The sequence below is a fragment of the Allorhodopirellula heiligendammensis genome, from assembly GCF_007860105.1.
Classification (GTDB): domain Bacteria; phylum Planctomycetota; class Planctomycetia; order Pirellulales; family Pirellulaceae; genus Rhodopirellula; species Rhodopirellula heiligendammensis.
In genome coordinates, this window is the sequence record NZ_SJPU01000001.1 from 937761 (window position 1) to 1053103 (window position 115343).

The 115343-nt window shown below is 56.0% G+C and carries 93 protein-coding genes, 2 tRNA genes and 2 pseudogenes (1 of these 97 only partly in view); 50 read left to right on the forward strand and 47 right to left on the reverse strand.

Annotation, left to right across the window (positions count from 1 at the left end; genetic code table 11):
• Positions 1 to 147: 147 nt before the first annotated feature.
• On the reverse strand, positions 148 to 1416 hold the full coding sequence (locus Poly21_RS03585; protein ID WP_302117410.1) for a hypothetical protein: 1269 nt from the start codon (positions 1414 to 1416) through the stop codon (positions 148 to 150).
• Positions 1417 to 2159: 743 nt separating this feature from the next.
• Here Poly21_RS03585 and Poly21_RS03590 point away from each other — a divergent pair.
• Entirely contained in the window at positions 2160 to 2408 is a 249-nt protein-coding gene (locus tag Poly21_RS03590; protein ID WP_146409734.1) for a hypothetical protein, read from the forward strand.
• A 405-nt stretch (positions 2409 to 2813) separates the two neighbouring features.
• Here the strand turns inward: Poly21_RS03590 and Poly21_RS03595 are convergent.
• The 10 genes and pseudogenes from Poly21_RS03595 to Poly21_RS03635 form a co-directional block, all read right to left on the reverse strand.
• Positions 2814 to 4076 (reverse strand): annotated as a pseudogene (locus tag Poly21_RS03595) (helicase-related protein); the annotation flags it as partial.
• 71 nt (positions 4077 to 4147) lie between these two features.
• Entirely contained in the window at positions 4148 to 5578 is a 1431-nt protein-coding gene (gene tnpC, locus Poly21_RS03600; RefSeq protein WP_146405621.1) for an IS66 family transposase, read from the reverse strand.
• 125 nt (positions 5579 to 5703) lie between these two features.
• Positions 5704 to 6084 carry a hypothetical protein gene (locus Poly21_RS03605; RefSeq protein WP_302117412.1) on the reverse strand — a complete coding sequence of 127 codons (381 nt, stop codon included), beginning with the start codon at positions 6082 to 6084 and terminating at the stop codon, positions 5704 to 5706.
• A complete protein-coding gene (locus tag Poly21_RS26985) occupies positions 6077 to 6610 on the reverse strand; it encodes a hypothetical protein (protein WP_302117414.1) in 534 nt (177 codons plus the stop codon). Before Poly21_RS26985 ends, Poly21_RS03605 begins: the two co-directional genes overlap by 8 nt.
• A 491-nt stretch (positions 6611 to 7101) precedes the next feature.
• A complete protein-coding gene (locus tag Poly21_RS03615; RefSeq protein ID WP_146405624.1) occupies positions 7102 to 7377 on the reverse strand; it encodes a hypothetical protein in 276 nt (91 codons plus the stop codon).
• A gap of 80 nt (positions 7378 to 7457) precedes the next feature.
• The gene (gene bamE / locus Poly21_RS03620; protein WP_146405625.1) at positions 7458 to 7742 is read right to left on the reverse strand and encodes an outer membrane protein assembly factor BamE domain-containing protein; all 285 of its coding nucleotides are present in this window, start codon (positions 7740 to 7742) and stop codon (positions 7458 to 7460) included.
• 355 nt (positions 7743 to 8097) lie between these two features.
• The gene (locus tag Poly21_RS03625; RefSeq protein WP_146405626.1) at positions 8098 to 8331 is read right to left on the reverse strand and encodes a hypothetical protein; all 234 of its coding nucleotides are present in this window, start codon (positions 8329 to 8331) and stop codon (positions 8098 to 8100) included.
• Complete coding sequence (locus tag Poly21_RS26990) at positions 8331 to 8462, reverse strand: hypothetical protein (protein WP_302117418.1); 132 nt, start codon at positions 8460 to 8462, stop codon at positions 8331 to 8333. The genes Poly21_RS03625 and Poly21_RS26990 overlap by 1 nt, the downstream gene beginning before the upstream one ends.
• Positions 8463 to 8616: 154 nt before the next feature.
• Complete coding sequence (locus Poly21_RS03630; protein WP_146405627.1) at positions 8617 to 8907, reverse strand: hypothetical protein; 291 nt, start codon at positions 8905 to 8907, stop codon at positions 8617 to 8619.
• A 122-nt stretch (positions 8908 to 9029) separates the two neighbouring features.
• Complete coding sequence (locus tag Poly21_RS03635) at positions 9030 to 9707, reverse strand: hypothetical protein (RefSeq protein WP_146405628.1); 678 nt, start codon at positions 9705 to 9707, stop codon at positions 9030 to 9032.
• Between the two features lie 163 nt (positions 9708 to 9870).
• Between Poly21_RS03635 and Poly21_RS03640 the strand changes: the two genes are divergently transcribed.
• The 18 genes from Poly21_RS03640 to Poly21_RS03720 all read left to right on the forward strand — a co-directional run bounded on the left by Poly21_RS03640 (position 9871) and on the right by Poly21_RS03720 (position 25290).
• Positions 9871 to 10638, forward strand: a complete 768-nt coding sequence (locus Poly21_RS03640; RefSeq protein ID WP_146405629.1) for a hypothetical protein — start codon at positions 9871 to 9873, stop codon at positions 10636 to 10638.
• 809 nt (positions 10639 to 11447) lie between these two features.
• Complete coding sequence (locus tag Poly21_RS03645) at positions 11448 to 12125, forward strand: hypothetical protein (RefSeq protein ID WP_146405630.1); 678 nt, start codon at positions 11448 to 11450, stop codon at positions 12123 to 12125.
• A 424-nt stretch (positions 12126 to 12549) separates the two neighbouring features.
• The gene (locus Poly21_RS03650; RefSeq protein ID WP_146405631.1) at positions 12550 to 13362 is read left to right on the forward strand and encodes a hypothetical protein; all 813 of its coding nucleotides are present in this window, start codon (positions 12550 to 12552) and stop codon (positions 13360 to 13362) included.
• A gap of 439 nt (positions 13363 to 13801) precedes the next feature.
• Entirely contained in the window at positions 13802 to 15010 is a 1209-nt protein-coding gene (locus tag Poly21_RS03655; protein WP_302117419.1) for a tyrosine-type recombinase/integrase, read from the forward strand.
• 350 nt (positions 15011 to 15360) lie between these two features.
• Positions 15361 to 17313, forward strand: a complete 1953-nt coding sequence (locus Poly21_RS03660; RefSeq protein ID WP_146405633.1) for a recombinase family protein — start codon at positions 15361 to 15363, stop codon at positions 17311 to 17313.
• Positions 17314 to 17693: 380 nt separating this feature from the next.
• Positions 17694 to 17876 carry a hypothetical protein gene (locus Poly21_RS26995; RefSeq protein ID WP_302117420.1) on the forward strand — a complete coding sequence of 61 codons (183 nt, stop codon included), beginning with the start codon at positions 17694 to 17696 and terminating at the stop codon, positions 17874 to 17876.
• 19 nt (positions 17877 to 17895) lie between these two features.
• Entirely contained in the window at positions 17896 to 18309 is a 414-nt protein-coding gene (locus Poly21_RS03665; protein WP_302117421.1) for a hypothetical protein, read from the forward strand.
• Positions 18310 to 18339: 30 nt separating this feature from the next.
• On the forward strand, positions 18340 to 18708 hold the full coding sequence (locus Poly21_RS03670; protein ID WP_146405635.1) for a DUF1257 domain-containing protein: 369 nt from the start codon (positions 18340 to 18342) through the stop codon (positions 18706 to 18708).
• A complete protein-coding gene (locus tag Poly21_RS03675; RefSeq protein WP_146405636.1) occupies positions 18705 to 18899 on the forward strand; it encodes a DUF2997 domain-containing protein in 195 nt (64 codons plus the stop codon). Before Poly21_RS03670 ends, Poly21_RS03675 begins: the two co-directional genes overlap by 4 nt.
• Positions 18900 to 18979: 80 nt before the next feature.
• Positions 18980 to 19549: an ATP-dependent endonuclease gene (locus Poly21_RS03680; protein WP_302117422.1), complete on the forward strand. Its 570-nt coding sequence runs from the start codon at positions 18980 to 18982 to the stop codon at positions 19547 to 19549.
• A 26-nt stretch (positions 19550 to 19575) separates the two neighbouring features.
• Positions 19576 to 21069, forward strand: coding sequence for a Ycf46 family AAA ATPase (locus Poly21_RS03685; RefSeq protein ID WP_146405637.1), 1494 nt, complete (start codon positions 19576 to 19578; stop codon positions 21067 to 21069).
• A gap of 49 nt (positions 21070 to 21118) precedes the next feature.
• Positions 21119 to 22063 carry a hypothetical protein gene (locus Poly21_RS03690; RefSeq protein WP_146405638.1) on the forward strand — a complete coding sequence of 315 codons (945 nt, stop codon included), beginning with the start codon at positions 21119 to 21121 and terminating at the stop codon, positions 22061 to 22063.
• A 41-nt stretch (positions 22064 to 22104) separates the two neighbouring features.
• Positions 22105 to 22317 (forward strand): hypothetical protein, encoded by a 213-nt coding sequence (locus Poly21_RS03695; protein ID WP_146406831.1) that lies wholly within the window; start codon positions 22105 to 22107, stop codon positions 22315 to 22317.
• A gap of 101 nt (positions 22318 to 22418) precedes the next feature.
• Positions 22419 to 22637 carry a hypothetical protein gene (locus tag Poly21_RS03700; RefSeq protein WP_146405639.1) on the forward strand — a complete coding sequence of 73 codons (219 nt, stop codon included), beginning with the start codon at positions 22419 to 22421 and terminating at the stop codon, positions 22635 to 22637.
• A 137-nt stretch (positions 22638 to 22774) separates the two neighbouring features.
• On the forward strand, positions 22775 to 22996 hold the full coding sequence (locus Poly21_RS03705; protein WP_146405640.1) for a MoaD/ThiS family protein: 222 nt from the start codon (positions 22775 to 22777) through the stop codon (positions 22994 to 22996).
• Positions 22997 to 23043: 47 nt separating this feature from the next.
• Positions 23044 to 24063, forward strand: a complete 1020-nt coding sequence (locus Poly21_RS03710) for a hypothetical protein (protein WP_146405641.1) — start codon at positions 23044 to 23046, stop codon at positions 24061 to 24063.
• Complete coding sequence (locus tag Poly21_RS03715; protein ID WP_302117423.1) at positions 23987 to 24625, forward strand: Mov34/MPN/PAD-1 family protein; 639 nt, start codon at positions 23987 to 23989, stop codon at positions 24623 to 24625. Before Poly21_RS03710 ends, Poly21_RS03715 begins: the two co-directional genes overlap by 77 nt.
• Entirely contained in the window at positions 24622 to 25290 is a 669-nt protein-coding gene (locus Poly21_RS03720; RefSeq protein ID WP_146405642.1) for a ThiF family adenylyltransferase, read from the forward strand. Before Poly21_RS03715 ends, Poly21_RS03720 begins: the two co-directional genes overlap by 4 nt.
• A 76-nt stretch (positions 25291 to 25366) precedes the next feature.
• On the opposite strand, the gene Poly21_RS27000 is transcribed toward Poly21_RS03720, so the two are convergent.
• From Poly21_RS27000 to Poly21_RS03730, 3 genes are read right to left on the reverse strand one after another with little or no spacing between them, the layout of a single operon-like run.
• Positions 25367 to 25528 (reverse strand): hypothetical protein, encoded by a 162-nt coding sequence (locus tag Poly21_RS27000; protein ID WP_302117425.1) that lies wholly within the window; start codon positions 25526 to 25528, stop codon positions 25367 to 25369.
• Between the two features lie 21 nt (positions 25529 to 25549).
• The gene (locus Poly21_RS28445) at positions 25550 to 25747 is read right to left on the reverse strand and encodes a hypothetical protein (protein WP_436967471.1); all 198 of its coding nucleotides are present in this window, start codon (positions 25745 to 25747) and stop codon (positions 25550 to 25552) included.
• A gap of 54 nt (positions 25748 to 25801) precedes the next feature.
• Positions 25802 to 26812, reverse strand: coding sequence for a hypothetical protein (locus Poly21_RS03730; RefSeq protein ID WP_146405643.1), 1011 nt, complete (start codon positions 26810 to 26812; stop codon positions 25802 to 25804).
• A gap of 217 nt (positions 26813 to 27029) precedes the next feature.
• Here Poly21_RS03730 and Poly21_RS03735 point away from each other — a divergent pair.
• The 3 genes from Poly21_RS03735 to Poly21_RS03745 all read left to right on the forward strand — a co-directional run bounded on the left by Poly21_RS03735 (position 27030) and on the right by Poly21_RS03745 (position 29250).
• Positions 27030 to 27108: transfer RNA gene (locus Poly21_RS03735), tRNA-Phe, on the forward strand.
• A gap of 419 nt (positions 27109 to 27527) precedes the next feature.
• Positions 27528 to 28628 carry a slipin family protein gene (locus Poly21_RS03740; RefSeq protein WP_146405644.1) on the forward strand — a complete coding sequence of 367 codons (1101 nt, stop codon included), beginning with the start codon at positions 27528 to 27530 and terminating at the stop codon, positions 28626 to 28628.
• A 67-nt stretch (positions 28629 to 28695) separates the two neighbouring features.
• Positions 28696 to 29250, forward strand: a complete 555-nt coding sequence (locus Poly21_RS03745) for an RNA 2'-phosphotransferase (RefSeq protein ID WP_146405645.1) — start codon at positions 28696 to 28698, stop codon at positions 29248 to 29250.
• 104 nt (positions 29251 to 29354) lie between these two features.
• On the opposite strand, the gene Poly21_RS03750 is transcribed toward Poly21_RS03745, so the two are convergent.
• Positions 29355 to 33305, reverse strand: coding sequence for a GspE/PulE/PilB domain-containing protein (locus Poly21_RS03750; protein ID WP_146405646.1), 3951 nt, complete (start codon positions 33303 to 33305; stop codon positions 29355 to 29357).
• A gap of 118 nt (positions 33306 to 33423) precedes the next feature.
• Here Poly21_RS03750 and Poly21_RS03755 point away from each other — a divergent pair, with 118 nt between their 5' ends.
• From Poly21_RS03755 to Poly21_RS03775, 5 genes and pseudogenes are all read left to right on the forward strand, one after another.
• A complete protein-coding gene (locus Poly21_RS03755) occupies positions 33424 to 34536 on the forward strand; it encodes a DUF6896 domain-containing protein (RefSeq protein ID WP_146405647.1) in 1113 nt (370 codons plus the stop codon).
• Between the two features lie 51 nt (positions 34537 to 34587).
• On the forward strand, positions 34588 to 34893 hold the full coding sequence (locus tag Poly21_RS03760) for a hypothetical protein (RefSeq protein ID WP_302117430.1): 306 nt from the start codon (positions 34588 to 34590) through the stop codon (positions 34891 to 34893).
• Positions 34890 to 35546, forward strand: a complete 657-nt coding sequence (locus tag Poly21_RS03765) for a phosphatase domain-containing putative toxin (RefSeq protein ID WP_146405649.1) — start codon at positions 34890 to 34892, stop codon at positions 35544 to 35546. Before Poly21_RS03760 ends, Poly21_RS03765 begins: the two co-directional genes overlap by 4 nt.
• Positions 35546 to 36583, forward strand: a pseudogene (locus Poly21_RS03770) (ADP-ribosylglycohydrolase family protein). Before Poly21_RS03765 ends, Poly21_RS03770 begins: the two are co-directional and overlap by 1 nt.
• A gap of 166 nt (positions 36584 to 36749) precedes the next feature.
• Positions 36750 to 37142 (forward strand): four helix bundle protein, encoded by a 393-nt coding sequence (locus tag Poly21_RS03775; RefSeq protein ID WP_146405650.1) that lies wholly within the window; start codon positions 36750 to 36752, stop codon positions 37140 to 37142.
• 24 nt (positions 37143 to 37166) lie between these two features.
• Here Poly21_RS03775 and Poly21_RS03780 read toward each other — a convergent pair whose 3' ends face one another.
• Entirely contained in the window at positions 37167 to 37301 is a 135-nt protein-coding gene (locus Poly21_RS03780) for a transposase (protein WP_146405651.1), read from the reverse strand.
• Between Poly21_RS03780 and Poly21_RS28195 the strand changes: the two genes are divergently transcribed.
• On the forward strand, positions 37291 to 37413 hold the full coding sequence (locus Poly21_RS28195; RefSeq protein WP_146407347.1) for a transposase: 123 nt from the start codon (positions 37291 to 37293) through the stop codon (positions 37411 to 37413). The genes Poly21_RS03780 and Poly21_RS28195 overlap by 11 nt on opposite strands.
• On the opposite strand, the gene Poly21_RS03790 is transcribed toward Poly21_RS28195, so the two are convergent.
• From Poly21_RS03790 to Poly21_RS03800, 3 genes are all read right to left on the reverse strand, one after another.
• Entirely contained in the window at positions 37402 to 40311 is a 2910-nt protein-coding gene (locus Poly21_RS03790) for a DUF1549 domain-containing protein (protein ID WP_302117433.1), read from the reverse strand. The genes Poly21_RS28195 and Poly21_RS03790 overlap by 12 nt on opposite strands.
• Positions 40312 to 40575: 264 nt before the next feature.
• Positions 40576 to 40998, reverse strand: coding sequence for a manganese-binding transcriptional regulator MntR (mntR, locus tag Poly21_RS03795; protein WP_146405653.1), 423 nt, complete (start codon positions 40996 to 40998; stop codon positions 40576 to 40578).
• Between the two features lie 144 nt (positions 40999 to 41142).
• Positions 41143 to 41892 carry a tetratricopeptide repeat protein gene (locus Poly21_RS03800; RefSeq protein ID WP_146405654.1) on the reverse strand — a complete coding sequence of 250 codons (750 nt, stop codon included), beginning with the start codon at positions 41890 to 41892 and terminating at the stop codon, positions 41143 to 41145.
• A gap of 100 nt (positions 41893 to 41992) precedes the next feature.
• On the opposite strand from Poly21_RS03800, the gene Poly21_RS28200 reads away from it, so the two are divergent.
• Complete coding sequence (locus tag Poly21_RS28200) at positions 41993 to 42190, forward strand: pentapeptide repeat-containing protein (RefSeq protein WP_367302519.1); 198 nt, start codon at positions 41993 to 41995, stop codon at positions 42188 to 42190.
• A gap of 33 nt (positions 42191 to 42223) precedes the next feature.
• On the opposite strand, the gene Poly21_RS03810 is transcribed toward Poly21_RS28200, so the two are convergent.
• The 5 genes from Poly21_RS03810 to Poly21_RS03830 all read right to left on the reverse strand — a co-directional run bounded on the left by Poly21_RS03810 (position 42224) and on the right by Poly21_RS03830 (position 48515).
• Positions 42224 to 43048: a tetratricopeptide repeat protein gene (locus Poly21_RS03810; protein WP_302117435.1), complete on the reverse strand. Its 825-nt coding sequence runs from the start codon at positions 43046 to 43048 to the stop codon at positions 42224 to 42226.
• A 368-nt stretch (positions 43049 to 43416) separates the two neighbouring features.
• Positions 43417 to 44757: a hypothetical protein gene (locus Poly21_RS03815; protein ID WP_146405656.1), complete on the reverse strand. Its 1341-nt coding sequence runs from the start codon at positions 44755 to 44757 to the stop codon at positions 43417 to 43419.
• Positions 44758 to 44926: 169 nt separating this feature from the next.
• Positions 44927 to 45337, reverse strand: a complete 411-nt coding sequence (locus tag Poly21_RS03820) for a peptidase associated/transthyretin-like domain-containing protein (RefSeq protein WP_146405657.1) — start codon at positions 45335 to 45337, stop codon at positions 44927 to 44929.
• Positions 45334 to 46383, reverse strand: coding sequence for a DUF1559 domain-containing protein (locus Poly21_RS03825; protein WP_302117436.1), 1050 nt, complete (start codon positions 46381 to 46383; stop codon positions 45334 to 45336). The genes Poly21_RS03820 and Poly21_RS03825 overlap by 4 nt, the downstream gene beginning before the upstream one ends.
• Positions 46384 to 47480: 1097 nt before the next feature.
• A complete protein-coding gene (locus tag Poly21_RS03830) occupies positions 47481 to 48515 on the reverse strand; it encodes a DUF1573 domain-containing protein (RefSeq protein ID WP_146405658.1) in 1035 nt (344 codons plus the stop codon).
• Positions 48516 to 48844: 329 nt separating this feature from the next.
• On the opposite strand from Poly21_RS03830, the gene Poly21_RS03835 reads away from it, so the two are divergent.
• Positions 48845 to 50092: an endonuclease/exonuclease/phosphatase family protein gene (locus Poly21_RS03835; protein WP_146405659.1), complete on the forward strand. Its 1248-nt coding sequence runs from the start codon at positions 48845 to 48847 to the stop codon at positions 50090 to 50092.
• Between the two features lie 444 nt (positions 50093 to 50536).
• Here the strand turns inward: Poly21_RS03835 and Poly21_RS03840 are convergent, their stop codons facing one another.
• On the reverse strand, positions 50537 to 53467 hold the full coding sequence (locus tag Poly21_RS03840) for a hypothetical protein (protein ID WP_146406836.1): 2931 nt from the start codon (positions 53465 to 53467) through the stop codon (positions 50537 to 50539).
• Positions 53468 to 53817: 350 nt separating this feature from the next.
• Between Poly21_RS03840 and Poly21_RS03845 the strand changes: the two genes are divergently transcribed.
• The 8 genes from Poly21_RS03845 to Poly21_RS03880 all read left to right on the forward strand — a co-directional run bounded on the left by Poly21_RS03845 (position 53818) and on the right by Poly21_RS03880 (position 62907).
• Complete coding sequence (locus tag Poly21_RS03845; protein ID WP_146405660.1) at positions 53818 to 54108, forward strand: transcriptional regulator; 291 nt, start codon at positions 53818 to 53820, stop codon at positions 54106 to 54108.
• A gap of 475 nt (positions 54109 to 54583) precedes the next feature.
• Positions 54584 to 55972, forward strand: a complete 1389-nt coding sequence (locus Poly21_RS03850) for a M48 family metalloprotease (RefSeq protein ID WP_146405661.1) — start codon at positions 54584 to 54586, stop codon at positions 55970 to 55972.
• Positions 55973 to 56026: 54 nt separating this feature from the next.
• Positions 56027 to 56545: a thiol peroxidase gene (gene tpx, locus Poly21_RS03855; protein WP_146405662.1), complete on the forward strand. Its 519-nt coding sequence runs from the start codon at positions 56027 to 56029 to the stop codon at positions 56543 to 56545.
• Positions 56545 to 57510 (forward strand): phosphatidate cytidylyltransferase, encoded by a 966-nt coding sequence (locus Poly21_RS03860; RefSeq protein WP_146405663.1) that lies wholly within the window; start codon positions 56545 to 56547, stop codon positions 57508 to 57510. Before tpx ends, Poly21_RS03860 begins: the two co-directional genes overlap by 1 nt.
• Before the next feature lie 161 nt (positions 57511 to 57671).
• Entirely contained in the window at positions 57672 to 58679 is a 1008-nt protein-coding gene (locus tag Poly21_RS03865; RefSeq protein ID WP_146405664.1) for a PhoH family protein, read from the forward strand.
• Positions 58680 to 58698: 19 nt separating this feature from the next.
• On the forward strand, positions 58699 to 61125 hold the full coding sequence (locus Poly21_RS03870; protein ID WP_146405665.1) for an HD family phosphohydrolase: 2427 nt from the start codon (positions 58699 to 58701) through the stop codon (positions 61123 to 61125).
• Positions 61126 to 61156: 31 nt separating this feature from the next.
• On the forward strand, positions 61157 to 61633 hold the full coding sequence (gene ybeY / locus Poly21_RS03875) for an rRNA maturation RNase YbeY (protein WP_146405666.1): 477 nt from the start codon (positions 61157 to 61159) through the stop codon (positions 61631 to 61633).
• Positions 61630 to 62907: a hemolysin family protein gene (locus Poly21_RS03880; protein WP_146405667.1), complete on the forward strand. Its 1278-nt coding sequence runs from the start codon at positions 61630 to 61632 to the stop codon at positions 62905 to 62907. Before ybeY ends, Poly21_RS03880 begins: the two co-directional genes overlap by 4 nt.
• 140 nt (positions 62908 to 63047) lie before the next feature.
• Here the strand turns inward: Poly21_RS03880 and Poly21_RS03885 are convergent, their stop codons facing one another.
• Positions 63048 to 64691 carry a glucose 1-dehydrogenase gene (locus Poly21_RS03885; RefSeq protein ID WP_146405668.1) on the reverse strand — a complete coding sequence of 548 codons (1644 nt, stop codon included), beginning with the start codon at positions 64689 to 64691 and terminating at the stop codon, positions 63048 to 63050.
• A 349-nt stretch (positions 64692 to 65040) separates the two neighbouring features.
• On the opposite strand from Poly21_RS03885, the gene Poly21_RS03890 reads away from it, so the two are divergent.
• Complete coding sequence (locus tag Poly21_RS03890; protein WP_302117444.1) at positions 65041 to 66090, forward strand: methyltransferase; 1050 nt, start codon at positions 65041 to 65043, stop codon at positions 66088 to 66090.
• Positions 66091 to 66221: 131 nt separating this feature from the next.
• Here the strand turns inward: Poly21_RS03890 and Poly21_RS03895 are convergent, their stop codons facing one another.
• Positions 66222 to 70799 (reverse strand): aryl-sulfate sulfotransferase, encoded by a 4578-nt coding sequence (locus Poly21_RS03895; RefSeq protein WP_302117446.1) that lies wholly within the window; start codon positions 70797 to 70799, stop codon positions 66222 to 66224.
• 325 nt (positions 70800 to 71124) lie between these two features.
• Here Poly21_RS03895 and Poly21_RS03900 point away from each other — a divergent pair, with 325 nt between their 5' ends.
• Together Poly21_RS03900 and Poly21_RS03905 are read left to right on the forward strand one after the other, a co-directional pair.
• Positions 71125 to 72510, forward strand: a complete 1386-nt coding sequence (locus Poly21_RS03900) for a hypothetical protein (protein ID WP_146405671.1) — start codon at positions 71125 to 71127, stop codon at positions 72508 to 72510.
• Positions 72507 to 74837, forward strand: coding sequence for an efflux RND transporter permease subunit (locus Poly21_RS03905; protein WP_146405672.1), 2331 nt, complete (start codon positions 72507 to 72509; stop codon positions 74835 to 74837). Before Poly21_RS03900 ends, Poly21_RS03905 begins: the two co-directional genes overlap by 4 nt.
• Here the strand turns inward: Poly21_RS03905 and Poly21_RS03910 are convergent.
• The 6 genes from Poly21_RS03910 to Poly21_RS03935 are packed head-to-tail and all read right to left on the reverse strand — an operon-like array spanning position 74820 to position 91497.
• Positions 74820 to 75584, reverse strand: coding sequence for an SDR family oxidoreductase (locus Poly21_RS03910; RefSeq protein ID WP_146405673.1), 765 nt, complete (start codon positions 75582 to 75584; stop codon positions 74820 to 74822). The genes Poly21_RS03905 and Poly21_RS03910 overlap by 18 nt on opposite strands.
• The gene (locus tag Poly21_RS03915) at positions 75581 to 76276 is read right to left on the reverse strand and encodes a 4'-phosphopantetheinyl transferase superfamily protein (protein ID WP_302117450.1); all 696 of its coding nucleotides are present in this window, start codon (positions 76274 to 76276) and stop codon (positions 75581 to 75583) included. The genes Poly21_RS03910 and Poly21_RS03915 overlap by 4 nt, the downstream gene beginning before the upstream one ends.
• Positions 76273 to 85833 (reverse strand): type I polyketide synthase, encoded by a 9561-nt coding sequence (locus Poly21_RS03920; protein WP_146405675.1) that lies wholly within the window; start codon positions 85831 to 85833, stop codon positions 76273 to 76275. Before Poly21_RS03920 ends, Poly21_RS03915 begins: the two co-directional genes overlap by 4 nt.
• An 11-nt stretch (positions 85834 to 85844) precedes the next feature.
• Positions 85845 to 87014, reverse strand: a complete 1170-nt coding sequence (locus tag Poly21_RS03925; protein ID WP_302117455.1) for a phosphopantetheine-binding protein — start codon at positions 87012 to 87014, stop codon at positions 85845 to 85847.
• A gap of 56 nt (positions 87015 to 87070) precedes the next feature.
• On the reverse strand, positions 87071 to 89836 hold the full coding sequence (locus Poly21_RS03930; RefSeq protein ID WP_146405677.1) for a beta-ketoacyl synthase N-terminal-like domain-containing protein: 2766 nt from the start codon (positions 89834 to 89836) through the stop codon (positions 87071 to 87073).
• Between the two features lie 11 nt (positions 89837 to 89847).
• Positions 89848 to 91497 (reverse strand): SDR family oxidoreductase, encoded by a 1650-nt coding sequence (locus Poly21_RS03935; RefSeq protein WP_146405678.1) that lies wholly within the window; start codon positions 91495 to 91497, stop codon positions 89848 to 89850.
• Positions 91498 to 92079: 582 nt separating this feature from the next.
• Between Poly21_RS03935 and Poly21_RS03940 the strand changes: the two genes are divergently transcribed.
• The 6 genes from Poly21_RS03940 (at position 92080) to Poly21_RS03965 (ending at position 98126) form a co-directional block, all read left to right on the forward strand.
• The gene (locus tag Poly21_RS03940) at positions 92080 to 92550 is read left to right on the forward strand and encodes a rhodanese-like domain-containing protein (RefSeq protein WP_146405679.1); all 471 of its coding nucleotides are present in this window, start codon (positions 92080 to 92082) and stop codon (positions 92548 to 92550) included.
• Positions 92551 to 92757: 207 nt separating this feature from the next.
• On the forward strand, positions 92758 to 94209 hold the full coding sequence (locus Poly21_RS03945) for a sulfatase (protein WP_146405680.1): 1452 nt from the start codon (positions 92758 to 92760) through the stop codon (positions 94207 to 94209).
• A 314-nt stretch (positions 94210 to 94523) separates the two neighbouring features.
• Entirely contained in the window at positions 94524 to 95552 is a 1029-nt protein-coding gene (locus Poly21_RS03950) for an ABC transporter ATP-binding protein (RefSeq protein WP_146405681.1), read from the forward strand.
• Positions 95549 to 96535: an ABC transporter permease subunit gene (locus Poly21_RS03955; RefSeq protein WP_302117458.1), complete on the forward strand. Its 987-nt coding sequence runs from the start codon at positions 95549 to 95551 to the stop codon at positions 96533 to 96535. The genes Poly21_RS03950 and Poly21_RS03955 overlap by 4 nt, the downstream gene beginning before the upstream one ends.
• Before the next feature lie 128 nt (positions 96536 to 96663).
• Positions 96664 to 97602, forward strand: coding sequence for an aldo/keto reductase (locus Poly21_RS03960; protein ID WP_146405682.1), 939 nt, complete (start codon positions 96664 to 96666; stop codon positions 97600 to 97602).
• A gap of 5 nt (positions 97603 to 97607) precedes the next feature.
• Positions 97608 to 98126: a cell division protein FtsH gene (locus tag Poly21_RS03965; RefSeq protein ID WP_146405683.1), complete on the forward strand. Its 519-nt coding sequence runs from the start codon at positions 97608 to 97610 to the stop codon at positions 98124 to 98126.
• A 151-nt stretch (positions 98127 to 98277) separates the two neighbouring features.
• Here the strand turns inward: Poly21_RS03965 and Poly21_RS03970 are convergent, their stop codons facing one another.
• The 10 genes from Poly21_RS03970 to Poly21_RS04015 all read right to left on the reverse strand — a co-directional run bounded on the left by Poly21_RS03970 (position 98278) and on the right by Poly21_RS04015 (position 105592).
• Positions 98278 to 98652 carry a DUF2237 family protein gene (locus Poly21_RS03970; protein WP_146405684.1) on the reverse strand — a complete coding sequence of 125 codons (375 nt, stop codon included), beginning with the start codon at positions 98650 to 98652 and terminating at the stop codon, positions 98278 to 98280.
• 144 nt (positions 98653 to 98796) lie between these two features.
• Positions 98797 to 99936, reverse strand: a complete 1140-nt coding sequence (locus tag Poly21_RS03975; protein ID WP_146405685.1) for a Gfo/Idh/MocA family protein — start codon at positions 99934 to 99936, stop codon at positions 98797 to 98799.
• Positions 99911 to 101740, reverse strand: coding sequence for a SpoIIE family protein phosphatase (locus Poly21_RS03980; RefSeq protein ID WP_146405686.1), 1830 nt, complete (start codon positions 101738 to 101740; stop codon positions 99911 to 99913). Before Poly21_RS03980 ends, Poly21_RS03975 begins: the two co-directional genes overlap by 26 nt.
• A gap of 49 nt (positions 101741 to 101789) precedes the next feature.
• Complete coding sequence (locus Poly21_RS03985; RefSeq protein ID WP_146405687.1) at positions 101790 to 102392, reverse strand: DUF4254 domain-containing protein; 603 nt, start codon at positions 102390 to 102392, stop codon at positions 101790 to 101792.
• A 4-nt stretch (positions 102393 to 102396) separates the two neighbouring features.
• Positions 102397 to 103401: a ketol-acid reductoisomerase gene (gene ilvC / locus Poly21_RS03990; RefSeq protein WP_146405688.1), complete on the reverse strand. Its 1005-nt coding sequence runs from the start codon at positions 103399 to 103401 to the stop codon at positions 102397 to 102399.
• A gap of 98 nt (positions 103402 to 103499) precedes the next feature.
• Positions 103500 to 104042, reverse strand: coding sequence for an acetolactate synthase small subunit (ilvN, locus tag Poly21_RS03995; protein WP_146405689.1), 543 nt, complete (start codon positions 104040 to 104042; stop codon positions 103500 to 103502).
• Between the two features lie 300 nt (positions 104043 to 104342).
• Positions 104343 to 104426, reverse strand: a tRNA-Leu gene (locus Poly21_RS04000).
• A gap of 49 nt (positions 104427 to 104475) precedes the next feature.
• Positions 104476 to 104835 (reverse strand): hypothetical protein, encoded by a 360-nt coding sequence (locus Poly21_RS04005; RefSeq protein WP_302117460.1) that lies wholly within the window; start codon positions 104833 to 104835, stop codon positions 104476 to 104478.
• 48 nt (positions 104836 to 104883) lie between these two features.
• A complete protein-coding gene (locus Poly21_RS04010; protein ID WP_146405690.1) occupies positions 104884 to 105138 on the reverse strand; it encodes a hypothetical protein in 255 nt (84 codons plus the stop codon).
• Positions 105139 to 105280: 142 nt separating this feature from the next.
• The gene (locus Poly21_RS04015) at positions 105281 to 105592 is read right to left on the reverse strand and encodes a hypothetical protein (RefSeq protein WP_302117463.1); all 312 of its coding nucleotides are present in this window, start codon (positions 105590 to 105592) and stop codon (positions 105281 to 105283) included.
• 454 nt (positions 105593 to 106046) lie between these two features.
• Here Poly21_RS04015 and Poly21_RS04020 point away from each other — a divergent pair, with 454 nt between their 5' ends.
• Positions 106047 to 109451 carry a serine/threonine-protein kinase gene (locus Poly21_RS04020; protein ID WP_146405691.1) on the forward strand — a complete coding sequence of 1135 codons (3405 nt, stop codon included), beginning with the start codon at positions 106047 to 106049 and terminating at the stop codon, positions 109449 to 109451.
• A 200-nt stretch (positions 109452 to 109651) separates the two neighbouring features.
• Here Poly21_RS04020 and Poly21_RS04025 read toward each other — a convergent pair whose 3' ends face one another.
• A complete protein-coding gene (locus Poly21_RS04025; protein ID WP_146405692.1) occupies positions 109652 to 110020 on the reverse strand; it encodes a hypothetical protein in 369 nt (122 codons plus the stop codon).
• Positions 110021 to 110223: 203 nt separating this feature from the next.
• Between Poly21_RS04025 and Poly21_RS04030 the strand changes: the two genes are divergently transcribed.
• The gene (locus tag Poly21_RS04030; protein ID WP_302117465.1) at positions 110224 to 111267 is read left to right on the forward strand and encodes an L-threonylcarbamoyladenylate synthase; all 1044 of its coding nucleotides are present in this window, start codon (positions 110224 to 110226) and stop codon (positions 111265 to 111267) included.
• Positions 111268 to 111336: 69 nt separating this feature from the next.
• On the opposite strand, the gene Poly21_RS04035 is transcribed toward Poly21_RS04030, so the two are convergent.
• Positions 111337 to 112530, reverse strand: coding sequence for a DegT/DnrJ/EryC1/StrS family aminotransferase (locus Poly21_RS04035; RefSeq protein ID WP_146405694.1), 1194 nt, complete (start codon positions 112528 to 112530; stop codon positions 111337 to 111339).
• The gene (gene argC, locus Poly21_RS04040; RefSeq protein WP_146405695.1) at positions 112527 to 113567 is read right to left on the reverse strand and encodes an N-acetyl-gamma-glutamyl-phosphate reductase; all 1041 of its coding nucleotides are present in this window, start codon (positions 113565 to 113567) and stop codon (positions 112527 to 112529) included. Before argC ends, Poly21_RS04035 begins: the two co-directional genes overlap by 4 nt.
• 322 nt (positions 113568 to 113889) lie before the next feature.
• On the opposite strand from argC, the gene Poly21_RS04045 reads away from it, so the two are divergent.
• On the forward strand, positions 113890 to 114246 hold the full coding sequence (locus Poly21_RS04045; RefSeq protein ID WP_146405696.1) for a hypothetical protein: 357 nt from the start codon (positions 113890 to 113892) through the stop codon (positions 114244 to 114246).
• Between the two features lie 55 nt (positions 114247 to 114301).
• On the opposite strand, the gene Poly21_RS04050 is transcribed toward Poly21_RS04045, so the two are convergent.
• Positions 114302 to 115343: the end of an MMPL family transporter gene (locus Poly21_RS04050; protein ID WP_436967472.1), read on the reverse strand. The gene runs 1943 nt beyond the window's last position; 1042 of the gene's 2985 nt are visible here — the last part of the coding sequence; its start codon lies beyond the right edge, outside the window; it ends in the stop codon at positions 114302 to 114304.

The window sequence follows — 115343 nt, forward strand, 5'->3', positions numbered from 1 at the left end:
GCAGCATTTATGGCCGCAACAAGAACCTCAAGGGTCTAATAGTCGCTCGGGCTCAACAAAAAGGGATCGCCTCAATTCGTCCCACAGTCGCATCGGCCCAATGAGTTCGGAGAAGTTGGTAGCGCCGCGTGTAGCTTCGTCGCTGACTCATTCCTGCATCTTTGTTTCAGGCAATCGTGATAGCATGTGAAGGTATGCGATCGGCTCCGTTGGGTGAAGGTTAAATGCCGCGCTGTGAACGCACAACACCTTCATGACAACCTCCAGAGCATGGATTCCAAGTATCGATCCTGCTACAAGCTTTGTTAGGTCCGAAGGGTCACCTTCTGCCAATAGGGCGAACAATGACAAGAACAGACTAGCGTCGTACGCGGACGAGAGAACCCCTGTCTTCGTTGTAAGCCCATGCTTCTTTAACGCTTCGTTGTAGTCTTCAAATCGCAAGCAAATCGCATCTTTCACCGCATCTGCAGGTTTACCAGAATACTCTAAGTCGAGCCAATTAAGAAAACGCCGAAGCGAACGTCTAGCCTTGGAGTCGCGGCGGACTTCCATTACTTGTTCCCAGGAAAGCTTCTCTTCATCGATCAATTCCATCGATTCGATCGATGCCGAAACGACTTGAAAGTCGCCCGGCGACAGCACATGCGAGTAAGCGCTACCAGAGCCGACAAATGGCTGCAAATTCCTTCCAGAGGCTTTTGCGAGGGGGCTTTGTAGCATCGATTCGTAGATTGTCGCGAGTTTTGATTCGACATCAAGACTCGCCATTTTCTCGAGGATCTCCCATTCCTTCGCGTCTTGTTCTTCATCGGGGAGTTGATCTAACAGTACGTCGAACATGCCATCCATAAGCCCCAAGGCAAGCCTCTCTTCCAAGGTCCCGCAGCGAAATCCGACATCTAGCGGAACCGACATGTCCATACACCAGACTCGGTCGGAGAACAACGCTGCAGTCTTAGGGCTAGCGACGGCAATAACCGCAGATTCGTTGTTTCGTAGCGGCTGAAAGCGATAGCCACCCTGCGGAGCTGACATACGTATGGCTGTTGCTATTCGTTGTGGGTCGCCCTCTTTGAGCACGGCGGTAAGCGATGGATCGGAAAGAGCCGGACCAAGCACTTCGGCAGTCGCTCCTGCGTCGAACGCACGCGCTGCAATAAAGACAGCTACCGCTTCCTGTGCTTTGGAGTGCTTTCCGTCTGACGGCATGCTCTTCAAATTGTCCGTTGAGATGATCTTTGCCGTCAGAAGCTCAAATACGCACTTGCCAAAATGGTAAGGCCGACCACTTTGCAATTCCTTGGAATGCAACTTCCATTTTGATAGTCGATAGCATGAAACTCCAAGTGACTTCGCAACTTCTTTTAGACTCGATAACATCAAGACATTGTCGAGTTCTTCGATCGATCGCAATGTCCTGGGAAGAGGGAAGTTGAACCTCGGGTCTTTATTGGAATTCACTATTCACATCGATGATTGGTTGGCACAGGAATTGAATGTGACTCATATTCTATCGTCTTTTGCTGAGCGGGTCGGTTTCGTGAAGCAGCGTGCCAATGAGCCTATATCCATCGAAGTGCAAATTACCCAAATTCTGATAACCGCCAAATTGTTGCACTGGGCGGCCGGGGCCAATGCGAAACCCCGTTGGACACCGACGCAGGCTTTCGCAAAACGCGATTGACCGAGGTTGCATCGACCGAGGCGATCTTCGATTGGCCCAAATCCGCTTCGGTGTCTTCGGAACCTGTACACCGATGCGCCGAACCGGCCCAACTAAAGACGCTCTGGTTTCATCGGCCGGAGCAAAATCCGAAGTCAGCCACCGGAGGATAGAAGGCGACCTCCAACTGCTTGAAAATGGATCTGTGCACTTGTCGCCAAGATTTTCGAGACTTTGTCACACTAAAGCCATCCAGCTCGAGATCGAGGCGACTTCACGCGGCAAGAGAATCACTCGCGATTCACACCCGAAACCAATCCGCAACTAGAATGGGCCTGGATCATGTCGAGAACTCGGAGGCGTCGGTTTGGAAAATTCGGGGATTTACTTCATCACGTGTGAATGCTTCGGCGCAAAGTTCGTAAAGGTCGGGAGATCGACAGACGTCGCCAGTCGCCGACGTGAACTGCAGTGCGGCTGTCCATTCGAATTGGTGATCGAATATGTTCAGCCGGTGGATGAAGAGGAGGCGATCATGCAGGAACGCCGCTACCGCGCGAAGCTCCGTTCGCTGCTACAGCGAATCCAACAAGCTGACGCCTGGCAGTTATCTGCTAGCGAGAACCTGATGCCGAGATGGTTCCCCTTTGTCGGTGAGATTGAAGCACACGTACTCGAGCTGAAAAATGAGGAATCACCGGAATCGTCCGTCGCGACCGACCAGCAGGCAATGTTGTTTTGAGCCAGAATCGACGAATGCGGTCAACGCTGTCGGCAGAGTTCATTGCCAGCGGACGGCAACCTTCCACGACGCGGGGATGAGCAGCGAACAATTGTCGTCTCAGTGGCGACGCTGGCCAACATCACTGCATGAGCGAATCGTCCAGTCGTCGTTGACAACGCATCATCGCTAGCCGCGACCACCTTCGCAGCAGGTCTCGCAAATTCGGTGGCACACCTCGCACTGCAACTTGGCGCGAATGTCGATCAATCGCCCACCGCAGACCGGACACGCGGGATCGCAAGACGGCGGTGGGCTTTGCTGGGACGGGCGTTCATCCGATTCGCTCGGCATCGTTTCGTATTCTCCGTTGGGATCAAAAGTTGATCGTACAGGAAATGCACCAACCTGACGACATTCACTCCGTCATGCACGCGTATGAAACCTGACAATTTCCATTGCAGACGTGACGTCCAGAAAGTCAACCGCGAGCGATTCGGCGAGTAATTCGTCTGACAGAAGTTCGTCAAGTTTGCGGAATTGTTTGGATGGCAAGAGATTCGCCAATGCAACTGGATCGATTTTTGAAGATGCAATCGAAGCAAGCTTCTTCTTGGATTCAGCTACCCCTGTTGAATCAAATTCGATGGCAACGTCACGATCTGTGCACGGTAGCCCTGCGCGTTCCGCCAACAGGCAAAGTGTCCGTTGGATGCGGGTTCCGGTCCAGGTCAACCAAAGGCAGCGAGTCGGCGATAGCGAAACAAAACTCGTCTCGTGAAGTCGAGCTGCAATCGCTGTCGCCCGCGATTGAGCTAAAAGCTCGGAAGCAGCCTCATCAAGGTACTGCAGCTCTCGGTCGCTGCAGACGATCTCCTTCATCTTCTGGCGGATGCGCTGATGTATTTCGCCACCGCTTCCGAAGAATCTCGGCGGCTTCCTGCCCTTTGCTCGCTTTACAATGATCTCACGCCGCTGGTCGTCAATGATCACGACTTGCCAGCGACGGCCACCCAGAATGAAATGCTCGTCGACTTTCGGCAGCGAATCAGCCGGCAGCATTCCAATGGGGACGCTCCGATGCATCACGCTGTAGTCAATGCCGCTGGCAAACGCACTGTAAAACGAATAGTGCCTTACCATTTGCTCGCCTTTTGGGGCGAGAATGAGGTCGCCTTGCGGCATTTGCTCTATGAGCTCCTTGGCAGCCAAGCATCGCAGGACTTTCGTGAACTGGCCAGTTGAAATGCTTCGGAACGCACCATCGGTGCAGAGAGTGGCATAAACGATTGATGCTTCTGCTCCGCCAGTCTGAGCAAGCACGCTGAGGATCTGATGTGTGAATGTGCTCAAATCAAATCTTGCAATCGATGGTGGCTCCACCCAAGTCGGTCGTTCCAACATCAACTCAGTCACAGCCGCCGCACGTAGCAAATCAAGATGCAGCTTATCGATAAGCGTCGACTTCGCCGTGATCGGCGATTCAGTGATATAGAGACGCATACACTGCGGTTCACCCTCACCACGTCCACTCCGGCCAAGTCGCTGGACGAGTGAACTCACAGACCAAGGCGGATCCACCTGCCCAACTGCGGCAACATTCCCAATGTCAATTCCTAGCTCAAGAGTAGACGAACAAACAGTAGTCTTCGGACGCCGACCTTGCATTTCCCGTTCAGTAAATTCTCGACTCTCTTTGCTCGTAACTGTTCACGGTTTAGCGCGTACGTCGAGCCAAACTGCTTGAGTTAGGTTCGATTCTAGCCGATTGGTAGCAGCGGCGGCGGTCGCTGGCCGCGAAAGAAATGCTCAAGCGATGTCCGCAGAACATCCAACAGTGATTTGTTTTGATCCGAGCAGGTTGCCAATACCGTCCATATCCGTTCGAGCCATCGTTGCCCGCCTTCGCTCTTACTGCCCTGGGTCACCTTGCGGTCAATCACCACAAAACGAATCGCTTGTTCGGCGATGTTGTTTGTCGGCTCCAGGCCGGGTGTCGTCAGGAACTTCAAGTAGCTCGCGCCATCATTGGCAAAACGCTTCGAAAGGTTGCGTGCTTTCTTGTCATCGGGAACGCGGAATCTTGCTCGCGTCAGGACCTCCATCGCCGCGTCTTCCAATTCGCCATCGAAACGTCTCCCCAATGCTTCGCGTCGATGAATCACACCGAACATTTCGCGAATCGCGTCGAGCAATCGACTCGACCAACCATGCGTCCGCCCAGTCGAGTGCTCTTGAAGGAAACGCAATTCACGAATTAGGTGGGCAAAGCAAAACTGGATGCTGCAATCAGTCAGTCCGCGATACTTGTGATACGCACTGAAGTAATCGCAGCCGATGATTCCGTTAAACTCTTCACCGAGCACGTCGAGCAACACACCGCTGCCGCGCGAGGCATCGATTTTGAAAACGGTGAAGCCTGTGCCGCGAAAGCACCACGTCCACATGCGTTTGCCACTGTCGCGATGTCCTGTCTCGTCGATGTTGAGGATCCGCTGAGCCCTCAAGCTTCCCAAGAGGTCTTCGTAGATCGGTGCGATCGCTTGGCTGATCTTGTTGATAATCTTCGCCAACTGGCCGCGAGAGAGTTTCAGCTCGTAGACGTCGAGGAGGTATTTGCGGATCGTCGAAAGCGAGGCATGGCAAGTCCCTTTGAGAAAGCCAATGATGCTGGAAAGCTCGACGCCGCACAGTCCAGCTTTGCGAACCTCCGGTGGGATGGTGCAAACAACGGTCTTGTCACAGGCGGCACAGTGGCTGGCAAGCGATTGATGCTCGGTTGTTTCGGTGCGGCTGACAATCTCAATCTGCTGGAGACGCGAGACAGGGTTGTCTGTGTCCGTCGTAACGGGGCCACCGCAACATGGGCATTGCTCGTACGAATACTGCGTCAGCCATTGCAGTTCGTCTTCGGGGACCGTTGGCCGCACCGTCCTCTGATGGCCCTTCTGGCCGCCCTTTTTACGTTTGCCGCTAGGCTTTCGCGGTCGGATCGGCTTCACAATGTCCGAGGAAGGAGGCTTGGAACTATTGGATGAATTCTTGGTCGCCGCGGCTAGCTTAGCGCTCACCTCGTCGAGCTTTGCCGTCGTTTCGCTGAGTTGTTTGACGATAGCGTCGAACTTCCGCTCCAACTCATTGAAGCGTTGCTCCCAGCGTTCACATTCCGGACATCCGTTCCCAGTGCTCATGGCGTAGAATTCTAACCGACATCGCCGAATCCGCGAATATCAGTTTTAAAACCGTGAACAGTTACGCCGATTTTACGATGAAACTCAGCGACTTGATTTAATTGTCTTTCCAAGGGTCTGTCTCTCTAGCAAACAAGCTTGCCGGTTTCTTGGCTGAGCATCCAGCGTTGGTCAGCGAAATCAAAATTGCCTTCGTTGCGGAACAGCATCACGTTCACGCCCGCAGGCACGTTCTTGAGCATTTCAGGTTGATCGTCAACGTAAAGCGTGACGCCATGCTCGGCGATCACCTCCGCCTTCGCATCCATCCGATCAACCAGCACCACTTCGTCGTAGCGAATGTTGCGCTCATTCAAGTCCGCAATCGCCTTCGCCCGATCGCGTCGATAAGTAATCACAATCACCTTCCCCGGCCATGAATGTGTCCAAGCCGAGAAGAACTCCGGTGCTTCAGTGATGCAACCGTCAAGGTCTAGACCGAGAGTGAATCTACTTCCTTCAACCATGCTTGTTTACCTCTAGCTCGTTGACGCATTTGTTGGCATTGTCCCAGGCTTCGCGTACAGTCGGACAGCAAAGGCTGTCCGTGATTCTGGGAATCAGAAAATATCCCATGTCTTCCGTGCCCCACCAATCACATTTGCCGCGAATCAAATCAACAAGATTTGCGAGACCCACCAGCGCATCCAATTCATCATCCGAAGACACTGGTGAATCTAATGTCGCAATCTCTTTGCTCAGCAGATCCACGACTCCGTTGCAAGCCGCTTGAAATCCAATTTTTGTTGCTGCGGAAGAATCGCCTTTGTACTTTTGGAGCGTGTCGATCGCACCGAGGCGTTTCTGAGCAATCCAAACCGCCATTGTGACAGCTGGATGGCTCTCGAGAACGTAGATGCAACGCGAGACCGGATTGGTCGCCGCCTTAGGCGAATAGGACAGACAAATACCTTCGGAAGCGGCTCTCTCGGCAAGTCGACCTCGAAACAGCTGAACAACAGGACCATGCGGCGCGCCTTGATATCCCAACACGGAAAGGCCTGGGTGTATTTTCGTTAACGAACGGTTTGACTGGTTTCGGTGCTCCCCTTTCCATCCGCAGAGTCTGCCAATGATCTCAGCGAGTTTGGGGAATTTCAGTTTTGAATCGAGGACAGATGGTTTGCTGCCCAACGCCTTCTCACAAGGGCGTGTCGAAAAAGGGTTCAGGTCAAATGGCCAGTAAGATCCCTTCAACGAAGCACCCGGACGCGTAAAGGATTGCGGCATGCAGATCGGAGCATCAATCGCGAGTAGCACCGCGCTGTCTTTTGCGTCGCACGCAATTTTTGAAATGAATGCGTCAAGAGACACGATCGGTGTTTCGGTATACGTTGGTCTATCAAAAGTCGCGGACGATTTCTGGCAGGTAGTGCGATAGCTCGCCCACGATTTACTTGAACCGGGATCAATTCCGTAGAGAATCGTGCGTTCAGAAATTTCCACTGGATCTCCATAAACAAAAGGACGTAAATTTGTACACTCTAGTTCTCAAGGATCTGTTTGATCGTTGTTCTGGCGACACGCCAGGTTCGCATGCGGCTTCGGCTGGGCATACCGAGCCATATCATAAGCAATCCGAGGCCGGGCAGGGGGACCAAGCCGGCGGTCAAGAGGAACAGCCGCAAGTTGATGCCGAATTCCTTGCCGAGACTTCCGAAAGCGTTGGGATCGAGGTAGCAGTACAACGCCATGCCGAGACTTGCGAGCAGCATTTGGCAGCCGTAGAATAGCGAGATGAGTTTGGCGATCTTTCGCAAACGTGAGTCTCCAAGGGGAGTAGGGTTGGTCGGTCAGTCAACTTGCGGGACAGGAGCAGGCGAGATGCCTGCCGGAAGATTCACAGGCCAATTTGCGATTTCGATTGCACCTTGTCATGCGAAAAGGTGATCGAAATGATCTTGTCCTCGCCTTGCCAGACCATGCTCTTCATATCGATGGAAATGCCACCGAAACTGGCATCGCTACTGGCCTGCTCGGTGCCAGTTCCGAGAATCGACTCGACTTCATTGATTGTCATCCCGGTTTTGACTTCGGCGTAGTTGTCTTTGGTCACTCGATTGCCGCCGCAGCCAACGAAGAGAGAAAGGCAAGACAACAGCAGCAGACTTTTGATTTGGGACATGTGGTGAATCCGTTGGGGTGAAGGAGGGATATGGTGACGAGCGATGAGCTACCGGGTGATGTCGTACAGTTCGCCGTTTCGAAACTGGACGCCGAAATTCTTGTTGCAGTGTCGGCAGGTTTCTCGTTGAGTGCCGTTTCGGACTCGATCTCGGACAGTGTTAGGGCGTCCGCAATGGGGACAGAGAACAGTGATGACCAAATGAGTGGACTCCGGTTGAAGTGAAGGTCGGAAACAAGAATTGAAACGATATCGGGAGACAGAAAAGACTTCCAGATTTGGAAGGTTCTTTGACAGGTTTGAAGCTGTGAGAGGGGCGGGGCGGCGACCAGGCGGCAGGCGCCGTGTCGATGCGTTAGAGTCGCAATGGTTGATACGCTGGTGCATCGCTGCGACCATCGACGAATCGAGGCACGATGTCACGGTTGAAGAGATCTAATTGGCGACGCAGTTCATGGATCTGCCGAGCCAATTCGTTCGGCTGTTGGATCACCAACATCCAGCGGTCTGGCGTCACGCCGATACCCGCGACGGTCGCCGCCAAGCTTAATGCTTGGCGGCGGTTGATTGCGTTGTCTTGGGGATTCATTAACGCAGCCTCTTGGTTTGCAGAACGGTCACTTGGCCGCCGAACTGTGCGTCGATCAAACGACGAGCCTGAGCGGAATCGCGAGCGTTGACATTGACGTAGGAAACACTGCCACCAAGGCGAATCTTCACTTCAAACGTGTACACTGGCGTCTCCGGTCTTGGCGGGATTGAAATTGACTCGGCTCTCGGTGGAAAGCTGATGCTCTGGATAGAAGTGCCGCTGAACAATCGTGGCGATGTTCTGACAAACCCGTTCGGTGTCAAAGCACAGGCCGATCGCGATCTACATTCGATAGCGTCCTGACCTGTGAACAAACTCCAGACCATCGGTGAAGAGCAAATCGCTTAAGTAGTCGTGATAAACAGGGTCGGCGTTGATCGTCTCTTGATGGAATCGGCCAATGTTGATCTCGACCATTTCATCGACGAGTCGATTGAGATTCTGTGCTCGGCTGATCACGATCCCGCGGCCGAACGAACGCTTTGTGCAGTCAGCGATGATAAGCGGAAGTTCGACGGAGAAGTCGATCGCGTGAAGAGGACTGTTGCTGGTTTGAGTGAAGATTGCTTTCAAGCGAAGACTCTTGGTAGGAGAGGAAGAAGCGAAGGAGAGCGACGAGGACCCGATTCATTAAACCGGGACGCTTTCCGCTAGTCACGGTTTGGCAGGGTTTTTGACAAGTTCTGCCAACAGGTTTATGTCGTCGTCAGCATGTGACGGACACGTTCGACGTCGATCATCGGCTGACCGGCTAATCTGCAAAGCCGTGACAGGTACCAATCGTTGAACCATTGGTCGATGATTGAATCGACGCGGTGTGCGTACATCCAAGGAGCCAGAGCGAATCTTTCACGTTCTTGCTCGTAGTACGCCGCAAGTGAATCCTGATCGGCCACCATCGCCGCCGCGATTTCGGTCTCGTCGCCGGCGGCCATCCATAAGATCGTGTAGGTTCGACCGAACAGACTTCGATCTCGCGGGCCGTCTTGGCCTGGGCCTGCGAGCGAACTTGGATGATCGTCAAACGACAACGCTCGCGGTTGATCGACAACGCCACCACAACTCAGTGCGATTGAGTGCGAAGGGAAATGTCGCTCCAGCACCGTTCGTTTGCCGGCATCCGATGGCCAACAGGGAGTTGGGATGATCGTTCGGGCGACGGGATACGATCGAGCCATGCCAACAACATTGCCTGTCGTGTGGTCGGCGTCCCAAACGAACGGCGTTTCGTGGGATGGACCGCGAAGGTTTTCGACGACTAGGTAGTGCGGGGACGAGAGTTGGCTGGGCAGCGGATGAGTCGAAATCAAATGCGATCCTTGGGGGCGACGGAAGGGCACAAGCGAAACGGAAGCGATACTCTCTTGAGTCATGAATCACTCCGAGTGTTAAGTCTGCCGAAGGTCGTCGAATTGGGCCGTGAAAGACTTCTCCCAATACGCAGCTTTGTAAATTTTGTCTTCCCTCGCAAAGCGTTACGAATGGAGTAAATTTACAATTCATGTATCAACCGCCATCCACTCGTGCTTTTCAGCTATGCCGCGTCAAACCATCCAGCAGCAAATCGACGCGTTCACAAGTGAGCGTCGGCTGTCGATTGCCCATCCATTGCAGCGATACCTGGGCTCAGGCTGTTGCGCGAGTCTTCCCCGCCACGCCAAGCTTCATTGGCGAGGATTGCTTCAACCAAAGTCGGGTGCCGTCAACGGCCGGTGGATGGTTGACGAGCGATTGTTACCCACAGTGCCACCCAGCGGTCGCAAAAGCGAATTCGAGCCCCACGACGAAGCGATCCTGTGTCACTGCAAACCGCTCGACGACACTCATGAAAAGATCGGCAGTGAAAATCGCTATCCCGACATTCCTGATCGCTGGGACATCTATCTATTGATGCGACACCAATACAACGCGATCGCTTTCACCGGCAAAAAGATTGCTGCAGTCATCCGACGAACCCCAGCCACGCACCGAACGATTTTGAACCTACGTGATTGGGAAACCGATCCCGCTGGCGGCCGCTACCGCCGCACCCGAGTCAAATCCCAACTCCGCCGCCGACTGGGGCGAATTCCTTATCCCCACGAAATCGAACGCGCCCACGCCAAGACCGCTTTGATTCACTTGGGTTTCAAGCTCCCTGGCAAACCCAAGGAACGCCACGGCTCCTGGCCCGGTTTACTCAAAAATCTTGGCTTTGAAGTCGAAATCACAAAGGGCATCGGCCCCACTCCTCACGTCGCGATGAGCACCAAAATGATCAGCGCCTACCGCGAACGATATCCCGACCGAGAAGGCTACGTTTGAGCCAACAAGTTCTGCTCAAAGCCACCTTGCCGTTCCGGCGTCAGTCGAACTCTAGGCGTCTCTCTCTTACCGCCGAATCCTGTTTACTGGGGCGGACATGTTAACGGAGAGAGTCCGAGAGATTCGGCGGTTAGATTCGGGAGATCGACCCGGAAAGCTGCTTTCTCGTCGTCTCACCCGACCGGACGAGAGCGAACGGGGGTTGCCGGCATCGGCCAGAAAGTGCCGCAAATGCCGGGTAGAAACGCAAAAAGGCCGATGCATTTGCATCGGCCTTTGGCGTTAAGTCACGGACACTCGCTCTTCGCGAATATCCGAAAAGGCTCCCCGATACAGACACGAACCAGTGACAAGCCAGTTAACAACTGCGATCCGACTGACAACGCCATTAAGGAATCGTCGGCGCCCGCAGATGTCGGCGCTTACAAATCGTTGATTTCGTAATCTCGTGTTTTGCGGGGTGAAATCGCGAATTGGCCCGGGGCAGGTGCCTTTTTGACGGCGATTTTGCTAAATTGGAAGCAAAAGCTGGCCTGGGTGGTGATGCCCGATTGATAAAAATCGCCTCGTGGTTCATGGATGGAAATACACCCGAATTTAGCGCTAAATCGTGTCATCATTACTTGAGGAACCTCTTAGCTCTCAGAGCTCGAACCAATCGCTTAGCACAATAGGCTCCGCCTGCGACTGTCGGTGCCACCTCCGCTCTGCAAAAAAACGAACAAGGGTCGTTGAAGGGTTTGCGTGGCCATTGGTGTATCGATAAGTTCGTGTTGGCACGCTCGATCCAGAACTCGTGGAACATTCAAATGCGTATTGCAGACCAAGCCCCGAGAGACCTCCCATGGCATACGGATATTTCGAATGCGCTCATCCAACGTCTGCAACTGCGTGGTCGTTTGTTTTATCCATTGCCATCACCGCTGATTGAACTCGTGGACAACGAACTTGCGACAGCCATCGGCAAAGCGGCGGTCGCGGATGAACGAGAGATCGCCGAACTAGCCGACCAGCGAGGCGCAGCGGCGCTTCGAGGTGGTGAGGCGGTTCAATACCCGTATCTAATTGACCGTAGTCCCGCTCTCACAATTGAAGTTCTTCGAGCCGCGGGATCCAAAGAACCCGAGAAAGTCCTCGAAGAACTTGGCGACACATTGCCACACTATTTTCGATATTCTCAAGCGTACTGCGGGTGGCTCGTGAGCGAGACCGCGTTCTGGTCCGACTTGGATCAATTGGTCGCGCAAGAGGACATCGAATCGTACAAGCTACCTGCGCCCGTGCCAGCACTTCTTGGAGGGGAAGCACTACCTCATGCAACTGCTGAACAGGCTGCTATCATGCAGCGATACCAAGAGTTCTACAAAAAGTGGAAGCTGCCCGTCTCTCCCGGGCAAAACTGCTCTTCCGTTCTCTGCAAGTCGGGCTATCAATTGATAGCAAAACCCCACCGGCGACCGAGGCGAGGTGAAGAGGCGTTGTCGTAGTTTTGTTCTTGAGTGAATGAAAAAGGTGACGCATCCTATTGGAACTATAACCCTTCAATAGCCCAAAATAGCCGCAAGTTCGCCAAATGGTGAATTCGCACACGCAGCCGATACCGGAAAAAGTAAGCTGAACATCCCCTACAAATTAATACTCGACCCCGCACATCTCGACAGTCTTCCAGTTAGGTACAAGTGGGAAGTCGTACGACGTCACCCGCTCTACATTTGGCTGTGGGAAACGCTGCAAACTCTGAAAACGTCTGCTCCAAATTCTTTCGAGCAGGAGTTCTTATCGACGCCGCAATTCTCCGAGATCGGCGAACTCCTGGGTGTTAATGGTATTCCAGTCAATCCCGCCCTCGAATTCGACTCCTTAGTAGATGCAGAAACAAATCCCTTGTGGCTCAAGCGAGCGGCACAACCAGTGAGTTTGCGATTAGTAGCAAGATTGCTGCTGGCGGCAAATCTTGCGCCGGAGACTCTCCGACTGCTTTCGGAGCATTTTTCTCGAGCGGCGAGTTCCGACGTCGATTCGGATGATCGATATGAAACGCTTTTCAGTCTGAGCTCTGCCGAATGTCCTGACCTCGATTTGCTCGCCAATATACCGCTATACCTACTCAATCCTGCCGCACCAGCCGAGGAATTTAATTCCGACCTGAAAAAACTTCGCGACCAATGGCGGGAACATCTCAAACTTCCCAATAGTCGTGTAAGTGAAAAAAAATATGGGGACTATCTGCGAGCTTGGGACCTCCGAGAGGGTTGGTCGGAGGGAAAATACCATCGTGATGCCGTACGCAGCATGAAAGTTGTCGCTAAAGAACTTGGACAGTCAAAAACCTCCGCAAGGAACTGGTATCGGAGCGGATTCAAGCTCGTGACCGGACATGAGTTTTCTGTCGAGAATTGGGTGGAAGTGATGGGCGTTACCCAGCTTTCTGAATTGTTCGGCGAAACGGTCCCAGCGGCTTCCAAACGCCGTGCACTTCGCTCCAATGCTCGTCGACCGGTAGACGACACGACTGTCTCAGGCGGTCGAAACCAACAGGGAAATCCCGGAGTGGTTGAAGAGCTGTCGGCTCATCGAGCCGCAGAGGACGCTCAACAGATGCTGCTACGCATATCGAACTTAATGGCCGAGGGCTGCTCAGATAAAGAGATTCTCGAGGATCTCGGGCTCAAGGAGACAGCCCTGCCAGCGATCAGAGAGTTCCGCGAAATCCTTGAAACCTAGCGATCGAATCGCGCCAAAATAGCGTTCGGCGTATTTGGTTCTGTGAAGAAGTCGGAAGGATATTTTTGCTTCTGCCTTCGGCCACGGCATCAGTGGCCAACTATCAGAACGTTCTGACTCATGTCATTCGCAAGTCAATCAAACCGCCCAGAGGGCTGTTTGTCGCCGAAGGAATTTGCCAAACGCGCCCGGATCGGACTGGCGACGGTTCATCGCTATCTCAGTCGCGGTCAGCTTACAAAAATCCAGAAGGCTGGGAAGAACAGTCGGATTTGGATCCCCGAGAGCGAGCTCTTTTCGTCTAGCTCGCAGACTCCGAATGGCGAATGGCGCGACTCGCAACAGTCTCCAATCGGCACATCAGCCCGAGGCAATAGCCTCGCTGGCAAACGCCCGGCGTGGATGAATGACTTGCGTTCCCCAACACATGGAGGCAATCATGCCCAAAAAAAATCATCTTGAACAGTTTCAATGCCAGTTCTTTCGCTGGCCCATTTACCAACGAAAAAACGGAGTCTGGTATGCCGATGGTCGCTCGAACGGTGCTGGAATTCAGCGGACGTCGCTCGGCACGAAAGACAGGCAGGACGCACTTGCTAACCTTCATCGTCTTGATCGCGTCCAGGCCGAGAATCTTGGGCTAGTACCGCGATCCACCTCATCAACCGGACCTCGGCACCTGTCGATCAAAGCGGGGCGGAAGCTTTTTGACGATCACACCTCGCGGCCCAGGCTGGTTGGCGGAACCAAGGAGAACACCCAAAAACGCTACAAGTCGATCTTCGACAAGTTCAACTCCTTTCTTGGAACCAAACGCATCGTGGATTGGAATCAGGTTACCGAGAAAACACTCAGCGACTACGCTGAGCATTTGACTGAACTTGAGTATGCCTACAAAACAGTATTCGGTGAACTCAACACGATAAAGACCGCTTTCAAATGGCTATGCACCGAAGGGCATTTGTCGCGTGAGCCGTTGAAGTTGAAACTTCGAAAGGCAGACTGCCAACGGGCATACTGCTACACCGACGCGGAAGTTGCGGCAATGATCCAACACTGCGGTGAGAACGATGAAGTCACGTGGCTCCAGGGCGTGATCATCGCGTTGTCCTGTACCGGTCTTCGGATCAGCGAACTGGCTTCACTCAAATGGTCGGACGTTCGCTTTGATGACAGGGCCTTAACGATTGCCGACGAGAGCGGCTTCGCCGACAGCGGCAACGAGCGTCGGTCGACGAAGAGTAGCAGGACTCGGCACATTCCAATTCATCAAAGTTTCCTAGACGTGCTTCAATCGTTACCGCGTCAGAACAATCGGGTATTTCTTGGACCGCGCGGCGGCCAGCTCAAGCCAGATACCGTTCGGAATATCCTGGTGCGTGAAGTCATCGAACCACTCACACCCAGGTTTCCAAAAGCGTACCCCGGTGAACGAAGTTTCGAAAATGGTCGGCTTCATAGCTTTCGTCACTACTTCTGTAGTACTTGCGCGAACAACGCGATTCCCGAGCGAATCGTGATGAATTGGCTTGGCCATGCCGACAGCGAGATGGTTCGGCATTACTATCACCTCAGTGATGACGAATCACGTCGTAAGATGGACCAGTTGAAGTTGATTGGACGTAGCGTCGGGCGTTCCGGCGTTTAGAAGTTTTGTAACCGATTCGGCATTCAATCGCAGCCCGTTGCCAGCGATCCTGTCGGGTAAGAACTCTCCTTTTGGCACACTCGTGGCACACACGGGTGTGCCAAAGAAAAAGACCCCGTAAAACACGACGTTTTACGAGGTCTTTTTGTGAAAGCGGAGGACACGGGACTCGCCAAAGCGTTTGCTGTAAGTTGCGACTGAGCGAGCACTTCCGGCGCCAAGCCCTTTTGCTGCAACGACTTACAGCTGTTCATTTGATGTCAGCTGTGGTCACGTGCTCTCACCTGTTGTCACGGTTTTTGTCCCACTGGGCCAAACGTTTTGGCATCACTTCCTAACGGAGTGATGCGATGACTTTTGGAAGAATTGAAGTGCCGCCGCCAAAGAATGGGCGACGGTACCGTGGTATTGCGGTGTGCCGGATCAGCACCGACAAGCAGAATGAAATGAGTCTCGATGATCAGGCAGCGCTTTATCATGAGCGACTCCCATATTTTCTCGAAGATCCATATGATCTTGAGGTGATGGCGAGTCAGGGAAGTGGTGAGCTACTAGATCGAGTTGAGTTCATCGAGCTTTCGGAAAAGATTGAATCCGGGGAGTACGACTTTATCGTCGCGGAAGACCTCGGACGGATTGCGCGACGCGTCCAGGTGATAGGTCTGTGCGAAGCGGCGGAAGATACTGCGACTCGCATTATCGCCATCAATGATCACGTGGACACACTGGAGACGGAAAGTTGGCGACAACCCGCCTACTTCGCCGCGATGCGGCATGAAAGTTACAATCGAGATACGTCAAACCGAATCAAGCGTTCGCACCGGAACCGGTTTGCCAATGGTGACATGGTTCGGCAATTGCCCGCCGGTTACGTAAAGCCGCATGCAGGCGCGAGCGAAGCGGATTGTCACAAGGCACCAGGGGCCCAAGAAGTCTACGACGAGTGCTTCGACCGACTCGAACGTGGCGAGTCATTCGCCGAAATTGCGACTTGGTTTAACGCGATTAAATTTCCAAGGGGGATGTCGGTGCGGAAAACCCAATGGGATGGAACCTTGGTCGGTCAGACAGTTAGAAACCCGATCCTCAAAGGCATCCGTGAGCATAATCGTCGGACCGCCGTTCGAGTGAATCGCACGGGACGACGCAAATCTGTCGCCGCGGCCCCGACCTTGCTAATGCAACGCGAATGTCCCCGTCTCGCATTCATTGAACCCGAACGCTTTGACCGCGTTAATCGAATGCTCAATCGCCGAAACGAAAAGTTCGTCAAAGGAATTGCAAAGGCAAACGGCGGTCGTGGGCGACCGCAGGGAACCCGCAACGACGCTCGCTGGCCGAGCCAGCATGTTCGCTGCGGTATTTGTGGACGAAAGTTTGTTCTGGGTGGGCATGGTCGAAAGGAACGCATGATGTGCGACGGCGTTCGAAGCTACGACTGCTGGAATGCCATGACGGTGGACCAGAGTGAACTGGCGCAGGCAGTTGCCGCGAGAGTCCTTCACGAAATCGAGTCCCTGCCAGACTTTGATACCGAGTTGAACGCACAGATTCACGCGGAAGCCGAGCAATGGCGGGTGCAACAGGACAGCGGCCTAAAGAAGCTTCACGAGGAATCTGCTCGATTAAAACTCGAGCTTGATAACTTTGCCAACGTGATTGCGGGTGGCCTAGCGAGCCCGACGATTCTGGCTCGGCTGACCGCGACCGAGCAAGAATTGCAATCCATGTCGGATGCAATTGCCGACGCGAATAAAAACGCACCGAAGGCGATCGTGATTCCGAAGGCCGATGAAATTCGTAAATTCGCGAATGAAACCTTTCTGGGGTTGGCAGTTGAAGATCTCGAATTTGGCCACATCATGCGTGAAATCGTGACGGATTTTTTCGTCTTGCCGTACCGACTCATCGACGGCGGGCTGATCTCTCCTCGTTGTGTCTTCACTTTAAACTTAGCTGCCCTTCGTGGAGTAAAGCTACCAGATGGTTTGGGGACAACAAGTATTCCAGCAATGGTCGATCTGACGCGATCGCCGCAACGCGTGGTCTTTCGTGAACGGGTTTGTCAATTGCGGGCGATTGGAATGACCGAACGGGAAGTGGCAACGCGACTTTCGATCACACACACAGCGGCGCAACGTGCGGCGGCGCTCGATCGCGAAATGACACGGCTCGGTATTGCTGATCCTTGGGTGCCCGTTCGGGACGACCAAGCAGCCGCAGATTGTTACACGCGGATTCGCAACCATAGGTATCGCTTCAATCCTTCACCAGGATTCGTGTGCAGATTCCCAAACACGTAGACGCACAAGTTCTACCAGTCTCATTTTCCCTAGCCTCCGGGTGCATTGGCAACTCGGAGGTTTTTTCATGCCTAGAAGGAACCTATGACAATCAATCCCAGCAAACCGTCCGTCATGGAAAGACTGATTCGGATCCTCGCGAAACGGATCGTATTGGCACTTTCCGAAGAACCTGCTCTCGACGAACCGTCACCGACAATTGTTAAAAACGGTCGCCCACGCGATGCAAGCAGAAATACGTCCTGACGCTCGGAACAAATCTAAATCCGAGCAAAAAACGGGGCACGTTACATCAAGGGTTGTCTTAGCCCTCCAGGCCCACTCAATCCACCCACTCAACTGAAAGGAGGTGCCCGCTGACACACATAATTCTCACGCTCATGTCCGTTGCCGTACTACTGCTTGCCGTCGCGTTCGCCAAAGAGCGTCGACTGCGAATGGCACTGCAACAGATCCTCAAACGACTCGTTCAACGATGGAGGCCGGATGAACCTGAACCAGATTATGCTCCCATTCACGATGATGATCGTGACGCTTTCGATAGCCGGGTGCCAAGAAAGTGATGACACTCGTCTCGTTGAGATGTCTGAACGACACGAGCTCCGGCAAGCCGAGCAAACCCAACAGGCCAACCAGCTTCACCGAGAGTTCACTGCCATGCAGCGTGAGGTACAAGCTGAACGCACCGCCATCGGACAGCAGCGAGACCTTCTCGAAGTGGATCGCCGCTCAGTCGCATCGGAGCGCCGCTTCGATTCGCTCACTGCGGCAGCCGTCATCAATATTGGACTTTGGCTCGCCTGCCTGTTACCTCTCGTGATTGCGTGGCTCGTGCTTCGCCAACCGCAGTCTTCCGCCGACGACCAGGCGATCATTGATGTGATGTTGGAAGATTTGGTCGCGGACAAGCCGCGATTGCTTTCCCAAAGGCCGAAAGCATCATCAAACTCGCCACGCATCCGCGTTGCATCGTCACCAGATGACGAACCTACCTGATCCACTTAGCACTACCAACAGGAGACCACATTGTCACACATCGTCACGATCACGACCGAGATTCGTGATCCAAACGCACTGCGAACTTCGTGTCGCAAGCTTGGTCTTGATGATCCCATTCATCAGACCATCAAACTATTTTCCGCGGAAGCGACCGGACACTGCGTCCAGCTTCCACGCTGGCGATACCCCATCGTCTGTGATACCGACAGCGGCACTGTTCACTACGACAACTACGGAGGTCATTGGGGTGAACAGGCTCAACTGGACAAGTTGATCCAGCGGTATGCGGTTGAAAAATCGGTTTTGGAAGCTCGCAAGCAGGGGCACTCCGTGACTGAACAATCACTGGCTGACGGATCGATCAAGCTCACCGTCGTAGTTGGAGGTGCCAGTTGAAAACGTTCAACATTGTCATCTCTCCGACCGGTGCGACCAAGATCGAAACGATTGGCTTTACTGGCGGTGAATGCCGCGAAGCCACTCAGTTCCTCGAAACCGCTCTGGGCAAACGACAGTCCGAAAGACTCACAACCGAATTCTATTCGGCTCAATCCGGCGCCAACACAGAAACACAAAAGGAGAGATAATCGACATATCTAGCAAAAGCTTAAACGATGCAAGAATCCAAACAGCAGATCGCGTTGGTCTGCTGTTCGTCGTCGAGGGCATGAATGACATCGAGTTTTTGCGTCGCATCAGCTTGATGCTTCATGCCACCGATGATCAGCTACCGAATTTGGCGGAGATGGAGCGGCGGGGTGAACTCATTTTCGTTCCATTCGGGGGCGGTCATGTTCGAGCGTGGGTCAATCGCTTTGCTCCGCTCGGTCGTCCCGAATTCCATCTTTACGATCACGAGCTGTCTCCCGAGACCGATCTCCGCAGGCAAGCTGCGGACTCGGTCAACAATCGTGAAGGATGCCGGGCGGTCATCACCCGGAAACGGTGTCTTGAAAACTACCTGCATCCAAGAGCGATATTTGCGGCGGGACAGATCACCGTGCAATTTGACGACTTCGATTGTGTCGCGGAACTGACTGCCCGCGAACTCTACCGCCAGCGTCCTGGCGAGACCGCATGGCTACTGCAGGCCAAACGTTCGCAAAGCCGAATGGCGAAACGTTGGCTCAACACAGTTGCCGTTGAACACATGACGCCCAGCTTGCTGGCCGAACGTGACCCAGACGGAGAAATCACGTCTTGGATGTTGGCGATCAATGACCTGCTGGCACCCTGAATTTCACTCTAAAACATGGAGAATGTATGAAACTATCCGATCGATTGGAGGAATTGGTGAAAGCCTGTTTCACCGGCATTTGGATCGAAAGTCACGAGCACGACGATGCATTGCTCGAAATCAGCCAGCTTTGTCGTGAGCACGAGTGGCGGCTAGTGAGCTGGGACATCGACCAGGGTTTGCGAGTGAGCGGAACTCCGCTCGGTGATGATGATGGGGCAAATGACCCTTTGTCCGCAATTCGCTCCATGCGTTCGTTCGCTAGCGATGACACCCCGTCGATCGTCGTTTTGACGAATTTTCACCGCTTCCTCAGTTCCGCTGAAATCATGCAAGCGTTGACGCGTCAGATCGTTGACGGCAAGTCAACTCGAACGATCTTCGTGATTCTATCGCCGGTGGTCCAGATCCCGACTGAACTTGAAAAGCTGTTCATCGTCATCGACCATCCGTTGCCGACCCGGGAACAACTCAAGGAAATTGCCGAAGGCATCGCCACCGAAGAGGGGGAACTCCCCGGAGCCGATCGACTCGAAACCGTGCTCGATGCGGCCATGGGATTGACTCGATTGGAGGCCGAGAATGCATTCGGATTGAGTCTGGTTCGTGATTCAGTGATCTTGCCGGAATCGGTTTGGGAACTGAAGGCGAGCATGCTCAAAAAGTCTGGCCTGCTGCAACTCTACAAGAGCAGCGACGACTTCTCATCGCTCGGCGGGCTGGACAGTTTGAAGGCGTTCTGCAAACGATCGCTGCTTCAGCATGGGCGCGACAACCCATTGAAGCGGCCTCGCGGCGTGCTTCTGCTGGGGGTTCCCGGCACAGGCAAGTCAGCATTCGCCAAAGCACTTGGCAATGAGACCGGACGCCCCACGTTGATCCTCGACGTCGGGGCATTGATGGGCAGTCTCGTGGGGCAGACAGAGCAGAACGTTCGGCGTGCGCTGCAAATCGCGGACGCCATGGCTCCCTGCATTCTGTTCATCGACGAGATCGAGAAAGCTCTGAGTGGGGCGGCAGGATCAGGGCAAAACGATTCCGGGGTGTCGTCTCGCATGCTGGGCACGTTGCTCAGTTGGATGAATGATCACACTTCGAACGTCTACCTGATCGCGACCTGCAACGATATCACGCGGATGCCTCCCGAACTCTCGCGTGCTGAGCGGTTCGACGGAATCGTGTTCCTCGATTTGCCGCAGCGTGACCAGAAAGACCGCATCTGGAACCAATATACCGCCATGTTTGGACTTGAACCGGAGCAAAAGCGTCCGGCGGATGAAAAATGGACCGGGGCGGAAATTCGTGCTTGTTGCCGATTATCAGCGTTGCTTGATATTCCACTCTCGCAAGCCGGGCTGAACGTTGTTCCTGTCGCAGTCACGGCCACCGAATCGGTGGACCGTTTGCGTCAATGGGCGAGCGGTCGTTGCTTGGATGCGGAGAAATCTGGGATCTACCAGCACGAGGCCAAGCCTCAATCACGACGGCGGGTGTCACGTTCCAGTCCGTCTCAGAATTGAAGCGATTACACGTGCTCACTAAAAAACCAACTTTTACCAAGGAGAATCCATGAGCACCATGCTCGAAGATCCTGTGACCCAGAATCACTCATCGCACGGAACTCGGCTGCAAGCCGAAACGACCGCAGTTCGCTTGCACATCCGCTGGCCGGGGACTCGCAAGAGTCTCAGTCGCGACCAGAAACAACAAGCTGCCGGCGCATTCGACGCCGATAGCCGCACACTCTCAGCAGCGAAGCGTCTCTTCGACACATCGCACCCGTCGTTCCGCGCCGTCTCGGCGATCAAAACGAAGGCGGGTGCGTTGTGGAAAGGCATGACGCTGCCATACATCGAGCCGGGAGTCCGGCTGTTGCGCCGGGGTGACGTTTCAGAGTTCGATGATCGCATGATCATCATCCAAGCGGATCTGAGCGAAGCCGTTGACGAACTCGACCGCTGTTTCGCGGAACTCGTCGATCAAGCCCGCACGCAACTTGGGAACTTGTTTGATTCGGCTGACTATCCCGCTTCCGTTTCGGATCTGTTCGCGATTGCTTGGGATTTCCCATCCGTCACACCGCCGGCGTATCTGCGAACGGTGAATCCTGAGCTGTACGAGCAGGAGTGTCAGCGTGTGCAGGCGAAGTTCGCTGAAGCGGTTGAACTGGCCGAGCAAACTTTTGCGGAGGAACTATCACAGTTGGTCGGCCATCTAGCCGAGCGATTGTCGGGTTCGGTGGACGGCAAACCGAAAGTCTTTCGCGATTCCGCGATTTCTAATTTGAACGAGTTTTTCGAGCGTTTCCAGCATCTCAGCATTGGCAGCAACGACGACCTCGATCAATTGGTTGAAAATGCACGACAAGTCGTCAGCGGTGTCGACCCACGAGACTTGCGTGATCGCGCGTCGTTGCGTGATCGAATGGCACGATCGCTGACGGATGTCGAAACGAGTCTCGATGAACTCATGACGGATCGCCCACGCCGAAACATCATTCGGGGCCCGCGGTGAGTGCCATCGAACTGGTCGTGACCTCCAACGGCGTTACTCGAATGGTCTTCGACGACCGCGTTGACCTTCGCTCGGTAGGTTGCATCTCCATCCAGCGTGGCTCACATGTTGAGCCAACGTCGGTGGGTCAATGGACCTCCGACCTCTCTCCCGTCGCTGGTCCAACTCTCGGACCGTTTGACAAACGCAGCGAAGCCCTGGCGGCAGAAGTCGCTTGGCTTCATCGGAATTGGTTAGTCCGCTCACCGGAATAGCCGTTCTTTCAAATCTCCCTCTACCAAAGCCCCGTTCGTCTGACGCAAGTCAAGTGAGCGGGGCTTTTTTCGTTTCCCCCCTTCGGTAAGGAACTTTTCCGATGAACCAGAACGACCTGAATCGTGCCGTGGCCCATGCCACTGGCGAAACCATCTCCGCAGTCAAACGACTCGGCTTCATGATCGCTAACCCCAGTGACCTGATTGACGACCCGACCGATCCCGTGCACGGCGGTCGCGTCATCGACTGGGACGATTTCGAGTTCCTTCAAGATGAGCCCGATGAAAATAGCTTCACTTTGGAAGCCGCAATCGGCTGATGCGATGAAGCCCACTCGCCATCAGCCCTCTCTCTTCGTAGCGAAACGCCGCCGCTGTCCCGTTCGTGGACAGCGGCGGCTTCGCTTTCCCAAACGTAAAACGTTTACCCGACACCCACAACTAAAGAGCACCAAGCATGAAAGTTCTTCTCATTTCCAATGACGCCGGTGGATACGCCCATCACGTCGAAGCTCCCGACAACACGACGGTTCAGCAAATGTTCGAGCGGCATGTCGGCGCATTTCACGCCGACAGTTATCTCATCCGTGTCAATCGCCAACCCGCGGCGGCCGATCAAGTGCTGCGAGACGGCGACCGGGTCTCGTTCACACCACAGAAAATCGAAGGCGCTGCCTGATTTCTGCTTTCATTCGCCCCAACTGAGTGTTTCCACCGAGGAATGCAATGAAAAACGAAATCAAACAAGACTATCGAGCTGCCGTTGAAATGATGCAGTCCCTGCAGCACATGCGTGACGCAACTTCGATGTCGCATTTCGATGACTCGATTGTGCAATGCAAACGTTGGCAGCGACGACTCGAAATGGCGACCCAGCATAACTGGCCCACCGCCGCAAGAGACGCTCGTGATCGACTTCATGGCGCGCTCGACATCCTTCGAATGCGGACGACTCACTCCATCGACAACCTGAAGCGGCAATCTCGATCTCATATCGAACCCACCGCAACGCTGATCTTTCAAGAGATCCAAGCGCTGCGTGGCGAGTTTGATTCGGTCACGATTGACGGCTCGAACCAGCGACTGACCGTGACGACGACGAGCATTGTCCTCGACGGAGTCCTGCTGGGAAGCTTCGAAATTCGCTTGAATTGGAAGTATATCAAAGAATCGTCTCCGTTCGATGTGATCGCGCTCGAGCCTAACGAGCCGGCCAGCGGCGAGGGTGTGACGCATCCCCACGTCCAAAGCGATTCGCTTTGCGAGGGTGAGGGATCTGACGCGATTCGTCGCGCCCTGGATGAAGGTCGTTTGTATGACTTCTTCTGCATCGTCGATCAGATTCTGCGGACTTACAACTCGGGTTCTGCCTACGTTCAACTGGATGATTGGAATGGAGTCAACTGCCGATCCTGCGGCGACACCGTCGATTCCGACCAAGCACTCGCTTGTTCCAACTGCGAAACCGAACTGTGCATGGAATGCAGCACGTGCTGCGATTCATGCTGCGAACGGTACTGCGAAGAATGCGCCTCGTCCTGCGAAAGCTGCGGCGACGATGCGTGCAAAATGTGCCTGAAGTCGTGCGACGACTGCGGCGAAAGTTTCTGTCCCTCCTGCCTCTCTGAAGGAACCTGTGATGATTGCCTCAACAACGAAAATGCAGAAAATGCAAAAGACGAACCGGAGCAACCGTGTCCTGCGGTTCAGCCCGTTTGCGTTGGCAAAGCTAGTGTACCTGCGTGACATCGGGCCCACCGAAATCGGCGGTTTTGGAATTTCCAATGCCGATGACCTGTTGCTGATCGAAGACATTCAGTTGGTCCGACAAACCTGCTCGGTCACCTCCGTCGAGTTCGACGACGCCAGCGTTGCCGACTTCTTTGACAGCCAAGTCGATGCCGGGCGCCAACCAGAGCAATTCGCGCGAGTCTGGGTCCACACGCACCCCGGCGCCTCACCCTCACCGAGTCAAACCGATGAGGAAACGTTCAGTCGCTGCTTCGGCGGCGTCGATTGGGCCGTGATGCACATCCTGGCGGAAGAGGGAAACACGTACACCCGAGCCCGCTTCAATGTGGGCCCTGGAACGGATCGGCGACTGCGCTGCCGAACGATTCTCGATTGCGAGTTCCCGGGAACCGACCACGATCAATGGTTCGAAGAATACCGTGACAACGTCACGATCGACGACCCATTCGCATCGCGACGTTCGCTCACCGATCGCTACGACGATACCGACTGGTGGCAGCAGCCTCCCACGGCCGCCGATTTGTGGAGCGACCGGTTGTTCGAGGTTGGCCGATGACCACCGAAACATTCAACCGGTTCGCCCGTCAGAGCGACTTGGTCCCAACGGACCGCCTCACCCAAGTCACCGCAACGGTGATCGGCGTGGGCGCAATCGGTCGCCAAGTCGCACTGCAACTAGCCGCCATCGGCGCGCCCCGCATCCAACTGATCGACTTCGATCATGTCGACTTGTCGAACACAACAACGCAGGGCTATCGAAAGCACGAGATCGGCTGGAGTAAACCGTTTGCATGCGGTGAAGCGATCAGTGAACTCGATTCAACGATCGAGGTCACACGAATCGAGGATCGCTTCCGTCCCAGACAAACCATCGGCAACGCAGTTTTCTGTTGTGTCGATTCGATCACGGCGCGGTCGGCGATTTGGAAGTCTGTCGAGGGCCGCGTCGCGTTCTGGGCGGATGGCCGTATGCTGGGCGAGGTGATCCGCGTGCTGGCTGCCGATGACACACCGTCATCACAGCACTATGCGACAACCCTGTTCGCTGCTTCTGAAGCCCAGCAAGGAACCTGCACTTCACGCAGCACGATCTACGCCGCCAGCATCGCTGCGGGAATGATGGTGCACCAGTTCACTCGCTGGCTCCGAAACATACCGACGGACGCCGACACCTCCGTCAATCTGCTTTCCGGCGAATGGACCGTCCGCGAAGCTTCCTAACGAAACGATCAGGGCACGAGCTTTCACCAAGACTTCCAGCCCTAACACGTTCTCGAAAGGAGGAAACATGGAAGGTCTAGCGGGATGGATCATCGTCGGCTTCGTCGCATGGTGGTCCTATAAGTCGAGCAAACGCACTGGCAGCCGCAAAGGTTACAACGTCGGCCGCAGCCGAAGTAAACGCAATCGCCGCCGCGACTAACCACTGGATGCCGTGGCCGCCCTTCGGGGCGGTCACGACGTCTCTTTTTTTTAGCTATCAGTGAATGCCCGGCGACGGCGTTCGCTTGAGCATCGCACTGAAGCAACCGATCGCGATCAGCCACGGCGACCACTTCGCCATCCGAGAAGCCGGCAAAACCGTCGGCTCGGGCGTCGTCACGCGAGTCGTCGCATAAAGCATCGAATGCGAAACGCCTGCGATAGTGAGAGATGTCGCAGGCGTTTCTTTGATCATCGAGACGAAATTATGAAGGAGGTTGAGGCAACAACTCCTTCTTGACGCATCAACTCACCAAAACTTCCACCAGGGCTTTGGAACGATTTCCGGCAGTTTAAGTTTCTCGACCCATTGCCTGACTTCGGCGACTGTTAACTCAGCGGTTACAGTCACAGCGGGCGGCGATGCTTGCAAGAACGGACCGAAGAAACCCGCTCCCCACTGACGCGAATTGATGATCATCGGCCACAGAAGGATTACTTGCTGCCCATCGATTTCTGGGATAGAGTCCGGATTGGCCTCGCCCCAAATCGATCCGCCCAAGTCCGCAATTGGACACGTCCCCACACCATAGTGCCACCACGCTTCATCGTGGCAATCTTCACTTGATTCACCTCTAGCCACCGCCAACAGACGAGAAGACACGCGTTTCGCACCGGATATTTTTGCATCCGACAACGCGGACTGGAGAAGGGTAAAGAGATGGAAGCAATTTGACAAATTCTGGTAGGAAACACGGAGCCCACGACGTTGCTCGACATGAATGACCAAGAGGGTTCCGTTTCGTTTGCGCAGAAGTTCAAGAACCCACATCGGGCCAGCCGATGCGTATTCGACTCGTTCCAATTCGGCGACCACATCGGAATCGCTTGCCATTCGCTGCAACAGTGTTGGTGAACGGGCGAGGTGAGCAACGAGTCCCTGCCCGAGCATCTCCAGCCCAACGACAATCTCCGAATCGACTTCCGGTTCATCATCGTCGGTATCTTCATCGGGGAGCGTCGCAACGGAGCCTGACCAATGTAAAAGAGCCCCAAGAATCGCGTCCCCCGTCAAATTCGGATCGGCCCCTCCTTCCGCTCCTGCGCCCAACCAGACTGCCAGGAAACCGGCCCCGGTTGGGCTGGTCACCTCGCCAAGCCGCTTCGCGACTAGCAATCTCGCCTCCTCACCAGACGCATGCTCACCGATCGCGTTGAGGGCCTCGCGAAGTTCGTCTGGACAGTCGGAACCATATTGCGAACTCGCAGCACTGATCACATGGTTCGATATCTCTTCAAGCGAAGGATCTGTTGCGGCCAATTTAGTTTCCTGAGTTACTCTGCCAGCAATTGGGAACTAATAGTTTAACCCATTTGTTGAATTGATCGTGGGGGTGTCTCGATTGCTGCGAACTCATTCGCTTGCGAAGTGTCATCATCAGTGCGATCGACTGGTGGGGTTCCAGCGGCGCGGTGTTCGCCTGCTTGACCGTGGTTGTGAACTCCGTGTGCCGTGCAATGGGTTCTAAACGAACATCAGTCGAAGTAGCTCAGTGGATAGAGCATCAGATTGAAACTCTGACGGTCACGGGTTCGACTCCCGTCACGCAACTGCCAACGTGTTTGGAAACAGACCGATGGCTCCAGGGCACGAGAGTGTCCACCATGAAGCTGGCGGGCAGTCGGTTGCCTCGCCGAATCCGGTACGCAATATCGTTGCACCTCCAGCGATGGTTGCTTGCCAACATACGACGACGCCTTGCAGGTTCTCAGACAAATCGCCAAGCAAGGCCGGACGAATCTTGCCACGACTGTATGAAACGTTTGACTTCTTAGGAAGACGAACGCAAACGCAGCCCGATCAAGCGGACGCCGGCCACGCTCGCCGATTTGAAGCAAACTTCCGCGAAAGTTGCGTGTGATTCAGCGAACAATTGGCTGCCCAAAAGCCTCCTTCAATCAATTATCATCTTCAGATCAGTCGCCGGACGTCCGGCATCACAACTCGCAATGCGAGAAAGCTCTTGGAAGTCAACATGTTCCGCAAGATTCATATCCGCAGCTACGAAGTCGGCTTGAAATTCCGAGACGGTGAATTGGTTGGACTGCTCAGTCCTGGTAAGCACTACGTCTGGACCGGACTAGGCAAGGTCCACGTGCGAGTGGTCAGCAAGCGAGATCCGTGGATCGTCGACGACCAGCTTGACGTGATCGTGAAGTCGGGGAAATTCGCCGGCAAAGCTGACGTGATCGACTTGAAGGACCACCAGCGTGCGTTGGTGTGGATCGACGGTCGATTCAACCGCGTGCTTGGCCCAGGCCTGTACGCTTATTGGATCGGCGTGCGTGATGTTCGCCTTGAAGTCGTCGCAATTGAGAACGCCCGTTTCGAGCACAAGGAGCTTGCAGCGATCGTTCGTGGTGGTGACGCGACTCGTTGGCTGGACGTTTGCAAGGTCGATCGCGACCACGTGGGGGTCTTGTTCCTGGACGGTCGCTATGCCGACGAACTCTCGCCAGGTCTGTACGCGTTCTGGAGGGAAGCAGCGGACGCACGAGTGGTAGAGCTCGATATGCGTGAGTCACAAGTCGACGTGAGTGGTCAGGAGATTTTCACAGCCGACAAGGTGACGCTGCGAATGAACGCGATCATCACTTACGGGGTAAAGGATGCTCGTCGCGCTGTAAGTGCCTCGACGGACGTTCGACAGTCGCTGTACCGAGAGGCGCAGTTGGCTTTGCGATCCGCTGTCGGTGCACGAGAACTTGACGGGTTCCTCGCCGCGAAGGACGATCTGATCGAAGAACTCGAAGCAAGCGTCCGCGACCGCGCCGCAGTGCTCGGCTTGGAAGTCGTCTCGGTTGGTATTCGCGACGTGATCCTTCCCGGCGACATGAAGGACTTGATGAACAAGGTGACCGAGGCCAAGAAGGCGGCCGAGGCCAACTTGATCTCGCGTCGTGAGGAAACGGCCGCGATGCGCAGCCAAGCCAACACGGCAAAGCTGCTGGCCGACAACCCAACGCTGATGCGATTGCGAGAACTGGAAGTACTCGAAAAGGTCGCTTCAGCGGGCAACATGAGCATCGTGCTCGGCGAGAGGGGACTCGCCGATCGAGTCGTCAACTTGCTGTAAAACCGAAACGCCCGCGGCGGAGCAATCCACTGTGGGCGTTTTTCGTTGTCGGATAGAATCTGTTACCATGAAAACTGACAAATCACTCGTTTCCACCAGCAAGTTTCTCAGCTTGATTCTGCGCCATCAACCCGAAGTCGTTGGCCTGAAGCTGGATGACGAAGGCTGGCTCGACATCGCTCAAGTGGTCGACGCGGCGAACCAGCACGGCAAGCAATTGTCGCTCGAACTACTTCACGAAGTCGTCGCGACCAATGACAAAAAGCGGTTTGCGTTGAGCGAGGATGGTCTACGAATTCGTGCCAGCCAAGGGCATTCCGTCGCCGGCGTCGACTTAAAGCTCGCCGAAACCACGCCACCAGCAACGCTTTATCACGGAACTGTTGCTGCGTTCATCGAATGTATCCGGTCCACTGGCCTTGAAAAGCGGTCTCGCAACCACGTCCATCTCTCGACCGACGAAGAGACGGCGACCAAAGTCGGCTCGCGGCGTGGCAAGCCGATCATTCTTCGCGTCGACGCCGCAGCGATGCATCGTGACGGACACCTATTCTACTTGTCGGCCAACGGAGTGTGGCTGGTCGATGCGGTTCCAGTGGAGTTCTTGACCTTTCCGGAGTGAACGACGCGAACCATGACCCGAGTTGAATTCGTCGTCAGTGACTTCCTCGATCAAAATGTTGAGGTCAACCCACAGTGCGACGTAGTTTGTGCTATGCGACGAGGTTATCCCGTTACTTGGACCGAAATCGGACCTGGGTTTCCGATTCGATCTTCGTCGTACATGTTTCGCAAGCAAACCAGAAAACGTTGGCTTGTCGGCGGAAGACTTGGGTGTGATGACGGCGCGGTTGCTGCTAACCGAATAACCGTTTCCGATTCTCCTTCCATGTCGACCGCGAATTGTTTGACTTGGCCGCCACCCTGGATTCGAGATAGACATGGCGGTAGGGCGACCCAGATGAGGTCTCCCGCTTCGTATCCTTGCTTGATCCGCACGCGAAGTTCAATCGCATCACCTTCCTGGAATTGCGTCGCAGCGTGACCACCCACCATCAATGCCACGGTAATCGGAGTGTTGGAGACAAACTGCATCCAGTCCTGCTTGGCATAGGAAAGATATTCCACGGCGAGGGTTCCACGACTGATTTGCAATGAGTTGATGGGGTCAGGGCTGTCGAGGGCATCCGCAATCGTTCGTGTTTGGTCATTGACCGTTATCGTCGAATCCGACTGCATCCATTCCGATCGAGAGAGCTCAAGCAACAGAACAACGAGCGCGACTGAGTCAATGGTCGAATACAAACGTCCCTCAGGCCCAAGCTCATAAAACAATCGGTTCGCCAATCGCATGGCTTCGGCGGTATCGGATGCTCGTGAGCCATTCTGCTCGCTTCCTCCTCGAAGTAGTGCAGCAGCAGCCATCGCTTGGTCGGCACGCCAAAACGACCGGACGCCGGCAATTGGTTTGCGGGCTTGCAATCGAGCGTACTCGAGGGCCTGGCCCTGGTCCCTGTGACACTGGTTCCCGTTGGCAAAGCGCAATTGTGCGTAGGCGTCTTCGCTTGAACCAATCGACTCCGGTGGCCAAGCGATCCGGTAGTGCTTGGCCGACTCGCGGGCAAGTTGTCGAACTTCACCGAGTAGCCCACGTGCAACGCTGCTGGACTCAATCATCTCACTGACAAAGTCCATCTTCAACAGATGCATGGTCGCCATGCGTCCCCAGGTCACATCGGGTGAATTGCCTGGGTAGATCGCAAATCCTTTTCCCGGCAACCACATGTCTTGCTGTCGTTTCAGGCCAACACGGATCGCCGTGCAGGATCTTTCGATTGGTTCGCCGCTGCCGATCTGGTTCGCCAAACAAATGACGGCGGAGAAGAGCTTGGCGGCAGTTTGTTCACAACACAGGTGGTCATAATTCGCCGTCGCTTCCGCCACCATCTGCTTCATCGGTTGCACACTGGGAAGCAAACGAATCCGACGAATCTGATCGTTGAGTTCGATCCGCTGCCCGTCGCTGATCATCCGCATGGTTCGCCGCGGCTCGACGAGCTTCCCGAGCGGATTGACTTGATGATTGTCTTCACGCGTTTTGCCACTGACCCGATCACAGACCTTCGCAGTGTACCGCCCCAGTCCGGCAACAAAGGTGAACTCGGATTCCGTGGTCGTCAGATGGTCCGTCGTGACCGGATCGTAGGGAGCGACTGGATTGCGAAGTTCGACCGGAACGCCATCGCACTGGACGGCCAACGCGAAACTTCCCGATTGACACCGTGCGATCACCCGTCCGCTGGCTTGGTCGCCATCCAAAAGAACCGCCGGGACCTGAAGTTTGACATAGGGATCGCAGTGCACATCGAACTCGTTCTCTACATGCGACCACTGACGTCCAGAAACGATAAACGCGTCGATGGTGTAACGTCCCGTTCGGTCAGGCAAATCCACCACCACTTGGCCTCGCCCCGCGGTACATTCGATCAGTTTGCAGAAAATGACGTGAGCATCCTCTTCATCACTCAGTGTCAGCGAAGGCTCCTCGATTTCGTCGTTAGGTCGCTCAGGAGGACTTGGCCACACTCTTCCGAGTTCCGACTCTACGGTTTCGGTGAAATCGATGGCTGTATCGGTGAACTCCTGCAACATGCTGTCGGCGTACTCTCCCTCGACCTGTCCGTAGAAATGGTTGATCGCTTCGACAATGGCATCCGGCGTTCCAATGACGATCTCGATGCGACGGTTCAAGATGAAGCGAAGCTTTTCAATCGTTTCCAAGTCGACTGGATTCGACATTGCGAAGACGAGATTGCCGCCATGTTCTTCGCGGATGGGAATGACCGTGTTCTCGCGTGCAACCGACTCCGGACACAACTCGATCACAAATTCGTTGATCGACAAACTGTCCAAGTCAACGAATTGGTATCCATAGATTTCCGCAAGCGCGAGTGAGATGTCTTCGGAGTCGGCATAGCCAAATTCCTCTAGCAACGTGAAGTATGGCTTGCCGCATTCGGACGCCGATTCCATGACATGGTCGGCCTGTGATTCACTGATCAGGTCGCGATCAATGAATTTGGCGAGCGTTTCGTTGTCGATTGCCGGCGTCTTCGCCGAAACATGCGCCCAGTACGGATAGCTCTCATACTGCTGGCCCACGCCGTAGACCGTCTGCGTTTCAACAGCGCCGGGCTGCGCTTCCTCCGCAGCCAACTTGATGTTCGCCGCCAATCGCTGCTTCGGACGCGAACTCGGTTGCAGCCGTGCGTCCCGAATCACGACCGCCGCGTACCCGGACGCTTCAATTCCCAAGTCAATGGTCATCGAGACTTTGCTTTCTGGTTCAAACAAAGCTCCCCTGTCGAATTCGTCCCCGAGTTCCGTTTTATTGATCGAGTCGTCCATCGGGGCAATCTGGACAGAGGGCCTCCAGTCGCAGCGATGCAGCGTGACGGCGTGTGCCTCATACGGTTTCTCGTCGACGAAGCAGCCGACTGAGATCAATCCTGCCAATTCGCTCGACGGTACTTCGATCACTTCCCCAGCGGACAGGTTTCCGAGCCGCTGAAAACGGGTGTTTGGCGAGGGTGAATTGGAAGCTTCGCCCAAAGAGAGCCCTGGAGAGAGAAAGGGGCAAGTGCAAACCACACAGTCCTCGATAGCCTGCATCGCTCCGATGCGGACAACGCCACGTAGCGTATCGGTGATTTGGACCGGCGAATTGTCTTGTTCGGTTTGACGGACGTGCAAACCAAGGGCTTCCGTGGTGCCCTGTCCGGGCATCAGCGATGCGGTTGTCCAGAGCCCACTCCTCGTCAAGACGGTTTCCCCACGTTGCTGCCGCTCACTTCCCGGCAGTGGGATCGTCGCGGTGGCGGATGAATCTTTCACCATTGTAATTTCCAAATGGTGCGGTCCGTCGCCATCGATCTCCAATCCGATGATGGCCAATCCCTGTTTCACGCTGGCCCGACGGGAGTCGATTCGAGACTTATTGTCGTATAAGTCAACGCGAATTGCACCGGTCAATGGTTTTGAGAAATGAGAGATTTGTAGCGTGCAAGACAACGCATTCACGCGAACTTGCATTTTGCCTATCGTTGCGACCAGCGGTGCCAATTCGAAACCTGCAACCGAAAATTCGCATCCATCGATCGCGTAAGGAGAATCAGATCGAACGATTTGGTAGGTTCCAACTGGCAGGTCATCAAACCGAACAATCCCCAATCCGCTCTCATTGAGTTGAACGTGTCGTTGATCGAACTGAGTTGGACTTGCGATCGAAGTCCCCAATAAAAGGTCAACACATACCTCCCGCTCCGGTGAATCAAGATCGACGACCAAGATATTCACTTGATCGCTGCCAAATCGATAAAGATCGCGATCGCACGTCAGGCTTGCCAGCTTCAACGAGGGAGGCGAACTTGCCTTGACATTGACGCCCGGTAAGGAGAGCTTTTCCCCGTGAGGAATGGGAATCGTCAATCGAGTTTGCCCTTTGTCGACGCTCGCACCAACGCCAGAGAACGCAGGATGAAGGTCGCTTGCAAACTCGACCTTATCTTGATCGATTGCATTCAAGTCAACGAACGCAAATTGGCAACCGACGTGAACGCCGCGGTCGAGTTGCTTGGCGAGACTTCGATTCACCGTGAAGATGCGTGGGGATCTCATACTGCTCTCCTGCCCGAAAAGAAAAGATGAACGCCAACGGCGCGATCCCATTCAGCGTATCATGATTGCAGAATGCTTTGGCGATAACGCCTCCCATGAAAGAAAATTGATCCCACCCGTGCACTCGAATATTTACCAAACTCTGAAGCATCGTTTGAACCTCGTTCTGAAGGGCGGCGGGCGAGAGGATCTACATCTACAGACGTTGATTGAGTCACCGATTGGGTTGTCGCCTTGGGAAGGCTGGCTCGTACTGTGCTTGATTCGACATCGCGGACGTCAGCAGTTCCTTCTTGAGAACATGCGAGCGCGACTCGATGGCGAGCCGGAGGTAATCGCTAGGGCGGGCTACTTGGGGCATCCAGACAGGCCACGCGTCGGTCTCGTACCAGGCGACACTGACTGGGAGTATCGATTTCATGGGCGAGGTTGTTCCATGACGCATCGCGTTACGGGAGAGGACATCGACGTCGATCTTCATGATGAGACGGCGGACTGGATCGGTCGCTACTTCTTTGAGAAGTATCTCGAGTCGTTGCAACGTCCAACATTCGTCGAGAAACGGATTTGCGAACTCTATCCGTCCGCTCGCTCGGTGAACGTCGGTATCGATGAGTTGCTTGAGCGAGGAATCTTGGAAGCTGGAGAGTATGGAGCGTCATTTCGACTAGCGATCCCTTGGGAAGAATTGTGTGATCTGCTTGACCAGGTTGAGTGCCAATGGCACCAGGTTGGAACTCAAAATTTGACTGCAGCTGCGATATCCGATTGGCAGCGCCTGTCTGAGGTTAGAGCAGATTGGGAATATCAGGCTGAAGCATGCTTTCGGGAGAAATGCGACGATCTTCAGCGGCGTTTCCTCGGCGACCAATGTTCATCCGATGCTTTGACACTGCTTGCTGATTTGAATGCCCCCAATCTTGAGTTTTGCGTTGGTCATGCGTTAAGACTGTCAGCGTCGGGAGTCCTATTGTCCGCAATCAGAATCATTGAAGAAAAGTCGCTCTCGGATCGATGGAACAGACACCTGAAAGATGTCGTCGATCGAGTGGATCCGAACGGCGAACTCCCATCACCGCGAATCTGGACCACTGCACTGAAGTTGCTGGTCCGGCTAAACCCAAAAGGCGACTGGGGAAATGAGTTTGTGCGGCTTAATCGAAACGAGCTGAGTGAAGCGGCGATTTTTTCAATGGAAATGAAGCTACCGTGCTCGATGAATTTGATTTGACGCTCTCTTCGTTCTGACATTCCGAACAACCGGATCGGAATGGCTGCCGTGATGGCAATCATTGATCTTCCGTGGTGTCACGACGAATTGGTTTCTGTTTTGGCTGAAACGTCAGACCAAGAAATGACAACAGAGTGTCGTACCGCTCTACTTGAATCTCGGAATGTCGACGTTCATTCGATCGTACACGATTGGGTAACGCGTCATCCGTATGAGAAGCCGGACATCGAGTACCTGACGATTGGAGAACTCGCCAAGCAACGACGCGACGCAATCGTTCAGTTTGAGATGCAAACACTGCACGATCGGACCATCATTCTGCGTGATCATTTCAAACCAGGAGTCGAGGACGCGTGAAATACGGGTTCCTTTTCTCGTTGTTGACGATCGCGATTGGTGTGGCAACGCTTCGTGGTGGGCCGTGGGCCTGGCTGCTCTTTTATCCCGCGTTTTCGTTTGGGGTGGTTGCTGCCGCGTATCTGTTCTCGGGACCGGGCGTCTTTGGCAAGCGTTTTGATGGGCGTCGTTCTCGGCTTGGGACGTTGTTAGTGCTGCCCTATGTTCTGTACGTTATGGTGGTGTGGCATGTCGTCCGGTTGCTGTCGCGTGAACCGAGGGCCAACGCTTTGAACGACGAGCTAGTGTTGTCGCCCCGTTTGCTTGGGCATGAATTGCCGGAGGGCATTGCATCGGTCGTTGACTTGACATGCGAGTTCACGGAACCCAAGGAACGATGGAGCCTTCAGTCCTACCTTTGCCATCCGATGCTTGACGGAACGGGATCGACATCGAATGAGATCCGTGAATTGGCAGACGAAATCATCAAAATGCCGAAGCCGGTCCTGATTCACTGCGCCCAAGGACACGGAAGAACGGGCCTGGTTGCTGCGACCGTGTTGATCGTGTCCGGTGAGGCCCAAACGGCGGCGGACGCAATCGCGATGATTCAGGCGGTCCGGCCCGGTGTCGAATTGAACAAAGCACAACGAATGATCTTGGAGCAAACTTAATGAACCGCGACGCGATCATCGGGTGCATCTTGGGAACCGCCGTGGGCGATGCTCTGGGATTGCCGTACGAAGGTGTCTCCGCCGAAAGAGCTCCGCGGTTGCTCGGGCCACCGGATCGCTATCGGTTCTTTTTCGGTCGAGGCATGATCTCGGACGATACCGAACACACCTGCATGGTGGCTCAGTCGCTGATCGAAGCCAACGGCGATGTCGATCTTTTCACACGTCGTTTCGCGAGTCGACTGCGATGGTGGATTTTGGCTTTGCCGGCGGGCGTCGGGAAAGCGACCGCTCGGGCTGGTATCAAACTCTGGTTGGGTGCGAAGCCCGCCAACGCCGGCGTGTTCTCCGCAGGCAACGGGCCGGCGATGCGAGCGGCGATCTTCGGCGCGGCGATCGATGACGCACCACACATGCTCGAATTCGTGCGTGAATCGTCGCGGTTAACGCACAGCGATCCCAAAGCGGAATACGGAGCGATCGCGGTGGCATACGCTTCCCGGCATTCTCGCAGGTTTGAATCGGTCGACGCGAACCTGTGGCTGGCCGATGTTGTCGATGCAGTGGGCGAAGAGGGTTCGGAGCTGACCGATTTGTTGCGTCGATCCGTCGACAGCGTTTCGGCTGGTGAGTCGACCAAGTCGTTCGGTGATTCACTCGGGCTATCCAAGGGCGTCACCGGATACACGTACCACACTATCCCCGTCGCCATCCATGCATGGTTGTCCCACCCGAAGGACTATCGGTAAGCGGTCACCACGATCATCGAGTGCGGCGGCGACGCCGACACGACTGCGGCAATCGTGGGCGGGATCGTTGGTGCCGGTGTCGGGGAAGCCGGCATCCCGTCCGGTTGGGTCGACGGCATTTGGGAATACCCACGCAGCGTCGGTTGGATGCGATCACTCGGCGAGTGTTTAGCTTCGTCCACTAAGAAAGCACCGTCCATCAATCCGATCGCCGTGTTGTCACGCAATGTGCTCTTCCTGTTCATTGTTCTCTTCCACGGTTTCCGCCGTCTCGCACCGCCTTACTGAAACGAGGAATCCGGGCCGATGAATCCCGACCGCGATCAAATCGAAGCGAACCTTCGCCTGCACGTCGATCGACTTGCCGGATTGATCGGCGGAGAGATTGCAAAATGCAAAGTAAACATTGCAAATCGTAAAATGCTAAAATTGTCGAATAAACGGGAGTACTCGAATGAAACCGGACGATCTGTCGGAAAGATTGCTGGACCTTGCCGCTCGCGTTGGCAAGGTAGTTGATGCTTTGCCGGAAACTCGACTTGGCAAACATATTGCAGGGCAACTGGTGCGGAGTGGGACATCGCCCGCACCGAACTACGAAGAAGCATGCGCGGCGGAAAGTCGGCGTGACTTTATTCATAAGGTTCGAGTGTCGCTGAAGGAACTCCGGGAGACAAGATGCTGGATCAAGCTGATTATGCGATCTGAGTTGTTGCCTGAAGCGAAGATGGTTGAGATCGAACGCGAAACCAACGAGCGATGCAAAATCCTGGGTCAATCACTCGTCACAGCACGCCGCAACGAAGATCTCGACAAGGCAAAACGCTGCAAACCAGTACCCAAATGAATCCACAATTGCCAATTTGCAGGCTCATCCGACTAAAGCGTACTTTTTCTGATGGAGCGAATAAAGCAGTAGTTCGAAGTATTCGCGATCACGAATGCCGTAGGATTGTCGTTGGAGCGTCTTGATTTTGTTATTGGTGCCCTCCATGATGGAGGGCACCAATAACAAAATCAAGACGCTCCAACGACAATCCTACGGCATTCGTGATCGCGAATACTTCGAACTACTGCTTTATTCGCTCCATCAGAAAAAGTACGCTTTAGTCGGATGAGCCCTTAAAATAGGACGCTGGCGGGTTGGCGTGATTGGATCCCGATGCGGTAAGAATTTGGCGAACGACCTCGTCGTAGGGACGATTCTCGGCGACTGCTTGGCGAATCCATTCGCGGTAAGTTCGGCTACCCTCAACGCCGAGAAACTTACGATTGACCTGTAACAAGTCTGCCCATTTGTTGGTCCAGAAAACGACAAAGTCGTCATTTCCGATCAGTTGATCGATAATCTTATTTCGTTTTTCTTGAGTCGGTGTCGGGTCAGCAAGAAATTCGCGGACGATTGCACTCGCAGGGGGCAACCCGGTGAGGTCCAGGTGAATCCGTCGCAAGAACGTGGCATCATCGGCGATATCGCTGGGAACAATTTGCATGCGCTCCCACTTTTGAGCTACCAATCCATCGATGCGATTCCACTCCGGCACCTGAGGCGTGTGGTAGCCCTCCCGGTCCCCCATCACGGTCAAGGTGGTTGCGGCGTACGCCCCTTCGTAACGTGCGAGTACGGGCGCTTCACCGCGCCGGATCGCGCGCAGAACACCGCCCGATTGAGCCGTCGCGACTTCGGTATTGCCACTCTCGATGACCGCCTCACGGGTGACGTCGCGTGAGGTTCCGTCAGCGTAATACGCGACCACGCGGACCTGTTGGTGCGCCGATGTCGATTGGACGACCGGATTGCTAGGAAAAAGTTCGAGCGAAGTGACCCGGGGCGTGTCGAGGTTCAAGTGAGAACCCGCAGCGATCCATTGTCGCAGGATCGCGTGGTAAGGATCTCCCGGAGAAACCAATGTCCCACCTTCATGCGGGGTCAGGCCAAGAGGTTTGCGGAGCATCAGTGAACTCTCCGGTGCAGCGGGATTGATCCGCCGCGCCGCCAAGTCATCAGTCAGCGCTCTGATATCAAATATCGGATCATAGCCACGTAGTGATAAACGAAAGCCATTCTTTCCCTTCTGAGCACCATGACAGGTGCCTTGATTACAACCGAGTCGGCTGAGCACTGGATTGACGTCTCGAATGAAGTCGACGCCGACGTTCCCATGCCCAGTAAATTCAAATGGAATCGCCTGTTGCTGCGTTCCAATTCGGACGATCAGTTCGCCCGCGGCGTCGGACAAGGGCCGGATCAGGCCACCCGATTGCACTGCGACTGCAGCATGCGGCTGAACCACTACCTGGTTGGTAACATCGATCAATTGACCATCCTCCAACGTTGCTACGGCAACGAGTTGGACGTACTCATAGGGCGTGTGTAGTCGTAACTTGGCCGGTGAGATTGTGAGGGTCGTAATCGTATCGGTGTCGACGGTGGCTGATTCGGTACCAGATGGCGGGTTAGTCGCAGCGTTGTTGAGGGAATTTACAATCTGTTCATTCTGACGACGCGTCCACTGCTCGGCGTCAAATGCAGCGGCATCAAGTGTCGTTTCGGCTGCTGCGTCGGCGACATGAAATTCGCCGAGTAGTGCGCCCGCAGGATCGAGGTGACGGACCGTGCCGTCACACGCGCCGATCCAGACCGCACCATCATTCGTCAGATCAAGGGTGTAGGCGGCAACGCCCGGTAATTGATAGTGCAGTGTCTGGGCGGCAGTCTGCTCACTTACCGGTTTGGCTGTGTCGACGTAGTACCGCCATACGCGCACTTCGCTGTTATTGTCAATCGTCGCAATCGCTGCCAGGAAGTTGCCACTCCTGCTGACAGCGATTGTATTGATGCGGCCAGCCAACGCAGGTAGGCGTTGGAGGAGGTTAGCGTCATCACCGATCTTCCGCGCGGTATTACGAAAGACCCGGTAAATTTTTACAATCCCGTCCGCGCCTCCGACAACGATTTCATCGCGTTGCGGGTGAATTGCGATGCTGGACAGGCCTCCTGACAAAGCACCGGGCGTGATCGAAGTCACATTGTCAACGAATCGCTGTGTCGATACTTCGGTTAGCTTGCAGGTCATGTCTCGCGCGACCGACACGACGTGCTTGCCGTCATTCGTAAAAACAGTGTCCCGGATCCAATCTTCGTGAGCACCTTGATAAAGAATCTGTTCCCCCGTCGCCGCGTCAATTGCGCGGACCGTATTGTCGTTGGCGCCCAGTGCGACATGCGAATCATCGGGGGACCACGACACTCCAGTAAGCGTGTCGTAGGTGATGGTTTTCGATAGTTGTAATTGACCCGTTTCGACGTTCCAGACTTGCAGCTCACCGACCTCCCCTGGGGTTCCCCCCACTGCCGCGAGACTCGCTCCGTCGTGCGAGAAAGCAACTGAGTTAATACGCGGACTCATTCCGACAAGTCGAGAAAGCTGCTTTCCCGATGCGCTATCGAGCAAAATGACTTCGTAGTTCCCTGCAATCGCGAGCGTCTTCTCGTCGGGTGACAGATCGATCGAGGGTATGGTGGGGGGACCGAGGTACTGAGGTGGGTTGGCTGAAGTGTATCGTGGCCCGGTCGCAACCAGGTCGTTATTGGCACCTTCATTGATCCATCGACGGATCAGCTCGATTTCCGCGGGGGCAAGAGGTTGCTGAGGTGATTTCGGCATTTCGGCGATGCCGCCAACCGGGACGATTTGGGTGATTAAGTAACTCGCCTCCGCATCACCGGGAACAATCGCAGTCTCGCCCGATTCTCCGCCGCGAAGCAGCCCAGCAAACTCGGTCATCTGATACTCACCGAGTTGCTTGGCCCCCTGATGGCAGCCAAAACACTTTGTCCGCAGCAATGGTAAAACGTCCGCTTGGAAACTGACCGGTTGCTCAACGAGAGGAACATCGGAGGCAGATCCTGCTGGCGACAAGATGAGGCTGATCAGCAGCCCCACTGTGACACCGAGCTGTCGAGCGTTGTACGCTCGATTGCGATGAGCAGACATAATGGTCTTAATAATCACGACGATATTCCTCACAAAGTTGGAACGATCATCGCCGATCCTATTCAGACGTTCTCGAATAGGTAGCCAAGGGGTGAGCGGCAGGCGGGGCGAGAGCGACCAACAACGTGGCCACATCACTCGTAAGGCCAATTTAGTGGCGTTGCCCGCATCGGTCAAGGAAGACCGGTTTGAAATGCTGGATGGGACTCCTGCGCGTAGGCATTGGGAAAGAGAGTCACGTCACAAGACCTGCGGGATGTCGTTCTCGCCGGAATCGTGGTCCTATCCGTTCTCGTGGTTCTCGGGCCAGCCATTTTTTAGAATTCTCTTCATTGCTGCCAGCGTTTGTTTGCTGACATGGTGCTCGATACCTTCGCTATCAATGGCGGCGGTCTGCTCGCTCACACCCAACTTTCGCAAAAATGATTTCACAATCTCGTGACGCTGCCGCGATTTCACCGCCAAACGTCGTCCCGCTGCGGTCAATTGAATCGGCTGATAAGGTTCCGTGTGAACGAGCCCGTCACGCTGCAGGCGCGAGATGGTATTGTTGACAGTAGCGTGGGTCACCTCGAAATGGCTCACCAAATCCACCGCGCGGCAAACACCTGATCGATCGATCGCGTCCGCAATGGCTTCCACGTAATCCTCTGCCACTTCGCTGGCGTGGTCGAGCCGGGTTCGATGATGGCTGGGAATGGACATGGTGACAGGCAGTAAGTTCCAAAGTAGCGAACGGGGCGGAATAGAATATCCGATCCCACGGCATCGCGGAAGTTTGCCTGAGCACGAAGTTTGCCTGAGCACCACGCCCAGATAACCACGCCCAGATATTCGAGGCGGCATCCCTCAAGCACTCAATGAACGCAGGCGTCTGTAGCAAACCGCCATTCGGTCGTGATCATCAAAGCAGTCGAAAATACAGATCAATCTCCATAAGCAGCATTCACAATCCAGCTCGATGGACTCTGGGGACACGACCTGGCGGACCATTTCATAGGCCTCCAATGATTGATCCATTTGAATCAACAAGGTAGCCGCGGTAACTCGAAATTCGGCAATTTGAGGCGCTAACAAAATCGCTCGTTCGGCGGATTTCAAACATTCCAAGGGCGGCTCACCGAGTCGCGACTGAATCGCTGAGAGCTCGTGCCACAACAATGGTTCATTGCGATCACGATCCAACGCAGTGCGGATCACCCCAGCAGACAATTCCGGATGGCCGAGCGTCAGCAGGTCATGCGAGATGAGCCTTGACATTGCGGTCGCCAATGGCAAGGACACGCCGATCGTATAAAGCAAACCCACGGCAGTCTTGTCGCGTCCAATCTCTAAATACTGCAAGGCCATGATCCGCGACGACCACACCTCTAAAGAACCCAACTCCCGTGCCTGCTCGAAGTAGCGAACAGCGAGATTAGGTCGTCCGGCCTGCGCCTGCAGAAGTCCACGCAGTTCCCAGGCACCACCGTGGTGAGGGTGAACCCGGCAAATGATATCAAGCTGTTCGAGTGCGGCAGTTGTGTCACGTGAGGACAGCGCGGTTGATAGGTCGTCGTAAAGCTGCTGCGTGGTGGGCTGGTTCATTGAAGTTGCCATCGGCTGGATCTCCAGTGATCGAGTGGAAGCCGAGTACGCCCCGGCAGGTCGGGAATGATGTTCATCGCGGACGGCACGGGATCGGCTGGGTCTGCGTTGCGTGCATGGCGCTCGGTTGTACGGCGCTCGGTTGTACGGCGCTCGGTTGTACGGCGCTCGGTTGTACGGCGCTCAGTTGCACGGCGCTCAGTTGCACGTGGTCGCGGTGGCATCGACCGTCGAGCAGCGTGATTGCAGTTCCTCAAGAAGAATACGAGCGTCGCCACGAGGGTCGTCACGGCGAAACCGGAACCGATAATGGCGGCGTGCAACAGAATCAATGGAGCTAAATTCATCGCAAATCTCCGCGTGCGGGGATCGCCGGAGCGGGCGACTGCTCCTCTCGGATGCGTGTGGCCTTGTCATCGCACTCGTCGGCCAGGCCGAAGAACCCGCGGCGTTCGAGCAGGGCACTGATGCGTGACAAGCAGCTCGCACAGGTCACTCGCTCGACATCGTCTTCAGTGAACGTTCCGAGGGCGAAGATGGCCTCGTCATCACGGTTGAGCTGGATCAGCAGCGATACTAAACCGATGCGGTAATGTAAATTTCCAGGGTCGAGCTGGACGGCGCGCTGTGTCAAGGCTTCGGTCAAGTACAGTGGTTGCCCCGCACGAGCTGAGTAGAATCCCATGTCGTAGAACGCTTGGGCGTGCGAGTCATCTTTCTCGGTGACCCATTCGCAGACTTGCATCGCGAGTTGGGGGGAATCGATCGCTTCGAGCCCCGCCGCGATTTGCAGCATCAACTCAGCGGGCAGCGCCCGGCGGATTGCCAACTGCAAATACAGGTCACGAGCAAGATCGATTCGCATCAACTCGGCATAGCAGGAGGCCAAGACAATTCGAGTTTCGTCCGAGATCGGCGAAACCAGACTCGCCTTCTCGATGGCGTCGGCTGCGTCGAGCGGCTGACCGAAATCGTGCAGCGCCAGACCGAGGAGTTCCCACCAAGGTCCCTGGTGGTTTTCTGGCAAACCATCGGCGGCGGGTCGCTCCACCACCTTGCTCGCCATCGCGATAACCTCGGCAAGTCGTCCCGCTTGGTAGCGGGCTCGAGCGACTCGCAGGCCCTCGTCAGTGCTCAGTTGATCGAGTTGAGATTCCATCTCCGTCATTGCAAACCACCTTTGTAGGAAAGGCAGTCCGGACCACATCTGGCCAGGACCGCGCGTCAAGAAGCCCAGCACATCACCTTGATGAGCGGGGGCAACCTGGGCGTGGCTGGCTGGCCGACCGCGGCCGCCCGGTGAGGCGGCTCACGATCACGCTAGCTTGCTGCGTCGCCAGCAATTGCTAATGAGAACTACTCTCAACAGTATCGTTCCGCTCATCCGGTGTCAACCGTTTAGGGAAAGAATTTTGCACCGCGTTGCGGCGGATCCTGTGAGATGAGAAAATGCCCCACCGCGACGGCGTTGTCAGTCAGGTTGGTCGGACCGTTGGTTGACAACACCGCACGCGGTGGGACGAAGACTGGTGGGGCCTATTCGCCGATCGCTTCTAGGCGAGCGGGGGTGCCCCCGACCGAGAATGTCGCAACCACACTGAAGTCGACCGTTGATATCAACGTGATCGTGCCGTCGCCTGGATTGCTGACCAGGAGATGTCGCTTCGTCGGCAATAGAGCGGCTTCGTGATGTCCGGAATGTCCCTCAATCTGACTACGCCCAACGGCAACTTCACTGTGAATCTTGGAATCGCTCCAATCTCCATCCTTATTGGCATCGACGTCGACGACCAGCAGCATGTCATCTTCGGGTTGCTCGGCATGTTCGCGAAACATCATGACCCAGGACTTGCCACCACGCGTCTTGATAGCGAAGGGTGTTGTCAATGACTCTCCGGCAGATAGCTCAATCGCCATGGACTCCACGCTGGGGGATTGGCTCGATGCGTCAATCCAACACAACTTGGCGTGCTCACCTTTACCAGCGGTGAACAGCACGCGATTGTCGAGGTTGGCGAACGCTCCTGTTCGAAGGGGCTGGTCGTGCTCGTCGGTGCCCAGGGATAGGTAATGCACGTCCACCGATTCCGGGTCATCGTCGCACTCGAGATCAGCGTCGACCCAGCAAACACCATCCGCTGGCGCGAAATACACGCGGCCTGAATTCGCGGTCGCACCGTGCAGCACGCCGGTGGGGCAATGGATGGCATAGGACGTCTCATTTGGGGTTCCAAGCTTAACGACGTCGACTCGACCGCTATCCTCACCCTCACGAGCGATCCAAGTGGCATAGGCGACCTGGTCATCGACGACGGCGAGCGTGATATGACTATTCCCGCCAGCATAAAATCTTGCAGCGTCCTCGGCTGTCTTCGCAGCACGAAGCTGCGCAGTAGTCGTGGTCGTGAAGCCATTCTTGCTGTCATTCGCCAGGACGAAAGTTTCGCCGTACATATAAACGTGTGCGGGGTTGCCCTGGTCGGTGCCAATGAGGGACTTCAATACGCTAGGCGATTTATTCAGTCTCCAGTGGGAGTGATCTCCGTGCGACTCCTCTTCGGCGCCCGAGTCGATCGCGATCCAACCACTGCCAAAATCACCTGCGGCTTGGTCACGAACTCCCAGCAAAATGACGCCGGCGTCCGAGTGCATTTGCACGAGCGACTGCTCCGTCACGTCAAGGGCGGGGAAACCTGGTATCGACTCTGGCTCGATGGACCAACCATCAGAGAGTCGCTTTAAGTCGCCATAGCGCACGGCGGCCGTGGAGTCGTCTTGCCAGAATACTCGAGTGACCGTGCGGCCTTGAGCGAAGCCCACCGTCGCCTGCAGCAAAACCATGCCGCAGGCTGCAGCGAGTGTAAAAAACATTTTCATGGAGGATTCTCTTAACTAGAAATTTCAGTGTTATTGTTAGAGGGAGTCTGGACGGGCAATTCACCGCCAGAGGGGAGTCAGTGCACTTAGTCGTGCCACCGTCGACGATCGGCGTACTGCTAAAAACTCAATTCGGCGTACTGCTAAAAACTCAATGTTGAGGAATGCGCTACCTTCGTCTGCTAGGCGTGAGCGCGCTGACTGCGCCGCGCGGAAGTTCAATCGTCTGTAGTTCGCTATCGGTGAGTGGTTGAAGGCGGAGCCGACTCTTGGCAGCCTGAGCGTACTTGGGATCAAGAATCCACCCGCCGTCGCCGAGCGATTGCAACGAAACGAGGTACTCGCTGGGTTCAGGCAGCGGCATGTTTTGAAAATACGCCCGACCATCGGACGCTGACACAGCTTGCGCCAAAGCGGGGCCTGTTTCCGTCGCGTGCAATGTCACTTGCACGTCCGCGAGTGGTTGGGATTCGTACGTCACCATTACGCTCGGGCCGCTCACGACCGACGTGGGTGATTCACCACAACCTGCGAAAACGACATTCAAGAGCATGCACAGATAGACAGAATGCTTCATCATGGCACCTCCACGACTTCGCGACCGTCCCGAGAGAATAAGGCGTGGTAAACATCGCGATCGACGGAATCGGTGAGAAAGTGAACGCTGCCATCGAGCATCGCGTGCATGCTGCCACCCGTGTGATAAGACCGGGATGAATAGAAACCTCGGCCGTGAATACCGATATCAGGAATGCGATTATTCGGCGTCATGTATCCGTTGATCACGGTTGCGTAGGGGACGCCTCGAATCCAAGAACTGCCGCGCGTACCACTGTATGACGAGATTTCCGCAGGGAAGACGCTGGCCAAGTCAGGGTTTTCGATGAGCGATCCGCCCACAGCAAAGCCAGGCTGAGACGAGCCGACCGAACTGGTTCCGCTCCAATTGGCGATGCGACGATGCGGTCCATTGGGGGTTGGCTGCGTCATGCCACTGGTTTGGTCGCCGAGCACGGTTTCGGCGAGCAGTACTGTCGAGGAGGTGCCGTCGAGGCAATCTCGAAATCCCGCCCACGAGTCCGTCCACACCATGCCGTCGGTGCGATAGCGATCATCGTAGTGGGTTCCCGTGCCGCTACCGTAGCTAAACATGTAGCTCAATCCGGCTGTCACGCCAGCAGTACCATCGGCGAAGTCGGTCGCGAACCGGGGATCTCCGACGTCACTGGGGCAAAGATAGGTCGGCACGACGGTCTCAATCGACGTGCGCAAGACCGGATTGAAACTCGCCATCCAGGCAGGTCCAGTGAGCAGCGGTTGCTCAAAATCAATCAGGTCGCTGAGGGCAGCCTGCTCGATGTAAGGAAGCACTCGCGCCTGCACTGAAAAGCTGCTGGAGCCGGTCATCGCGGGGATGACCTTGAACGAGCTCTCGTAATTGTGAACGGCGAGCGCAACCTGTTTCAGATTGTTGCTGCAGGACATTCGCCTGGCGGCTTCACGAGCTGATTGCACCGCAGGCAGAAGCAGGCCTACGAGAACGCCAATAATCGCGATCACGACCAGCAGTTCGACGAGCGTGAAGCCTGGTCGTCGCCTGGCGCGGGTACGCATTTGATGATTCATTTTGATGTCTTCTGTGATAGTTTGAAATGTTTTGAAGTTTATGTGTTGGCAATTGGGCACGCCGCCAGCCAAAACCCTGGTATGGGGATGCTGCAATGGCGTGTGGAACCATGGTGCACTTAGCGATCAACCGCAGTCCAACGAGGCGTGCACGTGACGTGCACTGCTGACAATGCATCCCGTGTTGTTGCGCACCACCGCACGTGCCTTACTGACCGAGGGCGTGCGATATCGAGGCGTGCGATAGAACAGGCGGAGAACCGCGAGCGTGGAGGCCTGGAAGCGACAAGAACCTGCGCGGACAGAACTCATGACGAGTACCACTGCGACGATTCTCTGCCACTGCATCCCTTGACAGGCTGTTGATATCGTGTGCCGCGAGGCATCCTCGCTCTGGCTGCCACCGCATTCCGATGCCACATGGCACTCGGCTCACCGACGCTACACCGAAGTCGAGTAGATCAACTGCCCGTGAATGAGATCCGCTACACGCGCGGCGCGGAGGTAGGCGGCCCGCGAGGGGCGGCCACTAGCTCAAACGCTGTGAAATGGAGCGACTGCGGCGATTGATCCGCTCGCTCCTGACACGCGGTACACACTACCGCGACATGAAAATCCCAAGTCGCTCCGCAGGGACTGCTTAGCGACAAGCATATCGAACAGGAGCTTTCATCATGTCCGCTATGGGGGTGCTCATGGTGAGTGGCATCATCATGAGAATGCGCCGGCTTACTGGTGGCTGGCGAATGATGATGGTGGCAACCGTGGCTACAAGCTGACGCCGACGTTACCTCTGCTAACGACGCTAACGAGCTTTCACTGCAATGCTCGCCATCACATGTCGCTACGTGTAACCACGCAGGAATGTGCCCCACAGCGATAAAGCTGCAAACGAGGGCGACGTAGAAAGGTCGGATCAGCGAGCGCACAGGGGCATTCGTTTAGAGAGATTAAGGAGTTTGAAGTGGTCCGACCAAGGACTTCTTACCGCATGTACGATAGCGCCATCGCAAGAGTTCGTCAAGTTGTGTGTGACACCCAATCTCAAAAAAAGCAGGGCGGCTAATTCCAGCGCGACCCTCGTTTCCAGCGCGACCCTAATTCGCCGTCGCGACGTGTTCGCCCTGCACATCCGCTGTCAGAATCGCCTTCGCCGTCATCGCTTCGTCGCCATTAGTGGTAATCACCAGCGATGCTCGCTGAGGTCCCTGGGCGGTGTTGGGTTTCAGTTTCAAATTGACAATATGTACCTTCTTTTCATCGCTCGTGTTTTCGAACTGCACGTCCCAGCCGGCGCATTCAATTGACTTAATCGCGAACGGTTCCCGCCCCTTGAGCACCAGCCTTTGCGAAACCTCTTGTCCCGAGCGGAGGCTGCCTAAAGCGATTGATTGCGGTGAGACCGTCAACGCTGTCACCACATTGCCGGATACTTGCAGCGGAATGCGGGGCATGCTGCGATCGTTAGTCTGCACGATCACTTCATCCTGGAAGAACCCTTCGGGAGCATCCTCACGCACCTGCACGGTCAGTTCATAAGTGGCTTTACCGGCACCACGCTCGAGCTGTTGGAAGGTTGGAATCAACCAAGGTTGATTGGCTCGGACATCAACAACCTGCCAATCGCTGCGGCCAGCGTAAAACACTTTCGTGCTACCGGATTCCGCTTCTCCCTGTTGCACTGTGCCGAACTCGACACTTCCAGGGTGGAAAACCATGTCACTCCGAATGTAGCCGTTAACTTTCAGCAACACTTCCGTGTAGACCGGTTTGTCGATCACCACGGTAAGTGTGGCACCCTTCTTACCACGAAATGTTGGCGTATTGAATCTCGCGAGCAACGAGCCTTGGCCGCCGGCGGGAATGTAGTTCGACGACAGCGTCGGCGTCGTGCATCCACAACTCGTCCGGACCTCACGGATGTGCATCTCGCTGCCGGTGGTGTTGACGATGGGAAAGGAAAACTCGGTTTTAGACGCGACCGCAACCGTACCGAAATCGTGAGTCTTGACCGGAAACGCTTTGTCCGTCCAGTCGGCGCGGGCTGGTATCGACGAGAACGCGAACACTGTCGCGACAGCCGTACTAGCAATCGGTCCTGCGCCAAACAACGACTTCGAAATACGAGACATCACAGGTCTCCTCCGGGAGACTGGGTAGAACGGGTAGCGGGGGATGACGCTGGTCTTTCTTGCCCCAGCGTGCAAATCAATCGTACCGCCGCTTTTGGAGGAGGCAAGTCAGACCGCCACGAATTATGCAAATCTCGTAGGTTCTGTTGCTTTCCCAACCGGCTAAGTCTGACAAGCGCGATTTTATGGGCGTGCCATACTCCAGTCGCCTTCTCTACCCGCCCCCCCAGGCTGGATTGATCTTGCAAGTCCAGCTCTTGATTGGCTAGTCGTTTCTCTCACGTGGACCGCTGTTTCCGTTGATATTGCAGGGGCTGGTCTGATTCTGGATGGATCAACTCACGCCGCATTGCCAAGCTCATCGATTGGACGATGGGCACCGGCGGCCACCTACCGGCAAGGATGCCAATGTGGTTAAGTGGATCTGGTCGACCCTCATGGGCAAGAAGAGCTCAGGCGGGCGTAAGTCTTCAGGAGTACCGCTCGTACGGTGGTTCACGCCCAGTCTGACGATTTCGGGCGTGGTCATGGCGATAGCCGGCGCGCTGACTGGCCAGGTAAATCTGTCCTCGCTAGAAAAGTTTCGCGGTAGTGAAGAGCCAGTTTACGACGACCCTATTTCCGCATCGGCGAGTGCCTCCGACGCCCCGCTGCAAACAGCAGGTTTCGCTGCTCCCCGCCGCCCCGTCGCGAGTGCACCAGCGAGCTATCTCCCGCAGCAGAGCATGGTTCCTGCGGCGCCTCGTGACTCGCAGGGAAAATCTCAAACCGCCGTCCGATTGGCGAGTTTCAATATCCAGGTGTTTGGCGAGAGCAAGTCGAGCAAGCCCGATGTGATGCATCAACTAGCCGTCATTCTGATGCAGTTCGATGTGATCGCCGTGCAAGAGGTTCGGGGGGATCCCGCAGTGCCGATTGAAGGTCTGTTGCGTGAGATCTCCCGTTTGGGTGGCCGATATCGAGCCATCCATGGTCCGCCAGTGGGCCGAACTTCCCAGAAAGAGTGCTACAGCTATTTTTGGGATCAAGATCGTATCGACATGATCGAGCACTCCGAGTTTCTGGTTGACGATCGCGATGATCGCATGCACCGAGAGCCATTCGTTTGTAGCTTCCAAACACGGGTCGCACCGGTCGACTCACGGTTACCATTTCGGTTCACCATGATCAATGTGCATACCGATCCGGACGAGGTGCGTGGCGACACCCCCGACAATGAGCTGAACGTGCTCGACGACGTCTTCCAAAGTGTGCGTAATTATGAATACCAGACCCACGGCGAAGACGATTTTATCTTGCTCGGTGACCTCAATGTCGACGTCGACGGCCTACGCGAGCTCGGCCAGATTCCTGGGATGGTTTCGCTGATTGGTAACGTCCCGACCAACACTCGCCAGAACAAATGTTACGATCACATGCTGATTGACGCTCGGGTGACGACGGAATTCCTGCGCCGCAGCGGCGTCCTCAACTTGGAACGATTCTTTGGGATCGATCAAGCATCGGCATTGAAAATCAGCGATCACTATCCTGTGTGGGCGGAGTTCAGTGTTTACGAGGCACCGCGAAACTGGTGAGGAACTGCCCAGCGCGCGCGAAGAGCAGTCTCTTCGTCTAGCTCGCAGAGACGCAGGATCGCCCCTCAGATGCCAGTGCCCTCGCCAAGCCGCAGCGTCCTCGCCAAGCCGCAGTCTCCTCGCCGCCAGCCGACAGGCCGAAGTGTATGCATGGTCCACGCAGGACTTCAGCCCTGCCGCGTACGCGCCTTGGCTAGCACAGCCCACACTGTTTGAGCTTGTGCTGCTTTGTCCCAGGCAGCTGGCAATATCTGTCGCTGCCGCGATCCTAAAACCATCCGCGCACATTTCCATCCGATGAGTTTCGTTTCATCACTCGTGCGGTGCGTGAGTCGAATGCGTGCTTCGTCACTGCGATCTTGACGCTCGATCTTTAGCGTGACTCCCGATGCAGTTCGAACTGCAATCAGGTTAGCGCGATTTACTCCCTCGGCAGCTGTCAAATTACGGATCGATTGGTCGCAGGGCTGCTGCCGGATTGGCGACAGATTCCCAGGTGCGCACTTGGATTTCGTCGATCACAGCTTCGCCGCCGCCAATCACTTCCATCATCACGTGCAGGGCGGTGTTCGGACCGACTTGGCGGAATAGAGTCACGGGCGTCCATTGGGGCTGGTCATTGACCAGAATCCCCAGCTCTTGGCTGCCCACCGAGTCGTATATGAGCAGTCCCTGATGGGGCCCTGAGAAGCCGAGGGTGCGAACCATCACGTCGATACGTACGACGGCTGATTCTTGCATGCGAACGGCGGGGCTCTGGATCATCAGACAGGTGCCTTCGTACCCTCCCGGCAACGGGTCGCTGCCACGGGGTGTGACCCGCATTCGCAGCGCGCCTTTTCCGGCGAAGGCACCGCGTTCGATCTGGGTCGCTTCCACGTCCGCCCAACGAACATGTCTGCGACCGAGCGACCATCCTTCACGCTCCAGCACATCGTCACCTGAGAGCATGGGCCCGCGTTCAAAGTTTCCGCCCGCGAGACGATTGACTCCCCAGCGGGACTGCGTGCCTGTCTGATTGACAAACGAGGGGGCGACCGTCGCCAAAGCGTTCACGGATGTCTTTAACAGCGGAGTCCACGCGACCTGAGTTTCAATATCTCCTGCGATCAGTGGCGGGCTGCTGACGTGGCGTCCGAACCCTGTTTCCAGGTCCCCCATCGTGGAATCTGTCGGCGTCTCTCCGAGATGGATTCCCGCCAGCAATGCGTTGGTGAGCATCCAATTGCTTTTCGCGCCCCACGCGTCGGCGCGGCGTGACATTCGCAGCGATGACTCGGGTTGGCCGCTACGGACCAATCTCTCCGCGTTTTCCAGCGAGGTCCTCGCGACTTGTAATAAATCGGTAGGTGAGGGTCGCGAGACGACCCGCGCCGCGACGGCACCGTTCCAATTGAATTCCGTTTGGCGAAGTGCCTCGGAAGCCAATTGCCAGCGGTCGAGAGCAGCCTGCCTCGCAAACCGTTTTGCCGAACTCGCGATCCGTCCGGCTTCGGCAATTTCGTCGCTGATTGCGATCACCTCGACGACATCGGGGGAAACAATGCTTAACTTCGTCCCTGCTGTACTCGTGTCGGGCGACAGTCGCTCTGCAGAAAAATCGGTCAACCGCCAAATTAATTTGCCTTCATCGGCGGGAGGTAAACGAATTTCAATTGTTTTGCCGTCTCCCGCCATGGCAGCGTCTCCGCGGCCCATCGCGGAGGTCATGACGAGCAATGTCGTCGGTCCGGCATGCAAGCGATGAGCGACGTATAGCGGTAGGCCGGTTTTCGCGTCATGAATCAGCTCGCAGGTACGCGAGGCTTCCGCGCCACTGACCCATGGCTCGAAGGCGGCGATAAATCGGTTAACGAACGAGAGCGACATGGCGCGACTCTGCTGCAGCGGTGTGCCCGAGGAGAGCGGAACCTGAGATCGAATCAGGATCGCGTCGGGGCGGTCACCGAGGGCATCGGCAACTTGACGCCACATCCCATGCCACTGGAAGTAACTCGCATCTGGGGTTCCGATCCTGGCGGCAATCGCGTTGCCCTGCAGTGATGCAGCATGGTTGGCTGCCCCTGAGATGCCAATCGCCATCGGCTTGTTCGAGCAGCGCGTGATTTTGTCCTGCCGCAGCGACTTTGCCGACACGCTGGAAACATTGCGAACCCGGGGAGGCGCGTCGAGCACCACACCGTCGAGCATTGCTGAGTAAGTGCGAAACATCTCGACAGGGCTGCCAATCAGCGGACGCTGCCATCGTGCAGGCAGACTGCGAAGTCGTGTGGTGGTGTCGGTGTGAGCATCGACATGATCTGAGTCCATCGCTTCGTAGCCGCCCACAATCCATCCTGAGACCGGTTCGAGCAGCGGCGCCAAGCTCTCATCAGGCGACGAAGGCGGGGGGGCATAGATCTTCATGCGCGCCGCAATCGCTTCTGACAAGATGGACGAGGTGGGCGGTTTGGATAGCCACACCGCATCAAATCCAAGAGAGTGCACCCAGGCGAGCGGTTCACCATTGTGCTGAAGTATTCGTGTGACGCGATTGCTCGGGAATGGGGAGCCTACGCTCGGGCGGTCGGCGAATTGCGATTCCAGCGTTTGGCGGCGCGCATCGTGGCCTCGGGACTCCAGGATTGAGTTTCCGTCAGCAGACCGTCCCGCACCGATACCCGGTAACACGGCATTCTCATCGACGAGCGGCACCATGGCGTCGATGCGCAGCGAATCGAGCCGCAGGGTGTGATTGCCCGGGCCACCATAGGCATTCAGCACCACCGCATCGACATAGGGCGACGAGACGTCAGCTGCGGCACCAAATTCGTTTCGCAACGAGACGCGTTTTAGTTTCAGGCTCCGCTCAATGTCGCTCACGCCCAGTGACTGAAATTCGCCGATCCGCTCATAGGACGAGCCATAGACATACAATGCCGCAGGGCGTTTTGTCTCTGGATCGAGTAGGTAGGGGAAACGAATTCGGAATCCAATGCGGATGCCGCGAGCGAGTCCCTTCACCGAAATCGTCGCGGCGAGGGCATCGATGGGGCGTAGCGGTTCGATCGGATAGACCAACACCGCTTTGGTGCCATGCCCAGTTAGCAGCGTGATTGTTTCGCAGCGTCCACCGTCGGCACCCGAATCGCTCGCGTGTCCCTGCTCGCTGACACGTGCGTCGCAATCGTTCTCGTCTAGAGACCAGCGAGGAGGGTAGGCATCGAGTGGATCAGTTAACTGTCCCAGCGCGGGGCTCAAAAAAATAAAAACCGAGGCAGCAGCGACGAGCAGGCCAAGCGGCTGACTGCAGCGGCGCCCCTGTCTCGACTGAACAGTTTTCCTACCCGGTACAGCCATGTCGGCAAAGTCCGCCAAATGCTTAGACAGAGTCATTGAACGTTGACCGCGGCCCACGCGGGCGAAACAATCCACTCGCACCAGGATCAACCGAGCGATTGTTTTCGCACCGACGATCAATTTCCAATTAAAATAATACGCAAGTCGATCTGGTACCAAGTTTCATGGGTCTCCGTCCATAGGGATTCGCTGTTGTCGTGAGACCGCAGCGATTCAACGGTCCCGCGGGGCTGGCGTCTAACGCGTTAGACGACAACAACTTAAGACAGAGATGAGATGTGCAGCATTGAAGCGGCACTCGAAAATGCGATGGAAAGCTAGCGTCCGGATCAACATGACTACCGCCGAGAAATCGGCGTTTACTTTCCAACAGAAAGAACTGACCAATGACCAAGATTGCTGCCACTCAGAGGAAGCTCAGTGATGAAACGCCACTGGAGTTACAGGAAATGGCTGCCGCGATTGCGTCTCTCCCCCCTCAATATCGTGACGCTGTCGCTCCGGCGCTGGCCCGCGTGGTCGAATGCAGCACCCGTCGTCGGCGGATTTTGAACCTGGTCCAAGAGGCACTTTCGCAACTGCGACTTGATATGAAGTATTTAATTTTCGATCTCGAGGCGACCAGGCGTGAACGCGATCACTACAAAGAATCGCTCGAACGAGATGACAGGCGCTAGGCCTCGATCACACCTTCGTAGCGCGGGATGACATGCTTGGGAGCCGAGCTTTCAAGGTCTGCGGACAGGCTCGGTCCCACTTAGCTCATGCGGCCCATGGTCAGGGACTCTCCATTCGCGGTTCGCTGTTTCGCAACGGCATCAGAGCATCAGGGGCCGAGCTGCATTGAGGTTCTACCCTGAACGAGCCGAAGCCAGAATGATGTCGACCGCGTTGCCAGCCGGCGATTCTATCGACATCAGAAGTGTCATGACGACTGGCGGCGAGGGGGCGGTTTGCACCGTCGAGCACGCTTCCAATTTTGGGATAGTCGCTATGTGACCCTAATAGATGATACGTGACTCTAGTAGATGACTGGGCTCGGGCCCAGGATAAGAGACGGGAATCGACTGATAACCTCCGACGAGTGCTCAGGCCACGATTCTCTGATAGCCATCCCGCTGGGGACTCCAGCAGGCCTCGCGAAAGATATTTGTGACACTTTACACTTTTCTGCTCGTCTTCATCTCGCTCATGAGCGGAGCCGTGAACTCACAGGCGGTTCCGTCCTCACGTGCCGTACTGGCGAGTTGCCTGTTGGTAGGTGGTTGGGTGCTGCTGGCTCATGCGGTCGCATTTTGGCTGGCACGACGAGTTTTGATCCGATCCAAGTCGGCATCACAGGGTTCCGAGCAGCTACGAGTGGTCATGGAGACGGTGCGTTGGCTCGCCATCCCGATTACCTTGCTCTGTCACTTCGCCTTTTCCCTGCCAACCTGGCTGTCCGCCCAACCATTCTTCGAGCACAGCATGACGCTTCAGGCCGCTGGATTGCTCGCCCCTGGAATGATCGTTTTGCTAGCCACTTGGTCGGCCGAGTACTGGTACACGGCGTTTGTGAACCATCGTCCCCGGATGCTTGCCAGCTACGCAAGCGTATTGATGCACAATCTACGGGGCGGACCGGCGTGGTTGATCGTGCCCACACTTGTGTTTCTCGCTCTTAGCGATGTGGCGGAATTGGTCAAAGACGAGCTGTTGGTGTCGTCGGAATGGCCTGCGTCGTATGCCATGGCGTTAACCTGGGGGCTCATCGCGGGAGGCGGCCTGGTGCTCGCCATTGCCTTTCCATGGCTGGTGCGATGGATTGCGAAGACCGAGCCCCTCAACCTCGAATTCCGATTAGAAATCGAGACCTGGCTCCAACGCTGTGGTATTTCGACGCATCCATTGCTGGGGATGCAGATTGCACGGTGGGATACAAGTCACCGGATGCTCAACGCGATGGTTGCCGGTATTGTTCGTCCTGGACGGCTCCTACTGCTATCGGATCGGTTGCTCGACGAGCTTCCGCGGGGAGGCCGACTCATGGTCGTGATGCATGAACTCGCACACGTGCGGCGTCATCACCTGCTGATTCGGATGGTCGCAATCCTGCCTGCGTGGCTGATCTCGAGCTGGTCGAGTTCGCTGCTAGTTGAAATTGGCCTTCTGAGCCACGCGTGGGCGTTAGGAGTCGGTGGCGCGCTGGGATTGATCACGACGGTGCTCACGCTGGGCGCGGTCAGTCATCTGTCGGAGCTGGATGCTGATGCGACCGCGTGTCGACTTGCGGTAGAGGCGTGCCAGAGCGAAATTGCGACCGATTCGCTGGAAGTGGAGCAGGTCGTCGGGCTGTCTCAGTATCCTGCAGGCGAGCCGATGACGGTAGCGATGGCAGCGGACATGTTGGCGGACGCGTTAATACGCGTGACGGCCGATCATCCGGCTGCTCGCAAATTCAGTTGGTTGCACCCCAGTCTCGAGACCCGCGTGGAGCGATTACGAAGAATTGCCCGCCCGCTTCCCGAGTTCGCCTCGGACAGCCATACTCTGGCTGTCTGAGCGAACGGATCGCTCATCCACGATTTTGATACCTTCCAACGAGAGTGAATTCTGATGAGTCAGAGCGGCGTGATCACATTCAAAGGCAACCCGATGACCCTGGCCGGTAGCGATCTGTCGATCGGTCAAGCGGCACCGGATTTCAAACTTACCTACGCCCATGAAGGCTTGCAGACGCTCACATTGGCAGACCTCAAGGGAAAACCGTCGATCCTGTCAATCGTACCGAGTCTGGACACGCCCACCTGTGCGACGCAGACCAAAACGTTCAACGAGCAGCTCGGCAAACTCGGCGACAAGATCAACGCCGTCACCGTCAGTCGCGATCTGCCCTTCGCTCAGGCGAGATTCTGTGGTGCGGAGAACGTCTCCATGCGAACTGCCAGCGATTACCAAACTCACGAGTTTGGCGAAGCCTACGGTGTTGAAATCGAAGAACTGAAACTGCTCAGTCGCGTCGTGATTCTTCTCGATAGCGACGGCAAAGTGGTTTACAAGCAAATCGTCCCGGAAGTCACACAAGAACCGGATTACGACAAAGCGCTGCAGGCCCTGACTGACCTTGTCGGCTAATGCTAATCGATCGTCTTCGCACAAGTTCGTGCATGATCGCCATCATCGCCGCGATTTTGTACGTCGATGCTCGCTACTCCGTCCCAGGTGCAACGGGATTGTACCTCGTGCCGCTGCTGCTCATCTTTGCCCTCGGTACGGCCTGGGACATTTGTGGTCTGTTACTCCGCGCGGGTTTTCCCATGCATCGCGGTGTCACTCTGCTCGGGACCGCCATGATCAGCGCAGCACCTGCGGTGGTTATGATTTGGAACTTCGCCGCTGCAGTGATGCCGGAGTGGGTAACGCCTTACCCCGAGGACTGCCCGATCGGTTTGATGGGCTGGACCACGATCGCGGGTGTCGTCGCGATGAACTTATGCTTCCTCGACGAGATCAAAGACTATAGCGTTGCCTCGGATCCGTTGGGTGTGCTTCGCCGACTCTGTGCGAGCCTGTTCATTGCGGTCTACGTAGGCCTGCCGATGAGTCTGCTGCTCGTCCTCCGGACGCTGGGTGATGATATCGTGGTGAATTCGAACGCCCCGGACGCGTTCGGCAATTGGGGATTGGCTGCGGTTTTGACGATGATCGCTACCACGAAGAGCACTGATATTGGTGCTTACTTTACGGGCAAAGCGATGGGGCGCCGAAAACTGATTCCGCGGCTCAGCCCTGGAAAAACTGTCGAGGGGTCCGTGGGCGGGTTGGTGCTCGCGACCGTGGTGGCAGGAGCCTGCCTCGCCTATTTATTTCCCGCGCTCAGCCCCCACAATGCCCCGCCGTTGGCATTGGCGTTGCTTCTCGGCCCCCTGTTGGGGATTTGCGGCATGGTGGGTGATCTCGCTCAGTCGTTGGTCAAACGAGCTTGCGGTGCGAAAGACTCTGGAAGTTTACTGCCGGGGATGGGGGGCGTTTGGGATGTAACAGATAGCCTGATTTTCGCGTCTTTGCCGGCTTTCCTATGTTTCGCGGCGGTGGCATGACGTTTACCCCAGCATTGGGTTAAAATGCTGTCATTCCCCTAAGAAGATTCGACGAGATGGCTGGCAAGTGGCTAGAATCTCGGCTGCATTCGTATACGCCTCTGTGAGTTTGTTGCGATCAACGATTCCTGTCTCCCACTCTTTGTTTTGTGAAGCCCGTCATGCACGAAGCCACTCTTTCAACGGCGGGCCCCGATGAAGTCTTGATGTTGTTCGGTCCGCGTGACCAGCACGTTCGGAAGCTGCGTCGACTTTTTGGAGTTGATATCACTCATCGCGATGGTCGTGTCCGTGTCGCTGGCGAAGAACCCAAGGTCGCCGCCGCAGTCCGCGCTCTCGAGCGACTTCGCGTGATTGCGCGAAAGAAAAACGGATTGTCCGTGGGCGACATCGAGACGGCCGCGACGGAGGAAGGCGCGACGATTGAAAATGGTGAACCGGCGCGCCCGAGTAGCGAGGCGATCAACATCCAACATGCCGGCCGGAAAATTGTCCCGCGGACGCCTGGTCAAGCAAAATATGTCGACACAATTCGATCGCACGACCTGACTTTTGCGACTGGTCCGGCTGGTTGTGGGAAAACCTATCTCGCCGTAGCCACCGCAGTCGAAGCATACAAAGCGGGCCAGGTTCGGAAAATTGTGTTGGTCCGGCCCGCCGTTGAGGCTGGCGAAAGCCTCGGATTTCTACCTGGGGATCTGCGAGCCAAACTGAACCCATACCTACGCCCGTTGATGGACGCCTTGGGCGAAATGGTGGATTACGATCAAGCTCGTGGGTTGATGGAACAGGATCTCATTGAAATCATTCCATTGGCTTACATGCGCGGCCGCACGCTCAATGATGCCTTCATTATTCTCGATGAGGCGCAGAATACGACGGTGGCGCAAATGAAAATGTTCCTCACCCGATTGGGTGAGCGTAGCAAGATGGTAGTTAGTGGTGATACGACCCAATTGGACTTACCACGTGGGGTACGGAGCGGTCTGCGCGACGCTCTGTACCGGCTCAACAAGATCAACGGGATTGGCGTGATCCGATTGGGGGCACGGGATATCGTACGCCACCGGTTGGTGCAATCAATTGTCGAGGCCTACGAAGCGTCGGAACGCCGCGAAGAACTGGGGGAGGTTCTCACCTTCGACGGCGCTGCTGAGCACCAGCCTTGAGCGGATTGGAACGACCATCATGAGCACAGCTAAAACCCAGCGCGCTGGTAAAGAACGCATCGAGTCACTCGGAATTCCGAAACCGAAGTGGGCGACGTGGTGGAATAAGAGCGACAAAAGCAATCTCGCAATTCGCTATGCCCTAGCGATTGCGGCGGCCGCTGCGCTGCTCTTACTGTGTCGAACTTGGCAGCCTGCTTTCGCATACCGTCTGGGTGCCATTCCAGCCCGCGATATGCTGACGCGGGTTACCTTCCAGATCCCCGATCGCGTGGCCACAGACGATCAGCGAGAACGCAAACGACGCGAGGTGCTGACGCTCTATCGAAACGATCCCAATCGACTCGATCAACTCCGCGAAGCACTGCGCAACCAGTTGTTCTCCATTCTGGGCGCGTCCTCGTATGAACAGCTGGGGGACAAGGAGCAAGGGGCACTCAAAGAGTTTCGTGAAGCCAGTGAGGTGTTACCCGCTGGGGCCGCAACTGCCCCTAAGGCCGCGACCGCTCAGCAGCCCCCTGCCATTGCGACACCTGCAGAGCGGTTTGCGTTGCTCAAGCGTGTCTTTAGCAAGGATCCGGAGTTGAAGGAGCTCGATGCAGCTCTCGATATTTCCACCAAGGATTTGTACACCAACGGTGTCTTGCAAGCCCCTCAGCACTCGCCCGAGCAGGGGTCCCAACGCATGATCCGCGTCTTTGAGGGGACGAAGACCGACAACGCCGTGCCTGTGGAACTGAGTAAGGTGCGGATCGCGGAATCCGCTCGAGAACTCAACACGCAGTTGAAAGACCAGTTCCGTACTCGTTTTCCCAGCAAAGAGGGACAAGCCGACGAGGGCCAACTCGCCGCTGCCATGATTGGCAATTGGTTGCGAGACAAGCTGCCAGACTATGAAACGCTCTCCTACGATGACGAGCTCAGTCAGGTCGCTCGCGAGAAGGCTGCCGACGCCGTCGAGACGGTGCAGATGACGTTTTATTCGGGCCAGTCCAAACTTGCTGACGCTGGAAAACCATTGTCCGGCCGTGAACTTGCTCACTTGCGTAGCGAATGGGCAACCCTCGTTGAGAACATGCCACCGTTTGATCAAATCGCACGTGTTCTCGCATACGCGGGGATGATCATCGCCCTGTACTTGCTGTGTGGTTCTTACATTTGGTTTGTTGACGATCGAACCATCCTGACCGATCTCCGCAAGTTGTCTCGGCTACTCGCTTTGGCCGTCGTCACGATCGTGTTGAGCTATTACGCGTCGCGTGACGATTGGCGTGCCGAATTGGTTCCCCTGGTGCTGGCCTCGATCACCGCTGCAGTCGTGTACGGACGCGATTTCGCCTTGCTGCTGATGGCCGCCGCGAGTCTGAGCGTGACATTGCTACTCGGAGCGGACCTTTCAAATTTCGTAGTCATGATGGCAGCGTGCACTTCCTGCACGTTGTTGACCGGCCGAATTCACAGTCGCACGCACTTAATTACCGTCGCAATTCTGTCCGCCGTTATCACCATGCTGACGACCATCGGTGTTGGCATCGTGGCGGGGCAAACGCTATCGTCGGGTGGCCCTGGTGACACGATCGAACCAATTTTCTTTGGTGGTCCACTGCAACTTGTGTTGACTGGCTTGATCAGTGAAGCGGGGTGGGCGGGGCTGTGCATTGTCGTATCGGCCCTGGCCATGACCGGATTGCTTCCGCTGGTTGAAAAAACATTCGGTGTGCAAACCGACTTGTCCTTGCTCGAGCTCAGCGATGCCAGTCACCCGCTCCTTCGTCGATTAGCGCAGCGCGCACCGGGCACTTACAATCACTCGATCAATGTTGCCTCGATTGCCGAATCCGCTGCCGATGCGATTGGTGCCAATGGCCTGTTGGTACGCGTGGGAGCGTATTTCCACGACATCGGAAAAATGTTCAAACCCGAGTATTTCATCGAAAACCAGAGTGCAGGGATCAACCAACATGATTCGTTGCAACCTGCAATGAGCACGCTCGTCATCATTGCACACGTGAAAGATGGTGCCGATCTCGCCCGCAATCACCACCTTCCTGAGCCGATCATCGATTTCATTCTGCAGCACCATGGGACGACGCTCGTCGAGTACTTCTATCGCGAAGCGGCGCGGCGCAGTGAAGAGGATCCCAACCGAGAATCCGTCAGTGATAAGGACTTTCGATACCCCGGTCCTAAACCGCAGACTCTCGAAGCGGCGGTGTTGATGTTGGCCGATACGGTCGAGAGCGCCTCGCGCACTCTCGTCGATCCCACCCCGGCCCGCATCTCGAATCTCGTTGACGCCATCGCCCAAAAGAAAGTTGCTGACGGCCAATTTGATGAGTGCGGTTTGACGTTCTCGCAACTCCATCGGGTACGACAGAGCTTAGTCAAATCGTTAACGGCGATTTATCATGCTCGCGTCAAATACCCTGGCCAACAATCTGCATGAGTACGATGACGTTGTCTGAGTTTTCCCCGAAATGAGTGAAATCGAAGTCATTATTGATCCCGATGTTCGCGAACGTGTGCGCGAGTGTTCGATTGCGAGTCACCCAATCAATGGGCGATCGATCGAGTCTGCAGTGCGGGCAGCGGCGTCGGTGGGCGGATGTGATGATTGCCGTGTGGGTGTGCGAGTCACAAACGACAAGGTGATTCATCAAATTAACCGCGACTTTCTTGATCATGATTTCCCGACCGATGTAATTAGCTTCCCGTACGAGCTGACTCCTCCAATGGTAGAAGGGGAATTGGTGGTTAGCATTGACACGGCGATCGCGCAGGCTCCCGACGCTGGTTGGTCGATCGCCGAAGAACTCCTCCTGTACGTGATTCACGGCACACTGCATTTGGTCGGCTTCGATGACATCGCTGATGCGGATCGCGCCGCCATGCGGAATGCCGAATCCAAAGCACTTTCTCTTCTTTTCCCTCGCTCCGATTCCTTGACCGCATGACTCATCTTCCTCTCTGGGTCGCAGTGGCCTGGACGATCTTCGGGTTCCTTTTGGGAAGCATCGGTGGCCTTGGCGTTGAGTTGATTGACGGGTTCGCAGGTCGATCGTTCGAAGTCTATTGCCGGGTAAAGAAGAACCGTGACCGCTTCGGCTCGGTGCTGGATCATCAAGATGCTGCGATCAGTGGCAGTGACTATCTCCGCATGATCGGAACGGTCCTGTTCTTGATGTTTGGCACCATCGCTGTGATCGACTATTTCGGTGAGGGGACGCAAACACTCGTCGCTTGGGGAATGGTTGCTGGCGTACTGATGATGTTAACTCATCTGTGGTTGCCTGCCGCCGTCACCCGCTTCACATCAGCACCACTTCTGTACTACACGTGGCCATTCTGGTTAACGTTGTCGATCGCCATGCGGCCGTTGCACGCCCCTGGCGAGGTACTCGAAATCATGACCCGCCGGCTCACTGGAAAGATCGAGACAGACGATGAGGATGAAGAGCAACTCGAAGATGAGATAAGGACAATCGTGGCTGCGGGTACTCGTGAGGGCTATTTCGGGCCGGGAGTGCGTGAAATGATTCAGGGCGTGATGGAACTGCACGAGGACACGGTCGGCCATATCATGACCCCACGTGGGAATGTTGAGGCAATCGATGCAACCTGCTCTTGGCAGGATGCGTTTGCAAAAATCATCGCCAGTGCACGTACACGGTATCCTGTTTATCAGGACACCATCGACAACGTCGTGGGGATTTTGTTCGTCAAGGACCTGTTGCCGTTTCTCGTCTCTGACTCCATGCCCGAGCAGCCTATCCAGGAACTGTGCCGCAAACCATGGTCAGTTCCAAAGGACCGCAGTGTGGAATCGCTGCTCCGTGAGTTTCTCCATAACCGTTCGCATATGGCGATTGTCGTTGATGAGTTTGGTCAAACGGCGGGCGTCGTTACCATCGAAGATGCCCTGGAGGAGATCGTCGGCGAGATCGTGGACGAATCGGACGAGGAAGAGGAGTACGAGATTCGCATCATCGATGACAACGTCATTGAGGTCGATGGCAGGGTAATGATCGATGATTTGAACGAACTTATTCACTGGGATATTCCCGAGAGCGAGGACTACGAAACCATCGCGGGCTGGGTGCTCTACAACACTGGGGCGATCCCGGACGCCGGAAGCATGCTCATGCTCGGTGATTTAGAAATCGAGATTCTGCGAGCCAGTAATCGCAAGATCGAATCGATGCAGCTCCGGCGAGGTGGTGCCGCCTAACTCGAGCAGACGCGCATTACACAGCCTGAACCCGTGTGACAGTTCTGCACGAGCCTGCTCCATTCGGTCATCGCTGGTCATCGCTGGTCATCGCTGGTCATCGCGACGACGCGAGCGAGGCTTGCTCTCAGGTGAGATTATCAGCGCATCTCGCTCATGCCCGGCACCGAGAGCTGCGCGCCGTTATGATCGGGAGTGATGTTCAATAGGTAAGGAACCGCGACTTTCGCCCACTCCTCAGGACTTGGATAGCGGGCGGCCGCCTCACCAAATGCGACGTCGAGCGTGTCGGTCTGAACGATACCCGGGTGCAGCGACACCACACACATATGCGGTGGAACCTCCATCGACATCGCTTTGGTAAGCCCTTCGATCGCCCACTTTGATGCGCAATAGGGCGCGACGCGAGGAGCCGCGTCCCGTCCCCACCCTGAACTGAAATTAACAATCACACTCCCTTTCTGCTTCATCATTGCAGGACCGAAATGGCGAATGATATTCGCTGTCCCGCGGACATTGACGTTCAGAATTTCGTTGAGTTCCCGGTCCGTACACCGCCACGTCTGCTGGGTTGGGCCCAGGATGGCAGCATTGTTGAGTAGCAGATTTGGTGCACCGAGGTGTGTAAGAGTCTGTGAAGCCCATTGCTGTACCTTGTCGTCATCGACCACATCGAGGACGGCGAAGGAATGAGCATCACCGAACTCGGCCTGCAAATTTGCCACTGCCGCTGGGTCTCTCGCACAACCGACCACGATGTGTCCGCGGCGTGCGAACTCTTGGCACATGGCCCGCCCCAGCCCGCGACTGACGCCGGTGATCAGCACGACCTTTGGCACTTCTCGAGAGGCTGGTCGCGAATCATCGGCGGCAACTGCCGGAAACTGTTGCGGCGAGGTCATCCCGGGTTCCTCGACACGCGCTCCGTCATCAAAGTGCCTCACGCCTGCGAGCCTGGCACGTTCGACGATGGCATTGCCGAACGGGTTCTGACCACTGTAAAGGTTCAGCCCCATCGCGCCAGCGCCGCCGTCAACCACGAGCGTTGTTCCGCTAATGAAACGCGAGTCGTCACTCGCAAAGAATGCGAATGCAGGCGCTAAATGCTTCGACTCACCCGCGATAGGAAGGGGCAGGGTCCCTGCCGCAAGGTTCTTCAGGCCTTCAGGATCAACGTTGCGGTGCGTCAGCGGGCTGACCAAGATGCCAGGAACGATCGTGTTGACACGAATATTATGCGCGCCCAATTGCACCGCCGCCGTCTGCGTCAGGGAAACTACGCCAGCCTTCGACGCTGAGTAAGCTGCACCGCCCGCGCCCCCCGACATGGCGGCAATCGATGCAACGTTGATAATCGATCCCCCCTCCCCCTGCCTCATCATGATCCTTGCCGCATGTTTGGTACCTAGGAACACACTGCGCAGATTGACTGCCTGGGTTCGATCCCAATCAGCGACCGAGGTTTCAATGAGCGGTTCGAATGCGCCGCCGGTGCCAGCATTATTGATCATGCAGTCGAGGTGACCAAACTTCTCAATCGTATGCCGAAGCAGGCGGATGATGTCGGATTCCTGCGAGACGTCGCAGAGCACCACGGCCAGACGACCCGCACAGGAGCCTCCCTGGATATGCGCTTCGAGACGCCTCAATGCTGCGAGGTTGATATCGCCGACAACGACCTGGGCACCTTCCTCCAGAAGGCGTTGCACCGCTGCTTCGCCGATACCACTGGCACCGCCAGTGACAACGACGGTACGGCCGCTGAGTCGTTTACAATCTGTCATTGAGGGAGTTTTACGCGTGAAAGTTGACGAGCCGCAAGACGGCGGCGTTCAGAGGCGAGGTCCGCCGCCGAACCCGAGACCTCGACTATTACCTGAGGGCCAGAATAGTCCTCTGACGCTCTATGGGAAGACGCAGGCTCGCGAAAGATCTCCAAACCTTTAACAGCATTTCCCGAAAAAAACGTTGGAGATGCTTTCTAAAAGTTTTGGTCCTACTATTCTGCTAGGCAGTCCCTTTGTCAGCAATCTGTCCATTTTCATCTTAAGAAATCGTCCTGTTTTTCGGATGTCCTGCATAGCAGCACGCAGTGCGTCTGCAAATTTCTCACTGCGACTGGAGAGTTTACTAATGAATTGGCTACGCCGCTGGTTGCAGCGAAAACCCGAAACACTCGCCCAACCCACTTTCCCGCACCTGCACTGGTTGTTGAACAGTACGTGGTTGGCGCAAGCCGTTTACGTCGCTGCGCGGTTGGACATCGCCGAAGAATTGCGAGCGGGGCCGAAATCAGCAGACGTGTTGGCATCGAAGTGCGGCGTCCAGCCCGACGAACTAATGCGAGTTCTGCGGGCGCTAGCGGGGTTTGGAATTTTTTCACGAGACAGCCAAGGACGGTTCTCGCTAACCGAATCTGCTCTACCTCTATTGCACGATAATCCGCACTCAATTCAAGCGTACTCGGAGGTTTGGGGTGTGCAGCTGTATGCTGGAGCGGGACGATTATTGGAACAACTTCGTACAGGTGAGCCCGGTTTCAAACTGCAGCACGGACTGCCTATGTGGCAGCACTACGAAGCCGACGCAGAAGCTGGTGCACTTTTCGATCGCTTTATGAGTGTGACCACAGATGCGCATTGCCGGTTCATTCCGAAGTGGTTCGACTTCTCGAAGTTTCAGCATGTCGTCGATGTAGGTGCTGGTGGCGGCAGCCTGCTATCGACCGTACTGCACTCCAACCCCAAACAGCGTGGCACCTGGTATGACCGGGCCGAGGTGCTCCCACTGGCGCAAGAGCGAATCGAAAAAGAAGGACTCGGGTCGCGCTGCGAACTGATCGCTGGCGACTTTTTGCAGAGTGTGCCTGCGGGCGGAGATCTGTATCTGATCAAACACGTTCTCCATGACTGGGAAGACAGCATGGCGACGAGAATTGTTGCGAACATCGCCGAGGCGATGTCGAAAGACTCGAAGCTTCTTATCATCGGTGGATTGCTCGACGAAACGAACAACCGAGATGGTTTATGCAAACTTCGCGATCTCGAGCAGATGTTTTGGACCGGCGGACGCGTCCGCACCCGCAGTGATTTTGAACGCTTGCTCCACCCCGCGGGGATGCACATTACCGCGACGACGCAGACCCCCATCGTGGATGTCTGCATCATCGAAGTTTCTAAATAGCTCCTCCGGCCTGTTATCTCCCGCCGCTTCGTGATTATGCCACGTCGTGACCACGCCGCTTGGCGTGACCACGCCGCTTGGCGTGACGACGACACGGGGCGCAGTGGGTGGAAAGAAATTGCATGACGGGCTCAGACCGAAAGCGTCTCACCAATCCGTTCGTCCCGCCAATCCAAGGTTTCATCGTCCTGCTGAGAATGGACGGAGTCAACGGTCATCGGCCATGCCGCCTCCTCCTCTGCCTCATGTTGCGATTGATTATTCAGATCGTTGATCACACGCAGCGCGTCAATGGCGGTAACATCACCATCGCCGCTCGTATCGAGCGTGACATCTTGAGTGAGGATCGAATCGAGAATCGCCTGAGCCTTCTCCATCTCAGGAACACTGTTGAGGAAATTGATGATTTGCAAAGCATCGAGCGCGGTGACGACACCATCTCCGTTCACATCCGTTGCACTACGGTTGACGTCAAGTGCGCCGAGGGATTCGATTGCTTGCGGGTCTCCAAAAATGGATAGGCTGACCAACGAACTCTGCGGCTGCCAGTCCGATGGCTCCACTGTGAAATTCCTTGGTTCCGCCGAAGCAACATTTCCGGGCGAGATCAAGAAGGTTTGTTTCGAAGCCAACACACCGTCATTGGCCGTGAGTGTGACCCGCACGGGTTGAGCGAAGGCCGACGAAGCGGTTATCAAGAGGTTAGTACCACTGAGCTGAGTCGTGAGCGCTGGCGCCGGCAGAGTCGCCTCGTGCAACAACGCGGGGTTGTCGTAGAATGGAACCCCGAGACTCGCGACAAATTCACCCGTCAGTGACGAGGGTGTCGACGCAGCCACGTTACCGGTAAAGCGGTACAGGTCTCCGCTCGTCGTGAGATAGTACCAGCGTGAAGGATCGACGCCCGTGGGATCAAACAGATACTTCTCGTCACTACCACGGAAATTTCGGTAGTAGGCAGGAAAACTCCCGGTAGCGGGCTGCGTAAGGTTGAGGGCGGCATTGAGTTCACCCGCCAAGGATGTCGCGGTAGCTGTTATCGTAACTTGATCGAGGGGGGTGTCCGGATCGGTAATGTCCAGCGGGACCGTCGTCGATGCTCCAGGAGCCAGAGCCTGGTTGCCGATAGCCGCGATCACTGGTGATTTCGGCGTCGTGAACACGACTTGAAACGATTCGGAGTCGGATGTCTGACCGTCACTGACGACGACACTTATTTGGGCATTGCCAACAAAGCCAGACGCCGCCCTTACTTTGAGAACAGGACTGCTCCCAGCGGTGATCGATGCACTCACCGGCTGCACAGTCGTACCGGGCAACAGGAGCGAGGGGTCCTGATACGCTGCGGGGGTGAAATTACCGATCAATACCCCCGTCAGAGACGACGGCGAGTGGGAGGCGACATCCCCTGTGAAGCGATAGAAATCGCCATTGGGAAGAATGTAGTACCATCGGTTGGGATGGACGCCGCTGGGGTTGAGCAAATAACGCTCTTGGGAGCCACGGAAATTTTCGTAGTATTTCGCTGCTGCGCCGGTATTGGGAACTGTGAGCGGGATGTTGGGCTTCGGAACTGTCCCTTCGACGTTCACCGACACACTGTACGACAGCGAGTCTGCACCGGTATCAGGGTCCGTGACAATGAGTGGAACATTCAGCTCAACGCCAGCGGCAATGGATTGATTGTCAATCGGGCTCAGCTCAGGCGTTTCACCGGGCGGCGTGGCCAGTACTGTCACTTCAAAAGTTAAGCTGACGTCGTAGTCCGCGTCGCTAACGGTCACCGTAACTGGGTGTACACCGACATAGGACTCGGACGCTGTGATCGACAATTGATTGACGGGGATCCCTAGGAACTGGAATTCGAAAGGGACTGCTGTGGCAATTGGATCAGTCAATAACGCTGGGTTCGCATAGGCTTCCACACCGACGTTGGCAAGGAACTCACCCGTCAAGGATGCCGGCGATGAGGACAAGACATTTCCTGTGAAGCGGTACAAATCACCGTTGGGCAATATGTAGAACCACTGATTCGCCAACGGCGCTGCCGGGTTGGTTACATACTTCTCAGCGGAACCGCGGAAATTCAGGTAGTAGTTCGCGGGCACAGGTTTCGAAAAACCCCAGCGTTCATCGAGCTTTGCCAATAATGATTCTGCGTTAGCTTCAAACTGCAGTTCCTCGGCAGGGGTGTCTGAATCGCTAAAGCTGAGATCGATGGTCGTGCTTTGACCCGCAACGAGAGTAATCGGATCGATGGGATCGATCGAAGGACGCTCTCCCGGCTGAACATTCACCTGGAAAACTTGATACCGTTCGATGGCACCATCGGTCACGGTCACGGTGACTGGGATCGTACCGATAAAGTCGGACGATGGCGTAACCTCGACTTTGGCGGGGGCTCCACCATTGGCTGTCGCGGTAGTCGCGATCCCCGAGGGCTGAGCGGAAACTAACAGTGACGGATTCTGATAAACAGCCGGGTCAAATTTGACGATGAGATCTCCCCGCAGCGCGGAGGCCGCAGGTGAATTCACGTTGCCTGTGAAGCGGTAGAGTTCCCCATTGGGCAATAGGTAGTACCAGCGATCAGAAGCGGTTTTCGCGTCCAAGTTGATGACATAGCGTTCGTTGCTGCCGCGATAATTTTGATGATATGGGAGATCACCGCGCGCGAGGATTGGCGCACTCAAATTCAGTTTTTGGTCAATAATGTATGGCAGTGGATCGGTCTGCACCCGATAGGCCAAATCGGCCGCAGCGGTGTCAGGGTCGGTAACGATAACTTCAATCATCCCGGTCGAACTGCCCCGAGTGATGTTCTGGTTCGCGATCACGTCGATCACAGGGGGAGTATTCGTTCTCCCATAACTTTTCTGATCGACCGGTTCCAAACGTGGATTGAGCAACTCGATGGTTTCGCCCTCGGGCGAAAGATCCCCAGAATAGTTACCCGCAACCAGGAACCCCTGGCCGCCGCCTGGGCCTGTTGTGCGCGTGGCAAATGCCGTCTGACTCTTGGCGACATACAGGACCCCACCCGCAGGGATGACTGTGCCCGGTAAGAACGTGAACTCCACGGCATTGTCGAGCGACCACCCAGAAATATCGACTGCCGATGAGTTTGCGTTTACCAATTCGATGTACTCTTCGTCCTGGTTACCGCTGATCGGTGATACGTCAATGACGCCAATCGAGATCGGCAGACCGCTACGATACAATTCAACCGTGCCACTGGGAGTGATTTCGCGGCCTGCGAACGCCGGATAGTCAGCGGGATAGTGTTCCGCTTTGAACACAAGATTGGCTTGAACCCCCGGTATCCCCAAGACATTCATGCCGGGAACCTGCTGACCTTGATAGAGTGGCCCAGCAGGACTGGTCACTGGATTGATATACTGCCAAACCACCTCGCCATCAGGAGTCGCTTCGACCATCGTTCCCTTGATGCCGTTGGTGATGAGGGTATTTCCATTTTCCAGACGCGTTTGGCCGGAAATGATGGGTGAATAGTACCCCGTCAGCGGCGTGGCAACGTTCCGGTGCACCGGAGTGGCTGGTTTAGCATCCAGATTGTAACTGCCGTCTTCCAAATATGGCAAAATGATCTCATCGACACTGGTGTAGTTTGCACCACCGACACGATCGGTGCCATTGTTGTGGACGATGACATTTCCGGCCCCCGGTTTCCCTTCTTCAATCCACTCGGCATCGTGCTGGTAGAACAATTGTTGTTCGGCGCGAGTTCCTCCGTTATACGCCCGCGGGTTTCCCCAGCGGTACAGTAAATCGCCGCCCTTACCGTAGGTACCACCGGTATGTCCCGCGGCTTCTTCGGTGGTGGTGCTGTGGTCGATGATCCAGAACTCACTGAACTCTCGACTCGAGATCATGATTTGATCGAGCTCAGCGTTGTAGTCGATCCCATTGTTGTGCGTCCAATCAGCCGCATTGGCACCTTTGCCAGGACCTGTCGAGACGTAGTTCAAATCAATCAGCTGAGGATTGTCAGCGACAATCCCGTAGTTTTCTTTCGTTGGATCGTACTGTTGAACCAAGTGGTCCCAAACCTTCCACTCCCACACCACTTCTCCTGTGGTTGGACCAGTTGGCTTCACCTCAGTGATCACGTCGGGAAGTAGATATCCCAAGGAAAGTTTGTTGGGATTGCGACCGGCAGCACGCGACTCGGCTCCTGACCGAAATTCCCATACCATTACCAAAACGTTTCCATTGGGCATGACTTCCAGGTCATGGTGCGACAACTCGGTATTGGTGGAGTACACATACGACCATGTTTTCTCGCCCTCCCAATTAAACTTCTCAATAATCCCTGACGCGCCGGGTGCAGCCAACGTGCCATTCACATTGTCTCGCAATACGCCTCCGCGTACTAAGTCGCCGTCTTCAGTGAGGTATCCCGTCAGTCCCGCGTTGTAGTCACTGTGCCACTGATTAACGACCTGTCCGCGATTATTGATTAAGTAGGAGTCTCGACCCGTTTGCGGCGAGAACAGCGTATACCCGTCGGATGCGCGCGCTTCATCGATTGAGATCAATCCCACCGTGTTTGCGGCGAGAAGCTCGCGGCGTTCGAGCGTCTCGACGCTGAGGCCGCGCTGACGTCGGACCGTCCGCCGCGCTTTCGCAGTTCGTGGAGGATGCGACTGACCATTGCGACGCGACTTAGAAAACGAAAATCGACCCATCGACATGACTCCAATAAAAGTTAAACACGCGCCAAAGCAACTAACCTCGCAAATCCGCGTAAGCTGCGTATACTTGCGACACTGCGAGTTTTAGGGGGAGCGGATTGCCTGTCAACAGGGGGTTTGGCAGTACAGTACACCAATAGTGAACGTCTGTGCCGTTCAAGTGGCCGGTCAGTCCAGAGAATACAAAACGAAGCAGATCGATCGGTTCTCTAGGCCCAATGCCAGGTTTTCAGCATCATCCAACGCGTATCATTTCAGACCTCGCGCACTCCCACGACGCTTTGATTGAACGACATCATTGTGCGAAGGTAGAAACAACATGCCCCGAATCGAAGATGAACCAGTAGATCGACGTGTTGGTGGGAGGATTCCCACGGCCAGCGATCCGTTTCTACTGACGTCGTTTGAAAAGTATTTCATAGCTGACGAGCGCCGTCCGGATTTCCCCGCGACAGTTCCATTGCGTTGGACCGTCAGCGACGTCCCGCAGCGGGACCAGTTTGCTGCTGCCTTTCGGACGGCGATTTCGTGGCATCCGATGCTGGGCTGTCTCGTCCGACGCGGCGGTTGGCAGCCCCACTCTGAGGCCGTAGGGGAGGTGGCTTACTTTCCCAAGGGCGAGCGACCACGCAACGAGGATCGGGCAGTCGATCCGCACAAGGGGCCGATCATGCGGTGCAATGTCCTGGAGTCCGACCCGGAATCCGGAGGTGCCACGGTCATCGAGCTCGTCGTCCATCATGCGGTGATTGATGGTGTGTCACTGATCGAATTTATCGGCGACGTCTTTGCGATTTATGCAAACGCCATCGGGAGCCTTGATGCGTCGAAGTTACGTCGTCCGCACCATCGCTATCTCGTCAAACGACAGCTAGTAGATCGACAGATTCCATCGCCGGTTAGTCGAGCAACCGCTTGGAAAGTCATGGCAAGTGAGAGTCTTCGATTCTTCACGAGGCGCGCCGAACCATTTGTGAGCGAGCGGCCCGAACCCAGGCGCGGGGGACATCCCGCCTGGCATCTTGTCGATGCGTCGCTCGACCGCGCGACGACAGATCGCTTGGCGGCCTCAGCGAGCGAGCTCAACGCAACTTTAAACGACTTTGCAGTCGCCTCGCTGCTACGCGTTATTGGTCAGTGGAACGACAGGCATCGCCGGCGTCTAGGCCGCGGTTGGTTGGTGGCGAACATGCCCGTTTTGTTGCGACCCCGTGCGGCAGTGCGAACCAGCGCTGCCAACATGATTGGTTATGGACTCATCGCGCGGCAGCGGGACTCACTCGCCGACTGGTCAACTCTGGCGCAAGGAATTGCGATCGAGAGTCGATTTATTCAACAATGGAAGATGGCAGCGCTTTTCCTTGATGGCTTAAGCGCTGCTAGTCGTTTACCGGGAGGCTTGTTTCTCGGCACCCGATTGACGCGACCGGCGACCTGCGTGGTCACTCATATTGGTGACCCGCTCCGCCGGTTTCGTGTAAAATTCCCTGTCAATGAGGATGGGCTGCCCATCGTTGGTGATCTCACCCTGCTTCGCATGAGTGGGGCGGCGCCATTGCGGCCCGGCACTCATGTGGCAGGTATGCTTCACACGCTCGGAGGTTGCCTGGGATTGAGTCTGCGCGTACCGCCCAGCCATGTGTCGCTCGAGAATGCGAGCGAGTTGATTTCTCTCTGGAAGCAGGACCTGGTTTCGCACCGATGACATCCGACCGTGAGACATCCCAACATACAACCGAACCGACGACACCATCCACTGCGGTGCCGCGTACGGACGCAAACTGGCCGAATTGGATATTACGCGTCCTGAGCATTGGTTTCGCGATCCTTATTTTGCCCATCGTAGTTTATGGTGCCAGCCAGGCCTGGCTGGGCAGCGGTACGAACGTGGAGGATTGGCTTCCACCGGGATTTGAGGAGACTCAGCAGCTCTATCGTTTCATCGATCGTTTTGGAAGCGACGAATTGATGATGATTGGTTGGGAAGGGGCAACTCTCGGCGATGAGCCGCTAAGGGAAATAAGACGCCGACTCATGTCGCCGGATCCGGATGACCCGCTGGAACGGATTTTCTTTCGGGAGGCGATGACGGCGACTTCGGTGCTCGACGAACTTCAAAGTCCGCCACTGAACCTCTCCGAGCGGCAAGCCAAACGCAGAATGCACGGCTGGATTCTGGGCCGCGATGATGCAACTGCGGTGCTCCTGCTGGTTTCCGACGATGGTCTTCTCGATCGCCGAGCTGCGGTGAATTACGCTCGTCGCGTGGCCACCGAAACGCTTGATCGCCCGCTCACTGAAATCCACCTCGCCGGACCAACTATCGAGACAGTTGCCATCGACGAGGCGAGTCAATCGTCGCTATTGCGACTCAACGGTTACTCATTTCTTGTGTGCGTGTCGCTGTTGATCATTTGTTTACGGCGATTATGGCCTGCCTTGTTGATCTTCGGAGTTGCGTTGTATCACGAGCAGGCCGCGATGGCGCTGGTCTATTTTTGCGGGACCCGATTGGACAGCATATTGCTGTTGACAGCAAATCTCACCTTGGTGTTGAGCGTGTCTTCTGGCATTCATATGTACGGCTACTACCGCCGCGCTCGCGAGCAAAACAGTCCTCAGAGTCCACTGTGGATAGCGATTCGAACCGCATTTTATCCGACCGCACTTGCGGCGATCACAACTGCGATTGGCTTCGGCTCCCTTGCGATTAGTCATATCGTTCCAGTTCATAAGTTTGGATTCTTTACTGCCATCGCCGCACCCTTGGCTGTGCTGTCGACGCTCTGGTACCTGGCAATGTATCTACCATCCAAGCGTCCCATGAACACGAAATCGGTTCGCATGTCCGATTCGCAGGTTGCTGAATCGCCACTGTTGCGGTTTTGGCCGGTCGTATTCGCTTTGACGATTATGGTTGTTGTCGTTGGTTTCCAAGGCACCCGTCAACTCAAAATCTCGACAGGGATCCACGATCTCTTCCCCGATGACGCAAAGCTACTAGCCGATTACAGCTGGATCGAGAATCGCATTGGCCCGCTCGTGCCCGTTGAAGTGGTGGTCGAAGTTCCCATTAAAGACGATCGTGAGATCATCGATGAGTTGCAGTGGGTCGGGCAACTGCAACACAATTTGGGTGACAGTGAGGTCGTTGGTAGCGTAATTTCGGTATTGAACTTCACCGCGCCCATTCCGAAGAACTCGAGCCGCCGTAGCATTGGCGACATTGCTTATCGTACCGGTGTGAACTCGGGTATCGAAAAATCTCTCAACCGCCTGACCGCGATGCGGATGTATCGGCGCGAGGGCGACCATCGGTTGTGGCGAATCACAGCGCGGGTGGCTGGCTCCGAGGACCAAAACTATGTCGATATCATGAAGCAAATTCGTAGCATCACCACCGATACATTGCAGGAAGTTGCCGATTCCGACGTCACGTTTCAAATCAGTGGTGGCATTCCGTTGGCTGCTAAAACACAGCAACGGCTGCTCGATGATTTGGTCGTCAGTTACTTGACAGCGCTAGCATTGATCGCGGTAACGATGGCCGTGGTGTTACGCAGTCCCATCGGCGGGCTGCTGACGATGATTCCGAACGTGATTCCTGCGTTGGTGGTCTTCGGGTTGATCGGTGCAATGGGTTGGAAAATCGAAATCGGTGGTGTGATGACGGCCAGCGCAGTATTGGGCATCGGCATTGACGATTCGTTACACCTGATCATGGCGTTTCGTGAGAAGATCCGCGCAGGTTTCAATCGCCAACGGGCAACCGGCGAAGCGATCCGCACGTGCGCCGCCGCGATGTTTCAAACTACGTTAGTATGCGGGTTAGGAATGCTGGTTTTCGCCCTTAGCCCCTTCGTTCCCATCCAGCGCTTTGCGTGGTTGATGTTCTCGCTACTCGGCATCGCCTTGCTCGCCGATTTGATTTTGTTGCCCTGCATGCTCTACAGCCCACTGGGACGATTCTTCATGCCTAGCGCCGACTCGTTCTATAGCGATCAACGGGCTGAGTCAGACATGGACTGCTGAACCGCCGTCGACTGTCAGCGTTTCGCCTTGAACCAAGTCGCTCAATGGGCTGGCCAAAAATAGCACCGCATCTGCGACGTCACGATCGCACAGCATGCGTTCTCCCATCATTGACTTGCCTTTGCGGCCGTCAAACATAGCCGCGGCTCCAGGCAATCGGCGTGTCGAGTCGGTTTCGACTAGCCCGGCTTTGACGATGTTCACATTGACACCGGCGTCGCCGAGCTCGAGAGCGAGGTGTCGGGCGATGCTTTCCAACGCAGCCTTACTGCCGCCAATCAAGCCATACATCGGCAGGGCGATGTCTGCACCGTGACTGCTAATCGCAACGACCTTACCCCGGTGAGGCCCTGCCGTAAGCATTTCTTTGGCTTCGCGGACAAGGTGCACGAGCGACATTACATTAGTTTGCATGGCCGTATTGAAGTGCTGCGCTCCGGAGTTCAACAAACTTCGGAACCCACCTGTCGCAGCGTTGCTGACGACGATATCGAGTCGTCCCACATTCGACTTGATAAAGTCCATTAAAGCTTCGACATCTTCCGATTCGCTAACGTCGGCCTTGACCACCCATACCTGCCGACCCAAGCCGGTAATTTTTTGGGCGACCTCAATTGCTGCTGCGCGGCTGGTGACGTAGTTGATCACAATGTCGGCCCCCGCTTCGGCAAGCCGGATCGCTGTGGCGCGGCCAATTCCACGCGAGCTGCCTGTGACTAAAGCTACACGTCCTGATAAATCGATCATGATGCGGACTCAATTAGTGAAGTTGAGAAAGAGGAGGGTATAAGTTTTTCTTCGAGAACTGGATTTGCTGTCGCGGTTGCCAACGCGATGACGAATTCGGCGCGTCGTATGATACGAACATACGCCCATCGTGACGGATTGCTATCGCGATGTTTGGCGACTCGACAATTGATCACATCCGGTTCAAATCTCGAATCATTCGTGACGGTAACGATTTTCCACTGATGCGGTGAGAAAGTGTCGCAGCGGCAATGAGCTTTGTACGCTGCTTCCTTTGCCGCCCAAAAGGCCGCGATCGGCAAATCACCAATCGTGACTCGCTCACGCTCATCAAACCACGTCCTGGCAAATCCATCGCTTAGTTTCAGTTGACCGTCGACAATGTCAATCCCGACGCGATGATTGCTCACCGCAGCAGAAACCGCGCGGCTGATGTGGCTGATCGAAAGACGCTGGTGAACCAAACTCCATTCTCGCGAATGCTCCTCGCTGGCGTGGCTTTTTACGAAAGCGATTGGCCGACGAGGACGCCCTCGCCGGCCACGGGAGTCGATGTGATACTGGGCAAGCGAGTCGTGTCGAAATTCTTGGAGCAGATAAGCGAGCAATCGCTGGGAATGGCTACGCAGTTCCCTGGGTGACCCTCTTTCCGCCTGAGATCGCTGAAGCGACCATTGCACGTGCTGGCTCATGACATGGCTCCGCGGACGAGCGCACATTGGTAGCCACGCACACTCAGCACCGCGAGCCCGGACGCGTCCCAAACATCAAAATCCAGTTTCGCCAAGCCCGGTGACTTGTGGACCACTTCAGTGCGTACCAGCAAGGACTCGTTTTGGGAAATCGTGCGATTAATCTGAAGCATTTCAATTCCCATCGGTATCCCCACTTGGTTTGGTTCTTCCATCCACAGCAAGGTGCCCGCCGTGAAAAGACACGAGTCCAGGACCGCCATGGGAGTCAGAGGAGTGCCGGAACGTTGATCACCAAAGAGTTCGTGAGGATCGGGAGCCACGAGATTCCCGAGCATCGCGCGACCGGCACGGCAAATGCTACGCAGAGCGCGGAACGGAGGGCCGTGATAGATGACCTCGTTACCCTTGAACTCGGCGGCGGCCCAGAAGACAGGCTCCGACAACCGCAACGACCCAGGATTCAGGATGGGTGCATCACGCGGGATCAAAGCGCTGACTCGGGGCTGATTCTTTTGAACAGTTACTTGGCGGCTGTTGACAAAATCCGCCACCAGGGCCGCCTGAGTCCCCTCTTCGCAGCTCTCTAATAGCACGCGGCACGATTGTCTCTCGTCTTTATTGACCGGAAGGCCGTTTTGAATCGCGATGTTTGATAGGACGATCGGATTGTCGGGTTCCGCCGCGCGACCGTAACCCGCTTCCACAATTGCCTCCACCGATGCTACCAGCGGCATCAAAGGTCGGGAACGAAAGAGATGTTCGTACAAGAACGGATCGGTTTTGGCATCAAGGTCAATTCGAAATACCTGTTGATCCGACGGTCCAGTCTCGTGCTGACAATTTAATAGCGGCAGTCTCAGTTTTTCGCCGCCGCCCGTCCGGTGCAAACGGACCTCCCCGTCGGGACACCGATTCGAGAGTTCGCACTTCAACTGATCCACGACGTCGTCCGCAAATCGAGCGAGTTGATCAGCATGCGGTTCCAATTGAATACGAGTCGCCTGGAGCCCTCGATTCTCGTGGCGAAGGTCAGCAATGAACGCACTCGCACCGTTCAAATCGCCGGATCGCGCTGGCGAAGACACACCCATGCTTAAGAATACTGCGAGCGGATCCTGCCTGGTGAGGTCGATCAGGTCCTTCGTCATCAATGCCTGCGAGAACGCATCGCTGCCGTCTGTGCATTGCAGCACACCTTGGGGGCGTCCATGTTGTGCCCGCACGTTCGTGAGAAGAGCGGATAACTCCTGCCGATCGCTGAGATCACAGGGGTAAACCTGGAGAGCTCGCTGTTCGGGGCCCGTTGTCGTGCCAATGAAGTGCATCTTAAGGGAGAATCGTTCGGCGAACCGAGATGCAATCTGTTCGAACCATACGCAATCTTGGGACACAGCGATCCATACCGATCCAGGTTGCGGTAGATGGGCTGCTCCCGTCGGTAGTGGCTTCGTCTCGAGCTGGAGTAGGCTGCGGCGTCGCTCGCCCGCGATACTGATATAAACGGCAGGATCTCCAGACGAGATTTCTGCGAGCCATGAATCAGCCAGCTGAGGAGGCGAAACGTCTAAGGCACCGTCAATAATCTTCAGTCGAACAGCGTGCTGTTGGCATAGATCGGAAATGGATTCTGCCAACACTGCGCCTTCGATCCCGACCGGTCGCGAACGAACGCCGAAATCGCCCCCCAAACAGGTAAATAGGCTGAGCGTCCGAGTTGATCCAGGTTGGTGAGCGGGAGCCTCCAGCCACTGCTTGACCACCCGGTAAGGAAGCTGGATAGAATGATCGCAGCGCGCTATCCACTTGGAGCGATTGCTAATGTGCCAAGCGTCGGAATCACGCGGTGTGCAAATGACGAGATGGTCGACATCGGACTCTTCAAGCTCCCGAGCGATGAGGGACGCCGCCTGTTCGGTATCGCGCGTCGAGATCCGTATAACTGAAACCCCAGTCTGACCCAGCGCCTCGGCGACGGCATCGCTATCAGGATTGTCCCCAATCACGATCGAACGACCTGCCAAGTCTGAGCTGTTCTGTGGGCAAAGCGATACTGCGTGGGGGCGTCGAACCGATCGCTGCCAGGGGACAACTCGACCGTCGTTTCCTGAGGCCGGCTTCCCAACCGACGCCGTGGGGTCTGTTGAGGCTAGCTCCACATTGTTGGGCCAAACAGGATCCGGATAGAAGGTCTTGTAATGCCTCCAGTCCGTGATCGTGACATCCGTCTCTCCACTACCAGATTGCAGTTCGTCGATCAGATGGGCGACACCTTCGGCGACACTCATGTATCGCATATTCATCATCGCCTTCGCATGCTTAGTTTCGGGTCGGACGGCCATTCCGACTTCGTCCCATGAGTGCCACGCGAGCGTGACCACACGTGTTGCAGGACGGCGGCGTTGGAACCACGAGCCTAACTTGGCGACCGCTTCATTCGCCGTGCAGTAATCTGTTTGGCCAACACCGCCAAACCGCCCGCTGATCGATCCAAATATCACGAAAGCTTTTAGCGGATCACCAGCGGTCAGCTGCATGAGCGCTGTGCATCCTGCGAGCTTGGAATCGATCGTGCGACGCACCAGCTCAGGTTTCTTCGAGGAAAACTTATTTGACTTCTCAAATCCAGCTCCGTGAATGACCCCTACGATCTGCTCACCTCGCTCGCGAATACGATGCAGGACCGCGTTGAGTGAGTCGATGTTTGAAACGTCGCATCCCCAATATTGACAGCGGACTCCCTTGGCCGCAAAGCGATCGAGCGTCCGGCGGATCTCAATAGCTTTCTCGATTGCGGACCATCGCTCAGCGGGGATGGCCTTTTCGGCGATCGCCTCTCGCATGACGTGGGTACGCAACTCTCGCAATCCCACATCGTCCAACGCACACCAAGCTGGATCGATCTCTGGCGGAGATGACGAACCAATCAGATGCAACGTCCCGCGTACACGTTGCCCAATCGCCTCAGCGACTGCGGCTGTCACGCCACGAGCGCCACCGGTGATGATCCAGGCACCCTCGATTTGCGAGAGTGCATTGGCGCCTAAATTCTCACCATCACTGAGCGATTGAATGGGTATGTTGATCGGCCGGAGGACGTAGCGCATTCCCTCGCGATCGTATCCAACTTCGGCCTCACCGCATTGTGCTTGCCACTCATCGAGTACCGCAGTCGCGGCGGCATCCACTGGAAGTTCGCGAGCGACATCAATGATGCCCGCAGCAAATCTGTCATCCAATCCGACTTTGTTTTCTAACCGGATAGCTTTAATCAGCCCCGTGAGACCGCCGTCGGCAACACTCTGCAACTGCCCCGAGAATCCAAAATCGCCAGCGGTGCGAATCACCCCAAAACACGACGAATGGTTTGTCAATTTGTCTGCAACAAGTCCACCATACCACCATTGCAACACTCGGTATGGCACAATCAGTCCACTGGCGATTTGCTCTGCAGATTGGTTTAAGAGATCGTTCGCTACTATGGGGTCGCCTGCATGATCAGCGCTATCTCGCGGTCCACACTCGGTTACGATCACATGAAGAGTGCGGTGCTCTCCGTACGCTTTTGTGAGGTTTTCGATAATTTGTTCGACCGTCAATTTGGTCGACTGTAAGATCGCGCTTCGTCCACTGATAACCAATCGACGATGAATTTGCTCCGCCAAAGGACCGTCACCGAGCACCAGCACGATGCCAACGGAAGTCTTGTCGGTCTGTTCGCCCGGGTAATCTGCCAATTTTCGAGGCACCATCCGTACGACAAATCGATTGCAAATCCGCTCACTCGCGTCAACTGGCGAACGTCCTTTTTCGCTCGTTGCCAAACGCGTGAACTCGGCAGGCGACAATAATGGCCAAGGGCACTCCGCTACCGTGAGGGGCGTGTCAAGACAGATTTTCCGCTCTGCTGCTGAGTGTGATTTCGCAGGGTGTTTAGGTGTTTGGACACGATTGCCCTTCTGTGGGTGCGTGCGGAAGCCAAACGGACGCAAATCAATTTCGACGAAGCGATCATTCTCTAAACGTCGGTTTGAGATGCGACCCTCATCAATGATCCCTGCGTCTCCGCCGTCGGCTGACTCTTGCAAGGGGCGGTGTGATCCCGTCAAAGCCGGGTCCGTCACGGCAATCCATGCCTTCGCCTCAGCTGGTGCCATTACGACACTGGCCTGATTGTCCACCCGGCTGATCGTATGCATGGTCGGATACGCAGTCTCGCGTTCACGATGCGGACAGTGTTGATCTCGCAATGCCCGTTGGGCTTGGTCAAGTGAGAATCGATCGACGGTGGCCGGAAAGAGCTCGGCAAGACGATTCAAGCGATTCGTGGAATGGGGCGGTGTATCGACTTCTGCGGAGAGCAGTTGTGCATGATTCGACGCCAGCACCGACGGTTCCGCGCAGTGGTGGACAGCCAGCTGGGAGCCATCGTATTCCAGATAGGTTCGTTTTCCCGTCTCGGTTTCGTGCAACGTGATCCCCCACGCGCCGCGTCGCCGTGTAGCCTTGATCGTTTGGATTGCGTCCTCGATGGTCTCGGCGCGTTGCAGCACACGAGCGATCAAAAGACCGTGAAGCAATCCGAATCGATTCTGATCGCTTCGTGGCCGATCGACCAACATGGAACTGCTCATGCTCAGTCCAGCGTCGTTGAATCCCGCGATCGCCCCGACCTGCCCAGAAACGGTGAAGAGTACATGAGGAAGCCCTGTTTCGGGCCTCCGTATGCATACACTTCGTGGTAGGGGGCCTCGCAGGGTCAAACCGATGGGCAGGTCTTCGTTGGCCCCATGCCACCACGCGTTTGGATTGTCGTAGGCCGGCACAAGAAAGTGTGCGCAGCCTGCTTCGATATCAGGGTAAAGCCAAAAGTTCATCGCGATCAAGCTTTCCAACGCCACACCACTACCTTCGGCGACGCCTTGAAGCTCCTCAAACGATTCCTCGCACCAATATTGTTGAGTATGAGGAACAACATCGGATAGGTCCGGCAGGTCACTGCCGTTGGTACCGAACGTGCCGGCGCATAGGGACAACAGTTGCCCGATGCGATCACGTTCCATCAAACCGTATTGCCGCCCCATCTCACGAGCTGTTCCATTCAGTTCGAGCGTTCGCACATGTCGGGATACCTGAACTGTCGCGGGGAGCGTGACTGCCACGGGAGACGCTGTCGTCGCAGCAGATGCGGACGGAATCGCAGCGACATTCCTCACCTCGTCTTGCGGTCGACAAGACACATTGGCGTCATCGGTTGACGATCGGATCGAACGGGTGGCTTGGATCGCTGATTTTTTTTTTCCCGCGGACACATTCGAGTCGGGGTATACGTCGAAAATATCGATCGCGGGATTGCGTCTCAGCTCTGCACCGAGCCGTCCATTGACAGCGAGCGCAGCGCGGACGCAGGCAAGGCTTCTCCCGGCACCGTTGCGGCGGTCGTCCATCGCAATTGAGACACAATCGCTCCGGTCGGCGAGGATATGGCGATTGAGTCCCGTTAGCACTTGCGATGGACCGGCCTCGATAAATAAACGACAGCCATCATTAACAGCTCGCTCGATACATGAAACATACGGAATCGGAGCCACCAATTGCTTGACCAAGCCAGCCATTAATCGCGTTGGATCGGATTCGTATCTTCCGCTCACGGTACTGAGTACGGGCAGCCGTGCCGGTCGCATGGGGAGATCCGCCATCGCCGCAGCAAATCCAGGCTGGGCTGCCTGCATCAATGGCGTGTGAAACGCGCACGGTACCGCCAAACGCTTCGACGACAATCGTTTCCGTTTTAAGAGCTCCGCAAATTCGAGAACCGATTCGTTGCGTCCACCTACTACGGTTTGTCTCGGAGAGTTGCAACTGGATATCCACACATCTCCTCCGTACTGTTCAATCATTGGAGCGAGTGTGTTCGCATCCGCACCCACCGAGAGCAATGATGCGCTGGGTAGATTCGCGTCGTCGATCGCGAGACACCGCTGGTAGGTGGCGCGCACCACGGTAGACAAATCCCACACGCCGGCGGCTAGCATTGCGACGAGCTCGCCGTAGCTGTGGCCAATCACGAGGTCCGGCGTGGTGTCCCACGCGGCGACCTGGCGCATCGCCAAGGTGTTGCTCAGCAACATGGCGAGCTGTGTGCGAAACACATCTTTGCCCAATAGTTGGACATCGTCGTTGAGCACATGCTGCACCGACGGCATGTTTAACGATCCCAGCACGCGATCAATCTCTGCCGCTGTGCGCGACCAAACGGGGTCGTTCGCAATCTGGGTGACCCACATTCCAGCGTACTGAGAACCTTGACCTGGAAACAACATCGTGACGAGATTCGGCCTCTCCGACACCATGCTGAAGAAGATCCCCTGCACAGCGAGGTGGGCTAGGTTGCGTTCAAATTGGAGACCGCTCCATGCTGGCTGTACTTTCTCAGCCAAGTCTGCGGGTGAGTTCACGACGAAGGCCAGTCGGAAACGATCATCGACACCGAAGGGCTGCTCGCCTGCCGAAAACGCGCGTTCGACATCGGCACCCAGTGCCTCCACGTTCGCAAGTAACTCGGAGACAGTGGCTGCCCCGAGGGTGACGATTCGCCACTGATTATCGGAATCGCTCGGCGCAGCGGCGGCAATTTCTCTGGAGGCTTTGCTACCCTCGTCGCGATTGTGCGAGTGCTTCGTCACGACCGGTTGTCGTGTCGATTTCGCAAACTCGTGCGAGCTGACCACCGCCGAATATGCAACGGTATCATCTTGCATGGAGGTCACCAATGCCGCAGCGGCCAGGTCGTGCGAGACGCTAGGTAATGCCTCCCGTTTGTTGGATAGCGAAAAACGGTTGAGCCCATGGGTTGATGTCTCGGTAGGGCGATGTAACAGCGGCGCAACCAGCCTCGTTTTCACCGATTCGGCAGCACGCAGCAGGGACGCCATCGAGGAGGCGCCACCCAGCGCGCCGGTGCTATCAGCAACAGTGCGAACATGCGCGGGAACACCACTGCGGTGCCCCTGCGAGCCGTTTTCGGGGAAGGTGGAGATCAAACCGGCCAGTAGGCCCCGATCATACTTCGCATCGCCGGCAGCGGTTGCTTCCACCAACCCCACCTCACTGACATGCGTTTGAGATGCGGCAAGCGCTCGGGTAATCGATAGTTTCGTGTTCTCGGCCATCGTGCCCCCTGAGGCTGCTCCGAAGCCACGTATCACCGCGTGCACCGTGTCGCCGTCCCGCTCTGCCTTCTCAAGTGTCTTGACCACCAGGACACCGACACCCTCGCCTGGAAGGATTCCGTTTGGTTCAAATAGCGGGCGGACCGTCGAATCGGTTGAGAGCGTCGAGCGTTTGCAATGATAATCAAACATTGAAAACCCGCCCGACCGCTGTCCCGACGCGACGATCATCATGTCGGTGTGACCGGTGTGCAACAGGGTGGATGCCAGATGCAACGCACCGAGTGCGGAGGTGTCACCACCGTCGATTGCGGTCGCCCCGCCCATCAGATCGAACGTCTTGGTACATCGCGACGCTAGCGTACTGCTGGTGAACGAACCGGTTTCATCGAGTAACGCGGGCATCCGTTTGAGGAGTAGGTCACCGTAGGCCTCCGATAGATCGTCAATCCGTTCATCCGAAATGCCAATCGCCTCGAGACGAACACGGAGATCACTGAGGAACTCGTGCAATCGAATTCCCATTTGCAGTTGATTTCCAAATTCACCACCGAAGATGCTGCCAACGATCATCCCAGTTCGGGTTCTATCATATTCGCGGTCTCGGTACCCGCTGTGCACGAGAGCCTGGTCAACCGCATCGAGCAGCATGAACTGCAATGGATCAGCACCCTGAATCTGTTTGGGCGGGACCTTATGTTTTCGCCAATCGTATTCGTAGTCCGGCAAAAAACCGCCGCTAAGCTGAGATGGCTCAAGGGGCAGATTGGACGTCATGAAACGACCTGGCGGAAGTGGCACAATTCCCGAAATGCCTTGCAACGTTCGTTCCCAGAACGATTGCCAATCCGTTGCGCCGGGGAGAATTGCCCCCATGCCGATGATAGCGAGATCAGCCGGGGCGTTGTTGTCGTTCTTTACCTTCGGCTGAGCTCGATCGCCAACCAGTCTCTGAGCTTCCTGGGGACAGTACTCATCGACTACTACGTGAGCATTGAGCCCACCGATCCCAAATGCGTTGACACCCGCGCGACGTGGCGAACCATCCGGTTGTGCCGGCCACTGACGTGCTTCTACGGGTAAGTCGAATGGAGTCTCCGCCCAGGGGATTTTCGGGTTAGGCTGTTCGACAAAAGGTGTGGGGGGAATGACGCGGTGCTTCAGTGCCAGTACTGTTTTGACGAGTCCGGCCAAACCCGCAGTTTCGAGCGTGTGTCCGATATTCGCTTTCACGCTGCCGATAGGGATCCGGTAGCCTGCCGGAATCCTGCCAGCGAGTCCGCGCGAAAGGGCTTTCACTTCGGTCGCATCACCGACCGGAGTGCTGGTCGCATGGGCCTCGATATACTGCAAGCGATCTGCTCGCAACGACGAACCGTAGGCGCGGCGCAATGCCTCGATCTGGCCCTCTTCTCGAGGTGCCCACAAACTCTTGCCCTTCCCATCGGAAGACACGCCGATTCCACGAATCACCGCTTCCACCTGGTCCCCATCAGCCACAGCACGTGCCAATGTTTTGAGCACCAGAATCACGTAACCTTCGGCACTGACAAGTCCATCGGCGCCGGCGTCAAAGGGGCGCGAACCGGTTGCCGAGATCGAACCAGCCTTCGAGAATAAAATCAGACTATCAAATTTGCAGTGCGAAGTGCCGCCGACGACAGCCATGTCGATCTCGCCGGTCTGAAGCGCAGTCGCGCCGGCAGCAAGCGCGTAGAGCGACGATGCGCACGCGGCGTTGAGAGCCATGTACGGCCCATCGAGTCCGAACGCTTTGCTAACGATTCGGCTCGCCTGGAACGCCTCCAGTTTCGGGCCTCCGGTGGCATCGTGTCCGCGATAACGCGAGTGTGTCTCGCCGACGATACTTTGAATGATCTCGTCGCCACGATCGCCGACGAGCTCGTGATATTGCGGAAGATCATTCAAATAGCTGGCCGTTTCAGGGACCAGCGTTCGGTACATCAAATCGCCGCCTAAACCCGTGCCGCGCGTGTGGCCAATGTAAACACCGGCGCGACGGTTCGGCAGGTCGTGAGGGTCCCATCCCGCGCTACGCATCGCTTCGGCTGCGACGCTCAACAACTCCAAGTGTGCCTCATCAGCGGCAGCGATATCTTCTGCCGTCAGTCCGAAAGGCTCGACCGCTCGCGATTCACTGCGAACGATCCCGCCGATGCGACTGTAGGTTTTCGCACGCGCACCTTCGACTGGATCATAATACATCCGTTGGTCGAGTCGGTCGGGAGGCAGCTCACCGATGGCGCTGCGTCCTTGCCGAATCAGGTCCCAGTACTCGTCAGTATTATTCGCGCCCGGAACCCGGCAAGCCATGGAAACTATCGCGAGCGGGATCTCTTGCAATGCGTTTGAGGGTGTCGTCATGGTGGGCTTATTTACAGGTTTGCTTGTAGGTATGCTAAGACATCGTCGAGTGTCGGGAAGTCATCGAGCGACATATTCTCATCCGGGGGCAGTGAGAAGTATTCGCCGATTTCGCCAAACATCTGAGCCTTCTTGATGCTGTCGATGCCTAAGTCCGCTTCGAGATCCGCATCCATCTCAACAATCTCCTCCGGATATCCCGTTTGCTCGACCACGAAATTGACAAGGAAGCTCTGTAATTCGCCGCGTGAAGGCGAAGCATCGTCCGACGCCGAAACCGATGGCACGCCGTTGCTAACCGCTGGGATCGGATAACTCTCCGGAGCAGGATCCTCCGTTGCTAACAGTGGCGATTCATCCACACTCGGTGTGTTCAATGCCGGCTGCTCGTTCGCACCATCAGTACTCACCCGGGCTTCGACCAAGTACGCCAGGACGGAGCTCAATGTCAAAAAATCGTCGAGGGAGACATTTTCGTCAGGCTGCAGTCCAAAATGCTCGCCGATCTCTCCGAACATCTGGGCTTTCTTGATACTGTCGATGCCTAAATCCGCTTCAAGGTCGGCGTCCATTTCGACAATTTCTTCCGGGTACCCTGTCTGTTCAACTACGAAATTGATGAGAAATCGCTTGAGCTCGGTCTCCGACAGAGGACTGACATCGCCTGCACATTCCTCACGGTTCTGTAAAGTGGAAGGAAGGTGGTGGCCGTTCGTTGACGGCACTGCCGCGACGAGCTGGCTGATTTCTTGCTCCGGAGCGCGGGGAGCAGTCCGAGACGCTGAGTCGGTCGCGGACCCCATACTGCTATGTTCAGAGGTAACGGGCGGCGCCGACGGCGTGGCGCAGGCAGCCGGGGCGTTGGCGTCGTCGAAATCTCGCATCACGCGGTCCCACCACGGTTCAGTCGCATCGCCGCTCGACGCTGCCGACCGAGACGGTGTTACCTGCCCACTGGCGATTGTGTTTTGGCCCGCCGTGTGGGGGTAACTGGAGGACGTGGCCGATTGCTGGGTAGAGGGTACGACCGAAGTTGGGGTTTGCGGTGTCGTCTTCATCGCTTCGCTGCGCATGCGATGACGGCGAGTTTCCGTAGCGTCGAAATGAATAATTCCGCCGGGGAGCGTCTCGGTCTTCAGAACAGGACGTGCCTTCTCCGTCGCAGCGTTAGACGAAGTCACGCCAGTACCAGCAGGGTGATGCTGTGAATTTGATACTCGCGAATGCGAATCCATATTTAATTCTCTCTAAGGAGTAGTTGATAACGTGTTTCATGAGCGCTGCCACCGGTTACCAAGCGGCGGACCGTGGTCGTCGGGTCTTTTGGGGAAGCGGCAACTGGCCAATCGGTCAGCGAGGAGAGTGCAGTGACCGCCATGGATCCGCCGTCGAGATGCCCTACGAGCTGACTGGCATCGCGAGCGACTCCTCCCTGACTGGATGCCATATGACGAAGCGACCAACGGCAGACAGCTGCGACTTCCGCTTCGTCAGCGTTGATCCCATGTCGGTCAAAATGAGTGCTCGGAAGGTCTGATTTCGGAATCGCACACCGCTCGAGGAGTCTCTGCGTCGCCAACGCCAGCGATCGCTCTGGGGCGGCCGTCGCGTATCCGCATGAGAGTTGCTCCACGATCGCATGAATCGGACGCCCTGCCTGCAGGGCATCCCGCTGACGCTGGAGCAAGAGCACAACGCAACCTTCGCCTGGAAAGATACCGTCGCTGCCCTCGCAGCTGCCCAGCAATCCACCACGCGTCATGCCTATATAGCGGGACGGCCCTAGATCTTGGTTGGCACCGACGCAGATCATCAGATCATTATCGCCGTGCAGGAGTTGGTCGATGCAGCAGGCCATCGCCGCGCCCGAGGAGCCAATCCCTGCATCCACTGCGACAGCGCCGCCCATCAAATCAAGACTTTTTGAGATGCGCGATGCTAAAGAGCTACTCGTAAAGCTGCCGGTCTCATCCAACAGAGCCGGCATTTCACGCAGCAACGACTCCGTGAACGCATCCAGCAGATTGTCCCGATCATCGGGGCATAATTTTTCTGCATCGAGCAGGGGGGCCAACCGCTTGCGCAGTTCAGGAATGCGCAACCCCATCTGCAACGCGTTGCTGAACTCACCGCCGAACGCGGTGCCGACAACGACACCAGTACGTTGGCGATTGGATTCGTCGAACACAATGCCTGCGTTGGCAACCGCCGCATCGACAGCATCGAGCAACATAAACTGCAGCGGGCTGGCGTTTGCGATCTGCTTTGGTGGGACCTTGTGACGCCGCCAATCGTAACAATAGTCTTGAACCACACCTCCCAGATTCGATCGCACGGCAGGACGCTGCAAATCAATTGGTTGCATGTATGCCGAGTGGTTCCAACGCTGCTCGGGCACGAAGCTCAACGCGGATTCATTCTTGCTCAAGCGTTGCCAGAATGCATCACAATCATTCGCGCCATACGCTCCTGGCAGAACACAGCCCACGCCGACGATGGCTATTGCATCCTGCCGTTCAGATGGTTTGGTATCAACTCTTTGCGATGCTCCTTCAGTCTCGCTCGTGCTGACATTGGCGGGAACGACCGATGACTGCGCCACTGGCCGATGCAAAACCACGTGAGTATTCAGCCCGCCGATGCCAAACGCGTTGACACCTGCCACCCAGCCCTGTTTGCCTGGCCGCCACGCTCGCGCCTCGGTCGGTACTTCGAGCGGCAAACAATCCCAGTCAATTTTCGGATTGGGGGTCTCGATATGTCGTACCGGTGGAATCGTCTGATGCTCTATCGCAAGCAAACACTTCAGAACTCCGGCGATGCCAGCGGTTTCTAGGGTATGGCCGATATTAGCCTTCACACTGCCAATCGGAATGCGGCTGCCTGCCGGGATTTCATCTTGGTAACTGGCAGCGATCGCTTCGATTTCGGTCGCATCACCGACTTGCGTGCTAGTGGCATGGGCTTCGATATAGCCGACATCCCGCCGTCGCACGTCGCCTTGATAGGCACGATTGATGGCCAACATTTGGCCTACCTTTCGTGGCGCCCATAGGCTCTTGCCCTTGCCGTCGGACGACAGTCCCAATCCAGAAAATACGGCATGTACAGGGTACCCACCATCAATGGCATCTGACAAACGACACAGCAACAGGCTGACGTAGCCTTCACCGACGACCAATCCATCGGCGGCGGCGTCCCACGGGCGCGTTCCGTTGGCAGAGAGCGATTGCGCCTGAGAAAACAGTACGAGCGTGTCGCTGTGGCAGTAGGATGCTCCACCCGCTATCGCCATATCGACGCGCCCATTCTGGAGCGCGTAGACTGCTTGTATCAACGCCTGCGTTGACGATGCGCACGCCGCATTGAACGTCATGTATGGTCCGCTCGCACGCAGCGCATCGCTCACACACCGTGCGCTGCTGCTGGCGCCCATGGGTGACGTGCAGTCATCCGGATAGGCACCACGCACGTCGGAAATTAATCGCTCTTGCACATCGCGGACGCGATCGGCAAGTATCGATTCTGCTGCTGGCGTACGGTCGAGCAAACCGGCTACTTGGTCGATGTAGTTTGCAAACGCGAGATCACCGGCGAGATTGCCTGCCCGCGTGTGACCAATATAAACACCGAGATTATCAGTTGGCATGTCCAGCGGATCGATCCCTGCGTCATCGACACTGTCAAAGGCCACGGCGGCCAATGTGGGATAGAGCGGTTCTGGGTGCACTTTGAGGGCGTGCGGTAAGCGGCAACCTGGGTTGGAGAAGTCCATCGGTTCCACCAAGCATCCAAGATCCGCGTACGTCTTATTGCGGACTCCCTTCCGCCGGTCATACAACAGGTCTCGGTCGAGCCGCTCGGGAGGCAGCGGAGCTTGGGTGCAACGACCCGACAGAATCAACTGCCAGTAAGCGTCGAGTCCCGCTGCACCAGGCAGATGGCAACCACGACCAATCACCGCAATTGGCTCGCCTACCCTGACGTTCTGTGTATTTGCCATCGGCAAATCAGTTACCTCGGAATGGAATATGCGTGTTGGGTTGTCTCTTCAGACAAGCCCTTCATCCAACGCTCCATCGAGTTTCTACAGAAATCCATTTCGTGGCCGGACCGCCCCTCGCCACTCCGGTGCACGTCCGTTCCCGAACACGTACCTGGTGTCCGGCTCGCGGACATCATAACTACCGCACCGAGCGAGATCGCTCGCGGAAGTGAGAAATCTTCGTCGATGAGCCGCTGCAGCGTGGCAGCTGACATCACGCACGTCCTCGTTTGATTGACATCAAACCCAGCATTCACCCAAGTCGCCTCCGCGTTGTCAGGGGAGAATCGCACAGCAAAGTCACCCCCACCATCACCAAGAATACGCAAATTGAGATCACTTGGCCGAACGTCTGAAGTAGCTTGCGGCTGCGAGTGAAAACCCTGCGACCGCAATTTCGCCGCCGCGTTGAAGGCCGGCATCACCACCGGCGGACGAGGCCATCCAAAATTCTTTTTTAATGCATACCGGCAAAGTCTGCGGATGCATTCCCGATCCACCGCTGGAGGAGGTAAATGCGGCAGTGCCGCAGTGAGCTGCGTGCGATCGAATACCGGATCATTTCGCCAGTACGCTTGGTAGATTTCCATTTGCGAACGAAATGATGCCTGCATGGTCTCGACACTGAATGTCGGCTCCTCCTTGGGGGAGGTGGGTTTACCGTTCGCAAACTTGCGTGACGCCTTGGATTTCTCGACTTCTTGCCACAACACCTCTAACGCGTGCTCGGAGAACACCTCGTGCATTTCGTCGGCCAGAAGTTCACACGACGTTCGACGTTCCGCTGTTAAATGGTAGGTGCGACCATGCAGATCTCGATCGCAGACAATCGAACTGATCGCATTGCTGACCCAATCGACGGGCACAAAGTTTTTTTCCTCATCGCCGGACAAGCCGAGAGTGGCAACAAGTGACTGTTCGGAAACCTCGAACAAGGGAGCTCGGTGCAAGAGCGATGCCGCAATCTTCAGCGGAGCGTACAAACCGTGAAACGTACTGGTGTATCCGGTATAGTAATCACCAGTAATGATTGCCGGCCGTAAAATCGTAGTGCTCTCAAAGCAGTCCGACGCCGCACGTACCATTAGTTCTGACGCACACTTGCTCGATTCGTAGTCGTTGCCAAATTGCTGGCCTTCGTCGAGTTCTGTCTCTAATATCTTGCCGGTGCGGCGACCGCAAACGTACGCGGTGCTGACATGATGCAAATCAGCGATGCCCCAGTTCTCAGCAAGTTCCAACATACGCTCGGTGCCGTGAAAATTAGTCTTCCACGGCTCAGCCTCACGGGAGGCGGCAACGAATTCTAAACTTGCGGCATTATTCAGCAGGCAATCGCAGTTGTTTGCGATCCAGCGGTGTTGATCTCTTGATAGCCCCCAACCAGGTTCGTTGAGGTGCCCTTCAAGTACGACGGGGCGAGGCAAAGCCTGTCCGCTGAGCCGTTGCCAGCGGCGGCAGATCGCCGCGACGCGTTGATCAGCGGACAAATTTCGCGACGGCCGCGCGATCACCGCCAACGACACGCCCTTCGCGACGAGATCACGAATCAAATACTCGCCAAGCAGCCCTGTGGCGCCGGTTAGAATGACGTAGTTGCGATGTGATCTTGTTCGCATTTTAGACTGTTTTCAGCATGGCAATGGCCGCGTCAGACTGACAGCTCCGCGCGGGCACAGCAGCGTCACAGGGTTGTACGAGGTGGGACGAAGGGGGTGGGCATCCTTTTCGGGGGGGAGGACAAGCGAAGCATAATAGCAAATAGGCAGTTTAGGAAGACCTTGCGGGAGTTTTGCTGGGGGATACTCGCTCGATGGCCCCGAATGATCCGTAATCACCCGTTTGCCGCGATGCGCTGACCAATCCCCCTCGAAGGAACGGTGAGGCTCTGTGCGTCTCACCACTTCCATGACCACCAGCATCATTGCATCTCCGTCGTTTGGCATCCGTGGGAGGGCTTGGTAGAATGCTTCGCATGGCTACCGATGATTCCAAATCCAAGGTCGTTTCCGAGCCCACTTGTCCTCCTGCGCCGGCTTGCCCGGTGTGCGGTGGGGGCCTCATTGACATTCGTGGCAAATTGCAGTGCATCCGCTGCCACCGAATATGTGAGACCTGCTGTGAGGGAAGTCGCGGCTGACGTTCGCTAATTTCTAAGATGTCGACGTTGATGGTGCGCCCCTTACCGAGAGACTTACAGCGTGGGTTCCATTGGCGACTTCGTCATTCAGGTTTGCAACGCTAGCTTCTTCGGATGGGAGTGGCTGCGTCGCTGCCTAGGACGTCCGCCGGTGGAACGGATCTCGACATCGGATCTAAAAGCGATGCTGGCCGTTGATGCCCGGAATCTTATCCTCATTGACGTAAGGAGCCGGGCTGAACAGCAGGTTTCGATAATCCCAGGCGCAATCCCGCAACATCAGGTTGCGGCGGATCCGTCGTGCTTAATCGACAAGAACGTAGTGGTGTACTGCACAATCGGTGGACGCAGTTACCTGGTTGCCCGGCGACTGGTCGTTGCGGGGGTGCATGCCAAGAATTACCGTGACGGAATTCTCGGCTGGCGCCGCGCCGAACTCCCGCTTGAAACGATGAACGGCGCCGCCACCACGGCTGTCCATACATACTGGCGTATCTTTCACGTCCCTGGTGAAAAAGGGGCCGAGAATTGACTTAGAACGCGGCACCTGCGTCCACAACCTGGCTTCCCTGCGAGGGGGAGTGCTTCTGGTTCCCAAGTAATTAGGAAGGCCTCCCGGCCATTATTGAGTTTTGTCGAATTCGCCAGTAAATGAGCTGACCGCTGTTGGCATGAGCATCCGCAGGACGGTTATCATTTCTCATCCAACGATTCACTCCCTTTGTATGTGGCAACTGAGATGAGATGGTGTTTTCTGATCGCGCTGACGTGGTTCTCGCCGACATTGAGTCACGCGGTCGAGCGGTTCAACGTGTTGTTTATTATCTCCGACGACCTGACAGCGACGGCGCTTTCATGCTACGGCAATTCCCGATGCAAGACACCCAACATTGATTCTTTAGCCGCCCGCGGGACCCGGTTCACGCGCGCCTATTGCCAAGGAACCTACTGTGGTCCGTCGCGGGCATCATTCATGTCGGGCTACTACCCTCACGCCACTGGAACATTGGGATACACCAATCCACGTCCGCAGATCGGCGACCGTGCGATGTGGCCCGAGTACTTCAAAAACAATGGATATTACTCCGGTCGAGTCAGCAAAATATTTCACATGGGAGTCCCCGGCGGCATCCAGACAGGTGGCGATGGTCGCCAACACGACGGTGGAAACGGTGCCGATGATGAGCGTTCATGGACCGAACGATTCAATAGCCCAGGACCGGAATGGATGGCGGCGGGCGACGGCGAAACACTTGAAAACAATCCCCTCGGCAAAAAGCCAGTTGTCGGAGGAAACACATTCGTGGTGGTCGAGGCGGATGGCGATGATGGAGTTCATTCCGACGGTAAAACTGCGGAGAAAGCCGCCCAACTTATTCGTGAACATGCTGACGTGCCATTCTGGCTGGGCGTCGGTTTTGTCAGACCGCACGTCCCGTTCGTCGCCCCACGTGCCTATTTCGAACCGTTCAAGCCCTACGATCAACTTCCATTGCCGCCGCGCGTCAACGATGACTGGATGGATATCCCAACTCCAGGCATCAACTACAAAACTAGCGCGAACATGAAAATGGACCACCGTCGTCAGAAAAAGGCTCTCGGTGGGTACTATGCCTCGGTTGCCTACATGGACGCACAGGTGGGAAAGGTGCTCGATGCTTTGCGGCAGTCGGGCGTCGAGGACAAGACGATCGTCATTTTTACGAGCGACCATGGTTACCATCTGGGGGAGCACGACTTTTGGGCCAAGGTATCCCTGCACGAGGAGTCCGCTGCCGTTCCTCTGATCATATGCGTCCCTGGAAAGCAACCGGCGGTCTGCCATAGCCTCGTTGAGTTGCTCGATTTGTATCCAACAACCGTCAGTCTATGCGGGCTCGATCCGGTACCCCATTTACAAGGTAGGGATATTTCGCCCATGCTCGATGCTGCTGGGGCCCAAGTTCGCGACGCAGCGTTCAGTGTCGCTCCCTCGCGGAAGGGTTTCCTGATTCGCGAAGACCGCTGGGCCTACATCCAATACGGCGAAGACGGCTCGGGTGGGCGTGAGCTATTCGATATGCAAGCTGATCCCCAGCAATTCACGAACCTTGTAAACTCAGCGGAGCATGCAGCCCGCGTTGCCAGCATGCAAGCGAAGGTGGCTCGCAAATTGGTTGAAGTTCGCGATAACGATCTGCACAATGAGTAACATCAGCTCCCCGATTCGCCGGTCCATCGCGCAGCTCAATACACATTCGACCGTCGAGGGAGAACCGACGGCCGGAGAGATCCGGATCGATGAGCAATGACGTGATACTCGACTGCTTTCTACAGAGAGAGGACCGTGACGGTCTCTGGTAAGCTGGTGTGAAGTAGAGATTTTCCGCCATCGGACGGTGGCGGTGAGAGCTGTTTTTCAGCGCGGCGAAGCCGCAATAACCGAGTTGGAAAGGTTCAGTTTAAAATCAGGACGAGCCTCGGAGAGACTCGGCTACTCAATCAAAGGACACGATTTCGCTTTCGATGCTCGCCAATATAGACTCAACGATCCATTCCAACGATCTCGATCACATCGTTCAGACCACGGAACTGACGAAGCGATATGGGAACTTCGCCGCACTCCATCGCTGCAGCCTCGAAGTCCTGAGGGGTGAGATTTTCGGGTTGCTCGGTCCTAACGGAGCCGGCAAAACGACGCTGATTCGGTTGCTGCTCGGATATCTGCATCGGACGTCTGGGGAAGCGAACGTGGCGGGATACGATCCTGCGTGCGATAGTGTGGAGGTGAGGCGACGGGTGGCGTACCTGCCCGGGGACGCGAGATTGCCTCGCCATATGAGAGGGCGTGGCGTCTTGGAGTTTTTCGCCCAGATGCACCCCTGTGGTGACGTGCAGCGAACCCTGGATGTTGCCAACCGACTGGATCTCGACCTCTCCCGACGGGTGGCGTTTATGTCGACGGGCATGAGGCAGAAACTCGCTCTCGCGGTGGTGTTTGGTCCCCGCACGCCACTGCTGATTCTCGATGAGCCGACCGCGAACCTCGATCCCAGCGTGCGAGGGGAGGTCCTGTCGTTAGTATTGAGTGAACGCGATGAGGGACGAACAGTGATGTTTTCATCCCACGTCCTGTCTGAAATCGAACAAACATGCGATCGAGTTGCGTTCTTGCGTCGAGGAGAGTTGGTCCGGAAGCTTGTGATGGAAGATCTTTTTCAACGTCACCGCGTGACCGCAACACTGAACCCGGATGTCTTCATCCCTGAGCACGACCCATCGGCAGCATTGGGCGAAGTGCCCAGCGATCTACGTGGCCAGATCGCTGCCTGCCAGATTAGCCCGTTAGGAACCCGTGGGAACCGTGTGCAGATCGACACGGCGGGTGATCTCTCACCCACTCTGGGATGGCTGGCGTCGCTTCCGCTACACCATGTTCGCATTGAGCCGCTTGGTCTTCATAGCGTGTACGAGGCCGTGCACCTGGGCCAACCTGACATGTCGAGTGTGCCCCAAGTTGATTCCCGAGTCGCCGCTAGCGAGGTAGCCCGATGATTCCCCTCCGCGACATCGGAATCGACCGGATGATGGTTTGTAAGAACATCGGCCAGTCATCATTGCTCTTCGTATTTCTCGGCATCGCGATGTTCGCCTTTGGCTGGGTTCGAGTGTGGGTAGTCAAGCTACTCGACATGGGCAAGTTCCAGAACATCATTGAGCAATTTCGTGACTACGAGCGGTTCGCTCCGGTCCCCTTCGATGCCTTGTTCACATATACCGGCCGCGTTGGCATGACATTTGACGAACCCATTGTCATTCTGTGCACAGTGATTTGGTGCGTGGCGCGGGGTACTGACGTTGTCAGCGGCGAACTCGGCCGCGGCACTCTGGAAATGCTCTTGAGCCAACCGATTAGCCGCACCCGTTTCCTCTTATCACACGCCATCGTCAGCATGACTGGCTTGTTCGCCCTGTGCCTGCTCCTGTGGGCTGGGATGGCAGTAGGCATTCAAACCACGACGATTACAGAGACAATACCGCCACCCTCCATTCAGGTACCTTTCCTGGGTTTCCAGATTCCGCTATCAAGCGATCCGGCGACGCTCGACTCGTTCGCACTGAGCCAACGAGTCAGCCCCGCGACGTACTCCGCCTCAGTATTGAATCTATTTGCCCTGGGTTTCTTTTTGCTAGGCCTTAGCAGCTGTTTGAGCTGTTTCGATCGTTATCGCTGGCGGACGATTGGTGCCGTGATGACAATCTATGTGATTCAGCTGGTGATGTTTGGACTTGGAAAAACGGCAGAATCATTGGCTTGGCTGCAGTCGTGGGCGTTTTTTCGATGCTATCAACCGCAAAAAATGACAACGCTGGTGCGTGAAGGCGGTCTTAGCTCGCCGTGGAGTTTTACTGAGGCAATCGAACCGGGTTGGTATCCGCCCATGTTCTATCCAGGACTGCTTTTTATAATGGGCTTGGCTTGCTACCTGATCGCAATCATCTGGTTTCACCGGAGAGATCTCCCCGCCCCACTGTAGTTTGCGAAATAGCTGAACGAGATGGCCTAAAACATGCTCCGAATAGAACAGCGATGCTCTGCCCCTGTTCAGGCTTGCCTCGACTCCGTCAAATTATCTGACTCCTCCTCCCATATTTTACAAGCGCGATGTCAGAACCTTTCGATACAAAAGTTTCACCGCTGTTCCAGTCAGAGGTCGTGTTAGGACTTTGGCCGATCGCGGGGGTCACCACAATCGGTGTGACCCCGCGAGATGCTGAGACCACGATCGCGACCGCCATCGACTTGGGGATTCGTGTCTTCGACACCGCCTACAGCTACGGTCTCGATGGCGAGGCCGATCGCTATCTAGCAGCGGCAATTCGTGGCAACACTGATCGATTTCACGTTATCAGCAAAGTAGGCCAGCACTTTCTCGCCAACGGCGAACGGGTCGTCGACAGTAGCCCGGCGACGCTTCGAAAGAATGCCGAGGAATCATTGCGGAGGCTTGGCATCGATTGCTTCGGTACCTTGATGTTGCATAGCATCGATGACAATGTAGCGATCGAACAGAGTGCCGAGGCGCTTCTGAAGATGCGTGAGGCCGGACTCGCCAAGCGAATCGGCGTGTGCAACGCGAATGTTCAACAACTTCGCCGCTTTGCCGCGGTCTGCGATTGCGAAGCGATCCAGTGCTCGTTGAATTTGCTGCAGCGAGAGAATCTCGAAACGGTGATCGCGGATGCCTCTCGGCACGACTGTGACGTGCTCGTTTACTGGACACTCATGAAAGGACTGTTGGCAGGGAAAATTTCGCCCGATCACGTTTTTCCTCCCGGTGATAGTCGTCCAGGCTACGCAGTGTTTCAGGGGCAACGGCGGGTTCAAGCCCATCGTGTCGTCGACGAACTCAAGAAAATTGCTCTCGAGACAGACCGGAGCGTCGCTGACTTGTCCGTTTCGTGGACATTGTCGCAGCCCGGCGTCACCGCGGCGCTGGTGGGTGCACGCCGGCCGGATCAAATCCGCGAGGTCGCTTCCGCTCGACCGCTTGAACCAAAGATGCTCGACCGCGTGACTATCGCAATTCACGACAACGGATAGAGAATATGGACTGGGATTGGGAACCGGACGACGAAGACACTTATACGGCGTACCATGAGGCTGGCCATGCTATCATCGGCTGTGCGCTGGGGGCTCGGATCGAATCGGTTTCCCTCTCGCAGCAATCCGGTTTTGACGATGAGCAGCCTCGCCGGTTCGGTGACTGCATTGTGAATTGGGGGCGAATTGACCCCGACCACCTCTGGCAGCAACAGCGGGAACTGCTCACCATTCTAGCGGGGCCCGTCGCTGAATGGGTTTACCGCGGCGAAGATGCCGACGAATTCGATGCAGCGAGTTGGCAATCGGATTGGCAGCAAGCGCAGCGATGCGTCGCAACGATGGTCTCTGGTACTGAAAAGCAGCATCGCCTGCTCGGCAGTGTGGTCGCCAGGTTGAGAAAAATGATGTCTCGAGAGCCGGTCTGGTCCGCCGTCGCGGCACTCGCTGACGAGCTAACAATCGGTGACCCTATTGAGGCTGAGCGAGTCGCCGAATTAGTGTTGTTTTGGTGGCAGGAATAATGGTTCCAGCCAGTTTTGCGATAGATTGCGCAGCGGCGAGCCGCAGATGGTGGAATTGCCAGCGATACACGCGGCGGGAGTGAGCGACTGTTGTCGCGGGTCCTCCCAGCCAGCAACCTGCTGCTGCCGGTCGGATGACGCGGGCAACAATTCAAACACTGTACTGCTGCAACTCTTCTAAGTCGGCGTACTCCAACGCTGAAATATGTGTGGCTTCCAGGTGCACCTGCGGGGCTTTTCCAGCGTCGAACGCTTCTTTCCAACGTGCGGCGCAAAGGCACCACCGATCTCCCGGTTGCAGACCAGGAAATTGGTACATTGGCATGGGCGTGCTGAGATCGTTACCGCGGGCTCGACTGAACTCGAGAAACTCGGCTGTCGCGACAATGCACACCACATGCAGCCCCACATCTTGCCCACCTGTGTTGCAGCATCCATCGCGGTAGAAACCGGTCATGGGGTCGGTGCTGCATACTTCGAGATGGGTGCCGAGAACGTTCTTGGCGCCGGACAGGTTTGGCGACATGGTGAGTCACTGATGTTCAGGGATGATGAAAAGAGGGCGGTACCACTGTCCCGTCCCAAAACTTGTCTCGGGGCGGTCCAACTAATTTGCTTCGTCGGGCACTGATCGCGTCCGGCAACAGCGGACGCTCGTTCATGTTCCGTTTCAGGCGAGCGTAACCCATTTTCCGTGCTCGACATCGCTTCGGCGAAGGGCGTCGAGAACCCGCTGCGTCTTGATGGCGATTTCACTGGCGCGAGCGCTGGGTGCCCCACTCAGAATGGATTCCGCAAAATCCCGGACCATGTGAACTTCCTGTGAGTCCGCCTCACCCGATGCATGCTCCCACACAGCGTGCTGTGCGGTGTGCCTTCCAAAGTTCCACCGACAATTGTCAATTTGCAGATCATGCATGTGACATTGCCATTTCGCCTCCGCATCGACGTAGGGCAAGACGAAGTCGTCCATTGTCAAATAACCGCGTTCCCCCGTTAAAGTCGCTGTTTGTTGGTTGACGCAGCGGAACGAGCAAAAGAATCCAGCGGTCAGGTCATTGTCAAATTGCAATTCCGCTTGGAATTCCGATGGCACACTTCCGCCATCGTATTTTGAAATGGCACGTCCAGATACTGACACGGGCATGCGATCATCCGCCGCCCACAGACTCAGCCGGATGCAGTACCAACCCAAGTCACCGAGGCAACCGTGGGGTTCCAAATCCGCATCGGCACGAATATTTCCAGCTTCGAACGAATCGTCGGCACAGAATGAAAAGTGGCTCTGGATGCGCCGTAGCTTGCCAAATCGTTGAGAATCGCCTAGAGAATGCTTCATTGCAGGCAACCGCGCCGAATGGTCAAACATGACACCGTCCATGAAGCCCACGCCTGCCGCTTGGCAAGCATCGACCATTTCCATGGCGTCGTCAGCATGTACCGCAATGGGCTTCTCGCATAAAACGTGTTTGCCAGCCTTTGCCGCCGCTATCACCCATTGCTTCCGAACGCCCGTCGGCAGAGCGATGTAAACAGCGTCGATGTCGTCGCGATCAATCAATGCTTGGTAGTCACCGATCGCGACCGGCCGCGCCAAAGTCGCCTCTCCATCTCCGCCAACGACGACCGGCGGCACCTCCATGGAACAATCATGGATAAATGCTTCGGCCCGCGAGACGTCCCGGCTAGCGACAGCTGCGACCACACCGTTGCCACTCATGCGAACTGCCTTCCAGTTCTTACGAGCGATCTGAGCGGCGCCGATGAATCCCCATCGAACGATTTTATTGCAGTTTTTCGGCTGTGTCATGGAGGTTTTCGTCCGTATCGTTAAGGTTTTCTTCAGGTTGACTCGAGCCGGGAGTGGAGGGCGTCCCCGACCCAGAGTCGGGGCTGGCAAGAGCATCGTCGGTGCGTTCGATGATCACCATGCACATGTCGTCAAACTGCACCGCCTCACCAATGTGCTCAAAAACACTCTTGATGATTTGAGATTTCACCACGGCCGCAGTCGACTCGTCTCCGGCATTTGACGTAATAGCGCCTCGAATGATATCACGCAGTGGGTCGGTCCCCCACTCTTCATCATCAATGTCCATCGCCTCATTGATCCCATCGGTATACATCACCGCGAGATCACCTTTGCGGAACGGATAGGTGGTTACAGCGTACTCCATGCCCTCGTCGATAGCGATCGGCAACCCAGATTCTTCGTCACCTGGTTCACTGATCGATCCGTCAGACGCAGCGCGGATGATGGGGGGCATGTGTCCAGCATTGACGATCGATATCGTATCCTGGTGAGGATCGATCACGACGAGCAAGTAAGTAACAAACCGCTCGACATGAAGGCCGCTCATCAAATCATTCAGCCGTTCAATCGCGCGTGCCAGATTCGGTTCGCTCGCCAAACAAAACTTCGTTTCCGCAGCAAGTTTCGCCATATACATTGCCGCCGCCACGCCATGGCCGACTACGTCCGCGACGACGACACCGACGCGACCACCCGGTAGGGTAACGTAATCAAAATAGTCACCACCGATATGATTGGCAGCCTGATAGTAACTTTCCAGGAGATACGTCGGCACCACGGGTGCGGCAGAAGGCAAAAACGCCTGCTGGACTTCGGTGGCAAGTTTAAGATCTGTCTCGACCTCTTTCTGACGCAATGACTGCTCGTGTAGGCGCGCGTTATTGATGACAACGCTAGCCTGCGCCGCCACACCTGTTAGCAGATCGATGTCCTCATCACGAAACTGTCCTCGACCCTGCGTGGAATCGATCTGCAACGCCCCGATCGCCTTGCCATCGCCATCGTGCAACGGTGCGCACATCATGGATCGAATGGAGAAGTCGGCAATCGATTCGCTGCTATCAAAGCGACTATCGTCCATCGCGTCGAGCGACAAAATCGTCTCGCCGCTCTCCATTGTCTTCCGAATGATCGTGCGGCTGATTCGCAGAGTCTCTGATTCGTCGACTTTCGAACGCGTCTTCACCCACCTTGGTAGCAACGCACCGTCGGGCGTCTCCATCACAACAAACCCGCGATCGGCCGAAGGAAAGACCTCGAAGAGGCTGGCAAGCACCTTCGGAAGGACCTCGTCCAATGAGATCGCACCGGTTAGATTTCGGTTAATCGCGATAAGTGCTCCCAGTTTCGCCTCGGGAGTGGCGGTCATTTTCAGACCTTGATCGCTACTTCGAAACTCAATCTTCGAACTGGCGACCACCTGCGTATCCGAATCCTCGACCATCTGGATACCAAAATTGGCACCATCGAAAGTCATCTGATTGGTTCCGCTGCGGGCAAACTCAGGGACTTCGTCGAAGTGAAACTGCAGTTCCACTTCGCTGATCCGAATGCGGTCGCCTTCGGCGAGGACATGTGGACGCGTCAGCAACTGTCCATTAACAAATGTCCCATTGCGACTGCCGAGATCTTCGACCGACCAATCTTTGCCAGTGTGAATCAGTTTGGCGTGATAGCGACTGACCGCGCCGGCATCGACGACGATATCACAATCTGGGTGTCGACCGATCCGCATCTCATCGCGATCGAGATCAAATCGGTCCGAGGGAGCGCCATTGATGGTGGACGTTACATAGGCCATGACATAACCCTCGCTTCGTTTCGTAGGACAGATGATGGATGTAACTGAACTATTTCTTGGCCCGATAGATTTCGGGATTCAGTGACGGGTCATTGTACATTTTCATCTGCCGATAGGTTTTGTGCTGCATCCGGGCGGCAAACAAGTCGTCAATGAGTGTTTGCAGACTGTGTGACAAATCCGCATGCTGCACTTGGCACAACTCGACCCGCGCGCCCACCTTCGCACGATGGTCATCGTCAGCGTCTGTCCGATCACGCTGCTCGGCATAGTGATACAGCCGAAGCGCCATGATCGACAGCCGGTCGATGGCGCTGCCAGCCGTTTCGGTATTGATGGGCAGTGCGGACGTGTCGCCCACTCCGGCCTCGGCCAGCAACACGGTGATCGCATCATCGATTTTCTCGATCATGTCATTGCGCTGCTGATTCAGCTTGTCGATCGACCTCTTCACTCCGGCGATGCGTTCGTCATTCGCCTCGGGACTGCGCGCGACGTCTTCTTCGTGCCACAGTCGATAGTTGAACTCATGCTGGCGACAGACGAGATGCTTAAATCCATCATAAGGATTGGCAATGGGCTCGTCGTGCCACTTGGCCACGCACTCGATTTGCAACTGCGTGATCTCAGAGACCGGAGGGAGAGGATTCACTGGATTAAACCTCTTTCTCGTCGATCCAGCTCATCATGCGGCGAAGGCCCATGCCAACCTGCTCGACCTCGTGCAGGCGTTCGCGACGGCGAGTTGCCTTGAAGAACGGAGCACCAGCACGGTTCTCGCTGATCCACTTGCGAGCGAACTCGCCATTTTGAATTTCTGTCAAAATACGCTTCATCTCCACCTTCGTTTCGGGTGTGATGATTCGCGGGCCAGAGACGTAATCGCCGTATTCAGCTGTATTGCTGATGCTGTAACGCATGTAGCTCAAGCCACCCTGGTAGAGCAAATCCACAATCAGTTTTAGCTCGTGCATGCACTCGAAGTACGCCATCTCGGGCTGATAACCCGCTTCGACGAGGGTTTCAAACCCAGCCTTGACCAGTTCACTGACGCCACCGCACAACACCACTTGCTCACCGAACAGGTCCGTCTCGGTCTCTTCGGCAAAGCTGGTTTCGATTACACCGCCGCGCGTTCCGCCAATGCCCTTTGCGTAGGCCAAACCGATTTGCTTGGTCGACTCCGAAGCTCCTTCGCCCAGTGCGATCAAGCATGGCACGCCACCACCCTTTTCATACTCACTGCGGACCAAGTGACCAGGGCCCTTGGGGGCGACCAATAGCGTGTCGATACCTTTGGGAGGATCAATCTGTCCGAAGTGAATATTGAAACCGTGCGAGCACATCAGCACATTGCCCGGTGACAGATTATCGCGAATGTGATCGCGATAAATATCGCCTTGAACTTCGTCGGGCAACAGAATGTTGATCACGTCTGCCGCTTTGGTTGCCTCGGCGATCGACATCGGTTTGAAGCCGTGCTCAACGGCCAGATCATAGTTAGCCGATCCCGGGCGTTGTCCGATGATGACGTCACATCCGCTGTCGCGTAGATTCTGAGCCTGAGCATGGCCCTGCGAGCCATAGCCCAGAATTGCGACGGTCTTGCCTTTCAAGTGTGAAAGATCAGCGTCATTTTCGTAGTAAATCGTTGCAGCCATCAGTGTGGGGACCTTCTCAGATTTCGGGGAGAGTTATTAGTTGAGTGTTGAGTGAGTTCGATTCTTAGGGACATCGCAGTGCATCTCGCACGCACAGGTTAGGCCTTCACAGCCTCGGCGGACGAACTGGCGGTGATGCCCTGCTCGCTATCACTTCGAACCATTGCGATCCGTCCAGTACGGACAAGTTCACGGATGCCGTAGGGTCGCACACGCTCGATGAACGCTTGTACTTTGCCTTCGCGACCGCTGATCTCGATCATGATTTCGTCTGGGCCCACATCCACAACTTTGCCGCGGAAGATGTCCACCAGCTCGCGAACTTCGGTGCGAACACCACCAGCGGGGGCGCTAATTTTCACGAGCAATAGATCACGTTCGACAAAATCGTTGGAGCTGATATCAAGCACACGGACGACCGTGACGATCTTTTCAAGCTGCTTGCGGACCTGTTCGAGGACGCTGTCGTCGCCGACAACGACGAATGTCATCCGCGAAAGTTTCGGATCTTCAGTCTCACCGACGGCGAGCGAATCGATATTGAAACCGCGCGAAGCGAGCATTCCAGAGATGTGAGCCAATACTCCTGGCACGTTTTGCACGAGCGCCGAGAGTAAATGACGGTAGTTCGAATTGGCCATGACGCAAAAACACAACCCCGGCGAGGGGTGTAAAAGAGGGAGCGGGTCGCGACGACGAAGAGCGGCATGATAAATTCGCCACCCGTTGCTGCCAAGGGCGGCAACTGTCGACCAAGGCCTGCCATTAAGCTGGAACGTTTTTTGCCCAGTTAACCGGAATTTGTGCGTTGCGAACACTCCGCCGTCCGGACGACGAGCCAGCCGTCACATGAAAAAAGACGCTCTTCCGGCGCATCCGCATTAAAAAAGGTCCGCCGTGGAATCGTTCCACCGCGGACCTTTACGAATGATTATCATGAGTACCGAAGGAGGGACTCGAACCCTCACTCCCTTGCGAGAACTGGATTTTGAATCCAGCGCGTCTGCCAATTCCGCCACTTCGGCTCGTGGGATCGCCAAAATACCGTCTGAGACGATTTTCGGCAAACCCCCATCAGGCCATAATTGATGGGCTAGGGTCGGTTTCTGCCTCGACGGCAATTACAGGGTTGTTTGCGCGCTCGGGCTTGCGCGTTCGAGCACGCCGCTGCTTCGGTTTACTAATGCCCCATTCCTTGGTTAGCATCTCAAACACCTCCGGCGTTTCGTAGCGAACGATATTCTTGCCCTCGGGCATCGGGCCGATCAGTCCGCGAAAAACTGGCATACCTCGTAACGCGAGATCAGTACTGCAATCGTCCACCCCAATCTGGTCGTAGTGCTCGGCCAGCGGATCAATTTCGGGATAGTCACGCATCTGCAGTGATCCGTCGCTGCCTCGAGCGACAATTCGGAAAGTGTTTTTTTGAGTCATGTTGTTTTCCTCTGATTTTTATGCAGGAAGAGCTCCCGTGAATCACTCTCAACCGCGAGCAAAGCGTTTGGGCAAAGTGTTCGAATAGACCACCACGATGGCGCCGCCAGCGAGCATCGCAAACGGAAACTTCTCACCGGGCTGCCACGACTTCATCGAGGCCGCGGGGGTACTGCCGTTGTGTGCTGGATCAGCATCCTTGAGCCCCGCGGCGGCGTGCAGATTTGCTGAATCGATGAACATCGACTCCACGCCGATAACGATCAACATGATCCCGACTGCCAGAAAAAGACTACGTAACATTGCTCCACACCTCACGAGACTGAAAAGACGCCTACGTTCAGGTATCGGCTAATTCGATGGAGCAGATCAGGGCTTGTCACGTGGTCGCAACCACCCGCATAGACCGCACAACGCATCGTGCGGGAGCAACGGGACCCCAGGTTCACGGGCGGTCTTGATTCAAGAACTCATTGACCGTCGCCACGCGGGCTTCCGGTTTTGATTCCGCGGGCGAGAACAACGAACTGAAAAAGCCTGGCTTCGTTTGATGGCCTGGCTGCGTCGTGGAACCTGAAAACAGATTCATCGGATTCAGGCGTGCAGGGCTGAATGTCGTTTTGGTGCGCTGCCATGACTGGGACGTCGTCGTTTTAATATCGCTTACCAAAGTGTCCTTACGTTCGACAATTCGCTCTTGATCATTTTTCGGAACGAGAAATTCCGGCATGTGGAAAGCGGGCATCTTCCAATTCATTGGATTTAGTTTGGTTGCGATCGACGGCTGGGTTGTTCCCGGTTCCTGCGCTACAACCGAGCCTGTGGTCGCGAGCGAGACGCAAACGGTTAGCAACGCAATAGCAGCGACGTGCCATCGCGCGATGCGACAGAACCCATGGTCCCACGTTCGGCCAGACATCTTCGATGGAACCTCCTGGGTCGAATTCGACATTGGTTGCGAGGGACTCATGATAGCGGTACCTGATTTAGGTGACTTTTATGGGTGTTGAAAACATGATCGGTTCCCCGATATCGCTCGTGCGTGGCTAAGAACGCAAGAGCAAATCTGAGAAATATGGTTAGTTTTCTTGAACGTGATGATGTGTTAATCGGATAGAATGGAAGCTTCAGTTGAAGCGGGTTGGAGCTGGGCGGACCGTCTTCGCTGAGTCCCCTGGTTTACCCGGTTTCGCCATTTATCCGAGACTGGCATGACGTGTCCTGATTCACCCACCACTCGGAAAGCGACCCATGAGATGAAACAGGGGGCGCGGCACAATGCAGCGAAGGGATCAAGCGATCGCACGTCGTTCCAGTTGATTAGCGACGCGACCGATGTCGGATCAGTGACGCGCGACGAGACGGTTGCTGGAACCAGGCATCGATCGCTTCACCCAGGCGAGGCACTGGAGCATTTCGTATTGCTCCGTCCGCTCGGTGAGGGCGGTTTTGGACAGGTATGGCTGGCCACCGATGTAAGGTTGGGGCGTGAGGTTGCGATCAAATTGCCGCATCGCCGCCTGCGCCCGGAGTCGGTCGAGGCTCGCCGTTTTCAACGTGAAGCGGCATCTGCAGCGAAACTCACCCATCCTAACCTGGTGCCAATTCTCGAGGCGGCACTCGACGACGACCACGCGTATATTGTTTCGGAGTATTGCCCTGGTCCGACTCTTTCCCAGTGGCTTTCCAATCGCAGTTCACCCGTTCCGGTGCGACTGGCCGTGTCGATCGTGGCTCAACTCGCCGATGGGTTGCGAGTTGCTCACGAGTGTGGCTTGATACACCGCGATATCAAACCTTCCAATATTATTCTGACAAACGCGGATGCCGATGTACCCGTCCCCCGGCTAACCGACTTTGGCCTCGCCCGCACCAGCACGGATAGGTCCGACACGCGTGTAGGAGTATTGATTGGCAGTGGACCTTATATGTCCCCTGAACAGGCTTCGGGCAATACCGATGATCACGGGCCGCATTCGGATGTGCACGCACTGGGCGTTCTGCTCTATGAATTGCTGACAGGGGAATCGCCTTTCTCCTCCGTCAGTGAGCTCGACACGATTCGGCGAATTGTTAGCCTGGATCCGCCTTCGATTCGTCAGCAACGTCCAGCTGTTTCCAGGGACGTCAGTGCCGTCTGTCAGCGCTGCTTGGAAAAACAACCCTCGCGTCGATACCGCGACGCCGGAGAATTGCTTGCTGACCTGCGTCGTGTGCTTGCGGGGCATCCTCCCAGCGCGCGACCGGTGGGGCATTTCGGTCGTACGTGGAGGTGGGCGACACGCAATCGAGGAATCGCTTCGATGGCCGCGATTGCCTTGATCGGGATTATTGTCGGCGTGGTTGGTTTGTCTGCCGTGGTGATCGAATCGCGACAGACTGCGACATTGAGCAGAGCCCATTCGCGGGCATTGAGCCGCCTCCTCGCCGCCACCCAAAAGCAACATGCAACTGCAGAACAACTCCGTGTAATCGCAGATTCCGAACGAGAAGAAGCCCAACGGACGCGCGAGGAATCGCGCCGACGGAGCTACACCAGCGATCTGTCCCTCGCGTTTTTACGCCTGTACCAAGGCCATTTTGGCGAAGTGCGAAGACTGCTGGATCGACAGCTCCCGCAAACCAACGAACCTGATCTTCGAACAATCGAGTGGAACTTACTCAACGAAGAAGTCCAAGGTCGCTATCGAGTTTGGGGAAACCACGCAAGCCGCGGTACCGAGGTCGCCATCCTCCGACGGCCCGATGGCGCCACCTCCGGCGCAACAGTTGTCACAGCGGCGGTGGATGGATGTCTGTACTATTGGGATCCGGCGAGCGGCGCGATGACGCATCAGCTAACGGGGCTGGAGGGAAGGCTCGATGCGATTGCTGCGATGCCATCGGGGCAACTAGCGATATCAGGCCCCATCTGGCCACTCTTGGGTCGGTCAGTGGTCGTGATCGACCCGGCGAGCGGCGCGACGCAAAAGGTCCTCCATGGGCATCCGACGACGATCGAGTCAATACGAGTCAGTTCCGATGCCAGCGTCATCGCATCGGCATCTCGGTACGAGAATATTCGCTGTTGGTCAACCGCACAGCAACGTAGCATCAGCATTCCCAATGGCACCCGCAATGTGGCCTTTGGACTGACCAACGACGGCTCCCGGCTACTCACATCGAGTCGAAATCCCCACAGCCTGCAAATGTGGGACACGAAAACCGGTGTGCTGATGGATCAATGGCAAACTCCGTCGATTGGACGTGTGGCGATGGCTAGCCAACACCCGTTTGCAGCCTACGAGGTTGATAACGACGTCGGCTTCGGGTTAGTCAGGACGGACGACCTGAAAGAGCGTCGTTGGATCGCCTCGTCCTCCCGCCCGAACGCCTTTGCGTTCTCCGCAGATGACCGATATATCGCGGTCGCCGATTATCGTTCGGGGGTCGAACTCTTCGAGCGTGTTCCTGTCGAGTGCAACAAGGACGACATGCAATCAAAGCGACCGCCTGACTATCGTTCCAAAGCGTATGTCGCGGGACGAGGTGGGCGGATTGAAGATATCAAGTTTACCGGCGCCTCCGAATTCGTCACGATTTCCATCGACGGCGCAGTCGAGCATTACACGCCCGACCGTCCGACCCATGCGATTCAAGCGATTGCCGAATCTGACTCGCACACGATGATTTCCGTCGAGGCTCCTCCTGGAATATTAAGTCTCAACCATTCCGGGGAATTGACCTATTTTGCCAGCCATCCAGATACCGGTGGGGATATCGATGCAGCTGCTGGGCAGCGAGTTTTGTTGTCGCAGCCTGCGTGGACTTCCCTGGCGGTTACCCCGGACCACGAGACGATTGCCATTACCGATCGAGAAGGCAAGTTGCAACTGCTGACAAATTGGCGAGATCAGCAGGGGGTAGCGAGGGCACCGGAAGTTCAGTCGATTCGCATGCCAAGCTCTTCCCCAACAGATAGCCTCGGCATGTCTTGCTTTTCGCATTCGGGGCGATTTCTCGCGGTCGTTGGTAACTCCACAGATCTCGTTGTGTTTGACCGCGACGGAGATATCAGCGAGCCCATCGTGCGTCGACGCTATCCAAATATCCAGTGCGGATTGACGTTCTCACCTGACGAGCGAAGTCTCTTCATTTGCGGGTATGCCGGGATTGAAATGATCGAATTGTCGACCGATCGATCACGTTTCCGATTGCCGAGCGAAGACACAATCCGCACCGCCTGTTTTTCGCCGCAGGGTGGGCGCCTCGTCGTGGGCCTCGAAAACGGTTCGATCGCAAGCCTCGACCAGCAAACCGGATCCCCCCAGTTCACCATGCATAGCATTGATGTGACGGGTGACTACTCCGACCGCTTGGCATCCATTCGCTTTCTGAACGAGTCAAAGATTATGACAATGACCGGGAAGGGTACCGCTCATTTCTGGAATCTGGATCAACGGTCGCAGCTTGGTAGCTTTGCAGTCGTCCCCGCCGTGACCCACGGAATCCAATGCCAGTCGTTTGATATTTCTCGTGGCGGGGATGCGCTCACGATCGCCATGAATCGTGATACGGTGACGGACATTCACCGCTGGACCTGGTCGACAGGCGATCAAGGGGCACGATCGAAATAGTTGATAGTTGCTGGGCAAGATTCAGAACTCGCACGGAGGGACGTCCTGTGACCGATACGTTCGAGCAAGTGAAACACTCGGAAGCCATCTTGCCTGGACGCTGAAAATGCTCCACTGCCGGCAACGCAGGTCCGATGTTGCTAGCTGAAATTGAGCTGATCGCGACATTGGATCGTTTCCCTCGCTCGCTTGGCATCCACTTACTCGGCGTGGTCAACAAGGCCGAACTTGCGACGGCGCTGCCGCCGCACGATCCCGCGGAGCGTGTCGATCATCAACCATTGAACAATGGTAAGACAGATCGGACCGGAGAACAGCAGAAACTGGCTGGCTTGCTCGTTATTCACCCACTGGACGCCCCCTGCGGCCATCGCGGCCAGGACCGCCATTACCAAGGCACCGTCGAGTATGAGTAGGCAACACGTTAACACAGCAGAACCGGAGGTCATCAAGCAACCGCCGGCCAATCCTGTCCATTCAAACTGCTTTGCGCCGATCCACGGATCGCTTTCGCCCATTGCCGGGCGAGGTGAGCGATCAATTTGGAATGGAGTCTGGTCGCGATTCATATCGATCCCAAATAGGCGGTGGCGGGCTTTCCAGGCCGATTGTACTCTTTCCAGACTCGCCGAGCAGCGCATAGAATCTGAGGCTCAATGCCAGTCAGAATTGTTCAGTCACCCCTAACCGCGGAGAGCGGCGACGCCATCTGGAGATGTCGAACAGTTCCAATCAATGCTCTTCGGTTTCCGACCCCACGCGATTAAGAAATGTGACTAACCTGGTGGAGAGAAAAGTATTTTCGGCGACCGATGTAGCGATTCGCCGTGCTGCAAACTGCTTGTTTGCTGGCGAACTGATCGGTTTGCCTACCGAGACCGTGTACGGGTTGGCTGCCCGCGGAGATGACGCGAAAGCTGTCGAGCGAATTTTTACTGCAAAAAAACGGCCTCGTAGCAACCCGCTCATCTTGCATACCGCCACCGCGTCCGACGCGTTTGGTCTCTTCAGCGAGGAGTGTTCCTCGAATTTCCAGGAGCAGGCCGACCGACTCAGCAAATTTTGGCCTGGCCCGCTCACGCTGATCGGCCCTCGTAGCGGCGCCGTACTCGATCATGTCACCGCAGGGGGTGACACGGTGGCCGTACGGGTGCCGGATCATCCCGTTGCTCTGGCGGTGCTACGAGAACTCTCCAGGATTGCTGACTGCGTTGTGCCCGTGGCCGCCCCCAGTGCGAATCGGGCCAACTATGTAAGCCCAACGACCGCTCACCATGTAGCTGCGGGGTTAGGAGAACACGTCGCGATGATTCTTGATGGCGGCCCCTCCCGGGTCGGTTTGGAATCGACCATTGTGTTATTGAAGGGCGATGCTTCGCCGCCGCGAGTCCTGCGTAGCGGGGCGATCTCGCCAGCACAGTTGAGTGAGGCCATCGGGCAGCCGGTCGAAGGCGTTCCCCCTCACCCCACCGATGCACCACCGGTTGCTGCACCGGGCCAATTCGCGAAACACTATTCGCCGCGCACGCCGCTGTGTCTCGTCAAAGCAGGTTCACCATCAGCGGAAACCTCCAGCGGGGGTGGTCGCGTCCTGCGAATTGTATTCGGCCCCGTCGACGAGCGGCTGAGTCCTAACCACGGGGAAATCTGGTCCTTCAACCCAGACGGAAAACTCGAGAGCGCCGCGGCTGAACTGTACGCAATGCTACGCCGTGCCGACGCTCTTGAGTTCGAACAGATTCAGGTAGACTGCTGTGCCGAAGATGGGCTTGGGATGGCGATCATGGATCGTTTGCGGCGAGCTAGCCATCGGTAGCAGCCTGCTCGTAGCTTCGGTAAGCATGATCATTTCGACGTATTTACCGATTGCTCACTACGCATCGACTCAGCTGACGGCGTCAGATTCTCCATCAGTGATGCAAGCTTGATCTAGTCGCTCTATGAGGTCGTTCGCCAGCAATGCCCGATGGTCAATCACGAGACAGCGTTCTCCCAAAAGTTGCGAATGATCCAGTGAAACGGGCTTGCGACTTCGCCGCCCGCTCGTGCCATGCATACTGCGAAACCCCTCGCCCACTGGCAGTCCAATCGACCGCAAACGCCGCAGCAGCAACGCCCGCCCAGACGCATCTTTGGCTTGCACGGCAAATTTATAGTGTGCGTTTGTCTGGCCCCCGACGGCCATCGAGATAGGGGCCGCACCGAGACGCGTCCAATCCCATCCACGCAAGCGAGAGACCATGTCGCAGCGGCGGCGATTCAATTCATCCAACATTCCCCACTGTGGTATCAGTACGGCGCACTGCAACGCCGAAAGTGGCAACATATCGCTGGGCCGATCGAGGAAGGAGCGTAGGCGTGAGTGCAAACGCGGGTTTCGGGTAACGATCGCTCCACCGTTACCAGCGGACAATAATTTGCTGCCACCAAAACTCAAGGTTGCGCAGTCCGCTAAGCACCCGACGGGAGCGAAAGTGCTTGAGCTAGGATCCTTGCCCACCTCCCAGCCCGCACCCGGGACCTGACACGCATCCTCGATGAGCCACCAGTTTCTCTGGTCACAGATTTCGCGAATCGCGAGGATGTCAGCCAGTTCGCCGTAGAGATGGGAAACCACCACGCCTTTAATATCGTCGCCCTCTATTTCCCGCAGCGACTGAGGGTCCATTGTCACGCCGCGGGGCCGAACATCCGCGAGTACGGGAGTCGCGCCCAGCAGTTCGATGCAGCGGAAGTTGCCGGGATAGTCGTAGGCGGCAACCACAACTTCGTCACCAGCCACAACCCCGCAGCAACGTAGCGCCAGTTCCACCGCAGCGGTCCCGCTACTACATAACCGGATCAGAGGCGGTGGTTCCATGCGATCGAGATAGAATTGCCAGAGCGGCGAAATCGCGGCCACACTCTCGCTGGACATGGACATCGCTTGAGTTACCGTATCGACGCACCTCGCGTGCACGGGCGAGTCGTACTTACCCCACTCGCCACTGGCCCACGCTCCTTGCAATGCCTGGGCAATCGCCTCAGTTTGAGGCGGCCAGCGGGCCCAACCGTCTGCGCCCTGGGGCAGCTCAATCACAGCCCGGTCGTCGCATCGAGTCCAAACATCACGTTCATATTTTGAATCGCAGCGCTACTGGCTCCTTTTGACAAATTATCGATCGCACAGACAATCACGGCTCGGCCGGGAGAGTTCTTTTCACCCGCGACTCGCACTGTCATTTGAACATGGTTCGTCATCACCACGTGCTTGGTCGCGGGGATGTGATCGACCACATGCACAAACGGCTGACCTTGATAGGCATGCCGCAGCGCGCCCATCAGTCGCGTCTGAACCGTTTCCACCGTGTCGCCCTCGAGGAGCTTGGGACGCACATAGATCGTAGACAGAATACCCCGGTCCATGGGCGTCAAATGCGGCGTGAACAAAATCTGAACGGACTCGCCGGAGATACGATGGATCAAGTCTTGCATCTCAGGACCGTGACGATGTGACGCGATGGCATAGGCGGCGATCGATTCGTTGACCTCGCAGTAGAGTGTGCCGAGTTTGGGCGAGCGCCCGGCACCGCTGACGCCGCTCTTGGAGTCCACAATGATATCATCGTTTTCGATCAAACGATCTCGAACCAATGGCGCCAATGGCATGATTGCCGACGTCGGATAGCAGCCTGGATTGGCGACGATATCAGCGGTCGCTATTTCGTCTGCATAGTACTCCGGCATCCCATAGACGACGCTACCGATCCGTTCCGGCCACGGATGCTTCACACCGTACCAATGTTCGTAGAGGGGCACCGATGACAGCCTGAAGTCGGCACTAAAATCGATCACACGTATGCCTACTGCCGCCAACTCACGTACGGTCTCGGCAGAGGCACCATGGGGCAAACAGCACATTGCCACGTCCGCCTGCTCCGCAATGCGAGCGGGAGCGAACTCCTGCAAGGCAATTTCGCAACGCCCTGCCAACGATGGATGGATTTCGGCCAGCGGTTTTCCCTCGTCCGAGCGGCTAGTCGCCACTGTCAACTCAGCCTGCGGATGAGCAAGCAACAGCCGTGCGACCTCCAGGGCCGTGTAACCGGTCGATCCAATCAGGGCAACGCGTATCATGTGAAGAGTTTCGGTAAGCCAAAGGAAACGTGACGTATGACAACCCAGATCCTAACCGATAGGCCGCGGCGGCTTCCAGGCGGCAATCATTTTCACCTGCCGAATTCCTCCGGGCGTTGCTTGACGCACCTGAAAGTGAGTGCAGGGAGCGGGCTCAGATCGCTAGCCAAATCTCACTGCGACCGCCAGCTGCATGGCGGCAACCACATCTTCCTCACGATCAAACTGCCACACTAGCGCGCTCATACAGTATGTTAGGAGGGTTGCGGAATCGCCGGGGCGCCTGTTGCTCGTTTCTAACTCACCAGACGACTTAGGAATATTGAATGATGACCTGGACCAGAAAGTTTGCCACCCCGCTGTGTTTGCTGGGAATTCTCTCAATCACAACCCCGGCATGGTACTCGCCGCGATACTGGCGCTCGCCGGCATGCTGACGGTAACTGTCATTGCACTGGGCACGCAAGCTGTTCTCCAGTGGCGGATGCACCTTGAGTCAGAACGCGATCTGGAGTTCAAACGCGATCTCATTTCATTGGGGCATATGCCTGATCAAATAGCAAAAATTGTGCGAACACCCGAGCGGAGGAGCGTGCATGACATCCGACGGAAGCGTCATTCGCTAGTGAGTCGCAAAAAGATGGACCGTGCATTGCACGGAGAACGCTATTGCAACTAAATCTACTTCGCGCGGCCTTAATCGCTCATCCAGCGGAAACATGCACAGGAGGCCCTCAAGATAAGTAACGGCGTCGGAACCGATCCTGCAATACGACAAAACTAGGCACCAGCACAGTACGGACATAGAGTGTGTCGATCAAAACTCCTACCGCCAGTGCGAAACCCAATTCCGTGATACCACGCAAAGTTGTTTGCTGAAATTCGCCCGCAGCGTTGGGCGTGGTCAAGCCCAGCCAAGCAATGACCGGAGGCCACCACGCCGACGCGGTCATACTCAAGAAAGTCGCGGCCATCACGATCCCGCACGCAGTGACGATTCCGCCTGTTCTCGCGACTGCCCGCCGGACCGCGGCGAGCGACCCTAAACGCCGACGTTCTTCGATAATGCGCGTCACCAAATAAACGTTATAGTCTTGCCCGACCGCTACTAAGATCACAAAGAGAAACAGTGGCAACTTCCAATCGAGTCCGAGGAAATCGGGGCCATCGATGGCTCTAAAAAACCAATACGTCAATCCTAGCGTCGCGTAGTAACTCAATAATACGGTGGCAATCAAATAAAGCGACAGGACGACGCGGCGCAGCACGATGATGAGCACGGCAAGCACCGCGAGAATCACCGCGATCTTGATTCGCCTGGTATCACGCAGCGTGACTTCGCGAAGATCAACAATCGATGCCGTCGTCCCGGTGTAATACAACTCCCATGACGCACCGCTTTCGCCCGTTTGGCTCTGCAGCACGCGGCGGGTTTCATCTTCAATCGTTTTTAATTTAACCGCCGCTGCTTGAGAAAACGGATCTTCCTGGACAATCACGTCCAGTCGAATCAGGCGGTCTGTGAACTGGGGTTCGTTGGCAACAAAGTGAATCCGGGAGAGTCGGTGGTTCTGCAATGCGCGGCGCCGCCATGCTTCCTTGCTGAGCAGACTCATCTCTCGCTCGGGTGGGAAATCGCCCAGCGGATCAGTGAGTGATCGTACCCGACGCACGCCATCGATATCGTAGAGTGACTCCGTCAATCGCGTTCGTGTCGCTGTGAGAGTTGCCTCATCCTGATCCACCCTGGCCAGCGCGAGCACGGAAATCGGTGCG

Excerpts from the sequence above, each read along its gene's own strand:
- Poly21_RS03745 (WP_146405645.1), top strand. The coding sequence starts at position 28,696 with ATGAAAACTGACAAATCACTCGTTTCCACCAGCAAGTTTCTCAGCTTG.
- Poly21_RS03830 (WP_146405658.1), bottom strand. The coding sequence starts at position 48,515 with ATGTCTCGTATTTCGAAGTCGTTGTTTGGCGCAGGACCGATTGCTAGT.
- Poly21_RS28195 (WP_146407347.1), top strand. The coding sequence starts at position 37,291 with ATGGAGGGCACCAATAACAAAATCAAGACGCTCCAACGACAATCCTAC.
- Poly21_RS03655 (WP_302117419.1), top strand. The coding sequence starts at position 13,802 with ATGCCCAAAAAAAATCATCTTGAACAGTTTCAATGCCAGTTCTTTCGC.
- Poly21_RS03885 (WP_146405668.1), bottom strand. The coding sequence starts at position 64,691 with ATGACAGATTGTAAACGACTCAGCGGCCGTACCGTCGTTGTCACTGGC.
- Poly21_RS03960 (WP_146405682.1), top strand. The coding sequence starts at position 96,664 with ATGTCAGAACCTTTCGATACAAAAGTTTCACCGCTGTTCCAGTCAGAG.
- argC (WP_146405695.1), bottom strand. The coding sequence starts at position 113,567 with ATGATACGCGTTGCCCTGATTGGATCGACCGGTTACACGGCCCTGGAG.
- Poly21_RS03720 (WP_146405642.1), top strand. The coding sequence starts at position 24,622 with ATGACCACCGAAACATTCAACCGGTTCGCCCGTCAGAGCGACTTGGTC.
- Poly21_RS03810 (WP_302117435.1), bottom strand. The coding sequence starts at position 43,048 with ATGACGGAGATGGAATCTCAACTCGATCAACTGAGCACTGACGAGGGC.
- Poly21_RS03825 (WP_302117436.1), bottom strand. The coding sequence starts at position 46,383 with ATGAATCATCAAATGCGTACCCGCGCCAGGCGACGACCAGGCTTCACG.
- Poly21_RS03935 (WP_146405678.1), bottom strand. The coding sequence starts at position 91,497 with ATGCGAACAAGATCACATCGCAACTACGTCATTCTAACCGGCGCCACA.
- Poly21_RS03820 (WP_146405657.1), bottom strand. The coding sequence starts at position 45,337 with ATGATGAAGCATTCTGTCTATCTGTGCATGCTCTTGAATGTCGTTTTC.
- Poly21_RS03920 (WP_146405675.1), bottom strand. The coding sequence starts at position 85,833 with ATGACGACACCCTCAAACGCATTGCAAGAGATCCCGCTCGCGATAGTT.
- Poly21_RS04020 (WP_146405691.1), top strand. The coding sequence starts at position 106,047 with ATGACGTGTCCTGATTCACCCACCACTCGGAAAGCGACCCATGAGATG.
- bamE (WP_146405625.1), bottom strand. The coding sequence starts at position 7,742 with ATGTCCCAAATCAAAAGTCTGCTGCTGTTGTCTTGCCTTTCTCTCTTC.
- Poly21_RS03605 (WP_302117412.1), bottom strand. The coding sequence starts at position 6,084 with ATGGTTGAAGGAAGTAGATTCACTCTCGGTCTAGACCTTGACGGTTGC.
- Poly21_RS03900 (WP_146405671.1), top strand. The coding sequence starts at position 71,125 with ATGCCCCGAATCGAAGATGAACCAGTAGATCGACGTGTTGGTGGGAGG.
- Poly21_RS03715 (WP_302117423.1), top strand. The coding sequence starts at position 23,987 with ATGCAAAAGACGAACCGGAGCAACCGTGTCCTGCGGTTCAGCCCGTTT.
- Poly21_RS03950 (WP_146405681.1), top strand. The coding sequence starts at position 94,524 with ATGCTCGCCAATATAGACTCAACGATCCATTCCAACGATCTCGATCAC.
- Poly21_RS03860 (WP_146405663.1), top strand. The coding sequence starts at position 56,545 with ATGCTAATCGATCGTCTTCGCACAAGTTCGTGCATGATCGCCATCATC.
- Poly21_RS03640 (WP_146405629.1), top strand. The coding sequence starts at position 9,871 with ATGCCGCGTCAAACCATCCAGCAGCAAATCGACGCGTTCACAAGTGAG.
- Poly21_RS03680 (WP_302117422.1), top strand. The coding sequence starts at position 18,980 with ATGAATGACATCGAGTTTTTGCGTCGCATCAGCTTGATGCTTCATGCC.
- Poly21_RS04015 (WP_302117463.1), bottom strand. The coding sequence starts at position 105,592 with ATGAATTGGAAGATGCCCGCTTTCCACATGCCGGAATTTCTCGTTCCG.
- mntR (WP_146405653.1), bottom strand. The coding sequence starts at position 40,998 with ATGTCCATTCCCAGCCATCATCGAACCCGGCTCGACCACGCCAGCGAA.
- Poly21_RS03965 (WP_146405683.1), top strand. The coding sequence starts at position 97,608 with ATGGACTGGGATTGGGAACCGGACGACGAAGACACTTATACGGCGTAC.
- Poly21_RS03970 (WP_146405684.1), bottom strand. The coding sequence starts at position 98,652 with ATGTCGCCAAACCTGTCCGGCGCCAAGAACGTTCTCGGCACCCATCTC.
- Poly21_RS03905 (WP_146405672.1), top strand. The coding sequence starts at position 72,507 with ATGACATCCGACCGTGAGACATCCCAACATACAACCGAACCGACGACA.
- Poly21_RS03910 (WP_146405673.1), bottom strand. The coding sequence starts at position 75,584 with ATGATCGATTTATCAGGACGTGTAGCTTTAGTCACAGGCAGCTCGCGT.
- Poly21_RS03690 (WP_146405638.1), top strand. The coding sequence starts at position 21,119 with ATGAGCACCATGCTCGAAGATCCTGTGACCCAGAATCACTCATCGCAC.
- Poly21_RS03635 (WP_146405628.1), bottom strand. The coding sequence starts at position 9,707 with ATGACTCAAGAGAGTATCGCTTCCGTTTCGCTTGTGCCCTTCCGTCGC.
- Poly21_RS03665 (WP_302117421.1), top strand. The coding sequence starts at position 17,896 with ATGTCTGAACGACACGAGCTCCGGCAAGCCGAGCAAACCCAACAGGCC.
- Poly21_RS03815 (WP_146405656.1), bottom strand. The coding sequence starts at position 44,757 with ATGAAAATGTTTTTTACACTCGCTGCAGCCTGCGGCATGGTTTTGCTG.
- Poly21_RS03740 (WP_146405644.1), top strand. The coding sequence starts at position 27,528 with ATGTTCCGCAAGATTCATATCCGCAGCTACGAAGTCGGCTTGAAATTC.
- ilvN (WP_146405689.1), bottom strand. The coding sequence starts at position 104,042 with ATGGCCAATTCGAACTACCGTCATTTACTCTCGGCGCTCGTGCAAAAC.
- Poly21_RS03685 (WP_146405637.1), top strand. The coding sequence starts at position 19,576 with ATGAAACTATCCGATCGATTGGAGGAATTGGTGAAAGCCTGTTTCACC.
- Poly21_RS03895 (WP_302117446.1), bottom strand. The coding sequence starts at position 70,799 with ATGGGTCGATTTTCGTTTTCTAAGTCGCGTCGCAATGGTCAGTCGCAT.
- Poly21_RS03660 (WP_146405633.1), top strand. The coding sequence starts at position 15,361 with ATGACTTTTGGAAGAATTGAAGTGCCGCCGCCAAAGAATGGGCGACGG.
- Poly21_RS03945 (WP_146405680.1), top strand. The coding sequence starts at position 92,758 with ATGAGATGGTGTTTTCTGATCGCGCTGACGTGGTTCTCGCCGACATTG.
- Poly21_RS28445 (WP_436967471.1), bottom strand. The coding sequence starts at position 25,747 with ATGATCAAAGAAACGCCTGCGACATCTCTCACTATCGCAGGCGTTTCG.
- Poly21_RS03625 (WP_146405626.1), bottom strand. The coding sequence starts at position 8,331 with ATGAATCCCCAAGACAACGCAATCAACCGCCGCCAAGCATTAAGCTTG.
- Poly21_RS04010 (WP_146405690.1), bottom strand. The coding sequence starts at position 105,138 with ATGTTACGTAGTCTTTTTCTGGCAGTCGGGATCATGTTGATCGTTATC.
- Poly21_RS04025 (WP_146405692.1), bottom strand. The coding sequence starts at position 110,020 with ATGAATCGCGACCAGACTCCATTCCAAATTGATCGCTCACCTCGCCCG.
- Poly21_RS03835 (WP_146405659.1), top strand. The coding sequence starts at position 48,845 with ATGGATCAACTCACGCCGCATTGCCAAGCTCATCGATTGGACGATGGG.
- Poly21_RS26995 (WP_302117420.1), top strand. The coding sequence starts at position 17,694 with ATGTCCGTTGCCGTACTACTGCTTGCCGTCGCGTTCGCCAAAGAGCGT.
- Poly21_RS03710 (WP_146405641.1), top strand. The coding sequence starts at position 23,044 with ATGAAAAACGAAATCAAACAAGACTATCGAGCTGCCGTTGAAATGATG.
- Poly21_RS03880 (WP_146405667.1), top strand. The coding sequence starts at position 61,630 with ATGACTCATCTTCCTCTCTGGGTCGCAGTGGCCTGGACGATCTTCGGG.
- Poly21_RS03750 (WP_146405646.1), bottom strand. The coding sequence starts at position 33,305 with ATGAGATCCCCACGCATCTTCACGGTGAATCGAAGTCTCGCCAAGCAA.
- Poly21_RS04005 (WP_302117460.1), bottom strand. The coding sequence starts at position 104,835 with ATGACTCAAAAAAACACTTTCCGAATTGTCGCTCGAGGCAGCGACGGA.
- Poly21_RS03955 (WP_302117458.1), top strand. The coding sequence starts at position 95,549 with ATGATTCCCCTCCGCGACATCGGAATCGACCGGATGATGGTTTGTAAG.
- Poly21_RS03800 (WP_146405654.1), bottom strand. The coding sequence starts at position 41,892 with ATGGCAACTTCAATGAACCAGCCCACCACGCAGCAGCTTTACGACGAC.
- Poly21_RS03760 (WP_302117430.1), top strand. The coding sequence starts at position 34,588 with ATGGCAATCATTGATCTTCCGTGGTGTCACGACGAATTGGTTTCTGTT.
- Poly21_RS03775 (WP_146405650.1), top strand. The coding sequence starts at position 36,750 with ATGAAACCGGACGATCTGTCGGAAAGATTGCTGGACCTTGCCGCTCGC.
- Poly21_RS03645 (WP_146405630.1), top strand. The coding sequence starts at position 11,448 with ATGCGTATTGCAGACCAAGCCCCGAGAGACCTCCCATGGCATACGGAT.
- Poly21_RS03890 (WP_302117444.1), top strand. The coding sequence starts at position 65,041 with ATGAATTGGCTACGCCGCTGGTTGCAGCGAAAACCCGAAACACTCGCC.
- Poly21_RS03840 (WP_146406836.1), bottom strand. The coding sequence starts at position 53,467 with ATGACTCTGTCTAAGCATTTGGCGGACTTTGCCGACATGGCTGTACCG.
- Poly21_RS03695 (WP_146406831.1), top strand. The coding sequence starts at position 22,105 with ATGGTCTTCGACGACCGCGTTGACCTTCGCTCGGTAGGTTGCATCTCC.
- tnpC (WP_146405621.1), bottom strand. The coding sequence starts at position 5,578 with ATGAGCACTGGGAACGGATGTCCGGAATGTGAACGCTGGGAGCAACGC.
- Poly21_RS03930 (WP_146405677.1), bottom strand. The coding sequence starts at position 89,836 with ATGGCAAATACACAGAACGTCAGGGTAGGCGAGCCAATTGCGGTGATT.
- Poly21_RS03865 (WP_146405664.1), top strand. The coding sequence starts at position 57,672 with ATGCACGAAGCCACTCTTTCAACGGCGGGCCCCGATGAAGTCTTGATG.
- ilvC (WP_146405688.1), bottom strand. The coding sequence starts at position 103,401 with ATGGCTGCAACGATTTACTACGAAAATGACGCTGATCTTTCACACTTG.
- Poly21_RS03700 (WP_146405639.1), top strand. The coding sequence starts at position 22,419 with ATGAACCAGAACGACCTGAATCGTGCCGTGGCCCATGCCACTGGCGAA.
- Poly21_RS03705 (WP_146405640.1), top strand. The coding sequence starts at position 22,775 with ATGAAAGTTCTTCTCATTTCCAATGACGCCGGTGGATACGCCCATCAC.
- Poly21_RS03870 (WP_146405665.1), top strand. The coding sequence starts at position 58,699 with ATGAGCACAGCTAAAACCCAGCGCGCTGGTAAAGAACGCATCGAGTCA.
- Poly21_RS03980 (WP_146405686.1), bottom strand. The coding sequence starts at position 101,740 with ATGGCCTATGTAACGTCCACCATCAATGGCGCTCCCTCGGACCGATTT.
- ybeY (WP_146405666.1), top strand. The coding sequence starts at position 61,157 with ATGAGTGAAATCGAAGTCATTATTGATCCCGATGTTCGCGAACGTGTG.
- tpx (WP_146405662.1), top strand. The coding sequence starts at position 56,027 with ATGAGTCAGAGCGGCGTGATCACATTCAAAGGCAACCCGATGACCCTG.
- Poly21_RS03975 (WP_146405685.1), bottom strand. The coding sequence starts at position 99,936 with ATGACACAGCCGAAAAACTGCAATAAAATCGTTCGATGGGGATTCATC.
- Poly21_RS03915 (WP_302117450.1), bottom strand. The coding sequence starts at position 76,276 with ATGAGCCAGCACGTGCAATGGTCGCTTCAGCGATCTCAGGCGGAAAGA.
- Poly21_RS03845 (WP_146405660.1), top strand. The coding sequence starts at position 53,818 with ATGACCAAGATTGCTGCCACTCAGAGGAAGCTCAGTGATGAAACGCCA.